The sequence below is a fragment of the Mycobacterium sp. PS03-16 genome, assembly GCF_004570325.1.
Classification (GTDB): Bacteria; Actinomycetota; Actinomycetes; order Mycobacteriales; family Mycobacteriaceae; genus Mycobacterium.
This window is the reverse complement of the sequence record NZ_SPQO01000009.1, coordinates 56,791-172,133: the sequence shown is the minus strand read 5'-3', so window position 1 is coordinate 172,133 and position 115,343 is coordinate 56,791. Positions and strand designations below refer to the sequence as shown.

Annotated in this window: 106 protein-coding genes and 2 pseudogenes (2 of these 108 only partly in view); 35 read left to right on the top strand and 73 right to left on the bottom strand. The window is 70.8% G+C overall.

The annotated features are described in order from the left end of the window. A protein-coding gene (locus E4P42_RS10695; protein WP_135125946.1) for a BtpA/SgcQ family protein crosses the window boundary here: on the bottom strand, positions 1–299 show its start. The gene continues 517 nt to the left of window position 1, outside the view; only the first 299 of its 816 coding nucleotides appear in the window; its start codon is at positions 297–299; the stop codon falls past the left edge of the window. A gap of 155 nt (positions 300–454) precedes the next feature. Here E4P42_RS10695 and E4P42_RS10690 point away from each other — a divergent pair, with 155 nt between their 5' ends. The 7 genes from E4P42_RS10690 to arfB are packed head-to-tail and all read left to right on the top strand — an operon-like array spanning position 455 to position 7,310. After that, on the top strand, positions 455–1,942 hold the full coding sequence (locus E4P42_RS10690) for an FGGY-family carbohydrate kinase (protein ID WP_135125944.1): 1,488 nt from the start codon (positions 455–457) through the stop codon (positions 1,940–1,942). Further along, positions 1,939–2,718: an SDR family NAD(P)-dependent oxidoreductase gene (locus E4P42_RS10685; RefSeq protein ID WP_135125942.1), complete on the top strand. Its 780-nt coding sequence runs from the start codon at positions 1,939–1,941 to the stop codon at positions 2,716–2,718. The genes E4P42_RS10690 and E4P42_RS10685 overlap by 4 nt, the downstream gene beginning before the upstream one ends. A 38-nt stretch (positions 2,719–2,756) precedes the next feature. Next, positions 2,757–4,076, top strand: coding sequence for an ABC transporter substrate-binding protein (locus E4P42_RS10680; RefSeq protein ID WP_135125940.1), 1,320 nt, complete (start codon positions 2,757–2,759; stop codon positions 4,074–4,076). A gap of 37 nt (positions 4,077–4,113) precedes the next feature. After that, the gene (locus E4P42_RS10675; RefSeq protein ID WP_135125938.1) at positions 4,114–4,974 is read left to right on the top strand and encodes a carbohydrate ABC transporter permease; all 861 of its coding nucleotides are present in this window, start codon (positions 4,114–4,116) and stop codon (positions 4,972–4,974) included. Further along, entirely contained in the window at positions 4,971–5,786 is an 816-nt protein-coding gene (locus E4P42_RS10670; RefSeq protein ID WP_135125936.1) for a carbohydrate ABC transporter permease, read from the top strand. Before E4P42_RS10675 ends, E4P42_RS10670 begins: the two co-directional genes overlap by 4 nt. Positions 5,787–5,814: 28 nt before the next feature. Further along, a complete protein-coding gene (locus E4P42_RS10665) occupies positions 5,815–6,864 on the top strand; it encodes an ABC transporter ATP-binding protein (RefSeq protein ID WP_135125934.1) in 1,050 nt (349 codons plus the stop codon). 14 nt (positions 6,865–6,878) lie between these two features. Then, complete coding sequence (gene arfB / locus E4P42_RS10660) at positions 6,879–7,310, top strand: alternative ribosome rescue aminoacyl-tRNA hydrolase ArfB (protein ID WP_135125932.1); 432 nt, start codon at positions 6,879–6,881, stop codon at positions 7,308–7,310. Positions 7,311–7,320: 10 nt separating this feature from the next. Here the strand turns inward: arfB and E4P42_RS10655 are convergent, their stop codons facing one another. Further along, positions 7,321–8,253: a heme o synthase gene (locus tag E4P42_RS10655; RefSeq protein ID WP_135125930.1), complete on the bottom strand. Its 933-nt coding sequence runs from the start codon at positions 8,251–8,253 to the stop codon at positions 7,321–7,323. A 168-nt stretch (positions 8,254–8,421) separates the two neighbouring features. On the opposite strand from E4P42_RS10655, the gene tkt reads away from it, so the two are divergent. The 5 genes from tkt to pgl are packed head-to-tail and all read left to right on the top strand — an operon-like array spanning position 8,422 to position 14,903. Then, positions 8,422–10,512, top strand: coding sequence for a transketolase (gene tkt / locus E4P42_RS10650; RefSeq protein ID WP_135125928.1), 2,091 nt, complete (start codon positions 8,422–8,424; stop codon positions 10,510–10,512). 28 nt (positions 10,513–10,540) lie between these two features. Further along, positions 10,541–11,659 (top strand): transaldolase, encoded by a 1,119-nt coding sequence (tal, locus tag E4P42_RS10645; protein WP_135125926.1) that lies wholly within the window; start codon positions 10,541–10,543, stop codon positions 11,657–11,659. A 39-nt stretch (positions 11,660–11,698) separates the two neighbouring features. Beyond that, positions 11,699–13,225, top strand: coding sequence for a glucose-6-phosphate dehydrogenase (gene zwf / locus E4P42_RS10640; RefSeq protein ID WP_135125924.1), 1,527 nt, complete (start codon positions 11,699–11,701; stop codon positions 13,223–13,225). Further along, positions 13,222–14,133, top strand: a complete 912-nt coding sequence (gene opcA, locus E4P42_RS10635) for a glucose-6-phosphate dehydrogenase assembly protein OpcA (RefSeq protein WP_135125922.1) — start codon at positions 13,222–13,224, stop codon at positions 14,131–14,133. The genes zwf and opcA overlap by 4 nt, the downstream gene beginning before the upstream one ends. Before the next feature lie 32 nt (positions 14,134–14,165). Then, positions 14,166–14,903 (top strand): 6-phosphogluconolactonase, encoded by a 738-nt coding sequence (gene pgl, locus E4P42_RS10630; RefSeq protein WP_135125920.1) that lies wholly within the window; start codon positions 14,166–14,168, stop codon positions 14,901–14,903. Here pgl and E4P42_RS27580 read toward each other — a convergent pair. Further along, positions 14,900–15,031, bottom strand: coding sequence for a hypothetical protein (locus E4P42_RS27580; RefSeq protein WP_256371148.1), 132 nt, complete (start codon positions 15,029–15,031; stop codon positions 14,900–14,902). The two genes, pgl and E4P42_RS27580, sit on opposite strands and share 4 nt — an antisense overlap. Positions 15,032–15,089: 58 nt before the next feature. On the opposite strand from E4P42_RS27580, the gene E4P42_RS10625 reads away from it, so the two are divergent. Continuing rightward, positions 15,090–15,461 (top strand): ATPase, encoded by a 372-nt coding sequence (locus E4P42_RS10625; RefSeq protein ID WP_135125918.1) that lies wholly within the window; start codon positions 15,090–15,092, stop codon positions 15,459–15,461. 1 nt (position 15,462) lies between these two features. Here E4P42_RS10625 and ppc read toward each other — a convergent pair whose 3' ends face one another. From ppc to uvrC, 11 genes are all read right to left on the bottom strand, one after another. Continuing rightward, complete coding sequence (gene ppc / locus E4P42_RS10620) at positions 15,463–18,267, bottom strand: phosphoenolpyruvate carboxylase (RefSeq protein WP_135125916.1); 2,805 nt, start codon at positions 18,265–18,267, stop codon at positions 15,463–15,465. A 50-nt stretch (positions 18,268–18,317) separates the two neighbouring features. After that, positions 18,318–18,488, bottom strand: coding sequence for a hypothetical protein (locus E4P42_RS26970; RefSeq protein ID WP_167759442.1), 171 nt, complete (start codon positions 18,486–18,488; stop codon positions 18,318–18,320). A 51-nt stretch (positions 18,489–18,539) separates the two neighbouring features. Further along, positions 18,540–18,773, bottom strand: a complete 234-nt coding sequence (secG, locus tag E4P42_RS10615) for a preprotein translocase subunit SecG (protein WP_135125914.1) — start codon at positions 18,771–18,773, stop codon at positions 18,540–18,542. 53 nt (positions 18,774–18,826) lie between these two features. Continuing rightward, entirely contained in the window at positions 18,827–19,612 is a 786-nt protein-coding gene (gene tpiA / locus E4P42_RS10610; protein ID WP_135125912.1) for a triose-phosphate isomerase, read from the bottom strand. A gap of 12 nt (positions 19,613–19,624) precedes the next feature. Beyond that, the gene (gene pgk / locus E4P42_RS10605) at positions 19,625–20,839 is read right to left on the bottom strand and encodes a phosphoglycerate kinase (RefSeq protein WP_135125910.1); all 1,215 of its coding nucleotides are present in this window, start codon (positions 20,837–20,839) and stop codon (positions 19,625–19,627) included. Between the two features lie 6 nt (positions 20,840–20,845). Continuing rightward, entirely contained in the window at positions 20,846–21,865 is a 1,020-nt protein-coding gene (gene gap, locus E4P42_RS10600) for a type I glyceraldehyde-3-phosphate dehydrogenase (RefSeq protein ID WP_135125908.1), read from the bottom strand. Positions 21,866–21,942: 77 nt separating this feature from the next. Beyond that, on the bottom strand, positions 21,943–22,641 hold the full coding sequence (locus tag E4P42_RS10595) for an ABC transporter substrate-binding protein (RefSeq protein ID WP_135125906.1): 699 nt from the start codon (positions 22,639–22,641) through the stop codon (positions 21,943–21,945). A gap of 123 nt (positions 22,642–22,764) precedes the next feature. Next, positions 22,765–23,742, bottom strand: a complete 978-nt coding sequence (gene whiA / locus E4P42_RS10590; RefSeq protein ID WP_135126022.1) for a DNA-binding protein WhiA — start codon at positions 23,740–23,742, stop codon at positions 22,765–22,767. Then, the gene (gene yvcK, locus E4P42_RS10585) at positions 23,739–24,752 is read right to left on the bottom strand and encodes a uridine diphosphate-N-acetylglucosamine-binding protein YvcK (RefSeq protein ID WP_135125904.1); all 1,014 of its coding nucleotides are present in this window, start codon (positions 24,750–24,752) and stop codon (positions 23,739–23,741) included. The genes whiA and yvcK overlap by 4 nt, the downstream gene beginning before the upstream one ends. Continuing rightward, positions 24,749–25,693 carry an RNase adapter RapZ gene (gene rapZ / locus E4P42_RS10580; protein WP_167759441.1) on the bottom strand — a complete coding sequence of 315 codons (945 nt, stop codon included), beginning with the start codon at positions 25,691–25,693 and terminating at the stop codon, positions 24,749–24,751. Before rapZ ends, yvcK begins: the two co-directional genes overlap by 4 nt. Then, positions 25,690–27,705: an excinuclease ABC subunit UvrC gene (gene uvrC, locus E4P42_RS10575; protein WP_135125902.1), complete on the bottom strand. Its 2,016-nt coding sequence runs from the start codon at positions 27,703–27,705 to the stop codon at positions 25,690–25,692. Before uvrC ends, rapZ begins: the two co-directional genes overlap by 4 nt. 88 nt (positions 27,706–27,793) lie before the next feature. Here uvrC and E4P42_RS10570 point away from each other — a divergent pair, with 88 nt between their 5' ends. Next, entirely contained in the window at positions 27,794–29,770 is a 1,977-nt protein-coding gene (locus tag E4P42_RS10570; RefSeq protein ID WP_245233969.1) for a gamma-glutamyltransferase family protein, read from the top strand. A gap of 4 nt (positions 29,771–29,774) precedes the next feature. After that, on the top strand, positions 29,775–30,251 hold the full coding sequence (locus E4P42_RS10565; RefSeq protein WP_256371147.1) for a GNAT family N-acetyltransferase: 477 nt from the start codon (positions 29,775–29,777) through the stop codon (positions 30,249–30,251). Here E4P42_RS10565 and E4P42_RS10560 read toward each other — a convergent pair. From E4P42_RS10560 to E4P42_RS10545, 4 genes are all read right to left on the bottom strand, one after another. Further along, positions 30,237–30,683, bottom strand: a complete 447-nt coding sequence (locus E4P42_RS10560; RefSeq protein WP_135125900.1) for a PH domain-containing protein — start codon at positions 30,681–30,683, stop codon at positions 30,237–30,239. The genes E4P42_RS10565 and E4P42_RS10560 overlap by 15 nt on opposite strands. After that, entirely contained in the window at positions 30,680–31,159 is a 480-nt protein-coding gene (gene ribH / locus E4P42_RS10555; protein WP_135125898.1) for a 6,7-dimethyl-8-ribityllumazine synthase, read from the bottom strand. Before ribH ends, E4P42_RS10560 begins: the two co-directional genes overlap by 4 nt. Further along, positions 31,156–32,472, bottom strand: a complete 1,317-nt coding sequence (locus tag E4P42_RS10550) for a bifunctional 3,4-dihydroxy-2-butanone-4-phosphate synthase/GTP cyclohydrolase II (protein ID WP_135125896.1) — start codon at positions 32,470–32,472, stop codon at positions 31,156–31,158. Before E4P42_RS10550 ends, ribH begins: the two co-directional genes overlap by 4 nt. Before the next feature lie 87 nt (positions 32,473–32,559). Next, a complete protein-coding gene (locus tag E4P42_RS10545; protein WP_135125894.1) occupies positions 32,560–33,159 on the bottom strand; it encodes a riboflavin synthase in 600 nt (199 codons plus the stop codon). Between the two features lie 94 nt (positions 33,160–33,253). On the opposite strand from E4P42_RS10545, the gene E4P42_RS10540 reads away from it, so the two are divergent. Further along, a complete protein-coding gene (locus E4P42_RS10540) occupies positions 33,254–33,964 on the top strand; it encodes an LppX_LprAFG lipoprotein (RefSeq protein ID WP_135125892.1) in 711 nt (236 codons plus the stop codon). Continuing rightward, positions 33,964–35,658 (top strand): MFS transporter, encoded by a 1,695-nt coding sequence (locus E4P42_RS10535; protein WP_135125890.1) that lies wholly within the window; start codon positions 33,964–33,966, stop codon positions 35,656–35,658. The genes E4P42_RS10540 and E4P42_RS10535 overlap by 1 nt, the downstream gene beginning before the upstream one ends. A gap of 9 nt (positions 35,659–35,667) precedes the next feature. On the opposite strand, the gene E4P42_RS26965 is transcribed toward E4P42_RS10535, so the two are convergent. From E4P42_RS26965 to E4P42_RS10485, 11 genes are all read right to left on the bottom strand, one after another. Continuing rightward, complete coding sequence (locus E4P42_RS26965; protein WP_167759440.1) at positions 35,668–35,820, bottom strand: hypothetical protein; 153 nt, start codon at positions 35,818–35,820, stop codon at positions 35,668–35,670. Positions 35,821–35,925: 105 nt separating this feature from the next. Next, complete coding sequence (locus E4P42_RS10530; RefSeq protein ID WP_245233968.1) at positions 35,926–36,672, bottom strand: endonuclease/exonuclease/phosphatase family protein; 747 nt, start codon at positions 36,670–36,672, stop codon at positions 35,926–35,928. 235 nt (positions 36,673–36,907) lie between these two features. Then, the gene (ribD, locus tag E4P42_RS10525) at positions 36,908–37,891 is read right to left on the bottom strand and encodes a bifunctional diaminohydroxyphosphoribosylaminopyrimidine deaminase/5-amino-6-(5-phosphoribosylamino)uracil reductase RibD (protein WP_135126016.1); all 984 of its coding nucleotides are present in this window, start codon (positions 37,889–37,891) and stop codon (positions 36,908–36,910) included. A gap of 26 nt (positions 37,892–37,917) precedes the next feature. Beyond that, positions 37,918–38,595, bottom strand: coding sequence for a ribulose-phosphate 3-epimerase (gene rpe / locus E4P42_RS10520; RefSeq protein ID WP_135125888.1), 678 nt, complete (start codon positions 38,593–38,595; stop codon positions 37,918–37,920). Positions 38,596–38,600: 5 nt separating this feature from the next. After that, entirely contained in the window at positions 38,601–40,016 is a 1,416-nt protein-coding gene (locus E4P42_RS10515) for an RsmB/NOP family class I SAM-dependent RNA methyltransferase (RefSeq protein WP_135125886.1), read from the bottom strand. Further along, a complete protein-coding gene (gene fmt / locus E4P42_RS10510; protein WP_135125884.1) occupies positions 40,013–40,942 on the bottom strand; it encodes a methionyl-tRNA formyltransferase in 930 nt (309 codons plus the stop codon). Before fmt ends, E4P42_RS10515 begins: the two co-directional genes overlap by 4 nt. Positions 40,943–40,962: 20 nt before the next feature. Next, positions 40,963–41,511, bottom strand: coding sequence for a LemA family protein (locus E4P42_RS10505; protein WP_135125882.1), 549 nt, complete (start codon positions 41,509–41,511; stop codon positions 40,963–40,965). Next, positions 41,505–43,328: a DUF2207 domain-containing protein gene (locus E4P42_RS10500; protein WP_135125880.1), complete on the bottom strand. Its 1,824-nt coding sequence runs from the start codon at positions 43,326–43,328 to the stop codon at positions 41,505–41,507. The genes E4P42_RS10505 and E4P42_RS10500 overlap by 7 nt, the downstream gene beginning before the upstream one ends. Positions 43,329–43,355: 27 nt before the next feature. Then, a complete protein-coding gene (locus E4P42_RS10495) occupies positions 43,356–45,353 on the bottom strand; it encodes a primosomal protein N' (RefSeq protein WP_135125878.1) in 1,998 nt (665 codons plus the stop codon). 46 nt (positions 45,354–45,399) lie between these two features. Further along, a complete protein-coding gene (locus tag E4P42_RS10490) occupies positions 45,400–46,257 on the bottom strand; it encodes a sugar phosphate isomerase/epimerase (protein WP_135125876.1) in 858 nt (285 codons plus the stop codon). A 129-nt stretch (positions 46,258–46,386) separates the two neighbouring features. After that, positions 46,387–47,124: a lysoplasmalogenase gene (locus E4P42_RS10485; protein ID WP_135125874.1), complete on the bottom strand. Its 738-nt coding sequence runs from the start codon at positions 47,122–47,124 to the stop codon at positions 46,387–46,389. 4 nt (positions 47,125–47,128) lie between these two features. Here E4P42_RS10485 and E4P42_RS10480 point away from each other — a divergent pair, with 4 nt between their 5' ends. Together E4P42_RS10480 and E4P42_RS10475 are read left to right on the top strand one after the other, a co-directional pair. Beyond that, the gene (locus E4P42_RS10480) at positions 47,129–48,031 is read left to right on the top strand and encodes an alpha/beta hydrolase (RefSeq protein ID WP_135126014.1); all 903 of its coding nucleotides are present in this window, start codon (positions 47,129–47,131) and stop codon (positions 48,029–48,031) included. A gap of 26 nt (positions 48,032–48,057) precedes the next feature. Next, positions 48,058–49,545 (top strand): NAD(P)/FAD-dependent oxidoreductase, encoded by a 1,488-nt coding sequence (locus tag E4P42_RS10475; protein WP_135125872.1) that lies wholly within the window; start codon positions 48,058–48,060, stop codon positions 49,543–49,545. 3 nt (positions 49,546–49,548) lie between these two features. Here E4P42_RS10475 and metK read toward each other — a convergent pair whose 3' ends face one another. The 5 genes from metK to mihF all read right to left on the bottom strand — a co-directional run bounded on the left by metK (position 49,549) and on the right by mihF (position 53,473). Beyond that, complete coding sequence (metK, locus tag E4P42_RS10470; RefSeq protein ID WP_135125870.1) at positions 49,549–50,757, bottom strand: methionine adenosyltransferase; 1,209 nt, start codon at positions 50,755–50,757, stop codon at positions 49,549–49,551. A gap of 144 nt (positions 50,758–50,901) precedes the next feature. Beyond that, positions 50,902–52,152: a bifunctional phosphopantothenoylcysteine decarboxylase/phosphopantothenate--cysteine ligase CoaBC gene (gene coaBC, locus E4P42_RS10465; RefSeq protein ID WP_135125868.1), complete on the bottom strand. Its 1,251-nt coding sequence runs from the start codon at positions 52,150–52,152 to the stop codon at positions 50,902–50,904. Between the two features lie 17 nt (positions 52,153–52,169). Further along, a complete protein-coding gene (rpoZ, locus tag E4P42_RS10460) occupies positions 52,170–52,490 on the bottom strand; it encodes a DNA-directed RNA polymerase subunit omega (protein WP_135125866.1) in 321 nt (106 codons plus the stop codon). Positions 52,491–52,548: 58 nt separating this feature from the next. Further along, complete coding sequence (gmk, locus tag E4P42_RS10455) at positions 52,549–53,145, bottom strand: guanylate kinase (RefSeq protein ID WP_135125864.1); 597 nt, start codon at positions 53,143–53,145, stop codon at positions 52,549–52,551. Positions 53,146–53,155: 10 nt separating this feature from the next. After that, positions 53,156–53,473, bottom strand: coding sequence for an integration host factor, actinobacterial type (gene mihF / locus E4P42_RS10450; protein WP_066831233.1), 318 nt, complete (start codon positions 53,471–53,473; stop codon positions 53,156–53,158). A gap of 469 nt (positions 53,474–53,942) precedes the next feature. Between mihF and E4P42_RS10445 the strand changes: the two genes are divergently transcribed. Then, on the top strand, positions 53,943–54,239 hold the full coding sequence (locus E4P42_RS10445) for a hypothetical protein (protein WP_135125862.1): 297 nt from the start codon (positions 53,943–53,945) through the stop codon (positions 54,237–54,239). A gap of 38 nt (positions 54,240–54,277) precedes the next feature. On the opposite strand, the gene E4P42_RS10440 is transcribed toward E4P42_RS10445, so the two are convergent. From E4P42_RS10440 to pyrR, 8 genes are read right to left on the bottom strand one after another with little or no spacing between them, the layout of a single operon-like run. Then, the gene (locus tag E4P42_RS10440) at positions 54,278–54,766 is read right to left on the bottom strand and encodes a hypothetical protein (RefSeq protein WP_135125860.1); all 489 of its coding nucleotides are present in this window, start codon (positions 54,764–54,766) and stop codon (positions 54,278–54,280) included. Then, the gene (pyrF, locus tag E4P42_RS10435) at positions 54,763–55,572 is read right to left on the bottom strand and encodes an orotidine-5'-phosphate decarboxylase (protein WP_135125858.1); all 810 of its coding nucleotides are present in this window, start codon (positions 55,570–55,572) and stop codon (positions 54,763–54,765) included. The genes E4P42_RS10440 and pyrF overlap by 4 nt, the downstream gene beginning before the upstream one ends. Before the next feature lie 2 nt (positions 55,573–55,574). Next, the gene (gene carB, locus E4P42_RS10430) at positions 55,575–58,913 is read right to left on the bottom strand and encodes a carbamoyl-phosphate synthase large subunit (protein ID WP_135125856.1); all 3,339 of its coding nucleotides are present in this window, start codon (positions 58,911–58,913) and stop codon (positions 55,575–55,577) included. Beyond that, positions 58,914–60,038 carry a glutamine-hydrolyzing carbamoyl-phosphate synthase small subunit gene (gene carA, locus E4P42_RS10425; protein WP_167759439.1) on the bottom strand — a complete coding sequence of 375 codons (1,125 nt, stop codon included), beginning with the start codon at positions 60,036–60,038 and terminating at the stop codon, positions 58,914–58,916. After that, on the bottom strand, positions 60,035–60,535 hold the full coding sequence (locus tag E4P42_RS10420; protein WP_135125852.1) for a transporter: 501 nt from the start codon (positions 60,533–60,535) through the stop codon (positions 60,035–60,037). The genes carA and E4P42_RS10420 overlap by 4 nt, the downstream gene beginning before the upstream one ends. Next, complete coding sequence (locus E4P42_RS10415) at positions 60,532–61,827, bottom strand: dihydroorotase (protein ID WP_135125850.1); 1,296 nt, start codon at positions 61,825–61,827, stop codon at positions 60,532–60,534. The genes E4P42_RS10420 and E4P42_RS10415 overlap by 4 nt, the downstream gene beginning before the upstream one ends. After that, positions 61,824–62,774 (bottom strand): aspartate carbamoyltransferase catalytic subunit, encoded by a 951-nt coding sequence (locus tag E4P42_RS10410; protein ID WP_135125848.1) that lies wholly within the window; start codon positions 62,772–62,774, stop codon positions 61,824–61,826. The genes E4P42_RS10415 and E4P42_RS10410 overlap by 4 nt, the downstream gene beginning before the upstream one ends. Before the next feature lie 34 nt (positions 62,775–62,808). Beyond that, complete coding sequence (gene pyrR, locus E4P42_RS10405) at positions 62,809–63,390, bottom strand: bifunctional pyr operon transcriptional regulator/uracil phosphoribosyltransferase PyrR (RefSeq protein WP_135125846.1); 582 nt, start codon at positions 63,388–63,390, stop codon at positions 62,809–62,811. A 112-nt stretch (positions 63,391–63,502) separates the two neighbouring features. On the opposite strand from pyrR, the gene E4P42_RS10400 reads away from it, so the two are divergent. After that, positions 63,503–64,720, top strand: coding sequence for a serine hydrolase (locus tag E4P42_RS10400; RefSeq protein ID WP_245233967.1), 1,218 nt, complete (start codon positions 63,503–63,505; stop codon positions 64,718–64,720). A gap of 36 nt (positions 64,721–64,756) precedes the next feature. Further along, the gene (locus E4P42_RS10395; protein ID WP_135125844.1) at positions 64,757–65,995 is read left to right on the top strand and encodes an FAD-dependent monooxygenase; all 1,239 of its coding nucleotides are present in this window, start codon (positions 64,757–64,759) and stop codon (positions 65,993–65,995) included. Here E4P42_RS10395 and E4P42_RS10390 read toward each other — a convergent pair. Both E4P42_RS10390 and E4P42_RS10385 read right to left on the bottom strand, forming a co-directional pair. Then, positions 65,956–70,326 carry a beta-propeller fold lactonase family protein gene (locus tag E4P42_RS10390; protein ID WP_135125842.1) on the bottom strand — a complete coding sequence of 1,457 codons (4,371 nt, stop codon included), beginning with the start codon at positions 70,324–70,326 and terminating at the stop codon, positions 65,956–65,958. The two genes, E4P42_RS10395 and E4P42_RS10390, sit on opposite strands and share 40 nt — an antisense overlap. A 139-nt stretch (positions 70,327–70,465) precedes the next feature. Further along, a complete protein-coding gene (locus E4P42_RS10385) occupies positions 70,466–73,294 on the bottom strand; it encodes a LuxR family transcriptional regulator (protein ID WP_135125840.1) in 2,829 nt (942 codons plus the stop codon). A 168-nt stretch (positions 73,295–73,462) separates the two neighbouring features. On the opposite strand from E4P42_RS10385, the gene E4P42_RS10380 reads away from it, so the two are divergent. From E4P42_RS10380 to E4P42_RS10370, 3 genes are read left to right on the top strand one after another with little or no spacing between them, the layout of a single operon-like run. Further along, complete coding sequence (locus E4P42_RS10380) at positions 73,463–74,422, top strand: ABC transporter substrate-binding protein (protein ID WP_167759437.1); 960 nt, start codon at positions 73,463–73,465, stop codon at positions 74,420–74,422. Next, positions 74,419–75,186 carry an ABC transporter ATP-binding protein gene (locus E4P42_RS10375; RefSeq protein ID WP_209305745.1) on the top strand — a complete coding sequence of 256 codons (768 nt, stop codon included), beginning with the start codon at positions 74,419–74,421 and terminating at the stop codon, positions 75,184–75,186. Before E4P42_RS10380 ends, E4P42_RS10375 begins: the two co-directional genes overlap by 4 nt. Then, positions 75,183–76,724 carry an ABC transporter permease gene (locus tag E4P42_RS10370; RefSeq protein WP_135125836.1) on the top strand — a complete coding sequence of 514 codons (1,542 nt, stop codon included), beginning with the start codon at positions 75,183–75,185 and terminating at the stop codon, positions 76,722–76,724. Before E4P42_RS10375 ends, E4P42_RS10370 begins: the two co-directional genes overlap by 4 nt. 178 nt (positions 76,725–76,902) lie before the next feature. On the opposite strand, the gene nusB is transcribed toward E4P42_RS10370, so the two are convergent. Genes nusB through E4P42_RS10350 form a run of 3 tightly spaced genes read right to left on the bottom strand, consistent with a single transcriptional unit; the run spans position 76,903 to position 79,086 of the window. Further along, positions 76,903–77,391 (bottom strand): transcription antitermination factor NusB, encoded by a 489-nt coding sequence (nusB, locus tag E4P42_RS10360; RefSeq protein WP_135125832.1) that lies wholly within the window; start codon positions 77,389–77,391, stop codon positions 76,903–76,905. Positions 77,392–77,406: 15 nt separating this feature from the next. Next, positions 77,407–77,970 (bottom strand): elongation factor P, encoded by a 564-nt coding sequence (efp, locus tag E4P42_RS10355; protein ID WP_135125830.1) that lies wholly within the window; start codon positions 77,968–77,970, stop codon positions 77,407–77,409. A gap of 21 nt (positions 77,971–77,991) precedes the next feature. Further along, positions 77,992–79,086: an aminopeptidase P family protein gene (locus tag E4P42_RS10350; RefSeq protein WP_135125828.1), complete on the bottom strand. Its 1,095-nt coding sequence runs from the start codon at positions 79,084–79,086 to the stop codon at positions 77,992–77,994. 33 nt (positions 79,087–79,119) lie between these two features. On the opposite strand from E4P42_RS10350, the gene E4P42_RS10345 reads away from it, so the two are divergent. Beyond that, complete coding sequence (locus E4P42_RS10345; protein WP_167759436.1) at positions 79,120–79,713, top strand: B-4DMT family transporter; 594 nt, start codon at positions 79,120–79,122, stop codon at positions 79,711–79,713. Here E4P42_RS10345 and aroQ read toward each other — a convergent pair. The 10 genes and pseudogenes from aroQ to E4P42_RS10295 all read right to left on the bottom strand — a co-directional run bounded on the left by aroQ (position 79,710) and on the right by E4P42_RS10295 (position 89,379). Next, a complete protein-coding gene (gene aroQ, locus E4P42_RS10340) occupies positions 79,710–80,138 on the bottom strand; it encodes a type II 3-dehydroquinate dehydratase (RefSeq protein ID WP_135125826.1) in 429 nt (142 codons plus the stop codon). The two genes, E4P42_RS10345 and aroQ, sit on opposite strands and share 4 nt — an antisense overlap. Next, positions 80,135–81,217, bottom strand: coding sequence for a 3-dehydroquinate synthase (gene aroB, locus E4P42_RS10335; RefSeq protein WP_135125824.1), 1,083 nt, complete (start codon positions 81,215–81,217; stop codon positions 80,135–80,137). Before aroB ends, aroQ begins: the two co-directional genes overlap by 4 nt. A gap of 176 nt (positions 81,218–81,393) precedes the next feature. Beyond that, positions 81,394–81,903, bottom strand: a pseudogene (locus E4P42_RS10330) (shikimate kinase); the annotation flags it as partial. Further along, complete coding sequence (gene aroC, locus E4P42_RS10325; RefSeq protein WP_135125820.1) at positions 81,903–83,114, bottom strand: chorismate synthase; 1,212 nt, start codon at positions 83,112–83,114, stop codon at positions 81,903–81,905. The gene aroC and the pseudogene E4P42_RS10330, both read right to left, overlap by 1 nt. Positions 83,115–83,171: 57 nt before the next feature. Further along, complete coding sequence (locus E4P42_RS10320; RefSeq protein ID WP_135125818.1) at positions 83,172–83,603, bottom strand: A24 family peptidase; 432 nt, start codon at positions 83,601–83,603, stop codon at positions 83,172–83,174. Between the two features lie 9 nt (positions 83,604–83,612). Beyond that, the gene (locus E4P42_RS10315) at positions 83,613–84,455 is read right to left on the bottom strand and encodes a shikimate dehydrogenase (RefSeq protein ID WP_135125816.1); all 843 of its coding nucleotides are present in this window, start codon (positions 84,453–84,455) and stop codon (positions 83,613–83,615) included. After that, on the bottom strand, positions 84,445–85,695 hold the full coding sequence (mltG, locus tag E4P42_RS10310; protein WP_135125814.1) for an endolytic transglycosylase MltG: 1,251 nt from the start codon (positions 85,693–85,695) through the stop codon (positions 84,445–84,447). The genes E4P42_RS10315 and mltG overlap by 11 nt, the downstream gene beginning before the upstream one ends. Continuing rightward, positions 85,688–86,203, bottom strand: coding sequence for a Holliday junction resolvase RuvX (ruvX, locus tag E4P42_RS10305; protein WP_135125812.1), 516 nt, complete (start codon positions 86,201–86,203; stop codon positions 85,688–85,690). The genes mltG and ruvX overlap by 8 nt, the downstream gene beginning before the upstream one ends. A gap of 4 nt (positions 86,204–86,207) precedes the next feature. Next, positions 86,208–88,901 (bottom strand): alanine--tRNA ligase, encoded by a 2,694-nt coding sequence (gene alaS, locus E4P42_RS10300; protein WP_135125810.1) that lies wholly within the window; start codon positions 88,899–88,901, stop codon positions 86,208–86,210. An 88-nt stretch (positions 88,902–88,989) separates the two neighbouring features. Continuing rightward, a complete protein-coding gene (locus E4P42_RS10295) occupies positions 88,990–89,379 on the bottom strand; it encodes a secondary thiamine-phosphate synthase enzyme YjbQ (RefSeq protein ID WP_209305747.1) in 390 nt (129 codons plus the stop codon). Between the two features lie 131 nt (positions 89,380–89,510). On the opposite strand from E4P42_RS10295, the gene E4P42_RS10290 reads away from it, so the two are divergent. The 3 genes from E4P42_RS10290 (at position 89,511) to mbtM (ending at position 92,391) form a co-directional block, all read left to right on the top strand. Continuing rightward, positions 89,511–90,131 carry an antibiotic biosynthesis monooxygenase gene (locus E4P42_RS10290; protein WP_135125806.1) on the top strand — a complete coding sequence of 207 codons (621 nt, stop codon included), beginning with the start codon at positions 89,511–89,513 and terminating at the stop codon, positions 90,129–90,131. A 79-nt stretch (positions 90,132–90,210) separates the two neighbouring features. Further along, the gene (locus E4P42_RS10285) at positions 90,211–90,519 is read left to right on the top strand and encodes a GlsB/YeaQ/YmgE family stress response membrane protein (protein WP_135125804.1); all 309 of its coding nucleotides are present in this window, start codon (positions 90,211–90,213) and stop codon (positions 90,517–90,519) included. Positions 90,520–90,813: 294 nt separating this feature from the next. Next, a complete protein-coding gene (gene mbtM, locus E4P42_RS10280) occupies positions 90,814–92,391 on the top strand; it encodes a long-chain-fatty acid--ACP ligase MbtM (protein WP_135126008.1) in 1,578 nt (525 codons plus the stop codon). A 15-nt stretch (positions 92,392–92,406) separates the two neighbouring features. On the opposite strand, the gene E4P42_RS10275 is transcribed toward mbtM, so the two are convergent. From E4P42_RS10275 to E4P42_RS10230, 10 genes are all read right to left on the bottom strand, one after another. After that, positions 92,407–93,423, bottom strand: coding sequence for an NAD(P)/FAD-dependent oxidoreductase (locus E4P42_RS10275; protein WP_135125802.1), 1,017 nt, complete (start codon positions 93,421–93,423; stop codon positions 92,407–92,409). Continuing rightward, positions 93,420–93,929, bottom strand: a complete 510-nt coding sequence (locus tag E4P42_RS10270; RefSeq protein ID WP_135126006.1) for an isoprenylcysteine carboxyl methyltransferase family protein — start codon at positions 93,927–93,929, stop codon at positions 93,420–93,422. The genes E4P42_RS10275 and E4P42_RS10270 overlap by 4 nt, the downstream gene beginning before the upstream one ends. Further along, on the bottom strand, positions 93,926–94,993 hold the full coding sequence (locus E4P42_RS10265; RefSeq protein WP_135125800.1) for a type III polyketide synthase: 1,068 nt from the start codon (positions 94,991–94,993) through the stop codon (positions 93,926–93,928). The genes E4P42_RS10270 and E4P42_RS10265 overlap by 4 nt, the downstream gene beginning before the upstream one ends. A gap of 38 nt (positions 94,994–95,031) precedes the next feature. Further along, complete coding sequence (locus E4P42_RS10260) at positions 95,032–97,284, bottom strand: MMPL family transporter (protein ID WP_167759435.1); 2,253 nt, start codon at positions 97,282–97,284, stop codon at positions 95,032–95,034. Between the two features lie 93 nt (positions 97,285–97,377). Continuing rightward, positions 97,378–97,878 carry an isoprenylcysteine carboxyl methyltransferase family protein gene (locus E4P42_RS10255; RefSeq protein WP_135125796.1) on the bottom strand — a complete coding sequence of 167 codons (501 nt, stop codon included), beginning with the start codon at positions 97,876–97,878 and terminating at the stop codon, positions 97,378–97,380. Positions 97,879–97,884: 6 nt separating this feature from the next. Beyond that, the gene (locus E4P42_RS10250) at positions 97,885–98,982 is read right to left on the bottom strand and encodes a type III polyketide synthase (RefSeq protein ID WP_209305744.1); all 1,098 of its coding nucleotides are present in this window, start codon (positions 98,980–98,982) and stop codon (positions 97,885–97,887) included. 254 nt (positions 98,983–99,236) lie between these two features. After that, positions 99,237–99,713 carry an SRPBCC family protein gene (locus E4P42_RS10245; protein ID WP_135125794.1) on the bottom strand — a complete coding sequence of 159 codons (477 nt, stop codon included), beginning with the start codon at positions 99,711–99,713 and terminating at the stop codon, positions 99,237–99,239. Beyond that, a complete protein-coding gene (locus E4P42_RS10240) occupies positions 99,710–100,069 on the bottom strand; it encodes a helix-turn-helix transcriptional regulator (RefSeq protein WP_135125792.1) in 360 nt (119 codons plus the stop codon). Before E4P42_RS10240 ends, E4P42_RS10245 begins: the two co-directional genes overlap by 4 nt. 80 nt (positions 100,070–100,149) lie before the next feature. Beyond that, positions 100,150–101,478 (bottom strand): replication-associated recombination protein A, encoded by a 1,329-nt coding sequence (locus E4P42_RS10235; RefSeq protein ID WP_135125790.1) that lies wholly within the window; start codon positions 101,476–101,478, stop codon positions 100,150–100,152. Between the two features lie 17 nt (positions 101,479–101,495). After that, on the bottom strand, positions 101,496–102,338 hold the full coding sequence (locus E4P42_RS10230) for a DUF3097 domain-containing protein (protein ID WP_135125788.1): 843 nt from the start codon (positions 102,336–102,338) through the stop codon (positions 101,496–101,498). Positions 102,339–102,387: 49 nt separating this feature from the next. Between E4P42_RS10230 and E4P42_RS10225 the strand changes: the two genes are divergently transcribed. From E4P42_RS10225 to E4P42_RS10215, 3 genes are read left to right on the top strand one after another with little or no spacing between them, the layout of a single operon-like run. After that, entirely contained in the window at positions 102,388–102,969 is a 582-nt protein-coding gene (locus tag E4P42_RS10225) for a hypothetical protein (RefSeq protein WP_135125786.1), read from the top strand. A 28-nt stretch (positions 102,970–102,997) separates the two neighbouring features. Continuing rightward, positions 102,998–103,477 (top strand): MerR family transcriptional regulator, encoded by a 480-nt coding sequence (locus E4P42_RS10220; protein WP_135125783.1) that lies wholly within the window; start codon positions 102,998–103,000, stop codon positions 103,475–103,477. After that, the gene (locus E4P42_RS10215; protein ID WP_135125781.1) at positions 103,470–104,495 is read left to right on the top strand and encodes an NAD-dependent epimerase/dehydratase family protein; all 1,026 of its coding nucleotides are present in this window, start codon (positions 103,470–103,472) and stop codon (positions 104,493–104,495) included. The genes E4P42_RS10220 and E4P42_RS10215 overlap by 8 nt, the downstream gene beginning before the upstream one ends. Here E4P42_RS10215 and E4P42_RS10210 read toward each other — a convergent pair. From E4P42_RS10210 to E4P42_RS10200, 3 genes are read right to left on the bottom strand one after another with little or no spacing between them, the layout of a single operon-like run. Then, positions 104,492–105,568 carry a putative zinc-binding metallopeptidase gene (locus E4P42_RS10210; protein ID WP_135125779.1) on the bottom strand — a complete coding sequence of 359 codons (1,077 nt, stop codon included), beginning with the start codon at positions 105,566–105,568 and terminating at the stop codon, positions 104,492–104,494. The two genes, E4P42_RS10215 and E4P42_RS10210, sit on opposite strands and share 4 nt — an antisense overlap. Then, complete coding sequence (locus E4P42_RS10205) at positions 105,561–106,484, bottom strand: transglutaminase family protein (protein WP_135125777.1); 924 nt, start codon at positions 106,482–106,484, stop codon at positions 105,561–105,563. Before E4P42_RS10205 ends, E4P42_RS10210 begins: the two co-directional genes overlap by 8 nt. After that, a complete protein-coding gene (locus E4P42_RS10200; protein ID WP_135125775.1) occupies positions 106,481–109,093 on the bottom strand; it encodes a circularly permuted type 2 ATP-grasp protein in 2,613 nt (870 codons plus the stop codon). Before E4P42_RS10200 ends, E4P42_RS10205 begins: the two co-directional genes overlap by 4 nt. Positions 109,094–109,165: 72 nt before the next feature. On the opposite strand from E4P42_RS10200, the pseudogene E4P42_RS27390 reads away from it, so the two are divergent. Then, a pseudogene (locus tag E4P42_RS27390) lies at positions 109,166–109,548 on the top strand (MmcQ/YjbR family DNA-binding protein). Here E4P42_RS27390 and E4P42_RS10190 read toward each other — a convergent pair. After that, positions 109,520–110,005 (bottom strand): helix-turn-helix domain-containing protein, encoded by a 486-nt coding sequence (locus E4P42_RS10190; RefSeq protein WP_135125772.1) that lies wholly within the window; start codon positions 110,003–110,005, stop codon positions 109,520–109,522. The pseudogene E4P42_RS27390 and the gene E4P42_RS10190 sit on opposite strands and share 29 nt — an antisense overlap. Before the next feature lie 98 nt (positions 110,006–110,103). On the opposite strand from E4P42_RS10190, the gene E4P42_RS10185 reads away from it, so the two are divergent. Beyond that, a complete protein-coding gene (locus tag E4P42_RS10185) occupies positions 110,104–111,303 on the top strand; it encodes an acetyl-CoA C-acyltransferase (protein WP_135125770.1) in 1,200 nt (399 codons plus the stop codon). Positions 111,304–111,352: 49 nt separating this feature from the next. Here E4P42_RS10185 and E4P42_RS10180 read toward each other — a convergent pair whose 3' ends face one another. Both E4P42_RS10180 and E4P42_RS10175 read right to left on the bottom strand, forming a co-directional pair. After that, a complete protein-coding gene (locus tag E4P42_RS10180) occupies positions 111,353–111,778 on the bottom strand; it encodes a nitroreductase family deazaflavin-dependent oxidoreductase (RefSeq protein ID WP_135126002.1) in 426 nt (141 codons plus the stop codon). A gap of 52 nt (positions 111,779–111,830) precedes the next feature. After that, on the bottom strand, positions 111,831–112,271 hold the full coding sequence (locus E4P42_RS10175) for a nitroreductase family deazaflavin-dependent oxidoreductase (protein WP_135125768.1): 441 nt from the start codon (positions 112,269–112,271) through the stop codon (positions 111,831–111,833). Positions 112,272–112,436: 165 nt separating this feature from the next. On the opposite strand from E4P42_RS10175, the gene E4P42_RS10170 reads away from it, so the two are divergent. Next, positions 112,437–115,343 carry the 5' portion of an AAA family ATPase gene (locus E4P42_RS10170; protein WP_209305742.1) on the top strand. Its footprint extends 1,473 nt past the window's final position, so only the first 2,907 of its 4,380 coding nucleotides appear in the window; it begins with the start codon at positions 112,437–112,439; its stop codon lies beyond the right edge, outside the window.

The window sequence follows — 115,343 nt, the reverse complement described above, 5'->3', positions numbered from 1 at the left end:
AGCACGTTGACGCCGTACGGCAGCGTGAGGTCGTCGAGCAGTTCCCCGATCACCCGCGCCATCGTGATCGCGGTGATCGGTTCGGTCCTGGTGAGGTAGGGAAGACTGAACTCGTTGGAGATCATCACCCCGTCGACGCCGCCGTCGCGCAGCGCGTGCAGTTCGGATCTGGCGCGGTCGACCACGGCGCGGATACCGGCCGCGGAGTCGAAGCCGGGGTCACCGGGCAGGGCGGCCAGATGCAACATGGCGATCACCGGCTTGCGCACCGCGAACACCTCGTCGAGCCACGTGGTCATCAAACACCTTCCCGGTTGTCGGGGCCATCAACGCTGTTATTAGATAACAAAGTGACCGGATTTCGTCGCCGCATTTACGTGACGGTTACACATATCATGTGAGAATCTAACAGATACGCGGTACGGTCACCGGGAATCGAGTCGGAGAGGACGGCATGGCACAGTTCACGATCGGTGTCGACATCGGCACGACCGGAACCAAGACCGTGCTCGTCGACGTCGCCGCCGGCCGCATCGTGGCTCAGGCGACCGGCGACACCCGGCTGTGGGCCGAAGCGGCCGGACGCGCCGAAGCCGACCCACACCAGTGGCTCATCAACGTGCACAACACCATTCGCCAGGTCCTGACGGAGTCGGGCGTCCCAGGGGATCGCATCGGCGCACTGGCCACCACCGGCATGGTGCCGGCGGTGGTCGCCCTCGACGCACTGGGCAACCCGGTGCGGCGTGCGATCCTGCAGAACGATGCCAGGGCCACCCGTGAGATCGAGACCCTGCGCGAGGCAACCGATTCCGCCGCCGTGCTGGCCGCGACCGGATCGGCGATCACCCAGCAGTCCGTCGCCCCGACCGCGATGTGGTTGCGCGACAACGAAAGCCAGACCTGGCAGCGGACCGCCCACCTGGTCGGGTCCTACGACTGGGTGCTGACGGCGCTGGGCGCGGCACCGCACGTCGAACTGAACTGGTTGATCGAGTCGGGCCTGGGCACCCTCGACGGCGGCCGCTACGAACCCGTGCTGGCCGCGGCCGGGCTGGCGTCCGGTCTGGTGCCCGAGGCGCTCGCTCCCGGGGCGTGGGCCGGCGGGTTGAGCGCCGAGGCCGCCGAGGCGACCGGGCTGCCGGCCGGCCTACCGCTGATCGTCGGCGGTGCGGACCACGTGTTGTCGGCCTACGCCGCGGGTGTGAACGCCCCGGGCGACTGGCTGGTCAAGCTCGGCGGCGCCGGTGACGTGCTGGCCGCCAGCGACACGCCGGTCGTCGACGCGCGCCTCTACCTCGACGCCCACCCGGTGCCCGGCCGGTGGCTGCCCAACGGCTGCATGGCCACCAGCGGCAGCCTGATCCGATGGTTCCAGACGCTGGTGGGCGGCACCGAACTGACCGATCTGGACGACGAGGCCGCGCACCGCGCCCCCGCCGAAGTGCTCTGCCTGCCGTACTTCCTCGGCGAGAAGAGCCCGCTGCACGACCCCGATCTGCGCGGCGCGTTCGTCGGCCTCGACCTGGCCCACACCCGCGCCGACATGTACCGCGCGGTGCTGGAAGCCATCGCGTTCGGCTTCCGCCACCACACCGAGGTGTTCGCCGACATCGGCGTCGACCTCGGTCAGGCCATGGTCACCAACGGCGGCAGCCGGTCGGTGCTGTGGAAGCAGATCCTCGCCGACGTCCTCGGCGCGCCACTCTCACCGGTGGTCGGCCACCCCGGCGCCTCCCTCGGCGCGGCGCTCGCCGCGGCGGTGGGCACCGGGATGGTGGACGGGTGGGACGACATCGCCCGCTTCCGCACCCTCGGTGACCCGGTGACTCCCGATCCGCGCCACGTCGACCGCTACGCCGAGGCCTACGGGCAGTGGCGCGAACTGTCCGACCTCCTCACCCCGGTGTCGCACCGGTTGGCACGAAAGGACCAGCAGTGACCAGTGATTCGACCCGCCGCACCGTCGTGGTGACGGGCGCGGGCTCGGGCATCGGCCGGGCCATCGTCACCACCCTGGCCGAACGCAGCTGGCGGGTGGTGGTCACCGACATCGACGCCGAGGCCGCCGCGGAATCGGCCGCCGCGCTGACCGGCGACGGCCACGAGAGCCACCGCCTCGACGTCACCGATGCCGACGCGGCAAACCGGGTGGCCGACGACGTCGCCGACCGGTTGGGCCTGGACGCCTGGATCAACAACGCCGGCATCTCGGCCATGGAGTCGTTCGTCGACGTCACCGCGGGGCAGTACGACCGCACGATGGAGGTGAACCTGCGCGCGGTGTTCTTCTGCGGGCAGGCCGCGGCCCGGGCCATGGTGCGCACCGGCCGGGCGGGCACCATCGTCAACACCGCGTCGATGGCGGCCAAACAGGGCCGCGTGCCGTTCCTCTCGGACTATGTGGCCTCGAAATTCGGCGTGCTCGGCTTGACCCAGGCGATGGCGTTCGAATTGGCGGCCCACTCGATCACGGTGAACTGCGTCTGTCCCGGCTTCGTCGCCACGCCGATGCAGACGCGCGAACTCGACTGGGAGGCCCGCCTCACCGGCGCGACGCCGGAGGCGGTGCGCGACGGCTGGATCGCGGCCACGCCGCTGGGCCGGCTGCAAACCCCCGACGACGTCGCCCGCGCGGTGGCGTTCCTGGTCTCCGAGGACGCCCGGTTCATCACCGGCGAAGCGCTCTCGGTCAACGGCGGCGCCTACATGGACTGAGCCGGCCGGCCCAGTCACCTCGAGAGGAAGCGAGAACCATGAAGATCCCGAATCTGAGCCGGCGCCCGGCGCGCTGGCTGCCCGCGGTCGCGCTCACCGCAGGGCTGGTGCTGTCCGGCTGCGCCGGCACCGGCGGTTCCGCTGGCGGAGAACAGGAGTCGTCCGGGCTGGGCGACGTACCCACCGACACCAGCGCCACCGTGCGGGTGCTCATGGAGAATGTGCCCGACACCGAGATCGTGCAGGGCATGGTCGGCCAGTTCAACGAGAAGTACCCGCAGGTCAAGGTCGAGATCGAGACCATGACGTTCGACCAGATGCGTGACCGGCTGGTCTCGTCGTTCCAGGCCGCCGAACCGGCCTACGACCTCATCGTGGTGGACAACCCGTGGATGGACGACTTCGCCGACGCCGGCTTTCTGCAACCGCTCGGAGACCGCATCGACTCGACCACCGACTACCGGCCGGACGACTTCTTCCCGTCGCTGACCGAGATCACCGACGTCGAGGGCACCACCTACGGGGTGCCGTTCTACAACTACGCGCTCGGCTACATCTACAACACCCGCGATCTGCAGGCCGCCAGCCTGCAGGTGCCCGACAGCCTCGACGCGCTGGTCACCACGTCGCAGCGGCTCAAGGCCGGCGACCGGGCGGGCATCGCGATGCAGCCGCAGCGCGGATACAAGATCTTCGAGGAGTGGGCCAACTGGCTGTTCGCCGCCGGCGGCTCCATCTACGGCGAGGACGGCAAGCCCACGCTGAACACCGAGCAGGCCGTCCGCGCGCTCAACGCCTACATCGAGACCTATCGCACCGCCGCGCCGGCCAACAGCCTGTCGTGGGGCTTCGATGAGGCGTTCCGGTCGGTGTCGAGCGGTAACGCCGCCTCGATGATCGGCTACAACTGGAATCTACCCGCCCTCAACGACCCGGCCGGCGCGTCCGGGGAGCGCGCGGGCCAGTTCTCGCTGGCACCCATCCCCGGTGGCAAATCCGCTCTGGGCCTGTGGAGCTGGGCGATCCCGGCCAACTCGGCGGCCCCCGACGCCGCATGGGCGTTCATCTCCTGGATCACCTCCCCCGCCGTCGACGCGCAGCGTGTCGCCGCCGGCGGCGCGGTGATCCGCGAAAGCTCGCTGACCGACCCGAAGGTGCTGGCCGACGGCTACGGCGAGGCGTACTACCGCACGGTCGGTGAGATCCTGGCCGACGCCGCCCCGCTGAGCCAGGGCCGCGGCGGTGAGGAGATGATCCAGGCCGTGGGCACCGAGTTGAACGACGCCGCCGCGGGCAACAAGAGCGTCGAGGACGCGCTGCGCGACGCTCAGGCCGCCGCGGAGCGGATCCAGCAGTGACGTTGGGGAACCCGGCGGCGAGCGCGGAGCGGCGCGGATGACGTTCAAGTACGGCATGCTCACGCCGTTGCTCGCGCTGTTCGCGGTCGCCGTCGGGTTCCCCCTCTGCTACGCGGCCTACCTCTCGGTCACCGACTACCGGCTCACCGACCGCGAACCGCCCGGCTTCGTCGGCACCGCGAACTTCACCTCCGCGATGACCGACACCGCGTTCTGGGAGGCGTTCGCGACCACCGCGACCTACGTCGTGGTGGCGGTCTCCGTGGAACTGGTGCTGGGTTTCGCGGTGGCGCTGGCGCTGCACCAGCAGCGCTGGGCCAAGGACCTCTCCCGCGCGGTCGTGCTGGCCCCGATGTTCATCACGCCGATCGCCGTCGGATTGATCTTCCGCTTCCTGCTCAACGACCAGATCGGCGCGGTGCCGGCACTGCTGCAGGCCGTCGGCGCGAATTACGACTTCTTCGGCGCCGGGCGGGCGCTGTTCACGCTGGCGTTCATCGACGTGTGGCAGTGGACGCCGTTCATGGTGCTGCTGATCCTGGCCGGCCTGGAGTCCATGCCCAAACAACCCATGGAGGCCGCCCGCGTCGACGGCGCCGGCCCCGTGTACCGGCTGCGCCGCGTGCTGATCCCGATGCTGGCCCCGGTGCTGACGGTGGCGGTGCTGTTGCGCGGGCTCGACGCGCTGCGGGTCTTCGAGTACGTCTACGCCACCACTCGCGGCGGCCCCGGCACCGAGACCCAGACGCTGCAGTACTTCATGTACCTCGAGGGCATCCAGTTCTTCCGCCTGGCCCAGGCCAGCGCGATGGCGTTCCTGGTGCTGGTACTGGTGCTCGCGGTCATCGTGGTGGCGTTTCGCGCGATGGAGCGCAGCCGGGACAGGACCACCGCATGAGCCGCGTCCGGCCGCTGGAGGTGCTGCGTATCGCGGTGCTCGTCGCCGCCCTGATATTCGTGCTGTTCCCGATCGCCTGGGTGGCGCTGGCCAGCCTGAAGACACCCGAGCAGATGTCCGAGCCGTGGCTGCTGGCGTTCACCCCGACACTCGAGAACTGGCGGGCGGTGCTCGATTCGGGCATCTTCGCCGCGGCGGGCCGCAGCGCGCTGGTCGGCGTGGTGACCGTGGCCGTCAGCCTGGTGGTCGGGAGCATGGGCGCCTACGTGATCGCCAAGTACCGGGCCGGCGGGTCGCTGACCCGGTTCGGCATGCTGGCCGCGCAGGTGGTGCCGCCGGCGGTGATGGTGTTCCCGTTCCTGACCATGGCGCAGGCCCTGCGGATGACTGACACGTTGGCGCCGGTGATCTTCGCGCACCTGAGTTTCGTGCTGCCCCTGGTGACGTGGTTCCTCATCGGTTTCTTCGAGGCGGTCCCGTCGTCGCTGGAGGAGCAGGCCCGAGTCGACGGGTTCAGCCGCTGGCAGGCTTTCCGGCTGGTGGTGTTGCCGCAGGTGTACCCCGGTATCGGCGCGGCGGCGATCTTCGGGTTCACGCTGTCCTGGAACGACCTGTTCTACGGCCTGATCCTGGCGCCCGGCAACGCCGCGATCCTGCCGGTGGCGATCTCGAACTTCAACACCTTCCGCGGGGTGCAGATCGGGACGATGAGCGCGGCCATCATGGTCGCGATCGTGCCGGTCGTGGTGGCGAGCTTCTTCATCCAGCGACGCCTGGTCCAGGGGATCAGCGGCGGCGCGGTCAAATACTGAGCAGCAACGGACAGCGAGGAAATACCCCATGGCATCGGTCACGTTCACCGCGGTCACGAAGGCGTACGGCAGCGCCACCGTGGTCTCGGGCCTCGACCTGGAACTGGCCGACGGCAGCATGACCGTGCTGGTCGGCCCGTCGGGGTGCGGTAAGACGACCTCGCTGCGGATGCTCGCCGGCCTCGAGGAGGTCACGTCGGGCACCATCCACATCGACGGCCGCGACGTCACCCGGCTGGAACCCAAGGAGCGCGACGTCGCGATGGTGTTCCAGAACTACGCGCTGTACCCGCACCTGTCGGTGCGCGAGAACATCGCGTTCCCGCTGCGGGCCCAGCAGGTCGACCGGACCGAAGCGCTGCGCCGGGCCGACGACGTCGCCGCCTCGCTGGGCCTGGGCGCGCTGGTGGCGCGTAAACCCAAGGACCTGTCCGGCGGCCAGCAGCAGCGGGTCGCGATCGGCCGGGCCATCATCCGGGAGCCCTCGGTGTTCCTGTTCGACGAGCCGTTGAGCAATCTGGACGCCAAGCTGCGCGTCGAGACCCGCACCGAACTGCTGCGCCTGCAGCGCCGCCTCGGGGTGACCTCGCTGTACGTCACCCACGACCAGGAGGAGGCGATGACGCTGTCCGACCGCATCGTGGTGATGCGCGACGGCAAGATCGCCCAGGCCGGCCCACCGGCGGAGGTGTACTCCCGGCCCGCCGACACGTTCGTCGCGACGTTCGTCGGCAGCCCGAAGATGAACCTGGTGACCGGCGCGGTCAGCGGGGGCGAGCTGCGGACTGCGGGCGGGGTGCGGCTGGCCGTCGGCGGACCCGACGCCGCGGAGGTGACGGTCGGGGTGCGTCCCGACGATCTCGAGCTGCGGCCCGCGGTCGACGGCGGTGCGACGGTCGAACTGGTCGAACTGCTCGGCCCGCGGGCCATCGTGACCGTGCGCGCGGGGGACGAGCAGGTGACCGCGGTGGTACCCGCGTCGACGCTGTCGGGCGTCTCCCCCGGGACGGCGGTCGCACTGTCGGCGCAGCCGGACGCGGTGCACCGGTTCGACGCCACGACCGGTGAGCGGCTGTAGCTACCCTGGCTGACGTGCAGACCGACCTCGTCGTCACACGGACGCTGGTGGTGCCGGCGTCGGAGTTGAGCGAGCGATTCTCCCGGTCCTCGGGTCCGGGCGGTCAGGGCGTCAACACCTCCGACAGTCGGGTCGAACTGTCCTTCGACGTGGCCCGCTCACCGGCGATCCCCCAGCATCTGAGGCACCGGATGCTGTGCCGGCTCGGCGGCCGGCTCACGGCCGGGGTGCTCACGGTGACCGCGAGTGAGTACCGCGCCCAGCTCCAGAACCGGGTGGCAGCCCGCGAGCGGATGGCCCGGCTGCTGCGCGATGCGGCGGCCGCTCCCCCGCCGGCCCGCCGTCCGACGCGGCCCACCCGCGGCTCGAAGGAACGCCGGATCGCCGAGAAGAAGCGCCGCGGCACCATCAAGCAGGGCCGCCGCGGCGGCTGGGACCGGAGCTAGGGCCGCGGGCTCAGAGTGGGAACAGCGTCGGCAGGGCCAGCGCGGAGTCCACGGCCAGCGCGCAGAACACCACGGCCAGGTAGTTGTTGGACTGCAGGAACAGCCGCAGCGGCTTCACCGGCTCACCGCGCTTGACGCCGCTGTAGAGCTGGTGGGCCATGACCAGGAACCAGGTGCCCGCCAGCAGCGCGACGGCCGCGTAGAGCCAGCCGGCGGCCAGCGCCAGCGCCAGCGTCGACAGCACGGTCAGCCAGGTGTAGATCAGGATCTGTCGCGTGACCTGCCGCTCGGTCGCGACCGCGGGCAGCATCGGCACACCGGCGGCCTTGTAGTCGTCCTTGTAGCGCATCGCCAGTGCCCAGGTGTGCGGCGGCGTCCAGAAGAAGATGATCGCGAACATCACCAGCGCGGGCCACTGAATGGTCCCGGTGACCGCCGACCAGCCGATCATCACCGGCATGCAGCCCGCCGCGCCGCCCCACACCACGTTCTGGGAGGTGCGGCGCTTGAGCAGCAGCGTGTAGACGAACACGTAGAACGCGATGGTGGCGACGGCCAGCAGACCCGACAGCAGGTTGCTGCTCACCCACAGCCAGAAGAACGATCCGACCGACAGCACCAGGCCGAAGATCAGGGCGTGGCGGGTCGGCACGGTGGCGCGGGCCAGCGGCCGCCGCGCGGTCCGCTTCATCACCTTGTCGATGTCGGCGTCGGCGACGCAGTTGAGCGTGTTGGCACCCGCGGCGGCCAGCATCCCGCCGACCAGCGTGTTGAGGATCAGCAGCGGATCGACGGTGCCGCGGTCGGCCAGCAGCATCGCCGGAATGGCCGTGACCAGCAGGAGTTCGATGACGCGCGGCTTGGTCAACGCGAGATAGGCCAACAACGTGGCGCGGATTCTGTTCGGCGCCCCATGGTTACGGTTGCGCTCGCGGATGCTCACGCAGGTAACTCCTCACAGGTGGCGTCGCGCAGACTTCTACTACAGACGATGGTAGACGGCGGCTCCCGCGAGATGAAACCTGGGTGACGCGGCCTGCACCTCGCGGCGTTCCAGCACTAGGGTGGTGGTGCGGATTTTCGATCCGGAACCACATATCTAGGAGCGCGCGTGACGACGACCGAAGAGATCTCTGCACTGACTCGCCCGAACCACCCGGACGACTGGACCGATCTGGATTCCACCGCGGTGGACACGGTCCGCGTGCTGGCAGCGGATGCGGTGCAGAAGGTCGGCAACGGCCACCCCGGCACGGCGATGAGCCTGGCGCCGCTGGCCTACACGCTGTTCCAGCGGCAGATGCGCCACGACCCGAGCGACGTCCACTGGCTGGGCCGGGACCGTTTCATCCTGTCCTGTGGGCACTCCAGCCTGACGCTGTACATCCAGCTGTACCTCGGCGGGTTCGGCCTCGAACTCGAAGACATCGAGTCGCTGCGCACGTTCAAGTCCAAGACGCCGGGGCATCCCGAGTTCCGCCACACCAAGGGTGTGGAGATCACCACCGGCCCGCTCGGGCAGGGCCTGGCCTCGGCGGTCGGCATGGCGATGGCCGCCCGCTACGAGCGCGGCCTGTTCGACCCCGACGCCGCGCCGGGAACCAGCCCGTTCGACCACTTCATCTATGTCATCGCCTCCGACGGCGACATCGAGGAGGGCGTCACCAGCGAGGCCAGCTCGCTGGCCGGCACCCAGCAGCTGGGCAACCTCATCGTGTTCTACGACCAGAACCAGATCTCGATCGAGCACGACACCAACATCGCGCTGAGCGAGAACGTGGCCGACCGTTACCGCGCGTACGGATGGCACGTGCAGGAGGTCGAGGGCGGCGAGAACGTCGTCGGGATCGAAGCCGCGATCGAAGAGGCCAAGAAGGTCACGGACCGGCCGTCGTTCATCTCGCTGCGCACGATCATCGGCTACCCGGCGCCGAACAAGATGAACACCGGTGGTGTGCACGGCTCCGCGCTGGGTGACGAGGAGGTGGCCGCCACCAAGAAGGTCCTGGGCTTCGACCCGGACAAGACGTTCGAGGTGCGTGACGAGGTCATCGAGCACACCCGCAAGCTGGTCGACCGTGGCCGTGAGGCGCACGAGAAGTGGCAGCCCGAGTTCGAGGCGTGGGCGCAGCGCGAGCCGGAGCGCAAGAAGCTGCTCGACCGGCTGACCGCCGAGGAACTGCCCGACGGCTGGGACGCCGACATCACGTACTGGGAGCCGGGCTCCAAGCCGCTGGCCACCCGAGCCGCGTTCGGGCAGGTGCTCAACGACGTGGCGCCGAAGCTGCCGGAGCTGTGGGGCGGTTCGGCCGACCTCGCCGGCAGCAACAACACCACGATCAAGGGGGTGAAGTCGTTCGGGCCGCCGAGCATCTCCACCGACGACTTCACCGCCGACTGGTACGGCCGGGTGCTGCACTTCGGCGTCCGCGAGCACGCGATGGGTTCGATCCTGTCGGGCATCGTGCTGCACGGGCCGACCCGCGCGTTCGGCGGCACGTTCCTGCAGTTCTCGGACTACATGCGGCCCGCCGTGCGTTTGGCCTCCTTGATGGACATCGACACCATCTACATCTGGACGCACGACTCGATCGGTCTCGGTGAGGACGGCCCCACCCACCAGCCGATCGAGCACCTGGCGGCGCTGCGGGCCATCCCGAACCTGTCGGTGGTGCGCCCGGGTGACCCCAACGAGACGGCCTACGCGTGGAAGAGCATCCTGGCGCGCGGCAACGGCAGCGGCCCGGTCGGGTTCATCCTCACCCGCCAGGGTATCCCGGTGCTGGAGGGCACCGACTCCGACGGCGTGGCCAAGGGCGGCTACGTGCTCGGCGGCGACAACGCGGCCGATGCGGACGTCATCATCATCGCGACCGGCTCGGAACTGCAATTGGCCGTGGAGGCCAAGGCGTTGTTGGCCGATAAGGACATCACCGCCGCGGTGGTGTCGATGCCGTGCGTGGAGTGGTTCGAGTCGCAACCCAAGGACTACCGCGACAGCGTGCTGCCCCCCACCGTCTCCGCGCGCGTCGCCGTGGAGGCCGCGGTCGCCCAGAGCTGGTACAAGCTCGTCGGCGACACCGGCGAGATCGTCTCCATCGAGCACTACGGGGAATCCGCCGACGACAAGACGCTGTTCCGCGAGTTCGGCTTCACCCCCGAGGCCGTGGCCGCCGCCGCGGAGCGCTCGATCGCCAACTGACTGCTTCACCTTCCCGGAAGGAATGACCATGGCACAGAACGAGAATCTCGCCGCACTGTCGGCGGCGGGGGTGTCCGTATGGCTGGACGACCTGTCGCGTGACCGCCTGCAGACCGGCAATCTGCAGGAGCTCATCGACACCCGCAGCATTGTCGGGGTGACCACGAACCCGTCGATCTTCCAGGCCGCCCTGTCCAAGGGCACCGCCTACGACGACCAGATCAAGGAACTCGCCGAGCGGGGCGCCGACGTCGACGCGACCATCCGCACCGTCACCACCGACGACGTGCGCAACGCCTGCGACGTGCTGGCCAAGACCTACGAGCAGTCCGGCGGGGTCGACGGCCGGGTGTCCATCGAGGTGGATCCGCGGCTGGCACACGACACCGACAAGACGATCCTGCAGGCCATCGAGCTGTGGAAGATCGTCGACCGGCCGAACCTGCTGATCAAGATCCCGGCGACCGAGGCCGGCCTGCCCGCGATCACCGCGGTCATCGCCGAAGGCATCTCGGTGAACGTCACGCTGATCTTCTCGGTCGAGCGGCACCGCGCGGTGATGGACGCCTACCTCGCCGGCCTGGAGAAGGCCAAGGAGGCCGGCCACGACCTGTCGAAGATCCACTCGGTGGCGTCGTTCTTCGTCTCCCGCGTCGACACCGAGATCGACAAGCGGCTCGAGAAGATCGGCTCGGACGAGGCGCTGGCGCTGCGCGGTCAGGCCGGTGTCGCCAACGCCCGGCTCGCGTACGCCGCGTACGAGGAGGTGTTCGTCGGCGGCGCCCGCTTCGAGGCGCTCAAGGGCGACGGGGCACGCGTGCAGCGGCCGCTGTGGGCGTCGACCGGGGTGAAGAACCCCGACTACTCCGACACCCTCTACGTCACCGAACTGGTGTCGCCGAACACGGTGAACACGATGCCGGAGAAGACCCTCGAGGCGGTCGCCGACCACGGGGTGATCACCGGTGACACGGTGACCGGACGCGCCGCCGAGTCCCAGGAGGTGTTCGACAAGCTCGACGCCGTGGGCATCGACGTGACCGACGTCTTCCTGGTGCTGGAGAACGAGGGCGTCGAGAAGTTCGAGAAGTCGTGGCAGGAGTTGATGGAGGCGACGCAGGGCCAGCTCGACGAGAAGAAGTCCTAGGTCCCGGCCGATGAGCGCTTGCGCGAAGAGCATTCAACGATGACCGAGTGGCGTAACCCGCTGCGGGACAAACGGGACAAGCGGATGCCCCGGATCGCGGGGCCCTGCAGTGTGGTCATCTTCGGCGTCACCGGTGATCTGGCGCGCAAGAAGCTCATGCCCGCCATCTACGACCTCGCCAACCGGGGTCTCCTGCCGCCGACGTTCTCGCTGGTCGGGTTCGCCCGGCGGGATTGGGCCGACGAGGACTTCAGCGAGGTCGTCTACGAGGCGGTCAAGCAGCACGCCCGCACTCCGTTTCGCCAAGAGGTCTGGGACCGGCTCTCGGAGGGAATCCGGTTCGTGCAGGGCACCTTCGACGACGACGCGGCGTTCGAGCAGCTGTCGGAGACACTGAGCAAGCTCGACGCCGAACGCGGCACCGGCGGCAATCACGCCTTCTACCTGTCGATTCCGCCGAAGGCGTTCCCGCAGGTGCTCGAGAAGCTCTCGAACACGGGCCTGGCCGAGAAGTCGGACGACCACTGGAGCCGGGTCGTCATCGAGAAGCCGTTCGGGCACGACCTGAAGAGCGCCGAGGAGCTCAACGCCATCGTCAACGACGTCTTCCCGGAGTCCTCGGTCTTCCGGATCGACCACTACCTCGGTAAGGAGACCGTCCAGAACATCCTCGCGCTGCGGTTCGCCAACGAACTGTTCGAGCCGGTGTGGAACTCGCACTACGTGGACAGCGTGCAGATCACGATGGCCGAGGACATCGGACTCGGTGGTCGCGGCGGCTACTACGACGGCGTCGGCGCAGCGCGCGACGTCATCCAGAACCACCTGCTGCAGCTGCTGGCGCTGACCGCCATGGAGGAACCCGTCAGCTTCTCCCCCGATGAGTTGCAGGCCGAGAAGATCAAGGTGCTGTCGGCCAGCAAGCTCGCCGAGCCACTGGATCAGACCACCTCCCGCGGTCAGTACACGGCGGGGTGGCAGGGCGGGGAGCGCGTCGTCGGACTCCTCGAGGAGGAGGGGTTCTCGTCGACCTCCACCACCGAGACGTTCGCGGCGATCACCGTAGATGTCGACACCCGCCGCTGGGCCGGTGTGCCGTTCTACCTGCGGACCGGAAAGCGTCTGGGCCGCAGGGTCACCGAGATCGCGCTGATCTTCAAGCGGGCGCCGCACCTGCCGTTCGATGCGACGATGACCGAGGAGCTGGGGCAGAACGCGCTGGTGATCCGGGTGCAACCCGACGAAGGCATCACGCTGCGGTTCGGGTCCAAGGTGCCGGGCAACCAGATGGAGGTCCGCGACGTCAGCATGGACTTCTCGTACGGTTCGGCGTTCGCCGAGGAGTCGCCCGAGGCGTATGAACGCTTGATCCTCGACGTCCTGCTGGGCGAGCCGTCCCTGTTCCCGGTGAACGAGGAGGTCGAGCTGGCCTGGAAGATCCTCGACCCCGCACTGGACTACTGGGCCTCCCACGGCAAGCCCGACCCGTACGAATCCGGCGGCTGGGGCCCGGACTCGGCGTTCGAGATGCTGCACCGGACCGGTCGCGAATGGAGGCGTCCGTGATCGTCGACCTGCCGGACACCAACACCGGTGCCATCAACAAGAAGATCCAGGCGCTGCGCGAGGAAGGCGGCGCGATCACCCTGGGCCGCGTGCTGACCCTGGTGATCGCTCCCAACACCGAGGCCGTCCTCGAGGAGTCCATCGATGCGGCCAACGCGGCGAGCCGCGAACACCCGTGTCGCGTCATCGTGGTCGCCCCCGGTGACCGCCGCGCCGAGAAGGCCCGGCTGGACGCCCAACTGCGGGTGGGCAGCGATGCCGGCGCCAACGAGGTCGTGGTGCTGCGCCTGTCGGGGCCGCTGGCCAACCACGCCAGCAGCGTGGTGATGCCGTTCCTGCTGCCCGACACCCCGGTGGTCACGTGGTGGCCGGACGTCGCTCCCGCGGTGCCCGCAGAGGATCCGCTGGGCCGGCTGGCGCTCCGCCGGATCACCGATGCCACCAACGGCGACGATCCGCTGGCCGCGATCAAGGGCCGGCTGCAGGGGTACACCCCGGGCGACACCGACCTGGCGTGGAGCCGGATCACCTACTGGCGGGCGCTGCTCACGTCGGCGGTGGACCAGCCGCCCCACGAGCCGATCAAGTCCGCGCTGGTGTCCGGGCTCGGCACCGAACCCGCCCTCGACGTCCTGGCGGGCTGGCTGGCCAGCCGCATCGACGGTCCCGTCCACCGCGCCGTCGGGGAGCTCAAGGTGGAACTGGTGCGGGACAGCGAGACCATCACGCTGAGTCGCCCGCAGAACGGCGTCACCGCGAAGATCACCCGCACCGCGAAGCCGGAAGCGCTGGTCCCATTGGCGCGCAGGGAGACTCGCGAGTGCCTGGCCGAGGACATGCGCCGCCTCGACGCCGACGAGATCTACTACGAGGCGCTGCAGGGGATCGAGAAGGTGCAGTACGTATGAGCGGTGGGCAGGAGCGAAGCGACCGGGGGGACATGGGAGTCTCCGTGCGCAGGTATCCCGACGTCGACGCGCTGGTCGCCGCGGTCGGCGACCGGTTGGCCGACGAGGTCGTGTCAGCGGTCGAGTCCCGCGGCACGGCGAACATCGTGCTGACCGGTGGCGGCACCGGCATCAAACTGCTCGAGCGGCTGGGTACGCACAGCGACCGTATCGACTGGTCGAAGGTGCACCTGTTCTTCGGTGACGAGCGCTATGTCGCCGAGGACGACGACGACCGCAACGACAAGCAGGCCCGCGCGGCACTGATCGACCGGGTCGACATCCCGGCGGCCAACGTGCACGCCATGCCGGCCGCCGACGGCGAGTTCGGCGACGACATCGACGCCGCCGCGCTGGCCTACGAACATGTGCTCGCCGGGCAGGCCGAAGGCGATGAGCCGACCCCGGTGTTCGACGTCCACCTGCTCGGGATGGGTCCGGAGGGACACATCAACTCGCTGTTCCCCCACACCCCCGCGGTGCGTGAGACCACGCGCATGGTCGTGGCGGTGACCGACTCCCCCAAACCGCCGCCGCAGCGAATCACGTTGACGCTGCCCGCGGTGGCGCGTTCACGGGAGGTCTGGTTGGTGGTGTCGGGCTCCGGTAAGGCCGAGGCGGTCGCTGCGGCCGTCGGCGGCGCCGCTGCCGACGACTGGCCGGCCGCGGGCGCGGTGGGCCGGGAGGCGACGGTGTTCTTCCTCGACGAGGACGCCGCCTCGAAGCTCTAGACGCCCTCGTCATCGGCGCCGTGGTCGGCCTGGGCGTCGGCGTATCCGGTGGCGTAGTCGACGATCCGGCGCACCATGTCACCGGTGGCGGGTGGTCTCGAGGGGTTCTCACACTGACTGTGTCGCACGCAGATCAGACGCCGGTCCGGCCTCCACGGTTCCCGGGTTCGGCGATAATGACTACCCATGGTGGACAGAAGCGGCCGCGGCACCCGTACCGGCGGCGAGCGGATCAGGAAGCTGGCGCAGGCGGCGCTGAACGCCGACGTGACGGTCGAACAGGTGGACACCATCCTGGAGGGCCTCAGCGACACGCTCGACGACCTCAACAACTCGACGGCGAATCTGGACGCCACGCTGGAGCGATTCAACGAGACCATCAACCAGATCAACGCACTGGCCCCGCGACTCAACGCGGTGGTCGACCGCATGGAGGGCATCGTCGACCGCGTCGAACGTCTCGTCGGGATGGGCGAGGCCGTGCTCGGCCCCCTGGCCGCCACCGAGAACGCGGTGCGCGGCGGAGTGAACGCCATGCGCCGGACGATCGGCCTGTAGCTCAGCCGCTGTTGCGCAGCGCGGTCGCCAAACCACTCATGGTCAGCAAGATGCCGCGCTGTACCAGTTCGTCGTCGTCACCGGAGCGGTAGCGCCGCAGCAGTTCGACCTGCAGGTGATTGAGCGGTTCCAGGTAGGGGAACCGGTTGAACACCGACCGGGCCAGCGCCGGGTTGTCGGCCAAGAGGTCCTCTTCCCCGGTGATCAGCCGGTACATCGCGATGGTGCGCTCGTGCTCGGCGGTGATCTTGTCGAACACCCGCCGCCGCAACGCCTCATCGTCGACCAGTTCGGCGTAGCGCGCGGCCAGGCCGAGGTCCGACTTCGCCAGCACCTGTGCCATGTTCGACAGCACCGTCCGGAAGAACGGCCAGCGGCGGTAGAGGTCCTGCAGCGTCGCCAGCCGGCTCTCGCCCTCGGCTTCCCCGTCGGCGATGTACTGCTCGAACGCGCTGCCGGTGCCGTACCAGCCGGGCAGCATGACCCGCGACTGGCTCCACGCCAGCACCCATGGGATCGCGCGCAGATCCGAGATGGAGGTGGTGGGCTTGCGCGACGCGGGTCTGCTGCCGATGTTGAGCGCGCCGATCTCGCTGACCGGCGTAGAGGCCTTGAAGTAGTCGACGAACCCTGGTGTCTCGTGCACCAGTTCGGCGTAGGCGCGTTGGGCGCGGAAGGCCAGGTCGTCGAGCACCTCGTAGGCCGGGCCCGCCGCGTCGCCCAGACCTTCGGTGTCGAGCAGCGTGCCCTCCAAGGTGGCGGCCACCAACGTTTCGAGATTGCGGTGGGCGATACGCGGTTCGGCGTACTTGGCGGCGATCACCTCGCCCTGTTCGGTCAGCCGCAGCGACCCGCGCACCGCGCCCGGCGGCTGGGCGAGAATCGCGTCGTAGCTGGGGCCGCCGCCGCGCCCCACCGTGCCGCCGCGACCGTGGAAGAGCCGCAACCGGATTCCGGTCTTGCGAGCCGACTCCACCAGGTCCAGTTCGGCGCGGTAGAGCGCCCAGTTGGCGGCGAGGTACCCGCCGTCCTTGTTGGAGTCCGAGTACCCGAGCATGACCTCCTGGCTGTCGCCGCGGGCGGTCACCATGGCGTGGTAGAGCGGGAGGTCGAGGGCGGCCTCGAGGATCGACGAGCCGCGCTGCAGGTCGTCGATGGTCTCGAACAACGGCACGATGCCGACCGGCGCGTACGGGTTACCGTCCGAAACGTCGAGCAGCCCGGCCTCTTTGAGCAAGATCGCGGCCTCGAGCAGGTCCGACACCGACTGGCACATCGAGATGATGTAGTTCGGCACCGCCTGAGGGCCGAACACCCGCACGGCGCGGGCGGCGGCCCGCACGATGCCGAGCTCCTTGTGCGCCAGCTCCGACAGCTCCGCGCCCACCGGGGTCAGCGGCCGGCGGGTGGCCAGCTCGGCGGTGAGCAGCTCGACGCGGTCCGCCTCGGGCAGCGAGGCGTAGTCGGGATGCACACCGGCCCAGGCCAGCAACTCGGCGATCACCTCTTCGTGCACATCGGAGTTCTGCCGCATGTCCAGCCCGGACAGGTGAAAGCCGAACACCCGCACGGCTTCCCGCAGCCGCGCCAACCGGTCGTCGGCCAGCACGGCGCTGCCGTGGCCGCGCAGCGAGGCGTCCACCACGTCGAGGTCGGCGAGCAGCTCGGCAGGCGTCGCGTAGCGGTCCAGGCCCAGGTCGAGCTCGTGTTCGGGTTGGCTGTCCAGGATCTCGGCCGCGGTCGCGGTCAGCCGTCCGTGGATGACCCGCAGCGCGCGCCGGTACGGTTCGTCGGCGCGCGCCGCCTCGTGGCAGGCGTCGGCCAGCGCGGCGAGCTCATCGGTGATCTGCACCAACCGCGCCGACATCGACAGCTCCTGTTGCAGCGCGGTCAGTTCCGTGAAGTAGTGCGCGAACGCCGTGAACGCGGCGCGGGAGGTGGCCAGTCGCACCACGTCCGCGGTGACGTTGGGGTTGCCGTCGCGGTCCCCGCCGATCCACGACCCGGGTCGCAGGATCGGTTCGGACAGCAGGTCGGCGTCGGGCCAGCGGCTCTGCAGCGCCTCCCGCACCTCGGCGTTGACCCGCGGGATGACCTCGAAGAAGGCGGCCGGATAGTAGCGCAGGCCGGTCTCGATCTCGTCCTGAATCTTCAGGCGGGACAGGCGGATCAGCGCCGTCTGCCACAGTGTGAGGATGTGCCTGCGCAATTCACGTTCGATGTCACGGCCGTCGCCGGTGGTGGTGGCGCCGTGTGCCCGCATCCGCATCAGCTCGGTGATGCGGTGCTGGGTGTCGAACACCGTGCGACGGCGGGTCTCGGTGGGGTGGGCGGTGATGACCGGGGAGACCAGGGCACCGGTCAGCGCCACCGCCACATCCTGCGCATCGAGCTGTGCGGAGTCGAGTTTGGCGTAGGTGGCGGCCAGGCTGCTGTTCTGCGGCGGCTCCCCCGCCGCGACGTGGATCGCGCGGCGCCGCTCCCGGTGGATGTCCTCGGCAACGTTGGCCAGTAGCGCGAAGTGGGTGAACGCCCGGATCACCGGGATCGCCGCACTGGCCTCGATACCGTCGAAGAGCCCGGCGAGTTCGCTGCGGTCGATCTCGGAGCGACGCACCCGAAAAGACTCCACCCGGGCGCGTTCGACGAGGTCGAACACCTCTTCCCCGTTGAGCTCACGGACCGTGTCGCCGAGGATGGCGCCGAGCAGGCGAATGTCCTCCCGCATCGGTTCGGTGGCCTCGCGCCCGACTCGGGTGCGGGTCACCGAACCGATGGGTTCCAGTGCTTCGGGAAGGTCAGCCATGCGTTCCAGTATCGGCGCAGCGCCGTTGCGGCGCATGGCGGGTGGGGTGGCTAGACGCCGGTGTCGGGCTTGTCGGCGCCGGTGATGTCGCGCTCGTGCTGGGCCCGGCGGGCCAATTCGTCGTCATCGAGCGGGTGCGGTTCCTTGGCGTGTTCGCGGTGGTCCGGGTGCACGTCTTCGGTGGGCACCATCACGTCGTTGAGGTTTTCTTCTCGAGCCATGGCTGTCGGTTACCCGCCGGCAAGGTGGGACAACCCGGAATGTGACCCGGCTCAGCCGAACTTGATCTGCAGTCCGACGCCGATGATCGACACGACCCAGATGCCGGTCACGAACAGCGTCAACCGGTCGAGGTTCTTCTCGACCACCGTGGATCCCGACAGGCTGGACTGCACGCCGCCACCGAACAGGGTCGACAGACCGCCACCCTTGGCGCGATGCAGCAGCACCAGGAGCACCACCAGAAGGCTGGTGACGATCAGCGTGATCTGCAGCGCGAGAATCATGGCGGCGAGTTTACAGGCCGCGCGCGCCGATCCGGGTTCCGGGTCGGGGCGGGTCAGGGCAGGGGGCCGCCCGCAGCGATCGCCGACAGGGTCGCGAACTGCTCACCGTCGAGTGAGGCACCGCCCACCAGCGCACCGTCGACGTCGCTCTGGGCGACGATCTCGCCGACGTTCTTGGCGTTCACCGAGCCCCCGTAGAGCACCCGCACGCCGGCCGCGGCGTGCGGGGACGACAGCGTGCCGAGCTCGTCGCGGATGGCCTTGCAGACCTCCTGCGCGTCGGCCGCGCCCGCGACGCGGCCGGTGCCGATGGCCCAGACCGGCTCGTAGGCGATCACGACCTGACCGAGCTGCTCGGCGGTCAACCCGGCCAGCGAGCCGCGCAGCGATTCGACGTTGTACTCGACGTGGTTGCCGGCCTCACGGACCTCCAGCTGCTCACCGATGCAGACGATCGGCGTCAGCCCGTGCTTGAACGCCGCGGCGGCCTTGGCGGCCACCAGCGCGTCGTCCTCGTGGTGGTAGGTGCGCCGCTCGGAGTGCCCGACGACGACGAACGAGCATCCGAGCTTGGCCAGGAAGGCGCCGCTGATCTCGCCGGTGTAGGCGCCCGAATCGTGCTGCGAGACGTCCTGCGCACCGTAGGTCAGGCGCAGCTTGTCGCCGTCGACCAGGGTTTGCACGCTACGCAGGTCGGTGAACGGCGGGATCACGGTCACATCGACCTTGTCGAAGTACTTCTCCGGCAGTGAGAACGCGATCTTCTGCACCAGCGCGATGGCCTCGAAGTGGTTGAGGTTCATCTTCCAATTGCCGGCGATCAGCGGTTTGCGGCTCAATTGCGGGGCCTTTCAGCTCTCGAGGACTTCGATGCCGGGCAACGTCTTGCCCTCCAGGTACTCCAGCGAGGCGCCGCCCCCGGTCGAGATGTGGGAGAAGCCGTCCTCGGCCAGGCCGAGCTGTCGCACGGCCGCGGCGCTGTCGCCGCCACCGACGACGCTGAACGCCCCCTTGCCGGTGGCGCCGATGATCGCCTCGGCCACCCCGCGGGTGCCCGCGGCGAACGCCGGGAACTCGAACACGCCCATCGGGCCGTTCCAGAACACCGTCTTGGCGTTCGACAGCAGCGCGGTGAACCGGCGCACCGATTCGGGTCCGATGTCCAGGCCCATCTTGTCGTCCGGAATTCGTTCCGCGGCAACGGTTTCGGGCTCGGCGTCGGCGGAGAACTCCGGCGCTACGACGATGTCGACGGGCAGGTGGATCACGTCGCCGTAGGTCTCGAGCAGCTCGCGGCAGGTGTCGATCATCTCCTCCTGCAGCAGCGACTTGCCCACCGGGACGCCCTGGGAGGCGAGGAAGGTGAAGCACATGCCGCCGCCGATGACGAGACTGTCGGCCTTGGTGGCCAGCGATTCGATGACCGCCAGCTTGTCGGAGACCTTGGACCCGCCGAGCACCACCGCGTACGGGCGGTCGGTGGAGCTGGTCAGCTGTTCGAGCACCTTGACCTCGGCGGCCACCAGCGTGCCGGCGTAGTGCGGCAGCAGTGTGGCGACGTCGTAGACCGAAGCCTGCTTGCGGTGCACCACACCGAACCCGTCGGAGACGAAGGCGCCGTCCTCACCGACCAGTTCGACGAGCTGGCGGGCCAGCGCCTGCCGCTGGCCGTCGTCCTTACTGGTCTCGCGCTCGTCGAAGCGGATGTTCTCCAGCAGCAGGATGTCCCCGTCGGTCAGCCCCTCGGAGCGCGCGAGCGCGTCGGTGCCGACCACGTCACCGGCCAGCTGCACGTGCCGGCCCAGCTGTTCGCCGAGCGCGGCCGCGACCGGCTTGAGCGAGAACTTCGGGTCCGGCCCACCCTTCGGCCGGCCGAGATGCGCCGTCACCACGACCTTGGCGCCAGCCTCGGCCAGCGCCTTCAGCGTGGGCACCGACGCGATGATGCGGCCCGGGTCGGTGATCGCACCGTCATCGTCGAGCGGGACGTTGAGGTCGGAGCGCACGAGCACGCCCCGGCCCGCGACGCCTTCGGACAGCAGATCGTCAAGCGTCTTGACGGCCATGACGGGTCAGAGCGACTTGCCGACGAGCGCGGTCAGGTCGACGAGGCGGTTGGAGTAGCCCCATTCGTTGTCGTACCAGGAGACGACCTTGACCTGGTTGTCGATCACCTTGGTCAGGCCCGAGTCGTACAGCGAGCTGTGCGGGTCGGTGACGATGTCGCTGGAGACGATCGGCGCGTCGTAGTACTTGAGGATGCCCTTGAGCGGGCCCTCCGCAGCGGCCGAGAACGCGGCGTTGATCTCGTCGACGCTCGCGGACTTCGAGACCTCGGCGGTCAGGTCGGTGACCGAACCCGTGGGGATCGGCACGCGCAGCGCGTAGCCGTCGAGCTTGCCCTTCAGCTCGGGCAGCACCAGGCCGATGGCCTTGGCGGCACCGGTGGAGGTGGGCACGATGTTGATGGCGGCGGCGCGGGCCCGGCGCAGATCCTTGTGCGGGCCGTCCTGCAGGTTCTGATCCTGCGTGTAGGCGTGGATCGTCGTCATCAGGCCCTTGACGATGCCGAACTCGTCGTTGAGGACCTTGGCCAGCGGGCCGAGGCAGTTCGTGGTGCACGAGGCGTTGGAGATGATGTTCTGGCTGCCGTCGTACTTGTCGTCGTTGACGCCGAGCACGATCGTGATGTCCTCGTCGCTGGCCGGCGCGGAGATGATGACCTTCTTGGCGCCCGCATCGAGGTGGCCCTGCGCCTTGTCGCGCTTGGTGAAGATGCCGGTGGACTCGACGACCACGTCGACGCCCAGGTCACCCCAGGGCAGCGCGGCCGGGCCCTCCTTGATCGACAGACCCTTCATCTTGTCGCCGCCGACGACGATCTCCTCGCCCTCGACGGTGACGTCGAACGGCAGCCGGCCCAGGATCGAGTCGAACTTCAGCAGATGCGCCAGGGTGGCGTTGTCGGTGAGGTCGTTGACCGCCACGATCTCGATGTCGGTGTTCTTACCCTCGGCCTTCTGCGCCGCCAGCGCGCGGAAGAAGTTACGTCCGATGCGGCCGAACCCGTTGACGCCTACCCGAATGGTCACGTGGTCTCCCCTGTCTTCCTCTGGTGCAGTGCTCGCCCGCCAGCCTAGTCATGGCCGTTCGGCTCCGCGCGGGCTGGTCAGTGCACGGCCAGGGTCTGGTCGGCGTAGGGATTGCCGAGCCATTTCCGGCGAATCTGCTGCAGCGTGCCGTCGTCCTCGAGTTCGGCCTGCGCCACGGTGATTCGGCTCAGCAGCTGCTGGTCGTGGCGGGCGACGGCGATCGCGATGTGTTCGGTGGACAGACCCTTCTGCACGACCTCCACCCCCTGGTGGGGTCTGACGAGCTCGGCGAGGACGGGGGCCAGGGCCATGACGGCGTCGCAGCGGCCGGCGCGGAGGTCGGCCAGCGCGGCACCCGTGTCGTCGTAGCGCCTGACGGTGGCCCGGCCCGCCAGTTGGTCGGCGGTGTCGCAGGCCGTGGACCCGCGCTGGACGCCGATGGTCAGGCCGTCGACATCGGCGATCCCGTGCACGTGCGGCAACCTCGCGGTGTCGACGGCGAGGGCCTGGCCGCTGATCAGATAGGGCGGGGCGAACGACACCTGCTGTTCTCGCATCGGTGTCACCGAGGCGCCGGCGGCGACGCAGGCGACGGTGCCGTCGGTCAGGGCGCCGAACACTCCGTCGGGGTCGGCGCCGTCGTACCGGATGAACTCCGCCGAGTCGCCGAGGTGGTCGGCGATCGCGGTCATCAGGTCGATGTCCAGTCCGGCGTCGCCGTCCATGCCGGTGAACGGCGGGTCCGGGAACACCGTCCCGACTCTGAGGGTGCCCATACCGCAGTGGTAGCCGCAAGTGGCCACGAGAAAACGCGGATCCTCGTCGATACCGCGCTCAGATCGTGGGAATCGCCGTTTCTGCGATCTGAGCGCAGTGTCAACGAGATTCGGCGGGCAGAGTCATGCGTCTTCGAGCAGGTCGGGTGTGACCGCGGATTCGGTGTCCGGGATGCCGTCCTGCTTGGCCTTGCGATCGGCCATCGACAGCAACCGCCGAATGCGGCCCGCCACAGCGTCTTTGGTCATCGGCGGATCGGCCAGCCGGCCCAGTTCCTCCAGCGAGGCCTGCCGGTGCTCCACCCGCAGCTTGCCCGCGGCGGCGAGATGATCGGGCACCGAGTCGCCCAGGATGTTCAGCGCCCGCTCAACCCGGGCGGCGGCGGCCACCGCCGCGCGCGCGGAGCGCCGGAGGTTGGCGTCGTCGAAGTTGGCCAGCCGGTTGGCGGTGGCACGCACCTCACGGCGCATCCGGCGCTCTTCCCAGGTCAGCCGGGTGTCCTGAGCTCCCATCCGGGTCAGCAGCGCACCGATGGCCTCCCCGTCACGCACCACCACCCGGTCGCTGCCGCGCACTTCCCGCGCCTTCGCGCTCACCCCGAGCCGGCGCGCCGCGCCCACGAGTGCCAGCGCCGCCTCCGGCCCCGGGCAGCTGACCTCCAGCGCCGACGACCGGCCGGGCTCGGTCAGCGACCCGTGCGCCAGGAAGGCGCCCCGCCACGCGGCCTCGGCGTCTCCCACGCTGCCGCCGACGACCTGGGCGGGCAGGCCCCGCACCGGGCGGCCGCGCAGATCGAGCAGCCCGGTCTGCCGCGCGAGTGCCTCGCCGTCCTTGGCGACCCGCACCACGTAACGGGTGCTCTTGCGAATCCCGCTGGCCGACAACATGTGTACGACGGCGTTGTAGCCGTACAGGTCGTAGATGTCCTTGCGCAACCGGCGGGCGATGATGCCGAGGTCGACCTCCGCCTCCACCACGACGCGTCCCGACACGATGTGCAGCCCGCCGGCGAAGCGCAGCAGCGACGCCACCTCGGCGCGCCGGGCGCTCACCGAGTTGACCACCAGCCGGCTCAGCTCGTCTTTGACCTCGGCTGTCATCGCCACGAGTCGTCACCTCTCGGTCGGTTCGGTGTGGGAGCGGGCGCTTGCGCGCGGTCCCCCGCCGTCCCCCGCACCCGGACGCCCTCCAACGCCGCGGCCAGTTTCGCCGGGTCATGTAAAGGTGTACCAGGTCGGCAGACGTCGGCGAACTCAACTCGAGCGCCGAGAATCGTCGCGGTCCGGCTGAGCTGTTCACGCTCCCGGTCGCTGGGAACCCGGCTCGCATCGACGATGATGTCGTGCACGGTGAAGTCCGGTGCGTGCTGGCTCAGCACGTGGATGTGCCGTTCGACCGAGAACCCGGCCGTCTCCCCTGGCTCGGCGGCCAGGTTGAGCACCAGCGCCCGCCGCGCCGTCGTCGCGCGCAGCGCCGCCGCCAGTTCGGGCACCAGCACATGGGGAATCACGCTGGTGAACCACGACCCCGGGCCCAAAACCACCAGATCGGCGGACATGATCGCGTCGACGGCCTGGCGGGTGGCCGGCGGACTGCCCGGCAGCAGCCGCACGCGGCGCACCTTGCCGACCGTGGTCGCGATCGCCACCTGGCCGCGGATCACCCGGCTCATCCGCGGATCGGACTCCAGGCCGGCCACGTCGGCCTCGATCTGCAGCGCGATCGGGCACATCGGCAGCACCCTGCCCTTGACCCCCAGCACGCGGCCCAGCTCGTCGAGCGCGGCGACCGGGTCGGCCAGCACCTCGGACAGTCCCGCCAGCATGAGATTGCCGATCGGATGCCCGGCCAGCGCCCCGCTGCCCCCGAACCGGTGCTGGATGATGGTGGCCCACAACCGCCCGTGCGGGCTGTCGGATGCCAACGCGGCCAACGCCATTCGCAGATCGCCCGGCGGCACCACGTCGAGTTCGGAGCGCAACCGGCCCGAGGAGCCGCCGTCGTCGGCGACCGTGACCACGGCGGTGATGTGCGGGCTGAGGCGACGCGCGGCCGACAGCGTGGCATACAGCCCGTGGCCGCCGCCGAGCGCGACGATGCGTGGGCTCATTCGCGACCCAGATCCCGGTGCAGCACCCGCACCGTGAGCTCGTCACCGCCTTGCAACCGCCCCGCCAGCGCCTCGGCCATCGCGACACTGCGGTGTTTGCCGCCGGTACACCCGATCGCGACGGTCATGTAGCGCTTCCCCTCCCGTCGGTATCCGTCGATCACGACGCCCAGGAGTCGATGGTAGGTGTCGAGGAACTCTTCGGCGCCCGGCTGACCCAGGACGTAATCCCGCACGTCAGGGTGCTGACCCGTGTGCGGGCGCAGTGCATCCACCCAGTGCGGATTGGGCAGGAATCGGACGTCCATCACGGTGTCGGCATCCATCGGCAGCCCGTACTTGTAACCGAACGACTCGACCGTCACGCTGGTGTGCGCCCTGGTCTCGCTGCCGAAGGCGCGTTCGATGCTCTCCCGCAGTGCGGGCACCGACAGTGTCGAGGTGTCGATGACCAGATCGGCCGACGCCCGCACCGGGGCGAGCAGCGTCCGCTCGCGCGCGATGCCCTCGGCCAGGGTCTGCCCGCCCTGCAGCGGGTGGCTGCGCCGGTTCTGCTCGTAGCGGCGCACCAGGATGTCGTCGCTGGCCTCCAGGAACAGCACCCGCGGCGTGATGTTGCGGGTGGCCAGGTCTTTTCGCACCCAGTCGAGGTCGCCGGTGAAGCCGCGCGACCGCACGTCCATCACCACGGCGAGCTGGGTGATGCGCGAGCCGGCGGCCAGGCCCAGCTCGACCATGCGGGCGATCAGCTCGGGCGGCAGGTTGTCGGCGACGTACCAGCCGAGGTCTTCGAGCACCTTGGCCGCCGTACCGCGCCCCGCGCCCGACAGCCCGGTGACCAGCACCACGTCGATCTCCGAGTGGGAGCTGCCGATGTCACCGCCGGTCCCGCCGTCGACCTGCCCACCCCGCAACTGCTCACTCATCCCTGACTCTGTCATCCCGATGCTCTGTGTCGATCATCCTCGATGACCGCTGCCGCCGCGTCCGATTCGGCCGGTGCGGCGGGTGCGGCCGGCTCCACCCCCAACGCTTCCAGAACCGCCCGGGCCGTCGCCACCCCGATCCCCGGCACCGCGGTGATGTCCTCGACCGACGCCTCCTTCAGACGCGCCACCGACCCGAAATGGGTGACCAGGGCCTTGCGCCGGTGCTCACCGAGCCCGCGCACCGAGTCCAGCGCCGACGCCGTCATCCGCTTGGATCGTTTGCTGCGGTGGTAGGCGATCGCGAAGCGGTGCGCTTCGTCCCGCACGCGCTGCAGCAGGTACAGGCCCTCGCTGTTGCGGGGCATGATCACCGGGTCGGGTTCGGCCGGGACCCACACCTCCTCGAGCCGCTTGGCCAGCCCGATCACCGCCACGTCGCTGATCCCGAGCTCGTCGAGCACCGCCTGCGCGGCGTTGACCTGCGGGGCGCCACCGTCGACGACATACAGGTTGGGCGGATAGGCGAACTTTCGGGAACGTCCTTCCGGAGACAGCTCGGTCGGATGCTGCATGTCGTGCAGGTGCCGGTAGAACCGGCGGCGGGTGACCTCGGCGATCGATGCGACGTCATCCGAGCGGCCCTCGCCCGCGGCCTCCCGGATCGCGTAGTGCCGGTAGTCCGACTTCCGCGGCAGCCCGTCCTCGAACACCACCAGCGAGGCCACCACGTCGGTGCCCTGCACATGGCTGATGTCGACGCATTCGATGCGCAGCGGCGCTTCGGCCAGGCCGAGCGCATCTTGGATGCTTTGCAGCGCAGCGCTTCTCGCGGTGAAGTCACCGGCCCGCTTGAGTTTGTGCTGGGCGAGCGCGTCCATGGCGTTGCGCTTGACCGTATCCGCGAGTGCCTTCTTGTCGCCGCGCTGCGCGACTCGCAGCGCCACCCGCGAGCCGCGCAGACCGCTCAGCCAGGTGGCCAGTTCGTCGGCGTTGTCGGGCAGGCACGGCACCAGCACCTGGCGCGGCACCGGGTTGGCCGCCTCGTCCCCGCCGCCGTCGCTCGCGCCGCCGAGTTCGGCCTGATCGCCGTAGAACTGGGTGAGGAACTGTTCGACCAGCTGCTCCTCACCGGATTCTCCTGGCTCACCGGACTTCTCGACCACCCAACCGCGCTGGCCGCGCACGCGGCCGCCACGGACGTGGAACACCTGTACGGCCGCTTCGAGCTCGTCGTCGGCGAACGCCACCACGTCCGCGTCGGTGCCGTCGCCGAACACGACGGCCTGCTTCTCCAGGGCACGTTTGAGTGCGCCGATGTCGTCGCGCAGCCGGGCCGCTCGCTCGAAGTCGAGCGCTTCGGCGGCCTCGGTCATCTGCAGTTCCATGTCGCGGGCCAGCCGGTCGGTCTTGCCCGCGAGGAAGTCGCAGAAGTCGAGGACGATTCTGCGGTGCTGTTCGGCGCTGACCCGGCCGACGCACGGCGCCGAGCACTTGTCGATGTACCCGAGCAGACACGGCCGGTCGATCTGGCTGTGACGCTTGAACACTCCGGCCGAACACGTCCGGGCCGGGAACACCCGGGTGAGCAGGTCCAGGGTCTCGCGGATCGCCCAGGCGTGGGAGTACGGCCCGAAGTAGCGCACCCCTTTGCGGCGCGGCCCCCGGTAGACCATGAGGCGGGGATATTCCTCGTTGAGGGTGACGGCCAGCACCGGGTAGGACTTGTCGTCGCGGTAGCGGATGTTGAACCGCGGATCGAACTCCTTGATCCAGTTGTACTCGAGCTGCAGCGCCTCGACCTCGGTGGTGACCACCGTCCACTCGACGCTGCCCGCAGCCATCACCATCTGCCGGGTCCGCGGGGCCAGCCCGGAGATGTCCGCGAAATAGGAGTTGAGCCGGCTGCGCAGGCTCTTGGCCTTGCCGACATAGATGACCCGGCCGTGCGGATCGCGGAACCGGTAGACGCCGGGCTGCACGGGAATCGACCCGGGCGCCGGCCGGTACGTCGCGGGATCGGGCACCTTCACAGGTTACTGCCGTGGGGCGACGCGTCCGTTCCAGGGACGAGACCTCGGGACAGGCGCCGCGTCGCTCCGCTAACGTCGAAGGGTGCGGATCCTGCTGTCGTCCCAGAAGCTGACCGCCCTGCTCGCGTGCTCCGTGCTGCTGGTGGCCGGCTGCTCCGGTGACGAACAGTCCACCTCGGCCCCACCGCCGCCGCCCTGCGAGATCGTGTCGAACGGCACTCCGGCGCCCAAGACGCCCGAGGCGCCCGCCGGCCCGGAGTCCGAGGACCTGGCCAACGAACCGGAGGTCGGCACCGGCTACCGCAAGGACATGACGCCGGTGCGCACCGCGCGCTACTCGGTGGCCACCGCCAACCCGCTGGCCACCCAGGCGGCGTGCCGGGTGCTGCGCGACGGCGGCACCGCGGCGGACGCGCTGATCACCGCGCAGGCCATGCTGGGGCTGGTCGAACCGCAGTCCTCGGGCGTCGGCGGCGGCGGCTTCCTGCTCTACTACGACGCCGCGTCCGGCGACGTGCAGGCCTACGACGGCCGCGAGGTCGCCCCGGCGGCGGCGACGGAGAACTACCTGCGCTGGATCAGCGACACCGACCGCGCCGAACCGCGCCCCGACGCCCGCGCGTCCGGACGCTCGATCGGGGTGCCCGGCATCGTGCGCATGCTCGGCGACGCCCACGCCGCCCACGGCAAGCAGCCGTGGCGGGACCTGTTCACCCCGGCGGTGACGCTGGCCGACGACGGCTTCGACGTCAGCCCGCGGCTGGCGAGCGCCATCGCCGACAGCCGCGACGACCTGCGGGTCGACCGCGCGGCCGCCGCGTACTTCCTCAACCCCGACGGCAGCCCCAAGCGGGCCGGTAGCCGCCTGACCAATCCGGCGTACGCGAAGACGTTGGGCGCCATCGCCTCCGCCGGCCCGGACGCCTTCTACACCGGCGCGATCGCCGAGGCGATCGTCGAAGCCGCCGCCGACACCTCCGGCGGCCGCACCCCCAGCCTGATGACGATGCAGGACCTCGCCGGCTACACCGCCAGGGTCCGCGAACCACTGTGCCGCCCGTACCGCGGCAAAGAAATCTGCGGGATGCCGCCGCCGTCGTCCGGCGGGATCGCGGTGCTGGCCACGCTCGGGATGCTGCAGCGGTTCCCCATGGGCGAACACGGGCCCGACGATCTCGACCGCAACGGCGGGCGGCCGGCGGTGATGGGTGTGCATCTGATCTCCGAAGCCGAACGGCTCGCCTACGCCGACCGCGACCGCTACGTCGCCGACACCGACTTCGTCCCGCTGCCCGGCGGCAACGCCGACGCCCTGCTGGCCGGCCCCTACCTCGCCGGACGCGCTGCACTGATCTCCGAGCAGCGCAGCATGGGCACCGCCAAGCCCGGCGAGTTCGGGCCGCCCGCCGCACCCGTCCCGCCCGTCCCCGAGCACGGCACCAGTCAGGTCAGCATCGTCGACTCCTACGGCAACGCCGCCTCACTGACCACGACCGTGGAGTCGCAGTTCGGGTCGTTCCACATGGTCGACGGATTCCTGCTCAACAACCAGCTCACCGACTTCGCCGCCGAACCGGCCGGACCCGACGGCGCCCCGGTGGCCAACCGCGTGCAGCCGGGCAAGCGGCCGCGCAGCACGATGGCGCCCACGCTGATCTTCGACGAACCGGCCGCCGGGGCGCCGAACACCCGTGGGCCGGTCTACGCGGTGGTGGGGTCGCCCGGCGGTGCGGTGATCATTCAGTTCGTCGTCAAAACGGTTGTCGGGTTGCTGGATTGGGGCCTGGACCCGCAGCAGGCCGCGGGAATGGTCGACTTCGGCGCCGACAACTCGCCGGAGACCAACGTCGGCGGGGAGCACCCCAACATCGACACCGCCGACAACGGCGACGAGGACCCGCTGGTCACCGGCCTGCGCAAGCTCGGCCACAAGGTCGACCTCGCCGATCAGTCCAGCGGGTTGTCGGTGATCGTGCGCGATCAGGCCGGCTGGATCGGTGGCGCCGACCCGCGTCGCGAGGGCATGGTCATGGGCGACTCCCGCCGGGCCCAGGGCTGACCCGGTGGCCGAGGATCGGGTGCCGGCAACGGTCACCCGGCTCACTGAGGCGGACTGGCGCGAGTTCGCGGCGCTGCGGATGCAGGCACTGGCCGAGGCACTGGGCACCGACGACCCGCAGTACCGCCAGGAGTCGTCGTTCACCGCGGCCCAGTGGCGCAGGCGGTTACGCGACCACGCGCAGTTCGCGGTGCTCGTCGACCGTCGTCCCGCCGGCCTGATCAGCGCCCACCGCCAGGATCCGGAGTCGGTGTACCTGTACTCGCTGTGGCTGGACCCGGCGGTGCGCGGGCACGGGCTGGCGCGTCCGCTGATCGAGGCGGCGGTGGCCTGGGCCCGCGATCAGCGCGTCACGACGGTGACGCTGCGGGTGGCCGCCGACAATGCCGTCGCGCGAGGGGTCTACGAGCGCGTGGGTTTCCGGGTCGCGGGCGCCACCGCGGGACCACGCCACGAACTGGCGATGTCACTGGGTGTGTGAGCGGTAGCGCGCCATCGCCGCGCGCACCTGCTGCATCGCCTCCACGGCGCGTTCCTTGTCGACGGCCTGAATGGCCATCAGCGGGACGTACTCGTCGTCAGGGAGGTCGACCCGCGCCCAGCGCGCGCCGACCGGGAACGATACGTCGACGACGTCGGACCAGGCGAAGATCCGTTCGTTCCAGAGGTTGCGGACCGCGAGCCCGCGGGCGCCGACCCGCAGCCGGGGCCGGGCGAACAACAGCACCACCCCGCCGATGATCACGCCGACCAGCGCGATCGCCACCTGGTCGGCGGTCTGGAAGATGACGCCGCTGGAGCCCACCTTGAGCAGCAGCCCGACCGTGACATGCGCCGCCACGATCACCGCCGCCGCCGCGTAGGCGAAGTACGGGGTCAGGCGCGGCCGCACCTCCACGTCCCAGTCACTCATCGCGATCCGCGCAGCCCCTGCAGCGTCAGCGCGGTCGAGAGGGCCGCTGCCGCGGCCTGGGCGCCCTTGTCCTCCGAGGAGGTCGGGAGGCCGGCGCGGTCGAACGCCTGCTCCTCCGTGTTGACCGTGAGCACCCCGTTGGCGACCGGGGTCGAGGCGTCCAGCGAGACGCGGGTCAGCCCCTGGGTGACGGCATCGCAGACGTAGTCGAAATGCGGTGTCTGCCCGCGGATCACCACGCCCAGCGCCACGACGGCGTCGTGGTCGGCCGCGAGCGCCTGGGCGATGACCGGAATCTCGATCGCCCCGAGCACCCGCACCACGGTGGGATCGGACACCTTGGCGTCGGCGGCGACCCGCATCGCCCCGTCGAGCAGTGCGTCGCAGACCGTCTCGTGCCACGTGCTGGCCACGATGCCCAGCTTGAGACCGGACCCGTCGATCTCCGGCAGATCGGGAACGCCGTGACCGCTCATCGGGCCCCGCCGGTGTCGGTGTGCCGGTCACCGAGCAGGTAGACGGCTTCGTCGTAGGTGTCCATGCTGGTCGCCTCGTCGTACTCGTCGAGCCCGACCAGGTCGTGGCCCATGCGGTCGCGCTTGGTCATCAGGTACCGGATGTTCTCGGCGTTGGCGCGCACCGGCAGCGGCACCCGCTCGATGATGTGCAGGCCGTACCCGTCCAGCCCAACCCGCTTGGCCGGGTTGTTGGTCAGCAGCCGCATCGACCGCACACCGAGGTCGACGAGGATCTGCGCGCCGATGCCGTAGTCCCTGGCGTCGGCGGGCAATCCGAGCTTGAGGTTGGCGTCGACGGTGTCGTCGCCGGCATCCTGCAGCTGATAGGCCTGCAGCTTGTGCATCAGGCCGATGCCGCGGCCCTCGTGGCCGCGCATGTAGAGCACGATGCCGCGGCCCTCGCGCGCCACCATCGCCATGGCGGCGTCGAGCTGCGGGCCACAGTCGCAGCGCCGCGACCCGAACACGTCGCCGGTCAGGCACTCCGAGTGCACGCGAACCAGCACGTCGTGGCCGTCGCCGTGCGGGCCGGCGATGTCGCCGCGCACCAGCGCGACGTGCTCGACGTCCTCGTACATGCTGGTGTAGCCGACCGCGCGGAATTCCCCGTGGCGGGTCGGGATGCGCGCCTCGGCGATGCGGGTGATGTGCTTCTCGTGCTTGCGCCGGTACTCGATCAGATCGGCGATCGAGATGAGCGCGAGGTCGTGCTCGTCGGCGAAGATCCGCAGTTCGTCGGTCTGCGCCATCGCGCCTTCGTCCTTCTGGCTGACGATCTCGCAGATGGTTCCGGCCGGCTGCAGTCCGGCCATGCGGGCCAGGTCGACGGCGGCCTCGGTGTGCCCGGGCCGGCGCAGCACACCGCCGTCCTTGGCGCGCAGCGGCACCACGTGCCCGGGCTTGGTGAACTCGTCGGCGGTGCTGGTCGGATCGGCCAGCAGGCGCATGGTGGTCGCCCGGTCGGATGCCGAGATCCCGGTTCCCACACCGTTCTTCGCGTCGACGGTCACGGTGTAGGCGGTACCGTGCTTGTCCTGGTTCACCGCGTACATCGGCAGCAGGCCCAGCCGGTCGCAGATCGGGCCGTCCAGCGGCACACACAGGTAGCCCGACGTGTAGCGCACCATGAAGGCGACCAGTTCGGGGGTGGCCTTCTCCGCGGCGAAGATGAGATCGCCTTCGTTCTCCCGGTCCTCGTCGTCGATCACGACCACGGCCTTACCGGCCGCGATGTCCGCGATCGCCCGTTCGACCGAATCGAGCCTGGTCATCGTTCGCCACCCTTGCCGGTTCCCGGTACGGAACCCTCGTTCTCGCCTTCAGTATGAACCACCGGAACCGGGCGATTATTGCCAGGACTACTCAACAGGCCTGCTCATCAGCCGTTCGACATACTTCGCGATCACGTCGACTTCCAGGTTCACCCGGGCGCCCACCGCGGCGGTCCCCAACGTCGTCAGTTCCCGGGTGGTGGGGATCAACGACACCTCGAACCAGTCATTTCCGAGCGCCGAGACGGTCAGCGACACCCCGTCGACGGTGATCGAGCCCTTCTCCACCACGTAGCGGGCCAACGCGGTCGGCAGCCCGATCCGGACCACCTCCCAATGCTCCGACGGTGTGCGCGCAATCACATGTCCGGTGCCGTCCACATGGCCCTGCACGATGTGTCCGCCCAGCCGGCTGTTGACCGCGGCCGCGCGTTCGAGATTGACGTGACCGCCCACCGCGACGGCGCCCAGGCTGGAGCGGTTGAGCGTCTCGCCCATCACATCCGCGGTGAACACCCCGCCGGGCATCAGCTCGACCACAGTCAGGCACACGCCGTTCACCGCGATCGAGTCGCCGTGGCCGGCGTCGGCGGTGACCACCGGTCCGCGGATCACGAAACGCGCGGCGTCGGAGAGCTCCTCCTTGCCGACGACTTCGCCCACCTCTTCGACGATTCCCGTGAACATCCGACCAGGTTAATCCCCCACGGCGCCCCGCTTCCGGGCGCTGGGCCGCGAGCGGGGGCGCAACCGCGTCGGCAACGACCTCTACGATGCAGTCATGCCGACGAGCCCTCGCCATGCTGTAAAGGCCCTCACCGCCGTCCTCCTCGCCGCCGCGCTGTTCGTCGCCGGCTGCTCCTCATCCTCCGAGACCTCCGACGCACCACTGCCCGATGCCGCCACACTGCTGCAGGACGCCACCCAGACCACCCGTGACCTGCAGAGCGTGCACCTGCTGCTGACCGTGCAGGGCACCATCGAAGAGCTGCCGATCGAATCGCTCGAGGGTGACCTCACCAACACCCCGGCGGTCGCCGCGGCCGGTAAGGCCAACATCAACTTCCTCGGCCAGCGGCTCGAGGGCGTGGAGTTCGTGGTCGCCGACGGCAACCTCTACGGCGCGATCACCGCGGGCAGCTTCCAGGACTTCGGCCCCGCCGCCGACATCTACGACGTCGCGGCGATCCTGAGCCCCGACAAGGGCCTGGCGAACGTGCTGACCAACTTCAACGATCCCACGGCCGAAGGCCGGGAGAACGTCAGTGGTGTCGACACGGTGCGTGTCACCGGCACCGTGACCCCCGAGGCGGTCAACGCGATCGCCCCTCAGCTCAACGCGACGGGCCCGGTGCCCGCCACCGCGTGGATCGAGGAGGGCGGCAGCCACAACCTCGCTCAGATCAAGCTCGAGCCCACGCCGGGCAACAGCGTGACGATGACCCTGTCCGACTGGGGTAAGCAGGTCAACGTCACCAAACCCGCCGTCTGATGACGGTCCACCCCGAGGCGCACGCCGAAACCACCGGCCGCAGCCGGCGCATCGCGATCAGCGCGGGCGGCCTGGCGGTGCTGCTGGGTGCGCTCGACACCTATGTCGTCGTCGCGATCATCCGCGACATCATGTTCGACATCGGTATCGCCATCAACCAGATTCAGCGCGTGACGCCGATCATCACCTGGTATCTGCTCGGCTACATCGCGGCGATGCCGCTGCTGGGCCGGGCGTCCGACCGGTTCGGCCGCAAGTTCGTCCTACAGCTGAGCCTCGCCGGGTTCGCGGTCGGCTCGGTGATCACCGCCCTGTCCAACGACCTGACGCCGATGGTGATCGGGCGCGCGATCCAGGGGGTGGCCAGCGGTGCACTGCTGCCCGTCACGCTCGCGCTCGCCGCCGACCTGTGGGCCAGCCGCAACCGCGCATCGGTGCTCGGCGGCATCGGCGCCGCGCAGGAACTCGGCAGTGTGCTCGGCCCGCTGTACGGCATCGCCGTGGTGGCCGCGCTGAGCACCTGGCGTGACGTGTTCTGGATCAACGTGCCGCTCGCGGTCATCGCGATGGTGCTCATCCACTTCAGCCTGCCGGCGCGGCTCAAGTCCGACGAACCCGAGCGGGTCGACGTGGTGGGCGGCGTACTGCTGGCCATCGCGCTCGGCCTGGCCGTCATCGGTCTGTACAACCCGGCGCCCGACGGCAAGAAGATCCTGCCCGACTACGGGCCGCCGCTGCTGCTCGGCGCGGCGGCGGCGCTGGTGGCGTTCTTCGTCTGGGAGCGATTCGCCAAGACCCGGCTGATCGAACCGGCCGGGGTGCGTTTCCGGCCGTTCCTGGCCGCGCTGGGCGCCTCGCTGTGTGCCGGTGCGGCGCTGATGGTGACGTTGGTCAACGTCGAACTGTTCGGTCAGGGTGTGCTCGGCAAGGACCAGACCGAGGCGGTGCTGCTGCTCCTGCGGTTCCTGATCGCGCTGCCCATCGGCGCCGTGGTGGGCGGCTGGATCGCCAGCCGGGTCGGTGACCGCATCGTCGCCTTCGTCGGCCTGCTGATTGCCGCGGGCGGCTACTGGCTGATCTCGCAGTGGCCGGTCGACCTGCTCTCGGCGCGCCACGACCTCGGGTTCATCAGCCTGCCCGTGCTCGACACCGACCTGGCGATCGCGGGCATCGGGCTGGGCCTGGTGATCGGCCCGCTGACCTCGGCCACGCTGCGGGTGGTGCCCGCGGCGCAGCACGGCATCGCGTCGGCGGCCGTGGTGGTCGCCCGCATGATCGGCATGCTGATCGGCCTGGCGGCGCTGTCGGCGTGGGGTCTGTACCGGCTCAACCAGCACTTGCAGACGCTGCCGTTCCCGCCGGGGGCGGACACACTGGCCGAGCGACTGGCCGCCGAGGCGGACCGCTACCGGGCCGCCTATGTGCTGCAGTACGGCGACATCTTCCTGGTCACCGTGGTGGTGTGCGTCGTGGGCGCCGTGCTCGGCCTGTTGATCGCCGGCAAGGACGAACCCGCCGACACGACGGTGACCGGCGCGGCGCCCGACGACTCAGACGACGGGGACGCCCCGACCGAGTTCATCGGGACCCGGTCACACGAGGCGCCCACACAGGTGATCAGCACCGGTCCGGGCGACCAGACGATGCGGCTGCCGCGCCAGGACCCGCCCGGGCGGCACCGGTCGGGGAACTGACCCGCGGGCTCAGCAGCGTTCGATGCCCGGACGGATCAGCCGGGGCGCCTCGCGCTCCTCGGCCCGTCCGGGCATCACGCTGCGTAGTGGGGCGCAGACCAGGGTCCGCACGGTTCGCGGGGTGACCGGGGAGATAGTCAACCAGTCGACCAGTACCGTCACGCTGACATCCTTTGTTCGTGCTCTTCGGCGCGCACATCCTCGGTGAAAGCGCTTTGGTACGAGTGTACCGAGATTCGCCGACGGGACGGGGTCTGCGCAGGGGCGTCAACGACCGCGTTCGGCGAAGCCGATGTCACCGCTGACGCCGTGATGGTCCGAGCCGGGCACCTCGACCCGCCGGAAGGACAGCGGGACGCATCCCCTGGTGAGGATGCGGTCGATCGCCAGAATCGCCGGATACCAGCGGTCGGCCGGGTAGGTCGCCACGACGCCCGCGCCGAGATACTCGGCGGCATCCAGCAGTGGTCCCGCGCCCTCCCGGGCCGAACGGTGCAACAGATCCCGGTAACGCCGGTGATCGTAGGTGGCGTTGACGTCGCCCCCGGCGATCATCGGTAGCCGCTCCCCCCGGAAGATCTCCTGCAACCGGCGCAGATCCGACGCCCACCGGTGCACGGGTCCCGGATAGGGCGGATGCAGATGCAACGCGTACGCGGCGACGTCGCGCCCGCCGGGCATCGTCATCGTCGCCCGCACATTGTGTAGATGAAGACCGGACAGAAGTGCCCCGTCGCGCAGCGGGTGGCGCGCATAGATCCCGGCGCCGCCTCCACCGGCACGCGGGCGCACGTACGAATACGGAAGGGAATCATGGAGTCCCGCCGCGGCCAGTCGCCGCACCGCGGAGTCGGTGAGTTCGATGACCGTCAGCACGTCGACGTCGTCGGCGCGCACCCGTTCGAGCAGGGCGGCGGCGTCGGCGCTGCCCAGCTCGATATTGGCCTGCAGCAGCCGGATCCGCGCCCCGGCGATTCCGCGGCGGTCACCGCAGCGGCCTGATACAGCGGGCACTGGGAGGCGATTCCCACCGCGGTGACAATCGCTGCGGGCAGGGCCGCCCAGCGGGGTCCTGCGATGACGAACAACACCACGGCGACCAGCGCGATGACCACGAAGATCGGCGTGAAGGAAGCGATCAGCGTCGTGGCGGCGGTCACCGAGCCGACGAAGTGGGCGGCCACGCCGATCGCACCGGCCGCCGCCAGGATGGTCCCCGTTCCCGCGGCGGCCGACCGGGCCGCTCGCATCAAGCCGGCACCAGCGACAACAGCACGTCCGGACCGATCGGGACGATCCCGTCGAACTGCCACCGCTGGGCGTGAGCGATGCTCAGCACGCCGACGTCGTCGACCGCGGTGATGGGCCCTCCCAGCAGGATCGGTGCGACGTAGGCCACGATGCGGTGGATCGCCCCGGCGCGCAGGAACGCCCCCGCCAGCGTCGGTCCACCCTCGAGGAGCACGTCGGTGCGGTCGGCGAGCGCCTTCAGCACCTCGTTCGGGTCGTGGGTGCGGATCACCATGGTGCGCGAATCGTCGTTGAGCACACGTGCATCCGGTGAGATGTCCCGCTGCCCGACGACCACCCGCAGGGGTTGCCGCTCGGCGAGGCTGCCGTCGGGGCGCCGCGCCGTGAGCACCGGGTCGTCGACGAACACGGTCCCGGTGCCGACGACGATCGCGTCGGCCACCGCGCGGCGGCGGTGCACATCCGCCCGGGCCGCCTCGCTGGTGATCCACTGGCTGCTGCCGTCGGCGGCGGCGCTGCGGCCATCCACGCTGGTCGCGAACTTCCACGTCACATGCGGGAATCCGGTGCGCTGCTTGTGCAACCACTCCCGCAGCACGCCGCCCGCGACGGTGTCGGCGAGCACACCCCCGGTGACGGTGACCCCGGCGTCGCGCAGGCGTGCCGCGCCGCCGGCCGCCACCGGATTGGGATCGGCGACCGCGTACACCACCGACGAAACCCCGGCGGCCAGAAGCGCATCCACACACGGCGGGGTGCGGCCATGGTGGTTGCACGGTTCGAGGGTGACCACCGCGGTAGCGCCGGCGGCCCGGTCGCCCGCTGCCCGTAGCGCCATCACCTCGGCGTGCGGACCGCCGGTCGGCTGGGTCGCACCGACGCCGGCGACCCGGCCGTCGGTGTCCAGGATGACTGCTCCGACAGGCGGATTCGGGTAGGTGGCGCCCTTGACGTCGTCGGCCTGCCGGACCGCCTCACGCATCGCGTCCTCGGCGGCGCCGAGGCCCGTCACGACGTGAGGTGTGCCGACGCGGCCGCGGCCCTCTCGCGCAGTGCGCGCACCGCGGCGTCGGGATCCTCGGCGCTGTACACCGCCGAACCGGCGACGAAACAGTCCACGCCGGCTTCGGCGGCCGCGGCGATGGTGTCCTCGTTGATGCCCCCGTCGATCTCGACCACGACGGTCAGCTCACCGGAGTCGACGAGGCGCCGCACGACGCCCACCTTCGAGAGCACCTCGGGGATGAACTTCTGGCCCCCGAAGCCGGGCTCGACCGACATCACGAGCAGCGTGTCGAAGTCCCGCAGGATCTCGAGGTACGGCTCGATCGCCGTGCCGGGCTTGACCGACAGGCCGGCTTTCGCGCCCGCGGCGCGGATGTCCCGAGCGACGGCGACGGGGTTGTCGGTCGCCTCGGCGTGGAAGGTCACGTTGTAGGCGCCGGCCTCGGCGTACGGCGGCGCCCACCGCTCCGGGTTCTCGATCATCAGATGGCAGTCCATCGGGATATCGGTCACCTTGAGCAGCGATTCGACCACCGGCAGACCCAGCGTCAGGTTCGGCACGAAGTGGTTGTCCATGACGTCGACGTGCAGCCAGTCGGCACCGCTGACCGCGGCGGTCTCGTCGGCCAGCCGGGCGAAGTCGGCGGACAGGATCGACGGCGCTATGAGCGGGGCAGCCATGGCGATCAGGTTACTTGCAGGGCCGCTGCGAACATCGCGTCGGTGCCGTGGCGGTGCGGCCACAGCTGCGCGTACGGTCCGTCGCCGGCCGGTGAGGCGAGGTCGTCGGCCGGGGCGAACAGTGTCCGGGTGTCCAGCGCGGTCACCGGATGACGGCGCAGCGCATCCGACACCACCCCGACCGTCTCGGCCAGGTGCGGGGAGCACGTCGCGTAGAGCACCACCCCACCGGGGCGAGTGAGCCGGATGGCCGCGGCGAGCAGTTCACGCTGCAGCCGGGCCAGTGCGGGCACGTCTCCGGGCTGGCGCCGCCACCGCGACTCAGGCCGGCGCCGCAGCGCGCCGAGGCCGGTGCACGGCGCATCGACCAGCACCCGGTCGAAGCCCGGTTCCAGCCCCGAGTCGCGGCCGTCCACCTGCACCACCGTCACGTCGAGGCCGCGGGTGTTCTCCTCGACCAGTTCGGCGCGGCGCGGGGCGGGTTCCACCGCGGTCACCGCGGCTCCCGGGCCCGCGACCTGCTTGCTCAGCGCTGCCAGCATCGCCGTCTTGCCGCCGGGTCCGGAGCACAGGTCCAGCCAGCGGCCCCGGTCGCCGTCCACCGGCGCCTCGGCCAGGGCGCGGGCGACCAGCTGACTGCCCTCGTCCTGCACGAGCGCCCGCCCGTCGCGCACCGGCGCCAGGCCGCCCGGGTCGCCGCCCGGCAGGTACACCGCGTACGGCGAGTAGCGGCCGACGGTACCGCCGACGGCATCGGCGAGTTCGGCCGCGGTCAGGACGCCGGGGCGGGCGGCCAGGTGAACGACCGGCCGGGCATCGTCGCTGGCCAGCAGCTCGGCCAGTTCGCCGGCGCGGGCGCCGAGCGCGTCGGTGAACGCCTGCGTCACCCAGCGCGGATGCGCATGGGTGAACGCCATGCGTCCGACCGGGTCCGCGTCGGCGGGCGGCGCCAGCTCGGCCACCCAGGACTCCTCGTCGCGCGCGGTGATGGTGCGCAGCACACCGTTGACGAAACCGGCTCGCGCCGAGTCGAATTCGAGACCGGCCTGTTCGACGGTGGTCGACACGGCGGCGTGCGGTTCGACTCGGGTGCGCAGCAACTGGTAGGCGCCGAGGCGCAGCAGGTCCAGCAGAACCGGGTCGATCCGGTCGGTCGGCCGCTGCGCGGCGGCGCTGATGACGGCGTCGAGCAGGCCGCGAGTGCGGCAGGCGCCGTAGGCGAGTTCGGTGGCGAAAGCCGCGTCGCGGCCGGTGATGTCGCGTTCGCGCAGCAGGGCGGGCAGGGCGAGGTTGGCGTAGGCGTCGCGCTCGGACACCGCGCGCAGGACGTCGAAGGCGACGCGGCGCGCCGGGTCGAGCGGTCTGCGCCGCGGTCCCCGGGACCGCTGGGGGCGATCGGGGCGCCGGTTCGGCGGGGTCACTGCGCCCGCACCGAGGAGTCGAGACGGGCGCCGCGTGCCCAGTCGGCCGCGTTCATCGGCTTCTTACCGGGCGGCTGGACGGTGCCCAGCCGCACCGGCGCCGTCCCGGTGCCGATCCGGACACCGTCCTTGTCGACCCGGATCTCACCCGGCGCCGGCGGATTCGTGACCGCCTCGACCGTGACGGGCCCGACCTTGACCCGCAGGTCGCCGATCAGGGTCCATGCGCCCGGGTTCGGGGTGACGGCGCGGATCCGGCGGTCCACGATTTGGGCGGGCAGCTCCCACCGGATCCGGGCCTCCTCGACGGTGATCTTCGGCGCCACGGTCACACCCTCGGCGGGTTGGGGAACCGCGGTGAGCGTGCCGTCGGCGATGCCGTCGATCGTGCGTTCCAGCAGCACCGCACCCGAGTCGGCGAGCCGGCCGAGCAGATCCCCCGCGGTGTCGGTGGGCCGGACCGTCTCGGTGACCACGCCGTAGACCGGGCCCGAGTCCAGTGCGGGCTCGATCTGGAATGTGGTGGCGCCGGTGACGGTGTCCCCGGCGGCAATCGCCGCCTGCACCGGGGCCGCGCCGCGCCAGGCGGGCAGCAGCGAGAAGTGCAGGTTGATCCAGCCGTGGGTGGGCACGGCGAGCAGGCGTTCGGACAGCAGCGCCCCGTAGGCGACCACCGCGCAGCATTCCGGTTGCAGCGCGGCCAGTTCGGCGACGAACTCCTCGGAGTTGGGCCGCGCCGGGCGCAGCACCGGGATGTCGCGTTCGAGCGCGAGGCGGGCCACCGGCGAGGGCGCCGGCTTCCCGCGCCGGCCGGCGGCCGCATCCGGCCGGGTCAGCACCGCCACCACGTCGTGGTTCGGCGAGTCGAGCAGCCGCTGCAGCGACGGCAGCGCGGGTTCGGGGGTGCCGGCGAAGACGAGACGCACCGAGTCAGTCTAGGGAGCGCTCAGCGAGACGACGGCGAGGGCATCTGGTAGTACTCGCGCTGGGCCACCCCGGCGGAGCCGGCGACGAACATCCACGGCATCGTGGTGACCAGCCGGTTCAGGGTGGCGACCGCGTCGTTGTAGTACTGACGGGCGAATGCGATCTTGTTCTCGGTGTCGGTGAGGTTGCGCTGCAGGTCCAGGAAGTTCGCCGACGAACCCAGCTGTGGCTGGGCGCGGCCGAGCGCCAGCGCGCGGCTGACGGCGGCGTCGAGCTCCCGCTCGGCGGTGCTGCGCCGGGCGACCGAGGGGCCGGTGGTCGCCGAGGTCACCGCCGCCCGCGCCGACTCGGCGCGGTCGAACAGCGCCTGCTCGTGCGCGGCGACGGTCTGCACGGTGTGCACCAGGCTCGGGATCAGCGCCGCCCGCCGGGTCAACTCGATGTCGATGCCGGCCAGCGCCTCGGCGACCCGCACGTCGGCCGCGCGCAGCTTGTTGTAGCCGGCCACGAACCCCACCAGCGCCAGCACGGCCAGCACCAGAACGAGGATCAGCACGAACCTCACCACGAGCCGCCCCCTCCGCCTCCGCCGCCTCCGCCTCCGCCGCCACTGGAGAAGCTGCTGCTGCTGCTCCCGCTGCTGGACGACGCCGACACCTGCGATGCCGTGTACGCGCCGATCGACGACGACAGCGCGGACTCGAAGCTGTCGAAGTCGCTGCCGAAGCCGCCGGTGGTTCCGGGGTCGGTGTCGGTCCCCGACGACGAGTGGTACCACTGCGGCGCGGGCGCAGGCACGCCCATGGCCAGCTCGTATTTCTTCGCCCACAGCGTGGCGGCGCCCGCCGCGATCGCGAACGGCAGGTACGCGGTGTAGAGGTCCTTGCGGGCCGCGAAGTCGAACCGGGCCTCGGCCGAGTCGGTACACAGCGCCCGGTGGAAACCGCCGATCCGCGACCAGAGTTCGCGGCCGGCGGCGGTGCGCCGGGTGCCGAGGCCGCCGACCCAGGCGGGCAGCGTCGCGACGAAGAACGCCGCGAACGGCAGGCCTGCCACGGTGGTGGCGAAACCCCAGCCGGCGAACCCGCACAGCGCGCCGACGGCGGCCAGGATGTTCGCGGTCTGCAGCCACCCCTCGCGCTTGCGGGTGACCATCAGGCCCTCCTCGAGCGCCCAGTCCTTCACCGCCGCCGCGAGATCCGTGCGGGCCTTGCTGACCTTCTCCCCCGCCTTGGCGGTCCGCTTGGCCTCGAATTCGGTGCCGGTGCCCATGATCTTCAGCGCCGACCCCACCGCGACTCCCACCGGGTCGGCGTCGGCCCATCGGCTCTTGCCTGCGGTGCCGCGGATCTCCCACTGGGTGGCATTGACCTGCCGCAGTTCGATCAGGCCCTTCTCGGCCAGGTCGAACAGCGTGGCCGTCAGCCCGTCCGACGGCACCTTCTCGGTGCGCAGGTATTCGCACTGCACCGGTCCCAGCCCCGGCGGCGGTGCGTACTGCAGCGGGAACGGCGGCGGCCGCTCGATCGTGCGGCGGGTCCACAGCACGCCCGCCGACCCCAGCGCGACGGTCAGTCCGGCCACCCAGCCGAGCCCGGACACCGACTGACCGAGGATCCGGTCCCAGGTGAACGGCCACGGCAGCTCGGCGCGCACCGGGGTGGCGACGTCGATTCCGGCGCGCACGGTCACCGGGGTGCGCGGTGGCAGATTGCGGGCCTCGAGGCGGACGGTGTCACCGGACGCGGTGAGGCCGGTGCATGCGCGGCCGACGCCGTACCCGACGCTGCACTGGGCGCCGGTCACGGGTCCGGGCAACCGGACGGTGATGCGGGCGCGTTCGATCTCGTTGTTCCATGACGGCGCGATGACGTTCCAGTAGAACGCCGTCGGTGCCGCCGGGTCGCCGGTGGTGGCGGCGAAGCGGCGGTCGGCGGCGGTGGCGCCGGGATCGAGCACGCCCGGGATGCGGTAGCGGATCTCGAAGGTGTGACTGCCGGGCGTCAGGTAGGCATCGGGGTCCCCGATCTTGGCCACGCGGAAGCGCTGCCTGTCCTCCCAGGAGACCTGGTTGGGCACCGGGCCGCCGTCGAGTTCGACCGCGTCGATGGTCGGGATCTGGCGGACGTTCGGGTGGTTCGGGTTCGTCACGTCCCAGTAGCGGAAGATGCCGTGCCGGTCGGAGGGGAAATCGCCGGTGATGGTCTCGACGGCGGTCAGCCCACCGCGGTCGTCGACGGTGAAGTCCGCCGTGTAATCGGTGATCACCACGGGATCGTCGACAGCGTCGCCGCCGCCGCCGGACCCGCCGCCGAACACCAGCGGCCACAGCACGCCGAAAGCGATGAGCGCCACGGTGATCGACCACGCGAACAGCCGCCGCATGTCCACCTCCTGTCGGTGCGGTGAGGCTCACCCTATGTGCAACGGGTCGATCTGCACACGCGCCGGCTCATTGTCGTGGCGGGCGCTGAGCACCCCGACGCCGCGGCGCAGCGCCGCTGCGAGCGCCAGACCGCGCTCCCGCGGGACCCGCACCAGCATGCGGCTGACCGGGGTGTCGGCCGGGGTGCCCGGCGGCCGGCGCGCCCCCGGCGGCAGGTCGACGGGGCCGAGCGGTTCCGCGTCGGGGGGCAGCTCGGCGGTCTGCAGCAGCGCGGTCACCGAGGCGTAGGCGCCGTCGACGGCCGCGATGTGCACGGCGGGCGGCAGGCCCACCTCCGCACGGGCGTCGAGTTCGGCTTCCGCGTGGCCGACCGGATCCCATCGGATCAGCGCCTGCACCGTGGGGATGGCCGATTCGGCGACCACCGCCACCACCCCACCGTCGGTCCGGGGCCGCACCAGCGTCGCGGCGGCCATCCAGCGGCGCAGCGTGTCTTCGGCCGCCCGCAGATCCTGCCGCCCCAGCAGCGCCCAGCTGTCCAGCAGCAGCGCCGCACCGTAGCCCGCGGCCGGCGCGGGTTCGGCACCCGGGGTGGCCACCACCAGCCCGGGCTCGTCGCCGACCGTCGGAACCATGTTCTCACCGCCCGAGGTGATCACCGGGGTGCCGGGAAAGGCGCGGCCGAGTTCCTCCGCGGTGCGCCGCGCCCCCACCACGACCGCCCGCACGGCGTCCGAACCACAACGGCCACAACGTAAACCGAGATCCTCGCGGCCGCACCACCGGCACACCGCGGCGCTGTCGCGATCCAGCAGCGACAGCGGCCCCGTGCAGTGCCGGCACCGGGCGACGGTACGGCAGCGCGCGCACGCCAGCGCGGGCAGATAACCCCGACGCGGCACCTGCACCAACACGGGCCGACCGGCTTCCAGCGCGGTGCGCGCGGCCCGCAGCGCGACCGACGGCAGCCGGGCGGTGTGCGCGGCGGCGTCGCGTTCCTGCTGGAAGTTGCTGTCCTCCAGCGCCACCACCCGCGGCGCCACCGCGCGCACGGTCTGGCGCGGCGCCACCAGGTCGTGCGCCCACCGGCTGCGCACCAGCGCCTGGGATTCCGCGGTGCGGGAGTAGCCGCCGATCAGCGCCGCGCAGCGCAGCTGGTGGGCCCGCAGCATCGCCACGTCGCGGGCGTGCGGATACGGCGCGCGCGGTTCGGCCAGGGAGTCGTCGCCGTCGTCCCACACCAGCACCAGCCCGAGGTCGCACACCGGGGCGAAGACCGCGCTGCGTGTGCCGATCACGACGCCGGCGCGGCCGCGCAGCGCCGACAACCACCGGCGATACCGCTGCGCGGGGCCGAGCCCGGCCGACAGCGCCACCACCCGGGTGTCGTCGAGCAGGGCCACCGAAGCGGCGTGCAGCGCGTCGACGTCGCGCTGATCGGGGACGACGGCGAGTACGCCGCGCCCGCTGTGCACGGTGAACGCCGCCGCCTCGGCGAGCCGGTCGGCCCAGCGCTCGCCGGGCAGCGCCTGCCATACCGCGCGGGCGGCGCGGCCGTCGGCCACCGCACCGAGGAACTGCTCGGCCCGCGAGTAGGCCCGCCAGGCCGTCAGCTCCGGGGGCGCCGCCTCCAGCACCGGCGGGTCCGCCACCGCCTGCTTCTCCACGTTGGCGTGCCGCGGCGGCACCGCGAGCCGCAGCACGTCGGCGCGGGTGCCGGCGTAGCGGGCGGCCACCGCGTCGACCAGCCGGCGCACCTCGGGCGTCAGCACCTGTTCGGGCGAGGTCACCCGGTCCAGCCAACCGAGCTGACCCGTGTGGTCGGTGTCCGACCGCCGTTCCAGCAGGAACGCGTCGACCAGCCGACCGTGGAAGCGCACCCGCACCCGGACGCCGGGCTGCGCGTCATCGGAGCACTCGGCCGGCACCAGGTAGTCGAATTCGCGGTCGAGGTGGGGCACCTGCAGCATCGGCAGCACGCGAGCGATCGGCTCGTGTTCGGCCGGCTGACGGGTGGTGCTCACCCCGACACGTTTAACAGATGGCGCCGACGCCTGCTCGCGGCACCGCTCAGCAGGCGCGGGCCGTGCCGTAGCCGCGGCCGTCGGCGCGGTCGACCACCGCCCGGGTGTGCCGCAGGGCGGCGCGGGCGCGCTCGAGCGCGGGGACACCGGGTGCGACGATCGGCGCCTCGACGCTGACCGGCAGGTCGGCGGGCAGCGCGTGCAGCATCGCGTCGAGGTCCAGCCCGCCCTGCCCGGGCAGTTGGCGCGCACTGCGGGACTGGTACACCAGCGCGTCGCGGTCGGCGGGCTGTTCGGCCGGTGCATCGCAGAGCTGCACGTAGTTGAACCAGCTGCGCGGCAACGGGTTCAGCTCGGCGACGGTGTTACCGCCACGGTCGAAGTGCAGCGCGTCGATCAGGATGCCGGCGTTGGGGTGACCGGCCGCCCGCAGCACCGCCACGGCCTGCGCCACGGTCCCGATGTCGTTGTAGGGCATCGGCTCGATGTTCGGGGTCAGCCCGAATAGCGCGGCCAGCGCGGCCAGTTCGGCGAACCGGTCGGCCATCCGCGCCCGATCCGGATCGTTGCCCGCCACCAGGATCTGCCGCGCCCCGAGATATGCACCGGTCTCCAGGAACTCGAGGTAGTCAGCACGCACGTCGGTATCCGGGGTGAGCCGCAGCACCTCGATGTCGATCAGTTCCAGGCCGGTGTCGTCGAGACGCCGGCGGGCCTCGCGGATCATCGGCGTCATGCCGATGGTCGGCCGCTTCGGCTCCTGCGGGGTGGCCGGGATGAGTCGCAGACCGACCGCGTCGAATCCCGCGGCCGCCGCGCAGCCGACCGTCTCCGGCGGCGTGAGCTCCACAACCGTCAACGGCGCCAACGAAATCCGCCGGTCCGGTCCGAGTGCCCGTGCCATCCACGCTCCCTCTGTGTCGACGGGCGGCCGGTGCCGCACCGTCGCGCCATTGTCGGCGATGGCACGCGGGGTGTGGGGGCTACGTCCCCCGGCGGACCGCGCCTGTGAGGAGAGACACCGGCACCCGGCTCAGCCGCGGGCGCGGCCGAAGAAGAACCCGGCCGTGATGAGCAGCAGCGACGCCGCGTACGCCCACCAGATCGGCACGGCCAGCGCCTCGGAGCCCAGGACGAACCGCCCGATGCCGATCATCGCGTCGGAAACGGCGAAACACACCGCACCCAGCGCCGTCCACGGTGTGGGCAGCCGGGCCAGCAGCGCCGCGCACACCATCGCGCCGAGCACCGCGATATAGGCGGTCACCGGGACGGCCATCCCGTCGGCGAGCAGCCGCGGCCAGAACCACGTCAGTAGGCCGGCGCAGGCCAGCACGGTGAGCGCCGCCGCGGTCAGGCGCGCCGGGGTCCGTACCGCCAGAGGTACGAGCGCGGCCAGGAAACACAGGTGCGCCAGCAGGAACGCGGCCAGGCCGAACACGAATGACGGCTCCCACCACGGCATGGCCAGCAGGAAATCGCCGGTGGCCGAGAACAGCAGGGCCGGCACCAGCCAGCGTCGCTCCCGGCCGATCGGATGCCCGAACGCCGCCACCGCCAGCAGCACCGCGGCCAGCGCCTTGACCGCGGGCTGGGCGACGAACTGACCGGTCAGCTCGGCGCCCGCGGGCACCCGCAGCGCCGTCACGATCAGGAACACCCCGTACGCGGCGGCGGCCACAGCGGCCGCGCCCCACAGCCGCACCGTCCGCCGCTCTGCGTACGGTGAGGTCGTGTCTGCCACCGACGAGAAGCCGCCACTCGACGCCATCCTGATGAAGGTACTGGACGCCGTTCCGTTCCAGCTGTCGATCGACGACGGCGTGGAGGCCGCCCGCCGCCGGTTGCGGGCCCTGCCGCGGCGCGGCCTGCACCCCGAGGTGCACGCCGAGGACCGGCAGATTCCCGGCCCGGCCGGCGACCTCACCGTCCGCGTCTACCGGCCACCCGTGACCGGCGACACCCCGCCGGTCGTGGTGTTCTTCCACGGCGGCGGCTTCGCCGTCGGCGATCTGGACACCCACGACGGGGAGTGCCGGATGCACGCGGTGGCCGCCGGTGCGGTGGTGGTGTCCGTGGATTACCGGCTGGCCCCCGAGCATCCCTATCCGGCGGCGGTCGAGGACGCGTGGGCCGCGCTGCGGTGGGTCGCCGGCCACGGCGACGAACTCGGCGCCGACACCGCGAGGCTGGCGGTGGCCGGCGACTCGGCGGGCGGCAACCTCGCGGCGGTGATGACCCAGCGGGCGCGCGACCACGGCGGTCCGGCGCTCGCGTTCCAGCTGCTGTGGTATCCGGCCACGCACTGGGATCTGACGCTGCCCTCGATGGCCGAGAACGCCGACGCGCCCATCCTCGACCTGGCGGCCATCGCCGGGTTCGCCGGGTGGTACGCCAGTGACGCCGACCTCTCCGATCCGGCCCCCGGACTGGCACCCGGCCGGGCGGACGACTTCGCCGGGCTGCCGCCGGCCTACATCGCCGTCGCCGGCCATGACCCCCTGCGCGACGACGGTCTGAGCTACGCCGAATCGCTGGCCGCCGCGGGGGTGGCGGTGCAGGTGGACAACGCGGCGAGCCTGGTGCACGGTTACCTCGGCTACGCCGGGGTGGTGCCGGCCGCCACCGCCGCGGCCGACCGCGGTCTGGCCGCGCTTCGGGCGGTCCTGCATCCCTGACGCCGTGCGCGCTCTACAGTGCGGACATGGGCACAACGACAACACGTGATGTCGAAACGCTGATCGTCGGCGCGGGCTTCTCCGGCATCGGCGCCGGGATCCTGCTGGACCGCGCGGGTCTGGATGACTACCTGATCGTGGAAGCGGGGGACGACGTCGGCGGCACCTGGCACTGGAACACCTATCCCGGCATCGGCGTCGACATCCCGTCGTTCTCCTACCAGTTCTCGTTCGAGCAGAACCCGGCCTGGACCCGGACCTACGCGCGCGGCGGGGAACTCAAGGCGTACGCCGCCCGCTGCGTCGACAAGTACGGGCTGCGCTCCCGGATCCGGCTGAACACCACGGTCGTCGGCGCCACGTTCGACAGCGCCGACGACGTGTGGCGCGTCGACCTGGACTCCGGTGAGCAGGTCGCCGCGCGGTACCTGATCAACGGCAGCGGCCCGCTGAACGTGCCGAAACTGCCCGACATCGAGGGCGTGGCGGATTTCGCCGGGGTCACCATGCACACCGCCCGCTGGGACCACACCCAGGACCTGGCCGGTAAGCGGGTCGCGATCATCGGCACCGGCGCGTCCGCCGTTCAGGTGATCCCCGAGATCGCGCCGATCGTCGAGCACCTGACCGTGTTCCAGCGCACGCCGATCTGGTGTTTCCCGAAGTTCGACGTGCCACTGCCGCCGGCGGCGCAGTGGGCGGCCCGGTTGCCGGGCGGGCAGGCCGTACAGCGGTTGCTCAGCCAGGCCTACGTCGAGCTGACCTTCCCGGTGACCGCGCAGTACGCCAAGTACCTGCCGCTGGGCAAGCTCACCGAGCGGATGGGCCGCAACTACCTGCGCAAGGAGGTCCACGACCCGCTGGTGCGCGACAAGTTGACCCCGCGCTACGCCGTCGGCTGCAAACGCCCGGGCTTCCACAACACGTACCTGTCGACCTACAACCGCGACAACGTCACCCTCGTCACCGACCCGATCGACAAGATCACCGGCTCCGGCGTCGCCACCGCCGACCGATCACACCACGCGGCCGACGTGCTCATCCTCGCGACCGGCTTCAAGGTGATGGACGTCGACGCCGTGCCGTTCGCCGTCACCAACGGCGACGGGGACACGCTCAGCGGCTACTGGGAGCACCGCCGGATGCAGGCCTACGAGGGTGTCAGCATTCCCGGCTTCCCGAACTTCTTCACCGTCATGGGGCCCTACGGCTACGTCGGGTCGTCGTACTTCGCGCTGATCGAGGCGCAGGTGCACCACATCATCCGCTGCCTGACCGAGGCCCGGCGGCGCGGCGCGGGGCGGGTCGAGGTGCGCAGCGATGCCAACGATCGCTACTTCGCCGAGATGATGCGCAAACGGCACACACAGATCTTCTGGCAGGACAGCTGCCGGCTGGCCAACAGCTACTACTTCGACTCCAACGGCGACGTGCCGTTACGCCGCGCCACGACCGTCGAGGCCTACCTGCGTAGTCGCCGATTCCCGCTCGACGACTACGCGTTCACCGCGTGACCGTCAGACGGCCGTCTTGAGGGCCTCGGCCTTGTCGGTGCGCTCCCACGGCAGGTCGACGTCGGTGCGGCCGAAGTGGCCGTACGCGGCGGTCGGGGCGTAGATCGGGCGCAGCAGGTCCAGGTCGCGCACGATCGCACCCGGGCGCAGGTCGAAGACCTCGGTGATGGCCTTCTCGATCTTGGCCGGGTCGACGGTCTCGGTGCCGAACGTCTCGACGAACAGGCCCACCGGGGCGGCCTTGCCGATCGCGTAGGCGACCTGAACCTCGACCCGGTCGGCCAGCCCGGCCGCGACGACGTTCTTGGCCACCCAGCGCATCGCGTACGCCGCCGACCGGTCCACCTTGGACGGATCCTTGCCGGAGAAGGCGCCGCCGCCGTGGCGGGCCCAGCCGCCGTAGGTGTCGACGATGATCTTGCGGCCGGTCAGGCCGGCGTCGCCCATGGGGCCGCCGAGCACGAACTTGCCGGTCGGGTTGACCAGCAACCGGAAGTCGGAGGTGTCCATGGTGTCGTGGTTGAGGTCGGACAGCACGGTGTTGACGACCTTCTCCCGGATGTCCGGGGTGAGGGTCTCCTCCAGGTCGATGCCCTCGGCGTGCTGGGTGGACAGCACCACGGTGTCCAGGCGCACCGGGGTGACGCCGTCGTACTGCACGGTGACCTGGGTCTTGCCGTCCGGGCGCAGATAGTCCACGACGCCGTTCTTGCGCACCTCGGTCAGGCGGCGCGCCAGGCGGTGGGCCAGCGCGATCGGCAGCGGCATCAGCTCGGGGGTGTCCTTGATGGCGTAGCCGAACATCAGGCCCTGATCGCCGGCGCCCTGCAGGTCCAGCGGATCACCCGCGCCCTCGACGCGGGTCTCGTGCGCGGTGTCCACGCCCTGGGCGATGTCGGGCGACTGCGCGCCGATGCCGATGTTCACCCCGCACGTGGTGCCGTCGAAGCCCTTGTCCGACGAGTCGTAGCCGACCTCGAGGATGCGGTGCCGCACGGTGTTGGTGATGTCGGCGAAGGCTTCCTTGGCGGTGGTGGTGACCTCGCCGACGACGTGCACCTGGCCGGTGGTCACCAGGGTCTCGACGGCCACCCGCGACTTCGGGTCGGCGGCCAGCAGCGAGTCGAGCACCGAGTCGCTGATGGCGTCGCAGATCTTGTCGGGGTGCCCTTCGGTGACCGACTCACTGGTAAACAGCCGACCTTTGCTCACGGTGTCATCCTCACTTGTCACGTGTTCGCACGGATTTGTTAGTCCGTCTTCATTATTTCGCTGAGATTGTATCGGCGCCCTGTCGCGCCCACGCGTGTCCCCGAGCGGGGCGCGAGCGTGCGCCGCCCCGATTTGCCCCCGAAGTCACCCGCCGCTGCTACGCAGGAAGCCGACGATCGCGTCTACGATACGGCTGGCCATCAGAGTTTTCGAACCGTGCTCGAGCGCGACCTCGGTGCCGTCCGCGGCCAGCAACCAGCCGTCGTTGTTGTCGACCTCGAAGGCGCGGTTCTCCCCCACGGCGTTGACCACGAGCAGATCGCAGCCCTTGCGCTGCAATTTGGCTCGCGCGTGGAAGAGCACGTCGCCCTGCGCGTCCCCGGTCTCGGCGGCGAAACCCACGATCGCGCGCATGTTGGGCAGCTGACCGTCGCGGCGGGCGTGTACCGCACCGGCGAGCACGTCGTCGGTGCGCGTGAGCTCGATGGTGGGCGCCGCCGCATCCGGGTCGCCGGACTTCTTGATCTTGCTGGTGGCCACCGACACGGGGCGGAAATCGGCGACCGCTGCGGCCATCACCAGCACATGCGCATCGGGGGCGTGTTTGGACACCGCGTCGCGCAGCTGGGCGGCCGAACCGATGCGGATCACCTCGACGCCGGCCGGGTCGACCAGGCCCGCGGTGTTGCCGGCGATCAGCGTGACCTCGGCGCCGCGCTGGGCCAGCACCCGGGCCATCGCATAGCCCTGCTTACCGGAACTGCGGTTGCCGATGAAGCGCACGGGGTCGATCGGTTCGCGGGTGCCGCCGGCGCTGACCAGGACCTTCACCCCGGACATGTCATAGGGCAGTGCATCGCCGCGGACCAGCAACAGCTGGGCGAGGGTGGAGATCTCCTCGGCCTCGGGCAACCGTCCCGCACCGCTGTCGGCGCCGGTGAGCCGCCCGGAGGCGGGTTCGAGCACCACCGCGCCGCGGCGGCGCAGCGTTGCGACGTTCTCCACGGTGGCCGGGTGGTACCACATCTCGGTGTGCATGGCCGGGGCGAACAGCACCGGGCACCGCGCCGTGAGCAGGGTCGCGGTCAGCAGGTCGTCGGCGCGGCCGGCCACCGCACGGGCCAGCAGGTCCGCGGTGGCGGGGGCGACGACGACGAGGTCGGCCTCCTGACCGATGCGCACGTGCGGCACCTCGTGCACGTCGTCCCAGACGCCGGTGTGCACCGGCTGCCCGGACAGCGCCTCGAACGTGGCGGCGCCGACGAATCGCAGGGCCGACTCGGTGGGCAGGACACGTACGGAGTGACCGGCCTCGGTGAGCTGGCGGACCACGGTGCACGCCTTGTAGGCGGCGATGCCTCCGGCGACGCCGACGATGATCCGCTTGCGCTCCACGGGGTCAGCCGCTCGTGCTACTCGCCCTCGGTGTGCTCGAGCAGGTCGCCGTGGATCTCGCGCATCGCGATCGACAGCGGCTTCTCCTGCAGGCCGGGCTCGACGAGCGGGCCGACGTACTCGAGGATGCCGTCGCCGAGCTGGTTGTAATAGTCGTTGATCTGCCGGGCCCGCTTGGCGGCGTAGATCACCAGCGCGTACTTGCTCGACACTCGGTCCAGCAGATCGTCGATGGGCGGGTTGGTGATGCCCAGCGGCGTGTCATAGGCACCGGCCGACGAGTCGGTGGTCCGGTCGTCCACCGAGGTCAGCTGCGCGTCGGCATGCGGGGTGCTCACGTAAGAAATCTCCAAACGATGTGCGGGAAGTGAAAATTCACCTGGCTTCGGGGGCGTCTCAGGCCGGGTTGGAACCGGCCGACGTGTGGCCCACCAGCAAGGATACCAATTCTGAACAGGCAGATTCCAACTGGCTGTTCACCACCACCGCGTCGAAGTCGTCCTGAGCGGCCAATTCCGTGCGGGCGGTCGCCAGCCGGCGCGCCCGCACCTCCGCGGTCTCGGTGCCGCGGCCGACGAGCCGGCGCTCCAGGACCTCCCAGCTCGGGGGCGCCAGGAACACCGTCAGGGCCTCGGGCATGGCCTCCTTGACGGCGCGCGCACCGGCCAGATCGACTTCGATGAGAACGGGGCGACCCGCCGCGGTGGCCGCGCGCACGGGTTCGGCCGGGGTGCCCGAGCGGTGCAGACCGCCGTGGATGTCTGCCCATTCCAGGAGGGCTCCGGTGTCGATGAGCCGCTGGAACTCCTCCGCGGTGACGAAGGAGTAGTCGACTCCGTCCACCTCACCCGGGCGAGGCGCCCTGGTGGTGGCGGAGACGCTGAAGTGCAGGTCGGGAATCCGTTCGCGCAGGCAGCGCACCACGGTGGATTTCCCGACGGCTGAGGGGCCGGACAGGACAACGACCCGTCCGGCCCCTCTGCCGGCGCTCAACTGCGGGCGCCTAGGACTGGTCGAACTTTTCCAGCAGGGCCTTGCGCTGGCGGTCACCCAGACCCCGCAGGCGGCGGGTGGGAGCGATCTCCAGCTCGGTCATGATCTCCTGTGCCTTGACCTTGCCGACCTTGGGCAACGCCTCCAGCAGCGCGGAGACCTTCATCTTGCCCAGGACTTCGTCGGTCTCGGCGTCCTGGAGTACCTGCTTGAGGTTGGTGCCGCCGCGCTTCAGCCGATCCTTGAGCTCGGCACGCGCTCGACGTGCGGCAGCAGCCTTCTCCAACGCTGCCGCGCGCTGTTCGTCGGTCAACTGGGGAAGGGCCACGGGTTCCTCCGTCTCTGGCGATTTCTCGGCCATCTTCTCTGTCTCGGCTGGTGGAACCAGCCAGCGACGACGACCGTACCCACGCAGCCTGACGAAAGCTAACCCCACCCCCGCGTTCAGGAGCCAAAACCCCAGCGTGTAGTACTGCCCGGCGCTTCCGGCGGTCGGCGCGTCGACCGTCGCCCGATCCGAGGCTATCGGCTGAAACTCCAGGTCAGCTCGTTTTTCGCGCTGATCGCACGGAGATTCCCGTTGCATCACCGCCGTGAAGTACAGGTCGAGGGTTCGCGGACGTCCCCCGGAAACTTAAATTTTCCCTGGTCATGGCGTGTCGGGCGTGTCGAGCGGCGGCCGTCGCGCCTGCACAGCCGGTCCACATGCCGGCCACAGAGCCCGCCCACGTCCGCGCCATAGCGTCAGCCCCGGTGCGGCGGACGGCGTCGCACCGGCGAAGACAGGAGTATGGGCAATGAACGTGACACGGATTCTGGGCGCCTCAACGCTCGCGGCCGGTATCGGCGCGGCGGGGCTGTTCGGCGTCGGTCTCTCGACGGCGGCGGCCGACCCTGGACCGGCGTGCGGCCGGCCGGGCACCGCGGCGTGCGCACCTGCCCCGGGGCCGGGCGGGTGGCAGCAGCGCGGCATCGATCAGGCCCGCAACGACCACCAGCCGTTCAACTGGCAGGGGCGCCACGTGACGCCGATGCGGGCGGGGAACGGCGACGGGTGGGGTTTCTGGTTCCTCGGGCAGTGGATCCGGCTGTAGCGACCGGCGCAGGCGGGCCGTCGCGGCGGCCCGCCCGCTCAGCGCTTGATCTCCACCAACAGCACCCAGGAGTTGGCGGTCGCCGAGAAGAACCCGGCGACCACCCCGGCGGTCAGCCAGTACAACCCGCCGCCGGCCTGGGACAGTAACGAGACGGCCGCGGTCACGAACAGCAGCGCCGGCAGCAGCGGCACCAGGACCAGGTACAGCGTCCGCCCGCGGGAGCGGTTCCGGCGGTCATGGAGTCCGGAGGTCAACGCGCCGGCCGCCAGCACCAGCCCGATCATCCCGACCTCGGCGGCCAGCGCCCACAGCGGCTGCCCCGGGGTGGCGAGCAGAACCGTGATGAGCAGGATCGCGATCGTGAGGCCCAGCGTGACCGCCGCGCGGGCCGGCACGCCGCGGTGGGCCAGCACATCGGACAGGTTCAGCGACAGCCCCACGAACAACAACCCGGCGAGCGCGGCCGCCCCACCGGCGACGGTCTGCGCGAAGTCGGCCCAGGCGGCCGGGTCGTAGGCCGTCACGCCAGATACGCCACGGCGTCGCGAATCCGCTCCGCGGCCGAGCGTAGCGCCGCAACGTCCGGACCGGCCCGCAGCACCTCCCGCGACACCGCGGGCAGGAGCTGGCCGCGATGGGCTCCGCCCAGACCGGCCAGCGCGTCGGGCCGGCCACCCTGGACGCCCACCCCGGGCACCAGCACCGGACCGTCGAGCGCGCTCACGTCGGGCGGCTCGGTGACGGTGGCGCCGACGACCACCCCGACGGCACCCGGTCCATTCACCCGCCGGTTCTCCGCGGCGGCATCGTCGACGACCGACTGCGCGATGCTGCGCGCGCCGCTGGTGGCACGCTGCACCGTCGCCCCCTCCGGGTTGGAGGTGGCGGCGAGCACGAACACGCCCCGGCCATTCTCGGCGGCCATGTCGAGCAGCGGTCGCAGCGAGCCGAAACCGAGGTACGGCGACGCGGTCACCGCGTCGGCGGCCAGCGGCGAGTCCCCCGTCCAGGCGCGGGCGTAGGCCGCCATCGTTGAGCCGATGTCGCCGCGTTTGGCATCGGCCAGCACCAGCACACCCTCGGCCCGCAGCGCCGCTATGGTCTGCTCCAGCACCGCGAAGCCCGCCGACCCGAACGCCTCGTAGAACGCGACCTGCGGTTTGACGATCGCGAACCCGGCGAAGGCACGCACGCACACGTCGCTGAACCGGGCCAGCCCGTCGGCGTCGACCGGCAGCCCCCAGGCCTGGAGCAGTTCGGGGTGCGGGTCGATGCCCGGGCACAGCGGACCGCGGTCGGCGACCGCATCGGCCAGCCGGCGCCCGAACACCTCTAGTGCTCCAGCTCGCTGTGCAGCTCCTGCAGGCTCATGACGCCGATGTCGCCGCGGATCCCCGACTCGATGCCCTGCACCGCGGCCGAGGCGCCCTGCACCGTGGTGACACACGGGATGTTCATCGACACTGCCGCCGACCGGATCTCGTACCCGTCGATGCGCGGCCCCGAGTTGCCGTACGGGGTGTTGATCACCATGTCGACGTCACCGTCGCGGATCGCCTCGACCGCCGACTTCGCCGGCCTGCCCTCCCCCGGCTCCTCGAAGTGTTTACGCACCTCGTCACACGGAATGCCGTTGCGGCGCAGCATCTCTGCGGTGCCCTCGGTGGCCAGCACCCGGAAGCCGAGGTCGGCCAGCCGCTTGACCGGGAACACCAGCGAGCGCTTGTCGCGATTGGCCACCGAGACGAACACCGTGCCCTCGGCGGGCAGCGACCCGTAGGCGGCGGTCTGGCTCTTGGCGAACGCGCTGCCGAAATCGTGGTCGATGCCCATGACCTCGCCGGTCGACTTCATCTCCGGGCCCAGCAGCGAATCGATCTGGGAGCCGTCGGCACGCCGGAACCGATGGAACGGCAGGACGGCCTCCTTCACGGCGACCGGGGCGTTGCGCGCGGTGGTGGCGCCGTCACCGGTCGCGGCCAGCACCCCCTCCTCGCGCAGCTGCGCGATGGTGGCGCCGAGCATGACCCGGGCACACGCCTTCGCCAGCGGCACCGCGGTGGCCTTGGACACGAACGGCACGGTGCGGCTGGCCCGCGGATTGGCCTCCAGCACGTAGAGCACGTCGTCTTTGAGCGCGTACTGCACGTTGAGCAGGCCGACCACGCCGATCCCGTGGGCGATGGCCTCGGTGGCGCGCCGCACGTTCTCGATGTCGCTGCGCCCCAGCGTGACCGGCGGCAGCGCGCACGCCGAATCGCCGGAGTGGATGCCGGCCTCCTCGATGTGCTCCATGATGCCGCCGAGGTAGACCTCCGTGCCGTCGCACAGCGCGTCGACGTCGATCTCGATGGCGTCCTCGAGGAACCGGTCGACCAGCACCGGATGCTCGGGTGAGAGTTCGGTGGCCCGGGTGATGTACCCCTCGAGCGTCTGCTCGTCGTAGACGATCTCCATACCACGCCCGCCCAGCACGTAGGACGGCCGCACCAGCACCGGATAACCGATGTCGGCGGCGATGCGGCGCGCCTGGTCGAAGCTGGTGGCCAGGCCGAACCGCGGGGCGGGCAGCCCGGCGGTGGTGAGCACCTCGCCGAACGCGCCGCGGTCCTCGGCGAGGTCGATCGCCTTAGGGCTGGTGCCGACGATCGGCACCCCGGCCCGTTCGAGCCGTTCGGCCAGGCCCAGCGGGGTCTGCCCGCCCAGCTGCACGATCACCCCGACGACGCCGGGTCCACCTGCGCCGGACGCGGACTCGGCGTAATACACCTCGAGTACGTCCTCGAACGTCAGCGGCTCGAAGTACAGCCGGTCGGCGGTGTCGTAGTCGGTGGACACCGTCTCGGGGTTGCAGTTGACCATCACGGTCTCGAAGCCGGCATCGCTCAGCGTGGTCGCGGCATGCACGCAGCTGTAGTCGAATTCGATGCCCTGCCCGATGCGGTTGGGCCCCGAGCCGAGGATCAGCACCTTCGGTTTCTCGGCCTGCGGGGCGACCTCGGATTCCGCGGCGGGGTCGAGTTCGTAGCTGCTGTAGTGGTACGGCGTCTTGGCCTCGAATTCCGCGGCGCACGTGTCGACGGTCTTGAACACCGGGTGGATGCCCAGGCGCTGACGCAGGGCCCGCACCCCCATCTCGCCGGCGAGTTCGGGCCGCAGCGCGGCGATCTGGCCGTCCGACAGACCGCTGTTCTTCGCCCGCCGTAGCAGCACGCCGTCGAGCACCGGCGCCTCGAGCAGCTCGGCGCGCAACGCGACCAGCCCGGCGATCTGCTCGACGAACCACGGGTCGACACCGGAGGCCTCGGCCACCTGCTCGACGGTGCCGCCCAGCCGCAGCGCGAACTCGATGTCGTAGAGCCGCCCGTCGGTCGGGGTGCGCAGGTTCTCCAGCACCTCGTCGAGGGAGGAGACCGGATCGGGCGCGGTCCAGAAGCCGGCGCGGCCGGCCTCCAGCGAACGCATCACCTTGCCGAGCGCCTCGATGAAGTTGCGGCCCAGCGCCATCGCCTCGCCGACCGACTTCATCGTGGTGGTCAGGGTGCCGTCGGCGCCGGGGAACTTCTCGAACGCGAACCGGGGCGCCTTGACCACCACGTAGTCCAGCGTCGGCTCGAAGCAGGCCGGCGTCTCCTTGGTGATGTCGTTGAGGATCTCGTCGAGCGTGTAGCCGATCGCGAGCTTGGCGGCGATCTTGGCGATCGGGAAGCCGGTCGCCTTGGAGGCCAGCGCACTCGAACGCGACACCCGCGGGTTCATCTCGATGACGATGAGCCGGCCGTCGCGCGGGTTGACCGCGAATTGGATGTTGCAGCCGCCGGTGTCGACGCCGACCTCGCGCAGGATGTCGATGCCCAGGGTGCGCATCGTCTGGTACTCGCGGTCGGTGAGCGTCATCGCGGGGGCGACGGTCACCGAGTCGCCGGTGTGCACACCCATCGGGTCGAAATTCTCGATCGAGCACACCACCACGACATTGTCGTGGCGGTCGCGCATCAGTTCGAGCTCGTATTCTTTCCAGCCGTAGATCGATTCCTCGATCAGCACGTTGGCCGACGGGGAGGACGCCAGGCCGTGCCCGGCCATCCGCTCCACGTCCTCGGCGGAGTGCGCCATGCCCGAGCCCAACCCGCCCATCGTGAACGACGGTCGCACCACCACCGGCAGTCCGAGTTCGCCGACGGTCTCGCGCACCTCCTCCATCGTGAAACAGACGCGGCTGCGGGCGGATTCGCCGCCGACCTTGGCGACGATGTCCTTGAACTTCTGCCGGTCCTCGCCCCGCTGGATGGCGTCGAAGTCGGCGCCGATCATCTCGACGTCGTAGCGTTCGAGCGCCCCGTTCTCGTACAGCGAGACCGCGGTGTTCAGCGCGGTCTGCCCGCCCAGGGTGGCCAGCAGCGCGTCGATCTTGTTGCCGCGTTCGGCCTGCTGGGCGATCACCCGCTCGACGAAGTCCGGGGTGATCGGCTCGACGTAGGTGAAATCCGCGTACTCCGGATCGGTCATGATCGTGGCCGGGTTGGAGTTGATCAGCGTGACGGTCAGGCCCTCGGCGCGCAGCACCCGGCAGGCCTGGGTGCCGGAGTAGTCGAATTCGGCGGCCTGCCCGATGAGGATCGGCCCGGAGCCGATGACCAGGACGTGGTTGAGGTCAGTACGACGCGGCATCTAGTTCTTTCCCTCCATCTGCTCGACGAACTGGTCGAACAGGTAGTTGGCGTCACGCGGGCCGGCCGCCGCCTCCGGGTGGTACTGCACCGAGAAGGCCCGGCCGTCGACGAGCTTCACCCCTTCCACCGTGCCGTCGTTGGCGCAGGTGTGGCTGACGACCGCTGGACCGAACGGGGTGTCGAACCGCTCGCCGGCCTCCCCTTCCAGCGCGAAACCGTGGTTCTGCGCGGTGATCGCGACCTTGCCGGTGGCATGGTCCATCACCGGGATGTTGATGCCGCGGTGCCCGAACACCATCTTGTACGTGCCCCGGCCCAGCGCGCGACCCAGGATCTGGTTGCCGAAGCAGATGCCGAACACCGGGATCCCCGCGCCCAGCACCTCGCGGGTGACGCCGACGATGTGGTCGGCGGTCGCCGGATCCCCGGGCCCGTTGGACAGGAACACCCCATCCGGCTTCAGGTCGGCGATCTGCTCGAAGGTGGTGGCCGACGGCAGCACGTGGCTGCGGATGCCGCGACGGGCGAAGTTGCGGGGGGTGTTGGTCTTGATGCCGAGGTCGATCGCGGCGACCGTGAAGCGCGCCTCACCGTCGGGTTCGACGACGTAGATCGAATCGGTGCTGACCTGCCCGGCCAGATCTGCGCCCAGCATGCCGGGCTGGCTGCGCACCCGGTCGAGCAGCTCGTCGTGCCCGGCGAGCGCCTCCCCGCTGAACACCCCAGCCTTCATCGAGCCGCGGGTGCGCAGGTGACGCACCACCGCGCGGGTGTCGATGCCGGCGATGCCGACGATGCCCTGCCGCACCAGTTCGTCGTCCAGCGTGCCGGTGGCGCGCCAGTTCGACGCCCGCGGCGAGGGGTCGCGTACCGCGTATCCCGCCACCCAGATCTTGTCGCCGCGACTCTCGGCGTCCTCACCGTTCCAGCCGGTGTTGCCGATCTGCGGCGCCGTCGCGATCACGATCTGCCCGTGGTAGCTCGGATCGGTCAAAGTCTCCTGGTATCCCGACATCCCGGTCGAGAACACGGCCTCGCCGAGCGTCTGCCCGACGGCGCCGAACGGGACGCCGGTGAAGACCCGCCCGTCCTCCAGGACGAGCAGGGCCTCGCTGTTACTCACGCTACTTCCTCCAGCCAGCGGTCATACTTCGTGCGGTCGTCGCCGCGGAATCCGGTGTCGATCTCGGTGCCCGACGGCAGCCGCCACCGGATCGCCAAGATCCCTTCGTTCGTGAGGGCCTTACCCACCATGCCCTTCTCCGTGCGGATCGCCGTCACCGAGTCTGCCGGGATCCAGATCGGGCCGGCGCCGCTGCGCTGCAACATGATTCCCTCGGGATAGCGGGTCAGCACCGCCTTGGTGCGGTAGCCCAGGTCGCCGACGGCGATGCGGTCGTGCCAGCTCGGCACCAACGTGCTGCCGACGTAGATGCCCTTCATCGCCGGGATGATCGCCTCCCCGACGGTGTCGGGCAGCGGCGGCAGCGTCCCGATCAACTCCACCTGGCGCTCGGCGCGATGACGCCAGCCCCGCAGCATCGCCCGCATCAGCAGGCCGATGACCACGGCCAGGATCGCGGCCATGATCAGCGAGGCGATCAACGTCTGGGTATTCATTGGACCGGGCTCTTCCCGTCCCGCGCGGTGACCTTGCCCCGCAGCATCGTCAGCGTCACCACGGCAGGCAGCGTCATCTCCTCGAACGGGGTGTTGTCCGAGCGGCTGGCCAGATCGGCGCCGGTCACGGTCCACGTGGCGGCGGGATCGACGACGGTCAAGTTCGCCGGTTCCCCGACCTCGAGGGGACGGCCCTGGTCCGGGAGCCCGACGATGCGCGCGGGCGCCTCGCTCATCACCCGGGCCACGTCGCGCCAGCCCAGCAGGCCGGGCTCGACCATCGTCTGCACGACGACCGACAGCGCGGTCTGCAGCCCGAGCATGCCCGGGCGCGCGACGGCGAACTCGCAGCACTTCTCGTGCTCGGCGTGCGGCGCGTGATCGGTGGCCACACAGTCGATCACGCCGTCGGCCAGCGCCTGGCGCAGCGCCACCGCGTCGCTCGTCTCGCGCAGCGGCGGGTTGACCCGGTTGCGGCCGTCATAGGTGGCCAGCCGGGTGTCGTCGAGCAGCAAATGGTGCGGGGTCACCTCGGCGGTGATCGCGATGCCCTGCTCCTTGGCCCAGCGCAGCAGTTCGACGGTGCCCGCAGTCGACGCGTGGCAGATGTGGACCCGCGCACCGGCGTCGCGCGCCAGCAGCGCATCCCGGGCGACGATCGATTCCTCGGCCGCGCGCGGCCAGCCGGCCAGGCCGAGGCGTGCGGCGTTGGGCCCCTCGTGGGCCACGGCGCCGACGGTGAGCCGCGGTTCCTCCGCGTGCTGAGCGATCAGCACTCCGAGGCCCGAGGCGTACTCGAGCGCCCGCCGCATGACCAGCGGATCGTCGACGCAGACGCCGTCGTCGGAGAACATCCGCACCTGACCGGCACCGGCGGCCATCATGCCCATCTCGGTGAGCTGCTTACCGGCCAGGCCCATGGTGACCGCCCCGACCGGGTGCACGTCGACCAGCCCGACCTGCCGGCCGCGGTGCCACACGTGGTCGGTGACCACCGGGCTGTCGGCCACCGGATCGGTGTTGGCCATCGCGAACACCGCGGTGTAACCACCGAGAGCGGCCGCGGCCGAACCGGTTTCGATGTCCTCGGCGTACTCGCGGCCAGGTTCGCGCAGATGGGTGTGCAGGTCGACGAATCCGGGCAGCAGAAGCTGACCGCTCGCGTCGATGACGTCGTCGACGCCGTCGTCGTCCAGGCCGGCGCCGATGCCGGCGATCTGACCGTCGGCGACCAGCACGTCGACCGGCTCGCCCTCGCCATAGGGGCGAACCGCCCTGATGAGAAGTCTCATGCGCTGATCGCCTCCTGTTCGGCACCGACGAGCAGATGGAACAGCACCGCCATCCGGACGTGCACACCGTTCGAGACCTGTTGCAATACCGCTGATTGCGCAGAGTCGGCGACCGAGGAGGCGATCTCCATCCCGCGCAGCATGGGGCCGGGATGCAGCACCACCGCGGCGTCCGACAGGAGCGCCTGGCGCTTCTCCGACAGCCCGTAGCGCACCGAGTATTCGCGCGCCGACGGGAAGAACCCGCCGTTCATCCGCTCGGCCTGCACCCGCAGCATCAGGACCGCGTCGGCGGCGGGCAGCTCGGCGTCGAGATCGTGGGACACGGTGACCGGCCACTGGTCCACGCCGACCGGCAGCAGGGTCGGCGGCGCCACCAGCACCACCTCCGCGCCGAGCGTGTTGAGCAGCAGCACATTCGAACGCGCGACCCGGCTGTGCAGCACGTCGCCGACGATCACCACCCGCCGGCCGTCGATCCCGCCGAGCCGCTGGCGTAGCGTCAGCGCGTCGAGCAGCGCCTGGGTCGGGTGCTCGTGAGTGCCGTCGCCGGCATTGACGACGCTGGGCCCTCCGTGCTCGTCGAGCGTCCACTCCGCCAGCTGCTGCGCCGCCCCGGAGGCCGGGTGCCGGATGATCAGCGCGTCGGCCCCCGCCGCGCGCAACGTCAGTGCGGTGTCGCGTAGCGATTCCCCCTTCGAGACCGACGATCCCGACGCGCTGACGTTGATCACGTCGGCGCTCATCCACTTGCCCGCGACCTCGAACGACACCCGGGTGCGGGTGGAGTTCTCGTAGAACATCGTGATCACGGTGCGTCCGCGCAGCGTCGGCAGCTTCTTGACCTCGCGGCCCACCAGGGCCTGGCTGAAGCGGTCGGCGTCGTCGAGGATGGCCGTCGCCTCGTCGCGGCTCAGGTCCGCGGCGCTCAACAGGTGTCTGGTCACTAGCGCTGGGTCCTCTCGCTCTTCGCGCAGGCGCTCATCGCTGGGGCCCTCCGTGGGGGGCGATCCAGATGCCCTCGACGTCGTCGTTCTCGGCGAGGCGCACCTTGACGTTCTCGGTCCGCGAGGTCGGCACGTTCTTGCCGACGTAGTCGGCCCGCAGCGGCAGTTCGCGGTGGCCGCGGTCGACGAGGACGGCGAGCTGCACCGCCTTCGGGCGGCCGACGTCGCGCAGCGCGTCCAGCGCCGAGCGCACCGACCGGCCCGTGTAGAGGACGTCGTCGACCAGCACCACCAGGGCGCCGTCGATACCGCCCGGCGGGATCGAGGTGTCGGCCAGTGGGCGCGGCGGTTTGCTCGCCAGGTCGTCGCGGTACAGCGTGATGTCCAGTGCGCCCGCCGCCACCGCGACGCCGGAGAATTCGCGGATCTTGCCGGCCAGCCGGTCGGCCAGGGTGACGCCGCGGGTGGGGATGCCGAGCAGGATCACCCGCGGCGCGTCGGTGTCGCCGTCCAGGGCGGTCTTCTCGATGATCTGATGCGCGATACGGGCAATGGTGCGGTTCACGTCCGCCGCCGTCATCAATTCCCGGTCGGGGGTGGTGTCAGGACTGCCCACGCGCGATCCAGACCTCCTTCTCCGCCTCGCGGGACGGATCGTTAAAGGATGCCAAGCTGCAGGCAGCCTACCAGGCAGGCGCATGCGCCCCCGCCGTGGTTAGCCTGTCTTGGTGACTCTGGCAGGGAACTTGGCGGGCAATCAGGCATCCATCCGTGAGGCCGTCGACGGTGGGCTGCTCTCCGGCGCCGTCACCCTGGTGTGGCAGGGCGGCCGGGTCCTACAGGTCAACGAACTCGGCCACCGCGACATCGAGGCGCGGCTGCCCATGCAGCGCGACACGATCTTCCGCATCGCGTCGATGACCAAACCCGTCACCGTCGCCGCTGCCATGGCACTGGTCGACGCGGGCCGGCTCGCGCTGACCGACCCGGTGACCACCTGGCTGCCGGAGTTGGCCGACATGCGGGTGCTCGACACCCCGGGTGGACCGCTGGACAAGACGCATCCGGCCCGCCGGCCGATCACCGTCGACGATCTGATGACCCACCGCAGCGGGCTGGCCTACTTCTTCTCCGTCGTCGGCCCGCTGGCCCGCGCGTACGGACGAATCTCGGCCAAGCAGCACCCCGACGCGTGGCTCGCCGAGATCGCGGCGCTGCCATTGCAGCACCAGCCGGGCGACCGCATGACCTACAGCAACGCCACCGACGTGCTCGGCATCTTGCTGGAACGCATCGAGGGTAAGTCGCTGCAGGAGGTGCTGACCGAGCGGGTGCTGGGCCCGCTCGGCATGGCCGACACCGCGTTCTACGTCGCCTCGCGCAACCGCGGCCGGGTCGCGACCATGTACAAGCTCACCGCGGACAACACGCTCAGCCATGACGCGATGGGCCCGCCGCCGGTCAGCGCACCGCCGTTCTGCATGGGCGGGGCGAATCTGTTCTCCACCGCCGACGACTACCTGCGATTCGCCCGGATGCTGCTCGCCGGCGGCGAACTCGACGGGGTGCGGGTGCTCTCGGAGGAGTCGGTGCGGCTCATGCGCGCCGACCGACTGACCACCGAGCAGAAACGGCACCCGTTCCTGGGCATGCCGTTCTGGTTGGGCCGCGGCTTCGGGCTGAACCTGTCGGTGGTGACCGATCCGGCGAAGTCGCGCCAGCTGTTCGGACCGGGCGGCGAGGGCACCTTCAGCTGGCCGGGCGCATACGGCACCTGGTGGCAGGCCGATCCGACCGCGGACCTCATCGTGATCTACCTGATCCAGAACTTCCCGAACCTGGGCGCCGACGCCGCGGCCGCGGTCGCAGGCAACACCTCGCTGATGAAGCTGCAGTCCGTTCAGCCGAAGTTCGTACGACGGACGTACGCCGCGCTCGGTCATTGACCCCGGTGGGGCGGCCGCGCGGCTAACCTGTGGGCCATGGCCTCACCGACCGTGCTCATCAGCGGCGCCGGGATCGCCGGTCCCGGACTCGCATTGTGGTTGACCCGCAACGGATTCCGGGTCGTCATCGTCGAGAGTGCACCGGATATCCGGCCGGGCGGGCAGACCGTGGACCTGCGCGGCGCCGGCGCCGACGTGGTCGAGCGCATGGGTCTGCTGGCCGAGATGAAGGACCGTGCGCTGTTCCAGCGCGGTATCGCCTGGGTGCGGGCCGACGGCACCAGACGCGCCGAGATGCCGGTCACCGCCTTCGACGGCAACGGCCTGGTGTCGAAACTGGAGATCCTGCGCGGCGACCTTGTCGACGTGCTCTATCAGGCCACCAAAAACAGCTGCGAGTACCGCTTCGGCACGCGGGTCACCGCGCTGGCCGAGGACGCCGGCGGCGTCGACGTGACCTTCAGCGACGGCAGCGAGATGCGCGCCGACCTGGTGGTGGGGGCCGACGGCCCGCACTCGGCGGTGCGCCGCCTCGCGTTCGGCCCCGAGGAGGAGTACGTCAGCCCGCTCGGCGGGTACAACGCCTGGTTCTCCGCCCCCGACACCGCGGGCCTGGACGGGTGGTACCTGCTGTACCAGGCGGCCGGCGGCCTCAACGCGTCGATGCGGCCGTCGCACGATCCGGACATGGTCAAGGCCAGCCTGTCGTTCCAATCCGCACCGATCGACTACGACCGCCGCGACCTCGATGCCCAGCGGCGCATCCTGCGGGAGCGGTTCACCGGCGCGGGCTGGCAGTGTGACGCGCTGCTCGACGCCGCCGACCGGGCCGACGACTTCTACTTCGACTCGTTCGCACAGGTGAAGATGCCGGCCTGGTCGTCGGGGCGGATGACGCTGGTCGGTGACGCCGGCTACTGCGCATCGCCACTGTCGGGGATGGGCACCAGCCTGGCGCTGGTCGGCGGCTATCTGCTGGCCGGGGAGCTCGGCCCGGCCGGGGACTCGCTGAGCCCGCAGCGGATCAACCTCGCGCTCGGCCGCTACGGCAAGCTGATGCGCCCGTACGTCGAGCGCTGTCAGCGCCTGAACAACACGCTGGACCGCTACGCGCCGATGAGCGAGAAGGACATCGCCGACAACGCGTGGGCGATGAAATGGATGCAGCGCTGGCCGTTCCGGCTGATCGCCGGGCCGCTGTGGTTCCGCACCGCCGAGTCGATCACGCTGCCGGACTACACCAGGGCGGACGCGTCGCCCGGCGTCACCGCGTAGACGGTGTCGTCGTCGAAGTCGGTGACGTACACCGAGCCGTCGGCGCCGACGGCGATGAACCGGGTGAAGTAACCGTCACCGTAGAACGTGAGCTGCCGGTATGTGCTCGCGCTGGAGAGGTCCGTGGTGAATCCTCCCGCGATGGTGTTCGTCGTCGTGTCGAGCATCGTCACGGATTTGCCGTCCCAACCGGTCACATAGGCCGTCCGCCCGTCGGCGCTCAGCGTGATGTCCTGCGCACCGGAGGGAATCGTCACGTCGGCGGCCGGAGTGTAGGCGCCCGACGCCGGGTCGACGTCGAACACCGCCACGGCGGTGTAGCCTCCCGTCACCAACCAGTTGCGGCCCTGCGAATCCGTGATGAACATCCCGGAGCTGTGCCCGCCGGTGCCGCGCGCGACGGTGGTGGCGGCATACGTGACGTAGACCCGTCTGCCGTCCTGGCTCACCGCCACGTTGTACGTGTTCTCGGTGAATGCGCTTTGCATGCTGTCGAGATTCCACTGCGGGCCCACCTGGATGTCGCGAACCGTCATGGTGGTCGTGTCGATCACGGCGAGGGTGGGTGCCTGGAAATAGCTGTGGTGCGTCCCGTAAAGCCACCGCCCGTCCGCGCTGAGGGTGAGATCGCTGAACGAGCCGATCGCATTCGTGGAAACGACGGTGTAGTTCAGTCGATCCGCGGTCTGGAGCACCGTCACGGTGCCGTCCGTTGCCGTGACATACACCCGATCGCCGCTCGCACCGGTGCGGCACGCGGCGATCTCGGTGACGTAGTTGGGTAGCTCGCCGATCTCGGGGTTGAACGACGGCTGCACCGGAACGGCTACCGTCGTCACCACCCGCCCGCTCACCGTGTCGACGACCGTCACGGTGTTGTCCTCGGCGTTGGTGACGTAGAGCCGGTCGCCGGTGGGGTTGAGCGTCAGGCTCAACGGGGACCGCCCGACCTCGATGGTTCCGACCACCGTGTTGGACGCCGTGTCGATCACCGATACCGCGTTACTGCCGGTGTTGACGACGTAGGCCCGGCGCGCGTCACCGCTGAGCACCACGCCACTGGGGCCGTCGCCGACCGTGACGGGCGTGGTGGTGACGGCCTGGTTCGCCGCCCCGATCGGCACCCGGACGGTGACGTCGACCGAGTACTGCGTGTCGGTGACGCGGACGACGAATGTATCGGTCACCGGGCCGCCGGTGGCGACGCGCTCGCGAGCCTCCTGCGACGGCGTGTAGACGTAGCTGCCGTTGTAGGCGACCGTCACCCCACCGTGCGTCGGCGCCGCGGTGACGGTGTAGGTCAACGGGTTCCGGTCGGGGTCGGTGACGTTCAGATTCCCGGTCACATCGCCGTTGGCGAGACTCGGCTCGCTGACGGTCGGGAGCGCCGAGGCCACGGGCGCGCGGTTGGCAGGTGCGATGGGCACCGTCACGGGGATCGCGATCGACGTCGATCCGTCACTGACCGTCACCGAGAAGGTGTCGGTATCGGTGACCGAGGTCTGCAGCGTCAGATCGCGGGCGACCTGGGTGGGGGTGTACCGGTACAGGCGGTGCTCCTGCGACCACAACTCCACTGTCCCGTTCGCGGTCTGCAGTGTCGACGGGAGGATCAGAGGGTCACCGTCCGGATCACTGACGTTCAGGACGAACGTGCCGACTCCGGTGATCGGATCGGGGTCGCCCACGGACGGCGGAGCCCACATCACCGGTGCTCGATTCGTCGAGGGCGAGATCGCGACCGTGAGGCTGACGTCCCTGACGCCGCCGAGCGGGTCGACAGCGCGCACCGTGAAGGTGTCGGACGTGATGCCGTTGGGCTGGGCCGCCTGTTCCCGCGCGGCCTGCGTCGGCACATACGTGTAGCGACCCGTCGACGTGATGGTCACACTGCCGCGGGCGGGTCCGGTGACGACGCTGTAGGTCAGTCGGTCGCCGTCCGGATCGATCACGTTCAGACCGCCGCTCACCGCGCCGGTGGACGGGATCACGGGATCCATCGAGGGCGCCGAAGCGCTGATGGGAGCGGTGTTTCCGCGCGCGAGCGCGACCACGCGCACCGTGCGGTCGGCCGCATCGGTGACGTAGACGCGTGATCCGTCGGCGCTCAGTGTCAGCGTGTGGGCGCTGCTCTCTGCGCTGGAGTCGACGGTGACGGTGCGCACCACCGCGTGGGTCCGGGTGTCGATCACCGACACGGTGTCCGGACCATTGGCCACGAACGCCACGGCGCCGTCTTTGCTGAACGCGATCGACGTGGGCGCCGAACCGACCCGGATGTCGAGGCCGCTGCCGGACGGATCGGCGTCGATCCGCTGGGAGGTCGCGGTGTCGATCACCGATACCGTGCCGCTGCCCGAGTTGACGACGAACAGCCGGGCGCCGTCGGGGCTGACCGCCAAGGCGGCCGGCGACGACCCCACCCGGATGTCGAGCGACGAACTCCCCGGGTCGGCGTCGATCCGCTTCAGCGTCGTCGTGTTGATCACCGACACCGTGCCACTGCCCCGGTTGGCGACGAAGAGCCGGTCTCCGTTGCCGCTGAGTGTCATTGCGGCCGGCGAGGACCCCACCCGGATGTCGAGCGACGAACTCCCCGGGTCGGCGTCGATCCGCTTCAGCGTCGCGGTGTCGATCACCGACACCGTGCCACTGCCCCGGTTCGCCACGTAGAGCCGGTCACCGTTGGGGCTCAGTTGGAGCGCACTCGGCAGGGAGCCGACCGTGATGTCCATCGACGACGAGGTGGGGTTGGCGTCGATTCGCTGATAGGTGTCGGTACGGATGACCGAGACGGTCCCGCTTCCGGCGTTCGCCACGTAGAGCCGGTCGCCCTTCGGGCTCAGCGCGAGCGCGCCGGGCGACGACCCCACGCGGATCGCGTCGACCGTCGAGGTTGCGGTGTTCACGTCGATCACCCGTCCGGTGGCGGTGTCGATCACCGACACCGTTCCGCTCGCCGTGTTCGCCACATACATCCGCGTGTCGCCGGGCGCGGTACTCACCACCACACCCGACGGGGAGCCACCCACCGCGATCGGGGTCTGGCTCGTGGGCCGCAGGGGTGAGACATAGACGGACACGATGGTGGTCGTCGTCTGTTGACCGTCGCTGACGGCGACGGCGAAGGTGTCGGTGTCGGCGTTCGCGGTCGTGTCGGCGGCCAATCGCGCTGCGAGCGAAGGCGTATAGGCGTAGGAGCCGGTCGCGGTGTTCATCGTCACGGTGCCCCTGGTGGTCGTCCACGTCGACGGTCCTGTCGCCGCTGCGCCGGTGACGGTGTAGGTCAACGCGGACCCGTCGGGGTCGGTCGCGGCGATGCCACCGGTCACCACGCCGCTGACCGGATCGGGCACGCCGATCGGCTGAACGGGGACGACCGGTGCGGCGACCGTCGTCGTGAGCGACGAAAAGGTCTGCGCCGCAACCGGAGCGAACGCATCATCCGTCACGGGTTGGCCGAACTTCCGGCTCCGCACCAGCGCTGCCACCGCCCATCCGATCGGGGAGTCGATCGGGGTGACCGGCGTGTTGCCGGCCACCGGGCCGAACCCGAAGGACGCCAGCATGGCGCGTACCAGGTTCGCCGCGGTCACGCGGTGGTCGGCGGCCGGTGCAGCCGTGACCGCCTCGGGGCGATCCGGTGGAGTCGGACCGGGCATCGAGAGCGTGGCCGCCGTCGTCGCCGGCCCTGGGGTCAGAGAAGGGGCCGACGGTGTCGCCGTCGCCCGCGGCAGGTCCACTCGAGTGGCGACCCCCGCGCGGATCGACCGCTCCGGCAGCCGCTGATGTGGCCGGTCGAGCGGCCGCGTCGTCGGCGACTCCGCGGCGTCGACCTCGGCGACCCACCGCTCGGATGCGCGCCGGCCGTCCGCCCGCTCGGGAGCGGAAACGGTGACGGCGCCGCCCGCCCGCACACCCGGATCGTGGTTGACACCGCCGGATCCGGCGGGAGGATTTTCGACCAGCGGTGAGTCGTCCTCGTCGACGCCGTCCTCGTCGTCGGCAACGGGTTCGTCGTCGCCCACCCCGTTTTCCTCTTCGTCCTCGTTATCGTCCTCGTCGATCGTGTCCCCGCTCCCCTCGTCGTCGACCGCCTCTTCGTCATCGTCGTCCGGGTCAGCCGTATCAGCTGCCCGCGTCCCAGTCGCCGCACCGCCGGAGGACGCCGACGACGCGTCGTCGGCGGTCGCGGTGGAGGTGTCATTCGTCGTCCCCGCCGACGAATCCGGCTGTGCCCATGCGGCCCCCGGCGTGGCAGCGACGGCGGTCCCGACCCCGAGCGCGACCGCCAACGCACCGACCCGCCCCACATACCTGGCGCAGTTCATCCGGCCCCTCCTCCCCTCCCACCGCCCTGCCCGACCGGCGGTGCGGCGACTGAGTACGAGTTGAAGTCTTGTCCCGCGCAACTGCTCCGGCCAGAGCCGGCGACCGAAGTATCGACCGAAGACTTTTCTCGCGATGCGGTCAGTTCGCCAACGCCGTGGCGAGTTCGTGCCGTGACCGGATCCCGAGCTTGGCGTACGCGTTGGACAGGTGTAGTTCGACGGTCCTGAGCGTCACGAACATCGACTGCGCGATCTCCTTGTTGCTGACACCGGATGCGGCGAGTTCGACGATGCGCCGCTCACTGGCGGTCAGGGCGTCGGCGCCCGTGCCGGCACGACGGCGTGGCCTTCCGCCCGCCGCCCGCAACTCCCGCTCCGCCCGGTCCGCGAGCGGTGTGGCGCCACACCGGTGGGCGAGATCCATCCCGTCGCGCAGCACCGGCCGGGCGCGGGCCGTCTGCCCGTCGCCGCGCAGGGCCGACCCGAGGTCGACGTAGGCCTGCGCGCGCCACAGCAGCGCCGGCGACTCGGCGAGCGTGTCGGCGGCCCGGCGGAGCAGTTCGATCCCGCGTGCTCCACCGGACGCCACGCCGCTGATCCGCAGTGCCGCGCCGATCCGGCGGCGGGACTGCGCGGCGAGTGCCGCCGAGAGAGCGTGCTCCGCCACGGCGCGGGCGCCTTCGGCGTCACCCTGCGCGCGCAGCACGTCGAACAGCGCGACCTCGGCGTCGGCGGCCCACGGGAACATGCCCCGACTGGATCGCATGCGCGCCAGCGCATCCAGGAGATCCAGGCGGGCGCGGACATGGTCGCCGAGCGCCGCACGGCACCGCCCGCGGGCGATCAGCGGAAGAACTGAGAACAGCGTCGGAGCGAGGTCACCGTCCATTCCCTTCTGCGCGAGCAGCGCCTCCCCTTCCCCGGCCCGGCCCTGATCTGCGAGCGAGTCCAGCACCACGACCAACCCCGGCGACTTGGTGTAGTCGACGGTCATACCGTGCAGATCCACCGACGTCCGGGCGTCGGTCTCCGCGCCGCGCAAGTCACCCCTGCGGTGCCGCGCCAGCCCCCGCAGCCACAACGCCCTGGCCAACCACTGCAGCGATCCGTTGCCCTCGGCATGCCGGATCGCCCGGGACAGGATGTGTTCGGCGACCTCGTAGCGCTCGGCCTCCACCAGGCAGATCGTGACATTCGTCCGCCACAGCGGATGTCCGCCGGCGCTCACCAGGGCGGGGTGGGCGGCCGCCTGCTCGGCGAGATCACCCGCCATGTGAAGGGGTCCGCCCTCCAGCGCACGCCGCGCGACGAACGACCGCAGCAGGCACTCCGCGGCGGTGAGTGCGGGCAGGTCCGCGACGCGGTCGGCTTCATTCTCGAAACGGACGGGCAGGTCGGGGTTCAGCAGCAGCGCGCCCAGCCTGGCCGCCTCCAATTCCAGCGCGGCCTCGCGATCGTGGGCCCGCACGTCGGCGGCGGCCTCCTCGTACAGCGGCAACTGCTCGCGCTGGCGGCGCGCGTCGGGATGCGTCGTCCAGGCCAGTGCGATGTAGGCGCGGGCACGGCCGAGCGGGTCCGAGGCGGTCTGCCCGGCCCGGCGCAGGTGTCCGGGCGCATCGTCATCCCCGATCTCGTGTTCGGCCATCCCGAGCTCGAACAGCACCGCAGGCAGTTCCTTGTCGCCCGGCGGTTCGTCGAGGGCACGGCGCAGCAGGGCGACCGCGGTGTCCGGCGCTCCCCCGGCCATCGCGGCGCGTGCCGCTTCGCGCAGCACATCGACGACGTCCGGGTCACCGCTCGGATCGGTGACCATCAGATGCACCGCGACCGCGCCGGGATCGGCGTGCCGATCGGCCAGCAGCCGGGCGGCCCTGGCGTGCAGGTCCGCCCGTTGCGCGGTGCTCATCTCCTCGTAGATCGCGGTACGCACGATCGGGTGGGTGAACCGCAGCGGATCACCGGGCCCGAACACCGCGAGGTCCACCAGGCCGGCCGCGATGACCCGCGCGGTCCTCGGCGTCACCTCGGCGAGCCGCGCACACAGCGCGAGCCCGCCGTCACCACCCAGAACCGCAACCGCACGGGCGAGCGCGGGCGCCTGAGGGTGCAACCGGCTCACCCGCAGCAGGACCGCCGCAGCGATCCGGTCGGGCGCCACCTGATCGACCGCCCCGGGATCGATGGCATCCGGAGACCTCCTCTCGCGGACGAATTCGCCCAGCAGCTCCGACAGGAGGAACGGATTCCCACCGGTCGCCTCGGCACACGCCCAGCACAGTTCGTCGCTGGCGGTCGCACCCAGCCGGGACCGCACCAGGCGCGCGACCGCCGTCGCGCTCAACGGCTGCGGCCGCAGGATCACCGGCCCCGTCTCGTACATCAGCGAACCCAGCACGGGACGATGCCGGTCCGAACCGGTACGCACCGTCAGCACCATCAACGCCGGCAATCCGCCCAGCCGATGCGCCAGGTGCAGCAGGAACCGCAGCGACGGCTCGTCGGCCCAGTGGGCGTCATCGACCGTCAATACGACCGGCCCTCGCTCGGTGAGGTTGGCGACCAGCCAGTACAGACCGTGCAGGGTGGCGAAGGCGACATCGCCGGAATCCTTCACGGCCGCGACGTCGGAGAACACGGGCTCTGCCAACCGCGCCGCCCCGGCGAGCAATCGGGCACGCTCGGCATCGCCCACACCGACCAGCGCCCGCTCGAGCAACTGGCGCACCACCCCGAATCCGAAATCGCGTTCGACTTCGCCACCTCGCGCGCTGTAGACGCTGAGACCGGACGCGTGCGCCCGGTGGCGGAGCCGGTCGATGAGCATCGTCTTGCCGATGCCGGCGGGACCCTCGATCGCCAGAACCCCGCCCGCGCCCGCGCGGGTCCGCGCGAGAGCGTCATCGAGCGCCGCGAGGTCGTACTCACGGTCGAACAGCGGGCTCTGCTCAGGGGGATGGGGGCCGGCCATCGCGTTCCATCACAGCATGGGGGAACCGCCCGGTGCACGAATCGGCGTGATCTACGGTTCTGCGTCTGCCCTGACCGAAACCTGCGAGAATCGTCGCCGGATCGAGCGCTGGGGGTGCCACCGATCATGTTTCGCGCTGCAATCGCACGCCGCGCCGTCAATGTCGCTGTGTCCGTGGCATTCCTGGTGACGTCGTGCGGGACAGCGGCTCCCCCGGACGCGACCTCGACCGCCGACGGCGCGCCGAAAGTCTTGCGGGTGGCGATGTTCGCCGCCGGCAACACACTGCCGGTTCAGGTGGCGCTGACCCACGGCATCTTCGAACGGCACGGCCTGCGCGTGCAATTGACCGAGGGCCCCGATCTCCCGGTATTCATGGCGGCACTCGCCAAGGATCAGTACGACATCGTGATGAGCAATCCGAGTCTGGTGCTGATCGGCGCCGACAAGGGCATCGACCTGCAGATCGTATCCGGTCTCCAGCGCTCCTCCCGGCAGCGTCCCAACGCCGTGTGGATCAGTCGGGACTCGGGTGTCGACGCGCTCGCCGAGTTGCGCGGACAGGCCATCGCCGTGCCGTCGCTGACGGGGATCATCGCCGATGCGGTCACCTATCTGCTGCAGGAGGAGGGGATGAGTCGCGATGACGTCCGCTTCGTGCAGACGCCATTCCCGACCATGGGCGACCAACTCTCCGCGGGCAATGCGGACGCCGCCGTGGCCACCATCCCGTTCAGTTCGGCGATCGGCGCGCGCGGATTCCGTCTTCATGACGATGTCATCGTCGAGGCGGTGCGCAAGGCCAGCGGCGGTGCCGTCGACGTGGCCATCACGACGGTGTGGACGGCGGCGCGTTCATTCGGTACCGAGGACCCCGACGTCGTCCGCGCCTGGCGGTCCTCGCTGCGCGAGGCCATCGAACTGCTCTACCGCGACGAGACCAACGCCCGCCGAATGATGCAGGAGTGGCTCGGGCTCCCACCCCAGGTCGTCGAACGCGCACCGCTGCCCGACTGGGGCGTTGACATCACGGCCGCGGACCTCGAACCCTACGTCGCGATCTCCAGGGCGGTCGGGGCGACCGACACCGAACCCGACGTGGACGCGCTCGTGTGGCGCGAGCCGTGACAGCGGCGCTCTACCGGCTCGATGAGGTGTCCGTCCACCTCGGGAACCCCGACCATGCGGTACTCGCCGATGTCAGCCTCGAGATTGACGCCGGCGAGATCGTCAGCGTCGTCGGCCGATCAGGTGTCGGAAAGACCACCCTGGTGCGGGTCATGGGTGGTCTGATCGGAAGTGACTCGGGGACAGTCAGTTTCGACGGCACCCCGGTGAGCGGGCCGCCGGACGGCGTCGTCGTGGTGTTCCAGGACTACGGCAACGCGCTGCTGCCGTGGCGCACCGTGGCGCGCAACGTGGCGCTCGGGATCGAGAGCCGGGTGGATCCGCCGGAACGACGGCGGCGCATCGAGGAGGCCCTGGCCGACGTCGGCCTGGCCGACCACCGGTCGGCCTACCCGTGGCAGCTGTCGGGCGGCATGGCCCAGCGCGTGCAGATCGCGCGAGCACTCGCGTTGCGACCCAAGGTGCTGTTGATGGACGAGCCGTTCGGCGCGCTCGACGCGATCACCAAGGCCGCGCTGCAGGATCTGCTGCTCGACATCGCCGACCGGACCGGGGCCACCGTCGTATTCGTCACGCACGACCTCGACGAGGCGATCTACCTCAGCGACCGGGTGATGGTGCTGTGCGGACGGCCCGGACGCGTCGGGCTCACCGTGACCACGGGCCTGCCGCGGCCCCGCGGTCAGCTCACGACTCGGGAGCTGCCGGCGTATATGCGCACCCGGCACCGCATCGGCGAGGCGCTGCGGGAGGAGCCGGTGTGAGGGCCGGTGGCGCCTGGGTGCCGATCGCGATGCTCGCCGGCTGGCAGGCGTTGTCCTCGGCCGGTGTGCTGACCTACGACTACCTTCCGGCCCCTACCGAGATCGCGACCGCGCTGCTGGCGCTGGCGCAGTCCGGTGCGCTGGCCGACGCGGCGGGCCACACGCTGACGGTGGCGCTTGCGGCGGCGCTGATCGCGATCGTCGCCGGGGGGTCGGCCGGGTTGGCGGTCGGACTGTCGCCGGTGCTGAGCGGCCATGTGCTGGCCAGCGTCGATGTCCTGCGGACGGTGCCCGCGGTGGCGCTGGTTCCGGTGGCGGTGTTGACGCTCGGGCCCACCATCACCGCCGAACTCGCCGTGGCGGTGTACGCCGGGCTGTGGCCGGTGCTGATCAGCACTGCCGCCGGTGTCGCGGCGGTCCCGGCGGGGCATCACGACGCCGCCCGTACTCTTCGTCTGCGCCGCAGTCAGGTGGTGCGCAAGGTCGTCGTTCCGGCGGCGGTGCCCGCCTGGCTGGTCGGCGCGCGGATGAGCGCAGTGGTGGCGTTACTCGTGGCCATCGTCGCCGAGATGCTGACGACTCCGCGGGGACTGGGCGGCGCGCTGGTCGAATCGCTCAATGCGCTGGCCCCGCAACAGATGTGGGCCTACGTCGCGGTGTGCGGTGCCATCGGCTTCCTGCTCAACGCCACACTGCGCCGCCTGGGACGCGCGGCATTCCCCGCGATCCCGCTGACAACCGGGCGGGACGTTGGTGTCCTCACCGAGCCGGGACTGTCGGCACCGCAGTCGGCGGTCCGCGGACTGGTCCCGCTGGCGGCGCTGTTGCTCGCCTGGCAGGTCGCGGCGCCTCCGCAGTCCCTGTTCTGGCCGCCGCCCAGCGAGTGGCTCCGGGCACTGACGGGCCTGGTAGACGCCGGGGCGCTGCTGCCGGCCGCCGCCGAGACCGTGTCGACGTACGTGGTGGGGCTGGCCGCCGCCGCCCTGTGCGGGGGGCTGGCCGGGGTGGCCGTCGGGTGGTCCCGGCGCGCCGACCGGGCGCTGACGCCAACCCTCGACTTCCTCGCCGCCGTGCCCGCCGCGGCGCTGGTTCCCGTGGTCGTGCTGCTCCTCGGGCCGGGGCGGGTCGCCGGGGTCGTCCTGGTGGCGGTCGTGGTCTCGTGGCCGGTATTGCTCAGCACGGCGACGGCCACGCGGGGCGTTCCCACGGTCCGGCGGGAGATGGCGCGCACGCTGGGTCTCTCACCCCTCGGCCGCTGGCTGCGGGTGGTGTTGCCGTCGATCACTCCCGGGGGCCTGCTGGGCCTGCGGCTGGCGTCGGGACTCGCGCTGATCGTCACTCTGCTGGCCGACATCTTCGGCGCGGGCGGCGGTATCGGCCGGCTCCTGGTGATCAGCCAGCAGCAGTTCGACGCCGCAGCGGCCTGGGGCCTGGTGTCCGTCGTCGGCGCCTTCGGTTACCTGAGCAGCGCGGTGATCGGGCTGATCGGCCGACGTGCGCTGGCCCGCCGCGGAGTCGTGGACGCGCTCAGCCGATAGCGCGCGACACCACCCGGCGCTCGCGGTGACCGGCGACGCGAAACCCGTCGTGGGCGCTGCGGCGCGACATGATGAACGACCGCGAGGTCGGGGTCACGCAGGTACACCCGGGCCGCGTCCGCAGAGCTCGAGTACGGCGCCCAGTCGTGTGGCGTGCCCATGCGCCCCACGTCCGCCGTCAGCTGTCCGGCGCGCTTCCGGTGGCGCCGCGCACGGCCTGCGAGGCGGCCCGGATCTGCGGGGTCACCAGCATCACCTGGCCCAGCACGCCGTTGACGAAGCCCGGCGACTCGTCGGTGGACAGCTGCTTGGCCAGCTCGACGGCCTCGTCCACCGCAACCGGCTCGGGGACGTCCTCGGCGTGCAGCAGCTCCCACACCGCCACCCGCAGGATGGCGCGGTCGACCGCGGGAAGCCGATCCAGCGTCCAGCCCTGCAGATGTGACGAGATGAGGTCGTCGATGTGGGCGCGGTGATCGGTCACGCCGCGTGCGACGGTGACCGTGTAGGGGTTCAGCGCCGTCACGTCGGGCTGGGTGCCCGCCAGCTTGTTGCGGGCGGTGGCGACCTCCGCGGGCGTCATACCCCGCGCCTCGGCCTCGAACAGCAGGTCGACGGCGCGTTTGCGGGCCTGGTGACGGCCCCGGTCGGGTTTCCGGTCAGACATGGAGGTCCGCGCCGGCTAGGAGTTCACGCGGCCCAGGTAGCTGCCGTCACGGGAGTCCACCTTGAGCTTGTCGCCGGTGTTGATGAACAGCGGGACCTGGATCTCGGCGCCGGTCTCCATGGTGGCCGGCTTGGTGCCCGCGCTCGAGCGGTCGCCCTGAAGCCCCGGCTCGGTGTGGGTCACCTCGAGCTCGACGGTGACGGGCAGTTCCAAGTACAGCGGGGTGCCGTCGTGGAAGGCGATCTGCACCGGCATGCTCTCGAGCAGGAAGCCCGCGGCGCGGCCGACCAGGGCCTCGGGCAGCGGATGCTGCTCGAAGTCCTCGGAGTCCATGAACACGAAGTCGCTGCCGTCGCGGTACAGGTAGGTCGCGTCGCGCCGGTCGACGGTGGCGGTCTCCACCTTCACCCCGGCGTTGTAGGTCTTGTCCACGACCTTGCCCGACACCACGTTCTTGAGCTTGGTGCGGACGAAGGCCGGGCCCTTACCGGGCTTGACGTGCTGGAATTCGACGATCTGCCACAGTTGGCCGTCGATCTGCAGGACGAGCCCATTCTTGAAGTCGGCGGTCGATGCCACGTTGGGTTGTTCTCCTCGATATCACGTGATGATGGCCAGTTCCTTGGGGAACCGGGTGAGCAAGTCGGGGGCGCCTGCCTGATCGCTACCGACGACCAGCGTGTCCTCGATGCGGACTCCGCCGCGGTCGGGCAGATAGACACCGGGCTCCACCGTCACCGCAGAGCCAGCAAGCAGTGTACCGGCGGCCGCGGCGTTGATTCCCGGCGCTTCGTGGATCTGCAGCCCGACCCCGTGGCCCAGTCCGTGGCCGAAGCGGTCGGCGTAGCCGGCGTCGGCGATGACCTCGCGCGATGCGGCGTCGACGTCGCGCAGCGTGACGCCGGCCGCCAGCGCCTCGGTGCCGGCGCGCTGGGCCGTGGCCACCAGCGCGTACAGGTCCCGCTGCCAGTCCGCGGCGTGGCCCAGCACGAACGTCCGCGTCATGTCGGAGTGGTAGCCGCTGACCAGGGCGCCGAAGTCGATCTTGACGAAGTCGCCTGCGGCCAGCACGGCGTCGGTGGGCCGGTGGTGCGGGATCGCGGAGTTCGCCCCGGCGGCGACGATGGTCTCGAACGACGGCCCGTCGGCGCCGTGGTCGAGCATCAGGTCCTCGAGCTCGCGCCGGACCTCCTTCTCGGTGCGGCCCGGCCGCAGCCCGCCCCGGGCGAGTAGATCGTGCAGGGCGGCGTCGGCGGCCTCGCAGGCCAGCCGCAGCAGCGCGACCTCGCCGGCGTCCTTGATCTCGCGCAGCGCCTCGACCATGCCGGCGGCGCGGACCAGCTCGGCGTCCCCGGCCGCGTCCAGCAAGCGGCGGTGTCCGTCGACGGTCACCACATGGCTCTCGAAGCCCAGCCGGCGCACCCCCGCGGCGGCCGCCCGTTCGGCGAGGTGCGGCCCGCACGCCCGTTCGATGACCAGCTCGGCGTCGGGCGCCTGCGCCGCGGCCTGCGTGCGGTACCGGCCATCGGTGGCCAACACGGGCGTCGCCTCGGACACGCGGACGAGCAGTGCGGCGTTTGATCCGGTGAATCCGGACAGGTAGCGGACGTTGATCAGGTCTGTGACCAGCATCGCATCGAGGTCCGCGGCGGCCAGGCGGTCGCGCAGCCGGTCCCTGCGCTGAGAAAGAGTCACAGCGGCTGACGCTACTCGCTACGCTGTTCGCCCATGAGCAAGTGGTTACTGCGCGGACTGGTGTTCGCGGCCCTGATGGTGATCGTCCGGTTGCTGCAGGGAGCGATGATCAACGCGTGGGAGACCCGGGCCACCACGATCAGCATCGTGCTGGTCAGCGTGTACGCGGTCCTGGCGTTCCTGTGGGGCTTCATCGACGGCCGCACCGACGCGCGCCGGAACCCCGATCCCGACCGGCGCTCCGATCTGGCGATGACGTGGCTGTTGGCCGGCCTGTTCGCCGGGGTGGTGAGCGGGCTGGTCGCCTGGTTCATCGGGATGTTCTACAAGAACCTCTACGTCGAGGGACTGCTGAACGAGATCACCACGTTCGCCGCGTTCACGGCGCTGCTGACGTTCCTGCTCGCGATGATCGGGGTGGCGCTGGGCCGGTGGCTGGTCGACCGGAAGTCGCCCGACGCGCCGCGTCAGCGGGAGGGTGACGACGACCGCGCCGACACCGACGTGTTCGCCGCGGTGCGCGCCGGTGGTCCCGAGCAGGGCACCCACGACGCGCAGCAGACCTCGCCGGTGGCCGGCCAAGGTGGCGGCACCGACCGGGCGACGCCGCCGGAGAACCGCCTCTAGGCCGAGGCCGCCAGGTAGCGCAGGGCCAGCAGGTAGCCCTGCACGCCCAGTCCCACGATCACGCCGGTCGCCACGCCGCTCAGGTAGGAGTGGTGCCGGAACTCCTCGCGGCGGTGCACGTTGGAGATGTGGACCTCGATCAGCGGGGCGGTCAGCTCCGCGCAGGCGTCCCGCAGCGCGATCGAGGTGTGGGTCAGCGCACCGGCGTTGAGGATTACCGGCTCCCCCGCGTCTGCCGCGGCGTGAATCCAGCCGAGCAGTTCGGCCTCGCTGTCGCTCTGCCGCACAGTGACTTCGAGCCCGAGGTCGGCGGCCTCGGACTCGATCAGCGCCACCAGATCGTCGTGGGTGGTGCTGCCGTAGACCTGCGGTTCCCGGCGGCCCAGCCGGCCGAGGTTGGGTCCGTTGATCACGTTGACGGTCACCGCGCACCTCCCACCACCGAGTACGCCGCGGCCAGCAGTGAGGGGTCGGGACCCTCGAGCCGGCCCGGTTTGGCGAGGCCGTCGAGGACGACGAAGCGCAGCACCCCGGCGCGGTTCTTCTTGTCGCCGGCCATGTATTCCAGCAGCTGCGGCAGCGCGTCGGGGTCGTAGCCGACCGGCAGCCCGAGCGCGGTGAGCACTGACCGGTGCCGGTCGGCAGTGGCGTCGTCGAGCCGCCCCGCCAGCCGGCCGAGTTCGGCGGCGAACACCAGCCCGACCGACACCGCCGCGCCGTGCCGCCACCGGTAGCGCTCGCGGCGCTCGATGGCGTGCGCCAGGGTGTGGCCGTAGTTGAGGATCTCGCGCAGCGCCGACTCCTTCTCGTCGGCGGCCACCACCTCGGCCTTGACCGCGATCGCGCGCCGGATCAGTTCCGGCAGCACCGTTCCGGTGGGATCGATGGCGGCTTCGGGATCGGCCTCGATGAGGTCGAGGATGTGCGGGTCGGCGATGAAGCCGGCCTTCACGATCTCGGCCATGCCGGCGACGATCTCGTTGCGCGGCAGGCTTTCCAGTGTCGCCAGGTCGACCAGCACCGCGGCGGGCTGATGGAACGCGCCGACCAGGTTCTTACCGGCGTCGGTGTTGATGCCGGTCTTCCCGCCGACGGCGGCGTCGACCATCCCGAGCAGGGTGGTGGGCACGTGGACGATGTCGATGCCGCGCAACCAGGTGGCCGCGGCGAAGCCGGCGACGTCGGTGGCCGCTCCCCCGCCCAGGCTGACGATGGCGTCCCTGCGGCCGACGCCGATGCGCCCGAGCACCTCCCAGATGAAGCCGACAACCGGGAGTTCCTTCCCGGCCTCGGCGTCGGGGATCTCGACACGGTGGGCGTCGATCCCGTTGTCGGCGAGGTGGTTTCGGATCGCCTCGGCGGTCTGCGACAGCGTCGGCTGGTGCAGGATCGCGACCTTGTGCCGGCCGGCGAGCGTGCGGCCGAGCTCCGCGAGGAGGCCGGTGCCGATGATCACCGGATACGGCGGGTCGACGAGTACGTCGACGGTGACCGGTTGAGTCATCTGTCCCTTTCCCGGGTGGTGCCCTTGACGTCCGACATCCGCTCGGCATGCCGCGCGGCCATGGTCGCCGGTGTCGGCGGCGTATCCGAATCCTGCGGGGGCGTGGCGCGCCGCCACGGCGGGCGGCGCCGGCGCCGCGGCCGGCTTTGCGCGGCAGTCGCGACCGTGGCCTTGTGCGCGGGCTCTTCGAGCCGGGCGACGATGTGGCGCACCACGGCGCCCGGATTGCGGCGGTTGGTGTTGACGCGCAGGGTGGCGACCCGCCGGTAGAGCGGCACGCGCGCGCTCATCAGCGCCTTGTACTTCTCGGCCCGGTCGCCGCCGGCCAGCAGCGGCCGCACGGTGCTGCCGCCGGTGCGGCGTACCCCCTCGGCGGCGCTGATCTCGAGGTAGACAACGGTGTGTCCGGCCAGCGCATCTCGCACACCGGGAGTGGTGACCGCCCCGCCCCCGAGGGACAGCACGCCGTCGTGGGTCTGCAACGCCGAGCGGATGACCTCTTCTTCGATGCGGCGGAACTCCGGCTCGCCGTCGGTGGCGAAGATGTCGGCGATGGTGCGGCCGGTGGTCTCTTCGATCGCGGCGTCGGTGTCGAGCAGCGTCAGCCCCATCGCCTTGGCCAGGCGGCGGCCGATCGTGGACTTACCCGACCCGGGCAGGCCCACGAGCACCGCTCGGGGGGCCATCAGCCCGACGCCTGCGCCGGCTGCGAGACCGGCTCCCGCGTGCGCACGGCGTCCAGGTAGGTCTGCACGTTGGCGCGGGTCTCGGTCAGCGAGTCGCCGCCGAATTTCCGCAGCGCCGCCCGGGCCAGTATTAGCGCGACCATGGTCTCGACGACCACGCCCGCGGCGGGCACCGCACACACGTCGGAGCGCTGGTGGATCGCGACGGCCTCGTCGCCGGTGGCCATGTCGACGGTGGCCAGCGCGCGCGGCACGGTGGAGATGGGCTTCATCGCGGCGCGGACCCGCAGCGGCTGCCCGTTGGTCATCCCGCCTTCCAGCCCGCCCGCGCGGTTGGTGGAACGCATGACGCCGTCGGGACCGGGATAGATCTCGTCGTGGGCGACGCTGCCGCGGCGGCGCGCGGTTTCGAAGCCGTCACCGATCTCGACACCCTTGATGGCCTGAATCCCCATCACCGCGGCGGCGAGCTGGCTGTCCAATCGGTCGTCGCCGCTGGTGAACGAGCCGAGCCCGACGGGCAGGCCGTGCACCACCACCTCGACCACACCGCCGAGCGTGTCGCCGTCGCGTTTGGCGGCCTCGATCTCGGCGATCATCGACTCTTCGGCGGCCTGGTCGAAGGCGCGTACCGGGCTGTCGTCGATGCCGGGCAGGTCCGCCGGCTGCGGCGGCGGCCCGGCGTAGGGCTCGGACGCGCCGATCGAGATGACGTGGGAGACCACCTCGACGCCCAGGGCCTGCCGCAGGAAGGCGCGCGCGATGGTGCCCGCGGCGACGCGGGCCGCGGTCTCGCGGGCGCTGGCCCGCTCGAGGACCGGACGGGCGTCGTCGAAGCCGTACTTGAGCATGCCGGCGTAGTCGGCGTGGCCGGGCCGCGGCCGGGTCAGCGGGGCGTTGCGCGCGCTGTCGGCGAGCTCGGCCGGGTCGACCGGGTCGGCGGCCATCACCGTCTCCCACTTCGGCCACTCGGTGTTGCCGATCTCGACCGCGATCGGGCCGCCGAGAGTGACACCGTGGCGGACCCCGGCCAGCACGGTGACCTGGTCCTGCTCGAACTTCATCCGGGCGCCGCGGCCGTAGCCGAGGCGGCGGCGCTTCAACTGCGCGCCGATGTCGTCCGAGGTCAGCCCGACACCCGCGACCATGCCCTCGAGGACGGCCACCAGCGCGCGGCCATGGGATTCACCGGCAGTGGTCCATCGCAACACGCGTCCCATCTTCCCATGGCGTGTCGTCGAGCCCGAAATCCCGCCGGGCCGCGGCACTCACCACCACATCAGCGCGACGGCGGCGACGCTGGCCAGGCACATCGAGGGTCCGTGCGGCACGGTGCGGCCCGGTCCGGTCGCCGCGGGCACCAGCGCCCACAGCGCGGTCACCAGCGGTCCGGCCAACGCGGCGAGCAGCCAGATGTCCACGCCGAAGGCGCCGGTCAGGGCGCCGAGGCCGAGGGCGAGTTTGGCGTCGCCCGCGCCCATCGCGGCGGGCCGGGTCAGGTGGATCACCGCGTAGATCGCGAACAGCGCGGCGGCGCCGGCGAGTGCGGGCAGGCCGTGGCCGGTCAGCGCGGCGGCCAGCAGGATCGCCACCGCACCCGGCAGGGTCAGCCAGTTCGGCAGGCGGCGCCGCCTGATGTCGTACAGGCTCAGTGCGATCAGCCAGGCGGCCACGCAGGCGCCCGCGAGTAGCTCCCCCACCCGTCGAGGCTAAGCCTGCTGCAGGGCCGCCCTCATCGCCTCTTCGGGGGCCGGACACCCGGTGAACTGCGAGACCTGGGTGAACGCCTGGTGCAGCAGCATGTGCAGTCCGCTGACGACCTGTCCGCCCGCGGCGGTGACCGCGGCGGCCAGCGGCGTCGGCCACGGGTCGTAGATCGCGTCGAGCAGCACCCGCGCACCGGCCAGCGCGGGCAGGTGCGCCGCGGCGGCGTCGGCGGGCACGGTGCTCACCACGGCGGCCGCGTCCGCGATGGTCCCGGGCAGCGCCGGATCGACGAAGTCGCACCAGTGCCCCGTCATCCCGACACGGCCGGCCAGCTCGGTCAGCGGCGCGGCCCGGTCCGGGTTGCGCGCCACGATCGTGACGTGCCGCGCGCCGAGTCCGGCGAGCGCGACCACCGCGGCCGGCGCCGTCCCGCCCGAGCCGACGACCACGGCGGTGGCCCGCTGCGCGCCGTCCCAACCCGCCCCCGTGACCTCGCGCAGCGCGCCGGTCACGCCGTCGACGTCGGTGTTGTCGGCGCGCCAGCCGGCCGGGATCCGCACCAGCGTGTTTGCGGAGCCGACCAGTTCGGCGCGGGCGGTGCGCTCGTCGGCGATCTGCAACGCGGCGAACTTGCCGGGCATGGTCACCGAGAGCCCGACCCACTCGGGTCCCAGTCCACCGACCAGGGCGGGCAACTGCCCGGCGCTGCATTCGATGCGCTCGTAGGTCCAGTCCGCCAGGCCGAGCGCGCGGTAGGCGGCCAGGTGCAGCTGCGGGGACCGCGAATGGGCGATCGGGGAGCCGAGCACCGCCGCTCGGCGTGGGCGGTCCGCCCTATCTGGCACTGTCGAGCACACCGTTGTTCTGCGCCAGCTCGATGTTGGCGAGGTGCTGGTTGTAGTCGCGGGTGAACACCGTGGTGCCCTGCAGGTCGATGGTGACGAAGTACAGCCAGTCACCGGGTGCGGGTTGTTCGGCGGCGATCAGGGCGGCCTGGCTCGGCGAGCAGATCGGGGTGGCGGGCAGCCCCGGCCGGACGTAGGTGTTCCACGGGGTGAGTTGGCCGCGGTCGCCGTCGGTGGTGGCCACCTCGATGCGGTCCAGCGGGTAGTTCACCGTCGAGTCGAACTCCAACGTGCGATTCTCGGCCAGCCGGTTGTAGATGACCCGTGCGACCTTGGCGAAGTCCTCCGGTTTGGATTCGCGCTGCACCAGCGACGCGACGGTGAGCACCTCGTAGGGCGAGATGTTCATCGCCGCCGCGGTGTCGAGGATCCCCGCCTGGGCGTACTGACTGCCGCTCGCGCGGATCAGCGTCGACAGGATGTCCTGCGGCGACGCCGACGGGTCGATGTTCCAGGTGCCCGGCGCGATCAGCCCTTCGAGGCGCCGGTGGTCGTCGCCCATCGCGGTGACCGGCTGCACGGCCCATTCGGGCACACCGAGCGCGGCGGGGGTCGCCGAGGAGGCGACCTGTTTGAGTTCACCGGCGGGGACGCAGCGCTGGTCGCCGTCGAGGTCCACACACGTCGCCCGGGAGATCAGGCTCAGGATGCCCTCGGTCACGGCGTTGGTCTTGACGTCGGAGACGTCGTCGAGCTGCCGGCCCTCCGGGATCACCAGCCGGCCCACCCGGTTCTGCGGGTCGGCCAGCCGTGCGACCGCGGTGGCCGCCGGGATCTCGGTGCGCACCTTGTAGAAGCCGGGCTGAATGGCCGAGATCGCCGAGTTGCCGGCCGCGGCGTCGACGAACGCCTTGACGGTCGCGACCACGTTGTTGTCGTGCAGGGTCTGGCCGATGGCCGTGGTCGAGTCGCCGTCGCGGACCTGGATCACCACGTCGGAAACCCCCGCGCCGGCGTAGTCGCTGCTGTCGGCGCCACCGAACAGGTTGTGCCACAGCTTGGAGCCGAGGAACACCGCCCCGATCACGACGACGACGAGCACGGCCAGTGACAGTCCACCGGCGAGGCGGCGGCGCCGCCGTCCGCGTTCCTCCCGCATCCGGTCCGCGCGGCTCATCCGGCGCCGCGGCGGCCCGACCGCCACGGGTTCCGCACGATCGTGGTGCCAGTCCTCAGCCATGCCCGCCCTCTCCGGGCGCGGCAAGGGCCGCGCGCCGTTGATCCAGCCAGCTCTGCAAGATACCGACCGCCGCGGCCTGATCGATCATGGTCCGCTGTCCCTTGGCGCGGACACCCGCCTCACGCAGGGAGCGCTGCGCAGACACCGTGGTCAGTCGTTCGTCGGCCATCCGCACCGGGATGGGAGCGATCCGCCGGGCCAGTGCGTCGGCGACCGCGAGCGCATCGTGGGCGGCCGGGCCGGTGCGGTCGGCCAGTGTGCGCGGCAGACCCACGATCACCTCCACCGCCTCGAGTTCGGCGACCAGCTGTGCCAGCCGCCGGACATGCCGATCGGAGTTCTTCCTGCGGTCCCGCTCCACGGTCTCGACCGGGGTCGCCAGCACCGCGTCGGGGTCGCTGGTGGCCACGCCGATCCGCACGCTGCCGACGTCGACACCGAGCCGGCGACCACGCCCGGGATCGTCGCTCCCGGGTCGGTCCGGGAGTCGGTGATCGCTGTCGGTCACGGAGTCAGCTCCGGCCGATCTCGGCCCGCAACGCAGCCAATGCCGCGTCGATGCCCGCCGCCCCCTTACCGGACCCCTGTGCCATATCGGCTTTGCCGCCCCCACGGCCGTTGACCGCCGCGCCGAACTGCTTGACCAGTTCGTTGGCCCGCAGGCCCAGATCCTGGGCGGCCGGGTTGGCCGCGACCACGAACGGCACCGCGTCGCTCTCGCCCTCGGCGATCAGCGCGACCACGGCGGGTTCGCTGCCCAGCTTGCCGCGGATGTCGCCGACCAGGGTGCGCAGATCACCGGCCGACATCCCGCCGGCCATCCGCTGGGCGACCAGCCGCACCTTCCCGATCACCTCGGCGCCGGCGACCGCGTTGACGGCGGCCGCGCGCGCGTTGGCCAGCCGCATCCGGTCGAGTTCCTTCTCGGCGGCCTTGAGGCGTTCGACGAGCCCGGCGACGCGGGCCGGCACCTCCTCCGACGGCACCTTCAGCGAGGACGCGAGACCGGCCATCAGAGCCCGTTCCTTGGCCAGGTGGCGGAACGAGTCGAGTCCGACGTAGGCCTCGACGCGGCGCACGCCCGAGCCGACCGACGACTCGCCGAGGATGGTCACCGGCCCGATCTGGGCGGAGTTGTGCACGTGGGTGCCGCCGCACAGTTCCAGCGAGAACGGCCCGCCGATCTCGACGACGCGCACCTGGTCGGGATAGGCCTCGCCGAACAGCGCCATCGCGCCCATCGCCTTGGCCTTCTCCAGGTCGGTGGTGAAGCTGTGCACCTCGTAGTCGGCCTCGACCGCCTCGTTGGTGACGACCTCGATCTGTGCGCGCTGGTCTTCGGTGAGGGCACCCTGCCAGTTGAAGTCGAAGCGCAGGTAGCCCGGCCGGTTGAGCGAACCGGCCTGCACGGCGTTGGGCCCGAGCACCTGCCGCAGCGCGGCGTGCACCATGTGCGTGCCGGAGTGGCCCTGGGTCGCGCCGTGCCGCCAGCGCGGGTCGACGGCCGCGACGACGGTGTCGCCCTCGACGAACTCCCCGGACTCCACGGTGACGCGGTGCACCCACAGCGCCTTGGCGATCTTCTGCACGTCGGACACCGCGGCCTTGGCCGTGCCCGAGGCGCCGGTTCCGGTGATCGACCCCTCGTCGGCGATCTGGCCGCCGGACTCGGCGTAGAAGGGGCTGCGGTCCAGCACGAGTTCGATGCGGTCCTGCTCCGCGGCGGCCTCGTGGCCCACCACGGGCACCCGCCTGCCGTCGACGAAGATGCCGAGGATGCGCGCCTCGGTGGTCAGCTCGTCGAATCCGGTGAACTGCGTGGGATGCGCATCGACCAGGTCGCGGTAGGCGCTGAGATCGGTGTGGGCCTGTTTGCGGGCGGCGGCGTCGGCCTTGGCCCGCCTGCGCTGTTCGGCCATCAAGCCGCGGAAGCCCTCTTCGTCCACCGACAGGCCCGCCTCGGCGGCCATCTCCAGCGTCAGTTCCAGGGGGAAGCCGTAGGTGTCGTGCAGGGTGAACGCGTCGGTGCCCGACAGGCGGTCGGCGCCGGCGGCCTTGGTGGCGCGGGCCGCGTCGTCGAACAGCCGCGACCCGGAGGCCAGGGTGCGGTTGAACGCGGTCTCCTCGGCGACCGCGATGCGCTGGATGCGGTCGAAGTCGGCGACCAGTTCGGGGTACGACGGACCCATCTCGTCGCGGACGGTGGTCATCAGGTCGGCCATCACGGGCTCGTCGACACCGAGCAGTTTGGCGGCCCGGATGATGCGGCGCAGCAGCCGGCGCAGCACGTAGCCGCGGCCCTCGTTGCCGGGGCTGATGCCGTCACCGATGATGATCGCCGCGGTGCGGGTGTGGTCGGCGATGATGCGGTAGCGCACGTCGTCGTCGTGGTTGCCCTGGCCGTAGCCGCGCGGTGCGCGGGCGGCCACGGCGTCGATCACCGGGCGCACCAGGTCGGTCTCGTAGACGTTGTCGACGCCCTGCAGCAGGCAGGCGACGCGTTCGACGCCCATCCCGGTGTCGATGTTCTTGCGCGGCAGCGGGCCGAGGATCTCGAAGTCCTCCTTGGAGGTGCCTTCGCCGCGCTCGTTCTGCATGAACACGAGATTCCAGATCTCGATGTAGCGGTCCTCGTTGGCCTCGGGCCCGCCTCCGACGCCGTACTCGGGGCCGCGGTCGTAGTAGATCTCCGACGACGGACCGCACGGCCCGGGGATGCCCATGGACCAGTAGTTGTCGGCCATGCCGCGGCGCTGGATGCGCTCGAGCGGCAGGCCCGCCACCTCCTGCCACAGCGCGATGGCCTCGTCGTCGTCCAGATAGACCGTGGCCCAGATCTTTTCGGGGTCGAACCCGTAGCCGCCCTGATCCTGGGGATTGGTCAGCAGCGTCCAGGCGAACTCGATCGCGCCCTTCTTGAAGTAGTCGCCGAAGCTGAAGTTGCCGGCCATCTGGAAGAACGTGTTGTGCCGGGTGGTGATGCCGACCTCATCGATGTCCGGGGTGCGGATGCACTTCTGGACGCTGACGGCGCGGTCCCACGGCGGGGTCCGCTGCCCCAGGAAGTAGGGCACGAACTGGACCATGCCGGCATTGACGAACAGCAGATTGGGGTCGTCGAGGATCACCGAGGCGCTCGGCACCTCGGTGTGGCCCGCCTTCACGAAATGATCGAGGAAGCGCTTCCTGATCTCGTGTGTCTGCACGTCAGAGACATCCTTAATCGGGGGTTCGGTGATTCGACCGATCTACAGTACCGGTCGGGGTCGGCAGGCCGTCGCCGACGACATGGGCTCAGGCGCCGAGAAAGCTCAGCCGCACCGACCGGCGCGGGTTGTCGCGGTTGAGGTCGACCAGCACCACGCTCTGCCAGGTGCCCAGCAGCGGCTCACCGCCGGCAACGGGCAGGGTCACCGACGGCGAGACCAACGCCGGCAGCACGTGGTCGGCGCCGTGGCCGGGCGACCCGTGCGCGTGGCGGTAGCGGTCGTCGCGCGGCAGCAGCCGTTCGAGGGTGTCGAGCAGGTCATCGTCGGAACCGGCGCCGGTCTCGATGATCGCGACGCCGGCGGTGGCGTGGGGGACGAAGACGTTGCACAGGCCGTCCCGGCGGCGTCGGCAGAAGGCGCGCACCTCGTCGGTGAGGTCGACGAGCCGGCGCCGGCTGGTGTCGACGTCGAGCAGATCGGTCTCCATGTCCTTCAGCCTACGAGCTGAGGTGGCGCCCATTGCCCCGCCGGAGCGGGCGGAGGACAGTGAGACCTGAACCGGTGGCGCCACCGGGGCGCTGCCCCGTCACCCGAAGGGGGTGGGCCGTGTTCGCACGCTCAACCACACTCGAGGCACGACCGGACGCGGTGGACACGGGCATCGCCCACCTGCGCAGCGACGTGATGCCCGCGCTGGAGGCCGTCGACGGCTGTATCGGCCTTTCGCTGTTGGTGGACCGGGAGTCGGGCCGCTGCATCGCCACGACCGCGTGGGAATCGGCGGAGGCGATGCGGGACGCCGCCGAGCGGGTGGCGCCGTTGCGCGACCGGGCCGCGGCGATGTTCGGCGGTGTCCCCGTCGTGGAGGAATGGGAACTCGCCGTGGTGCACCGTGATCATCCTTCCGGCGCCGGCGCCGGAGTGCGGGCCACCTGGCTGCGCGCCCGACCCGAGCAGTTCGACCGGGCCGTCGACTTCTACCGCAGCGAGGTGCTCCCGTCGCTGGAGGAACTCGACGGATTCTGCGGCGCCAGCCTGATGATCGATCGCCGGTCCGGCCGGGCGGTCTCGTCGACGTCCTTCGACTCGATGGACGCGATGGAGCGCACCCGGGACCGGGCCCGCTCCCTGCGGACCGCCCGGTTACGGGACCTGGGCGCCGACCAGCTCGACGTCGGCGAGTTCGAACTGGCCATCGCGCACCTGCGCGTACCCGAAATGGCTTAGCCCGCACGAGGTTGACGCAGGCGTTTATTGGTCTGACGGCCAGGGTATCTCCGCTGCACCCACACCTCTTGGAGGAACCATGACAGTCACCGGCATTATCACCGCGATCCTGATCGGCATCGTGGTCGGCGCACTCGGGCGGCTGCTGCTGCCGGGTAAGCAGAACATCGGCATCCTGGTCACGATCCTGGTCGGCATCGTGTCCGCGCTGATCGGTACGGCGATCGCCCGGGCGCTCGGCCTGCCGACCGCCACCAACGGCATCGACTGGATCGAACTGCTGGTCCAGGTGGTCGTGGCCATGATCGGCGTGGCCCTCGTGGCTTCGCTGATGGGCCGTCGCCACCACGGCACGATGGGCGGACGCCGCCGCCCCATGATGCGCTGACCTTTCTACCGACGGTCCCGGCCGACCCCGTTCGGCCGGGACCGTTGTCGTATGCGCGACCCGCCGGTTGGTAAGGGTAGCCTTGCTTATCTTTGCGCTGTACTGTGCTGGCGTGACGCCGAGTTCTCCCCGCGCCGCATCCGCCGCAGCGCGCAGGACGCCCGCCATCCCGTCGTGTACTGATGGTTTGCCAGTTGTGGGCCACGTCACCGGCGGTGCCACGGTGACCGGCACGGCACGCTGGAGCGAACGTCGACGCATTAGCTGTCATTCCGGGTTCGCGTCGTGGCCGCGATGAGCGCGCTGGCCTCGGCGCTGCGCGAGTCGCTGTCGAGGTCCGCGGCCGACCTGGTGCTGCTGGACCGAGACACCGGCTCGTGGCGGCGCCACCCGTGGCCGGAGGTGCACGCCCGCGCCCAGAACGTGGCCGAGCACCTCGCTGACGCCGGCGCCACCGCGGTGGGTGTGGTGGGCGACCCGACGGTCGAGATGATCGCCTCGGTCATCGGCGGCTTCCTGGCCGGGCGCGGGGTGGCCGTCCTGCCCGGCCCGATCCGCGGCGCGTCCGCCGCCCAGTGGGCCCACACCACGGCCGCGCGGTTCGCCGGCGCAGGAATCAACCACGTGCTCAGCCAGGGCGATCGCCTCACCGACCTGCGCGGCGCCGGCGCACCCGCCGTCGCGGATATGACCGTCTGGGCGCATCCGCACCGCTCCGGCGGATTCGACGCCCCCGCACCGGGCGGGGACGTCGCGATCCTGCAGGGCACCGCCGGATCGACGGGCTCGCCGCGCACCGTCGCGCTGTCGCCGGACGCGGTGCTGGCGAATCTGCGCGGACTCAACGGCCGCACCGAAGTCCGGCCGCAGGACGTCGGATGCTCGTGGCTGCCGCTCTACCACGACATGGGATTGAGCTTCCTGCTGTCCGGGGCGCTGGCCGGCGCCGAAACCTGGCAGGCGCCGACGTCGGCGTTTCAGGCGTCGCCCTTCCGGTGGCTCAACTGGCTGTCCGACAGCCGGGCCACGTTCACCGCCGGACCCAATATGGCGTTCGGCATGATCGGCAAGTACGCCCGCCGGGTGTCGGGGGTCGACCTGTCGGCGCTCCGCTTCGCGCTCAACGGCGGTGAACCGGTCGCCTGTGAGCTCACCGGACGGTTCGCCACGGAGATGGCGCGGTTCGGTTTTTCCGGCGGCGCGCTCGCACCGTCCTATGGCCTGGCCGAATCAGTCTGTGCCGTCACGGTTCCCGTGCCCGGCGGCGGGCTGGTCACCGACGAGGTGACGGTGGGCACCGAGGACGGCCCGGTGCTGCGCCGGCACGCCGTGCTCGGCCGCGCGATCGACGGCATGGACGTGCGCATCGTGCCGCACGACGAACGTTCCGACGTGGCCGGGCGCGAGGTCGGCGAGGTGGAGATCCGCGGCACGTCGATGATGTCGGGGTACCTCGGCGGTCCGGCCCACCGGCCCGACAGTTGGTTCGCCACCGGCGATCTCGGCTATTTCACCGACGACGGACTGGTGGTCTGCGGCCGCGCCAAGGAGCTCATCACGGTGGCGGGCCGCAACATCTTCCCGGCCGAGGTCGAGCAGGTGGCTGCGCAGGTGCCCGGGGTGCGCGAGGGTGCGGTCGTCGCAGTCGGCACCGGCGAGGGCTCGATCCGCCCGGGCCTGGTGATCACCGCGGAGTTCCGCGGCCGTGACGAAGCCGGCGCCCGCAGCGCCCTCGTGCAGCAGGTGGCCTCCCAGTGCGGCGTGGTGCCGTCCGACGTGGTGTTCGTCAAACCGGGTTCGCTGCCCCGCACCTCCTCGGGCAAGCTTCGCCGGCTGGCGGTCAAACACGGCCTGGAGGCGGGGACCGCCTGAGCGGCGGCGACCGCGTCAGTGCCCCAACGCGTTGACGATGCCGGTGAACGTCGCCGGCATCGCGGCCGCGGCGGGGGTGAGGCAGCGGCGCACCGGCGGGCATCCGCTCGCGTGCAGCAACGCCGCGGTGAGCATGCGGTAGCGGCGCGTCAGCCGCCGCCACCGCGCGTCGTAGTCGGCGGTGCGCCCCCCGACGACACAACCGACCAGCAGTTCGGCGGCGCCGAACGCCAGCCCCAGCCCCTCTCCCGTCAGCGCGTCGACGTATCCGGCTGCGTCGCCGACCAGCAGGACGCGGCCCGCGGTGCGTCGCCGAACCCGCTGCCGCAGCGGTCCGGCCGCCCGGTCGGGTCCGTGCGCCCGTCCGGCGATCCGGCCGTGCAGTTCGGAGAACTGCGCGAGATGGTCGTCGAAGCCGCCCCGGCTGGACTTGAGGATGACCACCCCCACGCAGTCGTCGGACACCGGCGTGACGTAGGCCTCGGCTCGCGGTGACCAGTGCACCTCGACGTGATCCGACCACGGCGCCACCTGCACGTGCCTGCGGATGCCCCAGCGTCGCCGCGCACCGGTCTCGACCGTGAGCCCCATCGCCTTGCGGATCGGCGAGTGCAGGCCGTCGGCCGCCGCCAGGTAGCGGGCCCGAAAGCCTGCTGTCGCAACGTGATCGGCATGCTGAATGACCTCCCCCACTTCACCGTGCACGGTTCGGACGCCTGCGGCGTGCGCCGCGTCGGCCAATGCGCTGTGCAGGGCGATCCGGCGCACCCCTCGACCCGGGCCCCCGCGGAACCGCGCATCGGCCCGGCGGCGACCGTCGAGGTAGGTGATGCCGTGGAACGGCCTACCCGCGACCGAGGCCCCGAGCCGGTCCAGCGCCCGCAGCGAATGCGGCATCAGGCCTTCGCCGCATGCCTTGTCGATCGGTCCGCAGCGGCGCTCGACCACCACCACGTCCAGGCCGGCGCGGGCGGCGTGGATCGCGGTGGCCAGCCCGGCCGGTCCGCCGCCCGCGACCAGCAGGTCGATCACGCCAGGCTTTCCAGCGCGGCGTTCTCCACCGAGATCCGGGTGCGCAACAGCGCCGCGTTGCACAGCGTGAACAGCGCCGACGTCAGCCACGCCCCGCCGACCAGCGGCAGCGCGACGCCCTCCACGACGACCGCGACGTAATTCGGATGCGGCATGAGCCGGTACGGACCGCCGGCGATCCGGCCGGCGCCCGGCACCACCACCACGCGGGTGTTCCACTGCCGGCCCAGGGTCCGGATACACCACCAGCGCAACACTTGAGCGGCCACCACGACGGTCAGCATGGCACCGGCCAGGGCGCGCGACGGGGTGCGGCGCCGCGCGGCCGCCTCGGCGAGCGCGCCGGCGAGCAGACCGGTGTGCAGCACCACCATCACCGGGTAGTGGCCGGCGCCGAACTCCCTGCCGCCACGTTCCCGGCTCCAGGCCAGATTGCGCTGGGAGACCACCAGTTCGGCGACCCGCTCGACGGCCACCGCACCGATCAGTAGCGCGAAACCCTTCACTGCCACCGCAGCAACACCAGTTCGGAGCAGAACCCGGGGCCCATCGCCATCAGCACGCCCGGCGATCCGGCCGGCGGCTCCTTGCGGATGGTGTCGCGCAGGACGTGCAGCACGGACGCCGACGACAGGTTGCCCACCTCGGCCAGCGAGCGCCACGTGAGTTCCAGCGCGCCGTCGGCGAGTCCCAGTGTGGCGGTGATCGCCTCGATCACCTTGGGCCCGCCGGGATGGCTGACCCAGGCTCCCACCTCGGCCGCGGTGAGTCCGTGGTCGGCGAGGAATCCGGTGACGTCGTCGCCGAGGTAGCGTTCGACGAACGCGGGCACCTCGGGGCTCAGGACGATCTCGAGACCCTGCGAGCCGATGTCCCACCCCATGGTGCGCAGCGAATCCGGATACAGGTGGCTGCGCGAGTCGAGCACGACCGGGCCGGTGGCGCCGATCTCGTCGGCCCGTCGCTCACCCACCGCGACGACGGCGGCCGCACCGTCGCCGAACAGCGCGCCGGCCACCAGCGTGGCCATCGACGGATCGTGTTTACGTGTGAGCGAACACAATTCGACCGACACCAGGACGGCAACGGCATCGGGTGCGCCGCGCAGATAGTCGGCCAGGCGGGCCACCCCGGCCGCCCCGGCGACGCAGCCGAGGCCGAACACCGGCACGCGGCGGACGTCGGGCCGCAGACCCACCCGGGCGGCGATGCGCGCATCGAGCGACGGCACCGCGGCACCGGTCACCGTCGTGGTCATGATGAGGTCGACGTCGGCCGGGGTGAGCCCGGCCTCGTCGAGGGCGCCGAGCAGCGCCTCGGCACCCAGATCCGTTGCGTGTTCGATGAACAAGCTGTTCGACTCACCGAAGTCGCGCAGCCCGGCGTAGCGCTCGATCGGCAGGGCCAGGTGCCTGCTGTCCACCTTGGCACTGGCGTGCAACGCGGACACCGCCGGTGCGACGTCGTCGTAGCCGGGGATCGCCAGCAGCGCCCGGGTCACCTCGTCCTGGGTGTAGCGGTGGGGCGGGAGCGCGCCGTGGACGCCGGCGATCGTGCTCGTGAACGTCATGACCGACAGCGTAATTCGGCGTACGGCGATGCGGTGGACTATGTGGCCGCCGACGGCGAGCCGACCGGCGGACCCTCGTGCAACCCCAGCCGATCATGCAGGCGCCGCAGCGGTTTCGGCGCCCACCAGTTCCACCGTCCCATCACCTTCATGAACGCGGGCACCAGCACCATCCGGACCAGGGTCGCGTCGGCCAGCACGGCCAGCGTCAGGCCGAGGCCGAACATCCGCATGAACGACACGTTGGCCGCGATCAGCGCGGCGAAGCTGATCGACATGATCAGCGCCGCGGCGGTGACCACCCGGCCGGTGTGCGCCAGCCCCAGGGCGACGCTCTCGGTGACGTCGGCGGCGGTCCGGCCGGACGCCAGCCAGAACTCGCGGATCCTCGACATCAGGAACACCTCGTAGTCCATCGACAACCCGAACGCGATGCAGAACAACAGCACCGGCACGTTGGCCACCAGCGTGCCGGTCGTCGTGGTCCCCAGAGCGCCGAGGTGCCCCTCCTGGAAGATCCACACCATCGCGCCGAACGCCGCGGTCAGCGACAACACGTTGAGCACCAGCGCCTTCAGCGGCAACACCACGCTGCCGGTCAGCAGGAACAGCAGGCAGAACGTCGACACCGCGATCAGCCCGAGCACCAGCGGCAGCTTCGAGGTGATGGCGCGCACGCTGTCCCGGTTGCTCTGCGCCACCCCGGCCAGCTCGACGGGCTTGCCGTCCGGCGGCGCGACCGCGTGCAGCCGGTCGAGCTGCGCCTCGGAGGCGTCGGAGAACAGCGGTGCGGACGTCGCCACGGTGAGGAAAGCGCTACCGTCGTGCTCGCCGGTGGCGGCCGACGGCGGTCCGGCGCGGCGCCCGTCGACGAATGTGCCCGACGGCGCGGACACCGACAGCACGTCGGGCACCCGGGACAGGTCGGCGGCGTAGCGGGCCAGCTCCTCCGGCGCGACGCCACGGGCGTCGGGCAGCACCGCCGACACCGCGGTCGCGGAGTTGTCGGTGAACTCGGTGCGCAGTTGATCGCCCACCTGGTGCGCCGACGCGGACTGCGGCAGTACCCGATCGTCGGGCAGCCCCCACCGCACCCCGAGGAACGGGGCGCCCAGCGCCAGCAGCAGCGCCACCACCGCCAGCCCGATCGGCACCGCGCGGCCCATGACGAACCTCGTGGAGCGGTACCAGAACTGGCGCTGCACCGGCGTGGGCGACGGCTCGGGACGGCGCAGCAGCCGGCGGCCGAAGCGGCGCACGTCGAGCGCGTCGATGCGGTCCCCGAGAAGAACGATCGCCGCCGGCGTCACCACCAGGGCGGCCAGCGCCGCGAACACCACCGTCGCGACCCCGGCGTAGGCGAACGACTTCAGGAAGTACATCGGGAACAGCACCATCGTCAGCATCGGCAGCGCCACCGTGGTCGCCGAGAACACCACCGTCCGGCCGGCGGTGACCATCATGCGTTTCACCGCGTCCTCGCGGGCGGCGCCGGCCGACAGCTCGTCGCGGTACCGGCTGACCATCAGCAGGGTGTAGTCGATCGCCAGCGCCAGACCCATGGCCAGACACAGGTTCAGCGCGAAGATCGACACGTCGGTGAAGAACGTGATCGCGTGCAGCACCGCCAGGGCTCCGACGATCGCGATCAGCCCGACGCCGACGGGTACCGCGGCCGCGAGCAGCCCGCCGAACACCCACACCAGCACCAGGAAGCTGAACGGGATCGCGATCGACTCCATCAGCAGCAGGTCGTGTCTGGTCTGTTCGGTGATCTGGTTGTTCACCATCGCGACGCCGCCGGCGCGCACGGTGACGCCATCGCGTTCGGACACCTCGCCGCCGAGTGCGTCGGCCAGTTCCTTGGCGTTGGTGTCGGCGTGCTTCTCGCCGCCCGTGACACCCGCGACCACCATCCCGGTGGTGCCGTCCTCACTGATCAGGGTTTTAGCCGTGGATTCCGGTGCGGTCCACGCCGAGGTCACCGACGCGACGTCGGGCGAGCCGCGCAGCTGCTCGACGATGTCGGTGCCGACCCGCCGGGCCGCGTCACTGGTCGCACCGTGGGGCGACGACACGGTCACCAACAGCTGAAGGTCGCCCTGGTCGAACTTCTCGGCCAGTAGCGCGGCGGCGCGGGAGGATTCGGCCGCGGGGTCCTCGAAGCCGCCGGCCGCCAGCTTGCCGGTCACCGGGACGCCGAACACGGCCGCGGCGACCGCGGCGAGCAACGCGAACGCGAGGATGCGGCGTGGGGCGGCGAGGGCGCCCGCGGCGAGACGGGCTAGCACGACGGGCAGTGGATCGCGGTGCGCACCGCGACATCCTGCCTCATCGCGGGGTTCCACGGTGGCGCTCCTGCGGGCTCTGGTCGGCATGGTCGCTCAGCCGTATCCGAGTGCGGCGTTCTCGGCGTGGATGCGCACGGTGAGCACGGCGGCGTTGGCCATGCTGAACACGATCGCGGTCACCCACGCCGAGTGGACCAGCGGTAGTGCCGCAACCTCGGCGGTGACGGCGGTGTAGTTCGGGTGACGCAGCCACCGGTAGGGCCCGCGCCGGATCAGCGGCGCGTCGGGGATCACGATCAGCCGCGGATTCCAGCGCTTGCCGAGCACGGCCACACACCACCAGCGCATCGCCGTGCTCGCGGCGACGACGGCCAGCATCGGCCCGCCCAGCCACGAGATGAACGGCCGGTGCGCAACCCGGACCTCCACCACGCACGACACCAGCAGCAGCGTGTGCATGGCCACCATGGCCGGATAATGCCCGCGGCCGAACTCCCTGCCGCCGCGGGCGACCGACCACCTGGTGTTGCGCCGGGACACCGCCAGCTCGACGAGCCGCTCGACGCCGACCGCGAGGACGAACAGGTAGTACATCCGGCGTCACCAGCTCAGCAGCACGAGTTCGAAACTGAAGCCGGGCCCCATCGCGAGCATCAGCGCCGGCGATCGGTCGTCCGGTCGCTGCCCGATGGTGCGGCCGAGGACGTCGAGCACCGACGCCGAGGAGATGTTGCCGTTGTCCCGCAGAGAATCCCAGCTGTGTTTGAGTGCCTCGGCCGGCACGTCGACCGCCCGCTGGATCGATTCGAGCACCTTGGGACCGCCGGGATGGCAGATCCACGCCGAGATGTCGGCGGTGGTCAGGCCGTGGTCGGCCAGGAACCGGCCGACCTCGTCGGCCAGATGGTCGTCGGCCATCTTCGGCACGTCGCGGGACAGCACGAGCCCGAATCCGTCGGCGCTGACGTTCCAGCCCATGATGTCGGCCGTCCCGGGGATCAACCGGCTGCGGGTGGCGAGGATCCGCGGCGCGCCCATCCCGAGGGCGGGCACCCGGTCGGCGCCGGTGGCCACCACCGCGGCGGCTCCGTCGCCGAACAGGCACAACCCGATCAGTGCCGGGATCGAGGTGTCGTCGCGCTGCATCGTCAGCGAGCACAACTCCACGGAGAGCAGCACCGCGACGTGGTCGGGGTAGCCGCGCAGATAGTCGTGGACGCGGGCCAGTCCCGAAGCGCCCGCAACGCAACCGAGTCCGAACAGCGGTATGCGTTTGACATCTCTGCGGAAGCCCACGCGGGCGGCGATGGTCGCATCGATGGTCGGCACGGCCACACCGGTGCTCGACACCGCCACGATCGCATCGACTTCGTGCGGGCGCACGTGCGCGGCGGCCAGCGCCGCACGGACCGCGCGCTCCCCGAGTTCGGTGGCCACGTCGAGATACGCGTTGTTTGCCTCGGTGAAGCCGGACAGGGTCGGATAGCGGTGCAGCGGCAGCGCCAGACTGCGGTGCGCCACGCCGCTGGTGGCGGCGAACCGGAGGAAGCCGGGATCGGTGAACCCGGTGAGCTCGCGGACCACCTCCTGCTGGCTGTACCTGTGTCGGGTGAACGCCATGGCCGTACCCGCGATCCGCGGGTCCCCGCGGCGGGTCGTGGTGGCGTTCGGGGTGGGGTGTGTTGCAGTGATCTTCATGCCGGAATTAACGGATCACGGCGATTGTCGATGCCCCGCGACGGCGTGTCGTGAATTATCGGACAATGGCTGGATAGAATCGCCCACTGGGCGTATCCTCGCAGTTCAAAGCATGTTTATGAGAACCGAAGTTTTCTCAAACGGGCTTCCCAGAAATGGTGCGTGGTTCGTTCGCGGACACCTTTGTGCCGCTTTTCGGGCCGTGACATTCCGTGGAATGAGGCACGGCCCGATGCGTCACCGACCGGGCCGGCCTACCGGCTCCCCGCCAGCAGCGTGTCGAGCCGTTCATAGCCCTGCGTCATCCCGTCGGACATCCCCGAGGACAGCAGCGCGTCGCGCGCCTCGGTGTTGGGGCAGATGGACCGGCCGCGCAGCCGGCTGCGACCGCCGCCGAGGTCTTCGAACCACAGGTATTCGATGTTGACCATGTCGGGCGCGCCCTCGAATTCGAAGGTCTGGATGATCAGCTCGTCGGTGCGCACGGTGTGGAACACGCCGTTGAAGCCATAGGTGCCGTTGTCGTCGGAGTGCTGGTAGCGGTACCCGCCGCCGGTCGCGAAATCCCAACGCTCGATGTTCATTTCGAGGCCGTAAGGGCCGAGCCACTGTTTCACCAGATCCGGTTCGGCGTGCGCCCGGAACAGCGCGGACACCGGTGCGTCGAACTCTCGGGTGTAGTCCATCGCCAGCGTGTCGACCGGTGCGGTGAGGTCCAGTGCGTTCGTCATGGGTTCCTTCCCTTCTTGTTCGGTGATTCGGTCATGCCCGCCAGCAGGTCGTCCAGCCGGCGGTAACTGCGTTCGGCGTCGAGCCGGTAGCGGTCGATCCAGGCGGTCAACCGCTCGAGCGCGGCGGCGTCGAGGTGCACGGGCCTGCGCTGGGCATCCCGGCTCCGGGTGACCAGCCGGGCCTGCTCGAGTACCCGGATGTGTTTGGACACCGCCTGTTTGGTGATGTCGAACGGTTCGGCGAGTTCGTTGACCGTCGCCGGGCCGCGTGACAACCGGGCCACCATGGCCCGGCGAACCGGATCCGAGAGCGCCAGGAAAGCACGGTCCAGCCGGGCCTCGGCGTCCTCGTCCATCTACTGTCAACCATTTCTTTTATCAACCTCAAGGTTGATAACAACGGTACGTTGCGGCGAGACGACGTGTCAAGGGGTCGTCAGCGGCGTTTGCGGATGATGGCGCGCAGCCTCTCGAGACGCCCGCCGATCTCGCGTTCGGCACCGCGTCCGGTGGGCCGGTAGTAGTCCACCCCCACCAGCTCGTCGGGCGGATACTGCTGCGACACAACGCCATCGGGATGGTCGTGGGAGTAGACGTAGCCGACGGCGTTGCCCAGCTTCGCCGCCCCGGAGTAGTGGCCGTCGCGCAGGTGCGCCGGCACCAGACCGGCCCGGCCGTTGCGCACGTCGGCCATCGCCGCACCGAGCGCGGTGGTCACGGCGTTGGACTTCGGTGCGGTCGCCAGGTGCACCGTTGCGTGCGCGAGCGTGAGTTGCGCCTCGGGCAGCCCGATCAGCTGCACCGTCTGCGCCGCGGCGACCGCCGTCGGCAGCGCGGTCGGGTCGGCCATCCCGACGTCCTCGCTGGCCAGAATCATCAACCGCCGGGCGATGAATCGCGGGTCCTCCCCCGCCACCAGCATGCGGGCCAGATAGTGCAGCGCGGCGTCCACGTCCGACCCGCGCACCGATTTGATGAAGGCGCTGACGACGTCGTAGTGCTGATCACCGTCGCGGTCGTAGCGGACCGCGGCCTTGTCCAGCGACTGCTCGACGATGTCGACGGTCACGATGCCCTCGGCCGCGGCGGCTGATTCGGCGGCCACCTCCAGGGCGGTGAGCGCACGGCGCGCGTCCCCGGCCGACAGCTGGACGAGCAGCGCCAGCGCATCCTCGGTGAGCTCGACGCGCCCGCCGAGGCCCCGCTGGTCGGCCACGGCGCGGCGCACCACCGTGGCGATGTCGTCGGGGGTGAGCGGCTGCAGCTGCAGGATCAGCGACCGCGACAGCAACGGGGCCACCACCGAGAACGACGGGTTCTCGGTGGTCGCCGCGACCAGCAGCACGATCCGGTTTTCCACCGCGGCCAGCAGCGCGTCCTGCTGGGTCTTGGAGAACCGGTGCACCTCGTCGATGAACAGCACCGTCTGGCGGCCGTGCAGCAGCGCCTGCCGGGCCTGGTCGATGACCGCGCGCACCTCCTTGACCCCGGCCGACAGCGCCGAGAGCGCCTCGAACCGCCGGCCGGTCGCGTGCGAGATCAGCGACGCCAGCGTCGTCTTCCCGGTGCCCGGCGGACCGTAGAGGATCACCGACGCCGCGCCGGAACCCTCCACCAGGCGCCGCAGCGGAGAGTTCGGTTTGAGCAGGTGTTGCTGGCCGACGACCTCGTCGAGCGCGGCCGGGCGCATCCGCACCGCCAGCGGCGCGGACGCCGGCGCGGGAGTCTCGCCGTCAGCCGGCAGATCGAACAGCGAGTCGGACACGTCTCGTGCTTACCACGTCAGGAGGACCCGGGCGCCGTCACGAAATCGATCAGCTCCTCCACCCGGCCGATCAGCTCGGGCTCCAGGTCGGTCCAGTCCCGGACGCGGCCGCGGATGTGCTGCCAGGCCCGGGCGATGTCGGCCTGATCGGCGTGCGGCCAGCCCAGCGCCTCACATACGCCGTGCTTCCAGTCCGTGCCGCGCGGCACCGCCGGCCAGGCCTTCGCGCCGATGCGCGCCGGCTTCACCGCCTGCCAGATGTCGATGTAGGGATGCCCCACCACCAGCGTGTGCGCCCCGTACGGCCCGCGGCTCACGGTGTCGGCGATCCGCGACTCCTTGCTGCCTGCCACCAGGTGGTCGACCAGCACACCGAGCCGCCGCCCGGGACCGGGACGGAAGTCCTCGACGATCGCGGCGAGGTCGTCGACGCCGCCGAGGTACTCGACCACCACGCCTTCGATGCGCAGGTCCTCGCCCCACACCTGTTCGACGAGTTCGGCGTCATGGCGGCCCTCGACGTAGATGCGGCTGGCCAGCGCGACGCGAGCCCGCGCACCGGACACCGCCACCGAGCCTGACGCGGTGCGCGCGGCCACCGGCGCGGTCCGCTTGGGCGGAGTGAGGATGACGGGCCGGCCCTCCAGCAGGAAGCCGGGGCCCAGCGGGAACGCGCGCACCTTGCCGTGCCGGTCCTCGAGCTCGACGCGGCCCTGCTCGACGCGCACCACGGCGCCGACGTACCCGGACTGGGCGTCCTCCACGACCAGGCCCGGTTCCACCGCGTGTTCGGTGGAACGCGGACGTTTCGACGCATGCGGGTTGCGGGCCAGCACGTCACGGCCGTAGCGATCGGTCACCGGGAGATCGTAGGGACGGCGGCGGTGATCCCGGCCTAACATCGGGCGCGTGTTGCTCAACCGCGCCACGGCCGACGGCATCGCCGCCGGCCGGGTCACCCTGGTGCTGCGGCGGTGGGACGCACCGCGGGCGAAGGCCGGCGGCTCGCAGCGCACCCCGGCGGGCACGGTGCGCATCGACGGGGTCACCGAACGGCCGGGCGACTACCGCGTCACCGACGCGCAGGCCCGGGCGGCGGGGTTCCGCGACGCCGCGCACGCCCAGCGCGAACTCGACCGCCGGGCCGCCCGGCACACCTACCTGATCGAGGTGTCCTACCTGGCACCCGACGAACGGCCGGACCTCGCCGCCGACGACACGCTGAGCGAGGCCGACATCGCGGCCATCGACGCCCGCCTCGACCGCTGGGATGCCGCGACCGAACCGTGGACCCGGCGGTACCTCGCGCTGATCGCGGGCAACGAAGCCGTACGCGCCCCCGACCTCGCAGCCCGGGTCGGCGTCGACGTACCGCGCTTCAAGCGGCGCGTGCGCCAGCTGAAGGGTCTGGGCCTGACGATCAGCCTCGACGTCGGATACCGGGTGTCGCCCCGCGGTCGCAGATACCTCGCCGCGCAGCGCTTGACTTGAAGCGCTTCATGTTCGCGATAGTGGGGTCATGAGCACCGATCTCACCGAATCGCGAGTCGACCTGACCATCCAGCAGGTCGCCCGCCGCACGGGGCTGGCCGAATCGGCACTGCGCTACTACGAACGCATCGGCCTGATCGACCCGGTGCCCCGCGATGATAGCAGCGGTCACCGCCGCTATCCCCCCGATCTGGTGGCTGCCGTCGAGGCGCTCGCGTGTCTGCGCGGCAGTGGGATGTCCGTCACCGACATGCGCGCCTACGTCGCCAACATGCGCCGTGGTGCGGCCGCCGCGGCCGACCAGCACCGCCTGTTCGCCGGGCAGGCCGGCCGGCTGCGACGCGAAGTCGAACGGCTGCAGGTCCGCGCACGCTACGTCGAGGCGAAGGCCGAACTCTGGGCGGCCCGCGAACGCGACGACGCCGCCGCCGAGCAACGCCTGGTGCCGGTGCTCACCGAACTCGCCGACGCGCTGCTGGCCGACGAGCGAGGGACCGTCCATGAGTGAGCGCAGCACCGTCCTGGTCACCGGCGGTTCCGGCTTCCTGGCCGGCCACGTGCTCGCCCGCCTCCTCCAGGACGGGTATCCCGTCCGCACCACGGTGCGTACGCCCCGCCGGGCCGACGACGTCCACACCACCCTGACCCGGGCCGGCGCCGACACCGCCGCACTCACCACCGTCACGGCGGATCTCACCGCCGACGGCGGCTGGCCCGCCGCCCTCGACGGGGTCGGCCATGTCCTGCACGTCGCCTCACCGTTTCCGGCGCGCCAGCCCCGCAACGAGGACGACGTCATCGTCCCGGCGCGCGAGGGGACGCTGCGGGTGCTGCGCGCCGCGGCTGCCGCAGGCGTCCCTCGCGTGGTGATGACGTCGTCGTTCGCCGCGATCGGCTACAGCCCCAAAGCCGGCGGCGCGCCGTATGACGAAACCGACTGGACCGACACCGCGGCACGGCAGTCGCCGTACGTGAAATCGAAGACCCTCGCCGAACGTGCGGCGTGGGACTTCGTCGCCACCGCGGATCTCGAACTGACCGTCGTGAACCCGGTGGGCATCTTCGGCCCCGTGCTGGGCACCGAGGTGGCGAGTTCGGTCGGCTTGATCCAGGCGTTGCTCGACGGCAAACCGCCGGTGCTGCCCCGGGCGTCGTTCGCAGTGGTCGACGTCCGTGACGTCGCCGATCTGCACGTCCGGGCCATGACCTCCGCGGCCGCGGCCGGCGAGCGCTTCCTGGCCTCGGCGGGGCAACCCGTCACCCTGCCGGAGATCGCCGCGATCCTGCGGAGCCGGCTCGGCGACCGGGGCCACCGTGTGCCGCGATGGACCGCACCGGACTGGCTGGTGCGCAGGGCGGCCCGGATGTCACCGTCGCTGGAGACCTTCGCCGAGCTGCTCGGCGAACCCAAGCGCCTCTCGATCGGGAAGTCGACCGACGTGCTCGGGTGGCGGCCGCGGCCGGTGGCCGACACGATGACCGATACCGCGTTGAGCCTGTTGGACCGCGTGCCGCTTGCGCGCTAGCTCTGCTGCTGCTGGTGGGTGGTGCTGACGCTGGCCAGTTTGGCCGGGTCCGAGGTGATCTCGTCGATCACGGTGTGGAGGAAGCGCATTTTCTCCAGCACCGGTGGCGGCAGCACGAACGGGTAGAGGTCGTCTCGGCCCATCGACCGGTTCACCATGTTCAGCGCCCACGACAGCGGCAGCCACATCTCGATGATGGTGTCGAAGCCACTGCGTCCCAGCACACGTCGCTCGAACGTGGCGCCCGCCGGGGCGAAACCGAACGCGGCGGCGGTGTCGAGCGTGTCCCGGATGTGCAGATAGTGCGCGAACGTCTCGGCCCAGTCCTCGGCCGGATGCATGGTGGCGTAGGAGGACACGTGGTCGGCCTCCCACCCGTCGGGTGCGCCCTGGCTGTAATGGCGGTCGAGTGCGGCCTGATAGTCGGTGTCGGGGTCGCCGAACAGTTCGGTGAACCGTGCGAGGTACGCCGGTGACGGCCCGATCAGCCGGTAGAAGTAGTAATGCCCGATCTCGTGACGGAAATGCCCGAGCAGGGTCCGGTACGGCTCGTCCATCGCGACGCGCAACCGCTCCCGGTGCACGTCGTCGCCTTCGGCGAGGTCGAGGGTGATGATCCCGTTCGCGTGGCCGGTGAACACCTTCTCCGCCTCGCTGGACAGCAGATCGAAGGCCAGGCCGTAGTCGGGGTCCTCGTCACGGCCGACGATCGGCAGTTTGAGTTCGTGCAATTCGGCGATCAGCCGTCGCTTCGCGCGTTCGGCGACGGCGAACGCCGCCAGCGCCGTGGTGTCGGTGTCCTGCGGCCGGGTCCGGGTCAGCGCGCAGGACGCGCACAACTGCGCGACGGGCCCCTTCTCCACCAGCCAATTGCATTCGGCCAGATGCATGTTCGCGCACAGCCGGTACTGCCGCTCGGACACCGCACCGGCATGGTCGCTGTCGGCGGGCGGCGCGATCACCAGCAGGGCCATGTCGTCGAGTGAGAACCCGAGCGCGCTCCCGCAGTTCAGGCACAGCGAGTTCTCGAAGGCCAGCCGCTGCCCACAGTTGGGGCAGTTGAAATCACGCATCGACCATCCCGTTCGGCCACGGCGCCACGTCGACCGACACCTGGATCGCGCTGCTGTCGGAGTCGGTGTAGATGATCCCGCGCAGCGGAGGCACGTCGGCGTAGTCGCGGCCGATGCCGACCACGATGTAGCGCTCGTCCTCCATCTGATCGTTGGTGGGATCCAGCCCCAGCCACCGGCCCTGGGGGGTCCACACCGACGCCCAGGCGTGCGTCGCATCGATGCCCACCATGCGTTCCTTTCCGGGAGGTGGGTCCGTCGCCAGGTAACCCGAGACGTAACAGGCGGCCAGACCGTGAGCGCGCAGGCAGGCGACCGCCAGCCGGGCGAAGTCCTGACATACCCCCTCGCGCGCCGCCAAAACCTCGCTGACCTTCGTCGACACGGTGGTCGAACCGGACCGGTAGGCGAAGTCGCGATGGATGCGTGAGGTGAGGTCGCCGAGCACGTCGATCAGCGGGCGGCCGGCCGGGAAACTCGGCGCGGCGTACTCGCGCACGGCGTCGGTGATCTCCGGCGGCGCCAGGTCGAGGGTGAACTCGCATGCCAGCGCGCCGTCGGCACCGATAGGCCGGGCGAGTTCCCATGGCGCACCGGCCGATCCACTGTCGTACGTACCGGGGCCCGGCGGGTCCACTTCGACCACCGACCGGCTCAGCACGTTCAGTTCGCGGTGCGGCTCGGTCACGTGGAAGTACGAGCTGAGATTGCCGTAGCCGTCGCGGCTGGTGGACTCGTCGGCCGGGCGCGGGTCGACCTGCAGGTCGTGGCTGCGTCGGCGCTGGCGCGCCGAGTCGCGCGGGGTGAGGAATCCACGACCGTAGGAGCTGGTCACCACGTCGGAATAGCGGTAGACCGTGCGGTGAGTGACCCGGTAGGTGCGGGTGCCGGGATCGGGTAGCGGGCCGGCGGTCACGGCACCACCAGCCGGGCCGCGGGCCCCCACAGCGGCTGTATGCCGCCGGGGAGCGAGAGATGCGTTGCGGTGATGACTTTCGACAACGTCCGCAGATCGCAGTGCACGCTGTCGAGGAGTTCGACCAGCTCGGCCCGCCGGCCGTCCGCGGTCACCGTCTCGAGGTCGTCGGGGTCCACCCGGCGCAACCGGGTGATCAGGTCGTCGACCAGCCGTTCGGGTCGTGACGACCCCGACGCGTGCGGCAGCGTCCGCAACGCCGACCGCAACCGGTCGAATTGGAAGTGCAGCGAGCGTGGATTGTCCGCGTCGAACAGCACCAGGTCGGCGACGGCTGCGACGCTGACGGCGCCCAGCGTGCGGCGCCGGTAGATGATCGCCGATTCGCATGCCAGAAGCGCTGATTCGGTGACCGCCTGCTCGGCGTCGGGGGTCCGCGCCTCGGCCAGTGCGGCGCGCAGCAGGGAGGTCAGCCCGAGTCCCCGTTCCAGGCGCTTGCCGATGTCGCGCATCGTCCATCCGGTGTCGCGGATCATCGACTCGGCGGACACCCCGGACAGCGCCAGCATGCCGGCCAGCGTGGCGCTCAGCGCCGAGGCCAGGTAGGCGTCGCCCTCGGCGTGCGAATCCGGCGGTGTGGCGGACGACCGCAGGACCGCGCGTTCGACGGCCGCCAGCACCATCCAGGTGTCGTTGGACATCTGGTCGCGTACCGAACGCGCCGCCAACCCGAGTCGCTCGACCGACTGGGCCAGCGACCCTGCGCGGTGGCGGTCGGCGGTCACGGCCCACAGGGTGGTCGGCGCGGTCGCGATCATCTCGGCGTGGTCGCCCGATGCGCCGGTGTCGGTCCCGGTGATCTCGCCGAGTGCGGCCAACAGCACCGGGACACACGCACTGGCATCGGTGTCCTGCCGGTAGCGGTACTCGTGGAATCGCTCGCGGGTGACGGTGAGCAACCGGGCGGTGTACTCGGCGCGCTCGGCGTAGCGGCCCAGCCAGTACAAGTCCGAGAGCACGCGCGGTGAGCTGACTTCGCGGCTGCGCCGGGCGGTGAGTCGCGGCGTCCGGGCCGGCCCGACGGCCGGCGCGGGGCGTCCGGGTGTGACGCGTGCCGAGGTGCGGACCCACACGTCCTTGGCGGCGACCGTGTCGAGCGTGAACGCCGCGGTGCCGGACGCCAGCAGGTACCCCAGTCCGCCGATCATCGGGGTGTACCCGCCGCGGCCGGCGACGGTGAACAGGCGCATCCCGACACCGGCCGCCGACACCCCGCGGAGGTGCACGGTCGGCGTCGACGAGAACTGCGGCAGCTCCCGCCCGACCCACCGCCAGGGGTCGGCTTCGATGCGGGCGGCCAGCACCTCGCGCTGGCGGGCCGAGAGCGCCGGACCCACGATCGTCTCCGAGCCGGTCACCGAGGAGATCACCAGCGACCCCAGGCGGCCCAACAGATGCGCGCGTTCGAGATCGAGGCCGCCCCAGTAGGCCGGCACGCTGTCGAGCAGTGGGGTCTCGTCGAGGAGTGCGGCCGCGAGTTCGGGCAGGAAGCGCAGCAGTGCGGGGCTTTCGAGGACCCCGCTGCCGAGGGTGTTGACGACCGTGACCGCGCCTCGGCGCAGGACCTCGACCAGTCCGGCCACGCCGAGACGCGAGTCGGCCCGCAGGTCCAGCGGGTCGGCGAACTCGGCGTCCACCCGGCGCAGCACGACGTCGACGCGTTGCAGTCGGCCCAGGGAGCGCATCCACAGCGCGCCGTCGCGGACCACCAGGTCGGGGCTCTCGACCAGCGGGAAGCCCAGCACACTCGCGAGATACGCCTGGTCGAAGGCGGTTTCGGACTGGCTGCCGGGGCTGAGCACGACGACCACGGGCTCTTCGGCGGCGTCCGGGGCGGCGTCGATCAGCGCGAGCCGCAACGCCTGCGCCCACGGGGACACCGGGCGCGGGCCGATCCGCTCGTAGAGCTCGGGCACGGCGTGCGCCACCACGCGGCGGTCGGCCAGCGCGTAGCCCGCGCCCGACGGCGCCTGGGTCCAGTCGGCGTTGACGCGGAAGGCGCCGTCGGCCCCGCGGCTGACATCGCATCCGTGCAGGAACAGCTGCCGCCGACCGGGCACCTGGATGCCGCGGGCGGCCCGCACATACCCGGGGTGGGAGAAGACGAGCTGGGGCGGCAACACACCGGAGGTGAGGCACCGCTGGGGACCGTAGAGGTCGGTGAGCACCGCGTCCAGCAGCCGCGACCGCTGCACCAGCCCCGCTTCGAGCACGTCCCAGTCGGCGGCCGGGACCAGTAGGGGCAGCCCGTCGAGGCGCCACCCGCCCGGGGCGCCGTCGTCGCCGTGCCGGTAGGTGATGCCGTCCTGATCGACGCGGTCCCGCACCACCTCACCGAGCCGGTGGAGGCCGCCCCTGCCCCGCTCGGCCACGCACTGCGCCAGCTCCCGCCAGGCGGGCCGGATGTCGCCTGCGGCGTCGACGAATTCGTCGTAGCCGGTCCGGGCCGCGCCGCGGATGTCGAACAGCGCCTGCTGCGCGCGTGCGGCGCGGTAGTCGGCGAGCACGCCTTCGACGTCGGTGTACCCGGGCGCCGGCTCGATGCCCATCCGCTGATCCCACCACACGCGTTGCGCGGTTGCACGACACCACGGTGCGCGTGCCGGAGTAACGTCAGCGCCGTGGCCACCTGGGCTGATGTGGACGGCATTGTCGGGCGACTGCCCGAGACGGCACAGACGGCGCCGCGCAACTGGCGGGTGCGCACCAAACTGGTCGCCTGGGAGCGTCCGCTGCGTAGGGCCGACCTCGCGGCGCTGGGCGCCGATGCGCCGCAGGGCGACATCCTCGGCGTGCGGGTGGCCGACGAGGGGGTGAAGTTCGCGCTGATCGCCGACGATCCGCAGGTCTACTTCACGACCCCGCATTTCGACGGGTACCCGGCGGTGCTGATCCGGCTCGCGGCAATCGACGCCGCACAGTTGGCCGAGGTGATCACCGAGTCGTGGCTGGTGCAGGCGCCCCGGCGGCTACAGCTAGGGCGTATCTGGCCGACCGCGGCTGACCAGTCGCATACCGAGCTCGTCGGCGGGCACCTCGTGCCCTGCGGCGCAACGGATCTCGACCGTGGCCTCCGCGCCGCAGCCCAGGTGCGTCAGGCGCAGCCGGCTGTCGTCGACGTGTCGGCGGCCCCACTCGAACATCGCCCACACCACCGGCATGAAGTCCCGGCCGGCGTCGGTGAGGACGTATTCGTCGCGGCGGCGCTGACCGGGTTCCTGGTAGGGGCGCCGCTCCAGCAGGCCGGCGTCGACCAGTTCGGTCAGGCGGGCCGATGCGGCGGCCTTGGTCACCCCGACCCGCCGCCAGAAGTCCTCGAAGCGGGTGGTGCCGTAGAAGGCCTCCCGCATCAGCAGCATCGACGTCTTGGTGCCCAGCAGCGTCATCGTCTTCTCGATCGGGCACTGCCCCACCGCCGTCCACGCGTCGCGGTCGGCGAGAGGGCCCTGCAGGACGGCCACGGAAATCTTCTCCCTTGCTGGGTTGTTATCACTATACCCAGATGGTACACATCTGGGTAAACCAAACCCTACTCAGAAGCGGGACCCAGGAGGCAGTCATGACCGGATTCGCAGGACGCGACGCCGTCATCGTCGGGGCGGTACGAACGCCCATCGGCAAGGGCAAGGTCACCGGCGGGTTGCACGACGTGCTGCCGGCCGACCTGCTCGCCCACAGCCTCACCGAACTCGTCGCCCGCACCGGCGTCGACCCGGCGCTGATCGACGACGTCATCGCCGGCGCAGTCACCCAGGTGGGCGATCAGTCCGTGAACATCGCCCGCAACGCGCTGCTCGGGGCGGGCTTCCCGGAGTCGGTGCCCGGGACCACCGTCGACCGTCAGTGCGGCAGCAGCCAGCAGGCGATCAGCTTCGCCGCCCAGGGCGTGGTCTCCGGGGCCTACGACATCGTCATCGCCGCCGGGGTCGAATCCATGGGCCGGGTGCCGATGGGGTCCTCGGTGCTGCCCGGCAGTAACCCGTTCGGTGCGCGCTTCGCCGAACGCTATCCAGAAGGGCTGGTGCCGCAGGGCATCTCGGCCGAGCTGATCGCCGCCGAGTGGGGCTTCTCGCGCGCCGAACTCGACGAGTTCTCCGCGGGCAGCCACGAGAAGGCGGCCGCCGCGACCAAGGAGGGCCGGTTCGACAACGAACTGGCCCCGATCGCCGGGCTGAGCACCGACGAGATCGTCCGCCCGGGCACCACCGTCGAGACGCTGGCGGGCCTCAAGCCGGCCTTCTACCACCCGGCCTACGAGCAGCGCTTCCCGCAGATCACGTGGGAGATCACCGCGGGCAACTCCTCACCGCTGTCGGACGGCAGCGCGGCGGTGCTGATCACCACCACCGAAGTGGCCCGCCGGATGGGGCTGCGTCCGCTGGCACGCATCCACACCGCCACCGCGGTCGGCTCTGATCCGCTGTACATGCTGACCGGGGTGATCCCCGCGACCGAGAAGGTGCTCACCCGCGCCGGGCTCACGTTGGCCGACATCGACCTGTTCGAGGTCAACGAGGCGTTCGCGCCGGTGGTGCTCGCCTGGGCTGAGGATGTTTCCGGGGGATCACCGGCGCCTGTGCTGACCAAGACCAACGTCAACGGCGGCGCCATCGCGATCGGCCATCCGCTGGGGGCCAGCGGCGTGCGGATCATGACCACACTGGTCAACGCGCTCGAACAGCGCGGCGGCCGCTACGGCCTGCAGACGATGTGCGAGGCCGGCGGCATGGCCAACGCCACGATCATCGAACGGTTGTGAGCGATTTCGGTGGCGGGGGTCGCGGCTATCGCGACCAACGACACCGACATCACGCCCTGACGAGTTCGAAGAGCGGGATGACCCGCGTCGTCTTGGCCTGGTACTCGCCGAACTGCGGGGCCTTCTCGACGACGCGGGGGTACAGCGCGTCGCGTTCGTCGCGGGGCAGTTCGCGGGCGTCGGCCTCGTAGGCGTCGGTCCCGATCTCGACCCGCACCCTGGGCTGGGCGCGCAGGTTGTGCACCCACGAGGGTGCCGTCGGGGCGCCGCCGAACGAGCCGGCGATCAGGATCCGGCCGTCGATGTCGAAGTACACCAGCGGCGATATCCGTGGTTGTCCGGACTTGGCCCCGACCGTGGTCAGCAGGATCAGATCGGACCCGGCGAACGGACCACCGACCTTGCCGCCGTTGGCGCGGAACTCCTCGACCACCTTGCGGTTGACGTCGTCGAGCACGCTGCGGTCCGTGGCCATCTTGGCTGTATCGATCTCAGTCACGATCTTGTCGACCGGATCGAGGCCGGATCTATTCCCGGGTGAGTTCGAACAGCGGGATGATGCGGGTGGTCTTGGCCTGGTAGTCGGCGAACACCGGCGCGAACTCGACGATCTTCGGGTACAGCGCGTCGCGCTCCGCGGACGGCAGTTCACGCGCGGTGACGTCGTAGGCCTCGGTGCCGATCTCGATGTGCGCCCGGGGGTTGGCGCGCAGATTGTGCACCCACGCCGGGGACTTCGGCGCGCCCGCGTAGGACCCGACGATCAGCATCCGGCCGTCGATGGTCAGACAGGCGAGCGGCGAGATGCGGGGCTGCCCGGATCTGGCCCCGACGGTGTGCAGCAACAGCAGGGTGGCGCCGGCGAACGGGCCGCCGACCTGCCCGCCGTTCGCGCGGAACTCCTCGACGATGCGTGCGTTGAAGTCCTCGAGTGCGCCGGTGTCGGCGACGAGTCTGTCCTTGTCCATATCGGATCCGACTGTAATGACACGGCGCGCGCGGCGTCCATCCCACCGCGCCGGCTCTTCGGCGTTCGCTGGGTTTGCCACGGATGAGCGGCACTTGTTGACACCGCACGTAGATGACATCGAATGTCGCTGACCACTCTGCGCTGTGACGGTCCGGTCAATAGCATGTCCGGTGGATGTGTCCGTAGGGGAACGGTGTGCACCGTGACGAATTCGGTTCTCGATGTCGACGGCCGGGTCGTCGGCCGCCGGCGGGAGCTGGCCGAGCTACGCGCCGCCGTGGACGCGGCCGAACGCGACACGGCAGCGTGCATCCTGCTCAGCGGCCCTGCCGGAGTGGGCAAGTCGACGCTGATGCAGACGTTCGGCGCTGAACTGCGCAGCCACGACTGCGTCTTCGCCTACGGCCGGTGCCGCGACGGCGACGCCGCGCCGTACGCAGCCATCGGCGATGCGCTCGCCTCGATCGTGCGCATCATGGAGTCGACCGGTGCGGCCGAGCGGGACAGCTGGCGCACGGACCTGATCGCCGGAATGTCCACACTCACCGGAGTCCTCGACGACCTGGTGCCCGAACTCTGCGACTTCGTCGGCACCTCCCCCGGTGTGGCAGGCCTGGACGCCGCCGACGCCCGCCGGCGGCTGCACCGCGCGGCCATCAGGCTGGTGTCGGACACCGCGTCCTACCGACCCGTGGTGCTGGCGATCGATGACCTGCAGTGGGCGGATCGCGACTCCCTGCTGCTGCTGTCCGAACTGCTGACCGTGGCGCCTCGCCGGGTCGTACTCCTCGGTGCGCACCGGACAGGCGAATTTGACTCGGAGCGTGCGGGATTCACCCCGGCGTCGCCGCGGCGCATCGAACTCGGGCCGCTCAGCCGCACCGAGGTGGAGGAACTGCTCGCCGCGGTGGGTGGGCGCGGCGTCGAGCTGGCCGATGTGGTGGACGAAGTGCACCACCGGACCGGGGGCAACCCGCTGCACGTCCGCCAGCTCCTGTACCGCGCACAACGAGAGGGCGCGCTCATCGCGGACGGCGCGGGCGGACGGCCCCGCTGGGATCTGCGCATGCTGTCGTCGATCGAGATGACCGCCACGACCGCGGAGTTCCTCGGGCACTATCTCGACCAATTACGGCCCGTCGACCGGGCGGTGCTGAGTTCGCTGACGTGCATCGGCGGGGAGTTCGATCTCGACGATGCGACCGCGGCGGCCGAAGAGCCGGCCGAGGTGGTCGCCCAGGCGCTGTGGCACTGCCTCGAGCACCGGCTGCTCGACGCGGTCGACAGCGGCGGGCGGCGGATCGCGAACACGATCAGCCGCGACGCGCGCTACCGGTTCAGCCATGACCGGGTCCGGGAGGCCGCGCGCGAGGGTCTCGCCGAGGACGCCCGGCGCGCCACGCACCTGCGGATGGCCCGGCGCCTGGTCACCCTCGGCGACGGGCGGTTGTTCGACGCGGCCCGCCACATCGGGCTCAGCGGCGGCGACCTCGCGGACGACGCGGAACGTGTCCGCTTCGTCGAGGTGCAGCACCGCGCGGCACGCAAGGCGCGGGCGCAGGCGTCGTTTCCGCTGGCCCTCGAGTACTGCCGAGGCGGTTTGACGCTGCTGGGTGCGAACCGGTGGACCGCTCACTTCACGCAGGCGCGTGAGCTGCAGTTGGCGGCCGCCGACGCCGCCCTGCTGGTCGGTGAGGTGGCGGCGTTGCACGACCTGCTCGACGAGGCGGACCGGGTGCTGCACGAGCCGGCCGACCGCGCCCGGCTGGCGTACCTGCGGCTGAAGGGGCGGGTGGCCCAGAACCGGTTGCGCGAGGCGCTGGAGATCGGTCTGCGGGCCCTCGACGACCTCGGTGAGCCGTTGCCGTCGGACGCGGGCAAGCCACGGATGGCCAATGCGCTGGTGCAGATGAAGCTGGCGACCCGGCGCTGGACCACCGACCGTCTGCTGCGCCTGCCGCACTGCACGGACGGCCGGGTCATCGAGGTGCAGCGCATTCTCAGCGAACTGCGCAGCATGTCGTACATCGTGCGGCCCAACCTGTTTCCGCTCATCGTCCGCAAGCAACTCGATCTCACCCTGGCTCATGGACACACGCCGAGCTCCCCGCTGGTGCTGGTCGCCTACGGGCTGTTGCTGGTGATGACCGGCGATCTCGCGGGCAGTCAGCGGTTCGGCGAGGTGAGTCTGCGGCTGGCCGAACGCGACGAATTCGTCGAGGCGCGCCCGCAGACCGTGTTCATGTACCTCAACTTCATCCGGCACTGGCGGCACCCGCTGCGCGACGGGCTCGCCCAGCTCCGCGACGCCGTCACCGACGCCCTCGATCAGGGTGACCAGGAGTACGCCGGATTCCTCGCGGCCGTGCTGCTGTCGCAGTCGTTCTGGGTCGGCCGGCCGCTGGCCGAGATCGACGTGCTGGCCCGGACGCTGGTACCCGACATCCGTTCTCAGCCGGCGCCGCTGGGACTCTGCCAGGCCATGCAGCAGTTCTGCCTGAACCTCATGGGGCGCAGCGAAGACCCGTTCCTGCTGGCCGGTGAAAGCGGCTACGACGAGCGCAAGGTGCTCCCCGAGGCGCGGCGCGAGGGCGACGAGGTGGCGCTGAGTTCGGCCGCCACGATGAAGCTCGGACTGCACTTCTGGTGCGGCGACTACGCCGGCGCCGTCGGCGTCGCGGACGAGGCGCTGACCCACGCCGGCGGCATGGCGGGCACGGCGATCCTGCAGTACATCCACATGACGAGCGCGCTGAGCCGGATCCACGCCGCGCCCGCCGATCTATCGACCGCTCAGGCCGTGCGCCGCTCGCTGGCGCTGCACCGGAAGTGGGCAGCGGCCGCCCCGGCCAACTACGCCGCGCCGTACGCGCTGATCGAAGGGGTGCGCGACCGCAGCCGCGGGCGGCACCACCGCGCCGAGCGACACCTCGAACAGGCGATGCAGCTGGCCGGGCAACATCAGCTGCCGCTGATCGGGGCGCTCGCGCACGAGGAGGCCGCGACGCTCTACGTCGACACCGGCCGGTCCACGCTCGGCGAGCACATGCTGCGCACCGCCTATCAGATG

What these genes read in the sequence shown, in the direction of transcription:
- E4P42_RS10690 (WP_135125944.1), top strand. Translation starts at nt 455, where the DNA reads ATGGCACAGTTCACGATCGGTGTCGACATCGGCACGACCGGAACCAAG.
- E4P42_RS10680 (WP_135125940.1), top strand. Translation starts at nt 2,757, where the DNA reads ATGAAGATCCCGAATCTGAGCCGGCGCCCGGCGCGCTGGCTGCCCGCG.
- E4P42_RS10675 (WP_135125938.1), top strand. Translation starts at nt 4,114, where the DNA reads ATGACGTTCAAGTACGGCATGCTCACGCCGTTGCTCGCGCTGTTCGCG.
- E4P42_RS10670 (WP_135125936.1), top strand. Translation starts at nt 4,971, where the DNA reads ATGAGCCGCGTCCGGCCGCTGGAGGTGCTGCGTATCGCGGTGCTCGTC.
- E4P42_RS10665 (WP_135125934.1), top strand. Translation starts at nt 5,815, where the DNA reads ATGGCATCGGTCACGTTCACCGCGGTCACGAAGGCGTACGGCAGCGCC.
- tal (WP_135125926.1), top strand. Translation starts at nt 10,541, where the DNA reads ATGGCACAGAACGAGAATCTCGCCGCACTGTCGGCGGCGGGGGTGTCC.
- zwf (WP_135125924.1), top strand. Translation starts at nt 11,699, where the DNA reads ATGACCGAGTGGCGTAACCCGCTGCGGGACAAACGGGACAAGCGGATG.
- pgl (WP_135125920.1), top strand. Translation starts at nt 14,166, where the DNA reads ATGGGAGTCTCCGTGCGCAGGTATCCCGACGTCGACGCGCTGGTCGCC.
- E4P42_RS10625 (WP_135125918.1), top strand. Translation starts at nt 15,090, where the DNA reads ATGGTGGACAGAAGCGGCCGCGGCACCCGTACCGGCGGCGAGCGGATC.
- ppc (WP_135125916.1), bottom strand. Translation starts at nt 18,267, where the DNA reads ATGGCTGACCTTCCCGAAGCACTGGAACCCATCGGTTCGGTGACCCGC.
- E4P42_RS26970 (WP_167759442.1), bottom strand. Translation starts at nt 18,488, where the DNA reads ATGGCTCGAGAAGAAAACCTCAACGACGTGATGGTGCCCACCGAAGAC.
- secG (WP_135125914.1), bottom strand. Translation starts at nt 18,773, where the DNA reads ATGATTCTCGCGCTGCAGATCACGCTGATCGTCACCAGCCTTCTGGTG.
- pgk (WP_135125910.1), bottom strand. Translation starts at nt 20,839, where the DNA reads ATGGCCGTCAAGACGCTTGACGATCTGCTGTCCGAAGGCGTCGCGGGC.
- E4P42_RS10595 (WP_135125906.1), bottom strand. Translation starts at nt 22,641, where the DNA reads ATGGGCACCCTCAGAGTCGGGACGGTGTTCCCGGACCCGCCGTTCACC.
- whiA (WP_135126022.1), bottom strand. Translation starts at nt 23,742, where the DNA reads ATGACAGCCGAGGTCAAAGACGAGCTGAGCCGGCTGGTGGTCAACTCG.
- yvcK (WP_135125904.1), bottom strand. Translation starts at nt 24,752, where the DNA reads ATGAGCCCACGCATCGTCGCGCTCGGCGGCGGCCACGGGCTGTATGCC.
- rapZ (WP_167759441.1), bottom strand. Translation starts at nt 25,693, where the DNA reads ATGACAGAGTCAGGGATGAGTGAGCAGTTGCGGGGTGGGCAGGTCGAC.
- E4P42_RS10560 (WP_135125900.1), bottom strand. Translation starts at nt 30,683, where the DNA reads ATGAGTGACTGGGACGTGGAGGTGCGGCCGCGCCTGACCCCGTACTTC.
- ribH (WP_135125898.1), bottom strand. Translation starts at nt 31,159, where the DNA reads ATGAGCGGTCACGGCGTTCCCGATCTGCCGGAGATCGACGGGTCCGGT.
- E4P42_RS10550 (WP_135125896.1), bottom strand. Translation starts at nt 32,472, where the DNA reads ATGACCAGGCTCGATTCGGTCGAACGGGCGATCGCGGACATCGCGGCC.
- E4P42_RS10545 (WP_135125894.1), bottom strand. Translation starts at nt 33,159, where the DNA reads ATGTTCACGGGAATCGTCGAAGAGGTGGGCGAAGTCGTCGGCAAGGAG.
- E4P42_RS10540 (WP_135125892.1), top strand. Translation starts at nt 33,254, where the DNA reads ATGCCGACGAGCCCTCGCCATGCTGTAAAGGCCCTCACCGCCGTCCTC.
- E4P42_RS10535 (WP_135125890.1), top strand. Translation starts at nt 33,964, where the DNA reads ATGACGGTCCACCCCGAGGCGCACGCCGAAACCACCGGCCGCAGCCGG.
- ribD (WP_135126016.1), bottom strand. Translation starts at nt 37,891, where the DNA reads ATGCGTGAGGCGGTCCGGCAGGCCGACGACGTCAAGGGCGCCACCTAC.
- rpe (WP_135125888.1), bottom strand. Translation starts at nt 38,595, where the DNA reads ATGGCTGCCCCGCTCATAGCGCCGTCGATCCTGTCCGCCGACTTCGCC.
- E4P42_RS10500 (WP_135125880.1), bottom strand. Translation starts at nt 43,328, where the DNA reads ATGCGGCGGCTGTTCGCGTGGTCGATCACCGTGGCGCTCATCGCTTTC.
- E4P42_RS10490 (WP_135125876.1), bottom strand. Translation starts at nt 46,257, where the DNA reads ATGGCACGGGCACTCGGACCGGACCGGCGGATTTCGTTGGCGCCGTTG.
- E4P42_RS10485 (WP_135125874.1), bottom strand. Translation starts at nt 47,124, where the DNA reads ATGGCGTCGAGTGGCGGCTTCTCGTCGGTGGCAGACACGACCTCACCG.
- E4P42_RS10480 (WP_135126014.1), top strand. Translation starts at nt 47,129, where the DNA reads ATGAAGGTACTGGACGCCGTTCCGTTCCAGCTGTCGATCGACGACGGC.
- E4P42_RS10475 (WP_135125872.1), top strand. Translation starts at nt 48,058, where the DNA reads ATGGGCACAACGACAACACGTGATGTCGAAACGCTGATCGTCGGCGCG.
- E4P42_RS10445 (WP_135125862.1), top strand. Translation starts at nt 53,943, where the DNA reads ATGAACGTGACACGGATTCTGGGCGCCTCAACGCTCGCGGCCGGTATC.
- carB (WP_135125856.1), bottom strand. Translation starts at nt 58,913, where the DNA reads ATGCCGCGTCGTACTGACCTCAACCACGTCCTGGTCATCGGCTCCGGG.
- E4P42_RS10420 (WP_135125852.1), bottom strand. Translation starts at nt 60,535, where the DNA reads ATGAATACCCAGACGTTGATCGCCTCGCTGATCATGGCCGCGATCCTG.
- E4P42_RS10415 (WP_135125850.1), bottom strand. Translation starts at nt 61,827, where the DNA reads ATGAGACTTCTCATCAGGGCGGTTCGCCCCTATGGCGAGGGCGAGCCG.
- E4P42_RS10395 (WP_135125844.1), top strand. Translation starts at nt 64,757, where the DNA reads ATGGCCTCACCGACCGTGCTCATCAGCGGCGCCGGGATCGCCGGTCCC.
- E4P42_RS10390 (WP_135125842.1), bottom strand. Translation starts at nt 70,326, where the DNA reads ATGAACTGCGCCAGGTATGTGGGGCGGGTCGGTGCGTTGGCGGTCGCG.
- E4P42_RS10385 (WP_135125840.1), bottom strand. Translation starts at nt 73,294, where the DNA reads ATGGCCGGCCCCCATCCCCCTGAGCAGAGCCCGCTGTTCGACCGTGAG.
- nusB (WP_135125832.1), bottom strand. Translation starts at nt 77,391, where the DNA reads ATGTCTGACCGGAAACCCGACCGGGGCCGTCACCAGGCCCGCAAACGC.
- E4P42_RS10345 (WP_167759436.1), top strand. Translation starts at nt 79,120, where the DNA reads ATGAGCAAGTGGTTACTGCGCGGACTGGTGTTCGCGGCCCTGATGGTG.
- aroB (WP_135125824.1), bottom strand. Translation starts at nt 81,217, where the DNA reads ATGACTCAACCGGTCACCGTCGACGTACTCGTCGACCCGCCGTATCCG.
- mltG (WP_135125814.1), bottom strand. Translation starts at nt 85,695, where the DNA reads ATGGCTGAGGACTGGCACCACGATCGTGCGGAACCCGTGGCGGTCGGG.
- E4P42_RS10285 (WP_135125804.1), top strand. Translation starts at nt 90,211, where the DNA reads ATGACAGTCACCGGCATTATCACCGCGATCCTGATCGGCATCGTGGTC.
- mbtM (WP_135126008.1), top strand. Translation starts at nt 90,814, where the DNA reads ATGAGCGCGCTGGCCTCGGCGCTGCGCGAGTCGCTGTCGAGGTCCGCG.
- E4P42_RS10265 (WP_135125800.1), bottom strand. Translation starts at nt 94,993, where the DNA reads ATGACGTTCACGAGCACGATCGCCGGCGTCCACGGCGCGCTCCCGCCC.
- E4P42_RS10255 (WP_135125796.1), bottom strand. Translation starts at nt 97,878, where the DNA reads ATGTACTACCTGTTCGTCCTCGCGGTCGGCGTCGAGCGGCTCGTCGAG.
- E4P42_RS10250 (WP_209305744.1), bottom strand. Translation starts at nt 98,982, where the DNA reads ATGAAGATCACTGCAACACACCCCACCCCGAACGCCACCACGACCCGC.
- E4P42_RS10245 (WP_135125794.1), bottom strand. Translation starts at nt 99,713, where the DNA reads ATGACGAACGCACTGGACCTCACCGCACCGGTCGACACGCTGGCGATG.
- E4P42_RS10240 (WP_135125792.1), bottom strand. Translation starts at nt 100,069, where the DNA reads ATGGACGAGGACGCCGAGGCCCGGCTGGACCGTGCTTTCCTGGCGCTC.
- E4P42_RS10220 (WP_135125783.1), top strand. Translation starts at nt 102,998, where the DNA reads ATGAGCACCGATCTCACCGAATCGCGAGTCGACCTGACCATCCAGCAG.
- E4P42_RS10215 (WP_135125781.1), top strand. Translation starts at nt 103,470, where the DNA reads ATGAGTGAGCGCAGCACCGTCCTGGTCACCGGCGGTTCCGGCTTCCTG.
- E4P42_RS10210 (WP_135125779.1), bottom strand. Translation starts at nt 105,568, where the DNA reads ATGCGTGATTTCAACTGCCCCAACTGTGGGCAGCGGCTGGCCTTCGAG.
- E4P42_RS10200 (WP_135125775.1), bottom strand. Translation starts at nt 109,093, where the DNA reads ATGGGCATCGAGCCGGCGCCCGGGTACACCGACGTCGAAGGCGTGCTC.
- E4P42_RS10185 (WP_135125770.1), top strand. Translation starts at nt 110,104, where the DNA reads ATGACCGGATTCGCAGGACGCGACGCCGTCATCGTCGGGGCGGTACGA.
- E4P42_RS10180 (WP_135126002.1), bottom strand. Translation starts at nt 111,778, where the DNA reads ATGGCCACGGACCGCAGCGTGCTCGACGACGTCAACCGCAAGGTGGTC.
- E4P42_RS10175 (WP_135125768.1), bottom strand. Translation starts at nt 112,271, where the DNA reads ATGGACAAGGACAGACTCGTCGCCGACACCGGCGCACTCGAGGACTTC.